The following is a 115343-nucleotide window of genomic DNA, read 5'->3' on the forward strand; positions in this document are numbered from 1 at the left end:
AGGGTTGCCCCCATTGTCCAATATTCCCCACTGCTGCCTCCCGTAGGAGTCTGGGCCGTGTCTCAGTCCCAGTGTGGCTGATCATCCTCTCAGACCAGCTACTGATCGTCGCCTTGGTGAGCCATAACCTCACCAACTAGCTAATCAGACGCGGGCCGATCCTTCGGCAGCAAGCCTTTCCCCATAAGGGCGTATCCGGTATTAGCTCAAGTTTCCCTGAGTTATTCCGAACCGAAGGGCACGTTCCCACGCGTTACTCACCCGTCTGCCGCTGACCCCGAAGGGCCCGCTCGACTTGCATGTGTTAAGCCTGCCGCCAGCGTTCGCTCTGAGCCAGGATCAAACTCTCAAGTTGAAGAGCTGATCATAGCTGATCACAACATAAACGGAGGCTCACAACCGATCGGCGTTTCCACCTGATCGTGTGAGCACCGAAACGTCAGACCAGCATCATCCTACTCACGATCCAGGCCGAAACCCGGATCCGCAGGGACGACGCCGTCCACGCTTCTCTTTCTCGTATGCACTTGTCAAAGAGCGGCCCGGCCAAGACCGGGGTATCATCGGCGACGACAGGACCAGCGCCTGACCAAGGTCAGGCTCGCCGGCCCAGACTGTCGAAGAGATAGTTCAGCGCCCGGTCCGCTGTCGCGGCCGGCGCCGATGGGTGGTCGTATAGGCCCCCGATGTCGGCCCGTCAACCGGTTTGTGAACCTCTTGCGACAGATCCTCTCTTTTTCGCCCGCTCACCAGCCGGCCTCACGCCGCGGCGGCACAGTGGCTGCGCGCCTCGGCGGCGGCGCGGCGCACCTCGGCCACGGCGTCCGGGATGCCGGATCCGGCCGCGATCGCCGCCTCGAGCCCGCGGCAGGCGGCGGCCAGGTCGTCGAAGCCGAGGCTGCCGGCCATCGCCACGATGACATGGGCGTCGTGCGCCAGGGCGGCGAGGTCGGATTCCCGCGCGAAGGCCCCGGAGAGCTGGGTCATCAGGCGGTCGCGCAGGCGGTTGAGATCGGCCTCGCCGATCAGGCGCGCCAGCTCGGCGCTCTTGCGCGGGTCGACCACCGGAGGCCGCTGCGGCTCGGCAGGGCGGCGGAGCGCGACGCCCGGGGCCTCGCCGGCGGCGGCGCGTCCGCCCTGCTCGGTCAGGCGCACGCTCACCCCGGTGCCGGTCGCCACGCAGGCGAGCGCCCCCGCCTCGGTGAGGCTGAGAACCGCCGCCATCACGGCGGCGGGGGCGAGGCCGGTCTCGTAGGTATGTGTCCCCTCCCCTCCCGCGAGCGCCAGGTCACGGCCGGAGACGTGGAGGAGCGCCATCAGGTGCGCGGCGGGCTCGGGCAGATGGACGGGTGCCCGGAGCCCGGCACGGCGCGCCTCGAACCCGGCGCAGGCCTCGGCGACCGCCGCCCAGGAAGCCGGCTCGGCGACCCGGAACGTCACGTCGCAGGCGCCGGGGAGCCGGCCGGTGAGGTCGACGCTCGGCACCGGCCGCAGCGGCGTCTCGGCCCGGGCGGCCCGGAGCACCGGAAGCCCGGTCTCTCCGCTCAGCAGGATCAGGTCGGCCTCCACCGCCCGCGCGACCGGCACGAAGGCCTGGCCGAAGGCCGCCGCCTCGGCGGGCCCCGGATGGGGACAGATCAGGGCCCGGGGCCGCCCAGCCAGCCCGAAGCGGCGCCAGACCGCGTCGGCGGCGGTCTCGGCCACGGCGGCCTTCGGTGCCTCCGCGGCGCCCGCGGGCGTCTCGGTCCCGGCCAGCCGGTCCAGGGTCGCGTAGAGCGCCGCCGGATCGAGGGGCTTGACCAGGATGGCGTCGAAGCGGGCATCGGCGCCGCGGCGGGAGGCGAGGCCGTGCCGGTCGGCCGTCACGCCGATCAGCCGCACCCGGTCCTCCGGGCGGGCGATCTCGCGCATGAGCCGCGCCAGCGCGTAGCCGTCCATCTCGGGCAGGTGGTAGTCGATCATCACCACGTCGTGACGGCGCTCGCTCAGCAGCTTGAGGCCGAGGAAACCGTCGGAGGCGACGTCGACGCTGTCGCCGCGGCGCTCGCACAGGGCGCGGACGAGGTCCTGGAAGCCGGGATCGTCCTCGACCACGAGAAGGCGCAGGCTCATCGGGGGCTCCGTTCGGTCGGGATGAGGGATCACGGGCGGGGCGCGGCGGGGCCGCGGGTCGCCTCGGGCGGGAGGATCGCGGCGTCGGCGGGCAGGCCCCCGGGTGCCGGAGGGGGGGCGTCGACGGCGCCCAGGATTCCGTTGCGCACGGGAATGCCGGGCAGGCCGGACGAGGCCGGGCCGCGCGCCGGGGCCTCCGCACCGAGATAGCGCGGACCGGCAGGGGCCGGTTCGGGAGGCGCCGCGGCGAAGACCGGGCCCGGCGCGGGATCCGGGTGGGCCCGGCGGGAGACCTGCGGCGTCGACCGGTCTTGGCGTGGCGGGCGGGCTTGGCGTGGCGGGCGGGCTTGGTGTGGCGGGCGGATCGCAGCCGTCGCCGGTCCGGCGACCGGCTCGCCGGAGAAGCGCGGCACCAGGCGGAGCTGGCCCACCGCCGCGGCCATCGCCTCGAAGGTCAGGTCGTCCCGGCACAGGCGGACGCGCAGGGACAGGGGCGTCGGCGCCGCCTCCTCGCGCACCGGGGCCTCCGGGATCCACTGCCAGGCATAAAGGCAGCGTGCCGCCCCGGCGCGGCCGATGGCGAGGCCGTAGGGGCCGTAGGCATTGGCCGAGGGGCGGGTGACGACCTGCATCGCCACGCCGGGAAAGGCGGCGGCGATCTCGGCGCGGATGCCGGCCTCGGTCGGCTTGCCCCCGGGGACGGCATCGAGCGAGGCGTCCCGGGCGGTCGAGACGAGAATCAGGTCGTCGCGCCCGCCCCGCCGCCCGGGGGCGGGAAGGATGATCGCCTGCTCGAACCCGCCGGCCGCATCGCGCTCGCGCAAGGCGACGGGCCGCCCGACCCAGGCCGGCAGGACGGCGACGGGGGTCGGCCGGGTCGGAGCGGCCGGCAGGGCGGCATCGAGGCTGGCGAAGCGCGGCCCGGCGGCCCGCTCCTGCGTGGTGCAGGCGCCGAGGGCGGTCACGGCGGCGAGGACGAGCGGGCGGATCACGGCTGGGTCCTTCTGGGAGCGAGGGCGCCGGTGGTGGCGACCTCCGGCCGGGGCGGCGGATCGGCCGGGACGGCCTGCATCGCCGACCACAGGGTGCCGAGGGGGGCGGGACGGTCGGCGGCGCTCGGAGCGCTCGGCCCGGTCTCGCCGGTCCAGCCGGGGAGGAGCGCGAAGCCGAACCGCTCATAGGGCATCGGCCCGACGCCGGGGACGCGCCGCGCGGTGGTCGGCCCCCGGCCGGGGCCCCGCGACGGCGGGATCGCCATTGGCCCAAGCGGGCTGCCGGCGGGGGCGGCGCGCAGGTCGTTCTCCATCGGCACCGCCAGCGGGAAGTCGCTGCGGCGCACCAGCGGCGTCGCCGCCGCCGCCTCGAGGGCATCGGGCCGGGGCACGCGGCCGCGCGGCTCGGGGGGCGGCGCGAGATCGAGATAGGCGGTGCGGGCCGTGGGCTCGGCGGCGCGGGGCGCCGCCGCATCGCAGGGGGAGGGCCGGTCCGACCGGGCGGCGAAGAGCAGGCCGACCACCCGGGGAAACAATCCGTCGTAGCGGTTGACCACCTCGACGAAGGCGCGCTGCTGGCCGGCGCGCTGCAGCGCCAGGGCGTAGCCGTAGACGGTGGCCTCCTTGGGGAACCACGCCACGGCGCGGCGGAACCAGGCGAGCGCGGTGTCGAACTGGCAGGTGTTGTAGGCGTACCAGGCGAGCGCCTGTGCCCCTTCGCCCGAGGCGGTGGCCGCCGTGACCTCGGCGTAGCGGCGCAGGCGCTCGGGCTCGATCGCCGGGGGTGAGGCCTTCGTCAGGTCGCGCTCCAGGATGTCGATGAAGAGCAGCGCATTGTTCACCAGCGGCTCGCGCCAGGCGTAAGCCACGTCCTCGGCCTCGCGGCGCAGGCCGAGGCGCAGGAGGGTGTGGGCGAGGCCATGCGCCACCATGGCGTCGCCGCCGCGGGCGACGGCGCGCTTGAACCAGGCCAGGGCCTCCAGCAGGTCGCTGCGCTTGAAGGCGTACCAGGCGACGAGACCGGCCTGGTCGGGATCGGGCGCCGCCTCGGCATAGGCCTGGAACGCGGCGAGATCGTCCGGCCGAACCGCCTGGCCGGCCTCGTCGTGCAGCACCGCGCTGATGCGGGCGCGGATCAGGTCGATGCGGACCGGCGCGAGGTCGTCGGCCGGGATGCCGGCGGCGAGACGGTCGATCTCGGCCATCGGCAGCAGCGGCAGCGCCCGCAGCAGGCCGGCGCGGCGCTCTTCGGCGCTCGCGCCCCGAGAGGCCAGGGCGAGACCGAACAGGGCGAGCGCCTCCGGCACCCGGTCGGTGCGGGCGAGCGCCTCGGCGGCGGTCCACGCCGTTTCGGCCTCGCCGGCCTCGATCTCGGGCCGGCGCCGGTCGAACAGGGTGGTCAGGTCGGTCCAGCGGCCCGCCTTGGCGAAGGCTCGCACCTCGTCGCGCAAAGCCCGGCGGGCGAGCGCGCCGGTGAGCGCCCCGGAAGGCGTCCAGCCCGGCTCGGCCCGGGCGCGGTCGGCCAGCGCCTTGCGCAGGGCGTCGAGGCGGCCCGCCCCGAGCAGGTCCCAGTACCCCTCCTCGTCCTCCGCGCCCGGCGCGGCGGTCCAGAGGTCGGCGGGGGGCGTCCAGCCCGGATGGCGGCGGGCCAGGCGCTCGGCCTCCGCCGCCACCCGCTCGGGCCGGCTTTGAGACGCGTAGTAGCGCAACGCCGTCTCGTCGGGGCGCTCGGCCGCGGCGGCGGGCAGCCCCTGGCCGATCATCGGGGCGAGGCCAGCGGCGAGGATCAGCGCGGCGCGCATGCGGGATACCTCGTCTTCAGGGCGGCCAGCGCCAGGAGCTGCAGGGTGGCCGGGTAGTAATGCTCGCTCTCGGCCCGCACCCGGGTGAGGCCGGGCGGGAACGGGGTGCCCCTCGCGGCGCAGGCGGCGAGCGCCGGGATCGCGCCGTAGCCGGATTCGGTGAGGCGCGCCGTCACCCGGCCGCTGCCGGTCTCGACGAGGGCGAGGCCCGATTCGGGCCGGGGCCAGAGCGCCAGGAACGGCGCGTAGAGATCGGCCTCGGTCGCCCCCGCCATGGCGAGGTAGAGCGGGATGCGTAAGCCGTTATAGGCGAAATCGGGCGCGAAGCCGTCGGCGGGGCGGGGCGCGCCGGACAGCGAGATCCACTCGCTCGGCAGGCGCGACGGCCCGAAGCGGGCGGCACGGATCAGCCGGCGGCCGCTGCGGTCGAGGCCGATCCAGTCGAATTCCGGCGCGAGCAGCGGCATCCGGTCGAAGGCCGGGAAGATCCAGTAGGAGAGGTTGACCACCGGGCCGTCGGGCCGGTCCTCGGCGGAGAAGCCCGCCACCGCCGGCAGCAGCAGCGGCCCGTGGGCGGCCCGCGGCAGGATCAGCTTGCGCCCGAGCTCGACCGCGATGCGCCGGCCGGCGACCCGGTGCGAGGGGTCGTTCCACGCCGACACCGCCTCGGCCAGCGCCCAGGCGACCAGGAGGTCGCCGTCGGCGGCGTCGTTCATGTCGGCGACCGCGGGGCGCCGGTCGGGCTCCCAGCGCCAGGCGAGGAGCTGGTCGTCGCGCACCATCAGGTTGGCGCGGGTCCAGGTCCAGATCCGCTCGAAGGTCGCCCGGTCGCCGGCCAGGACGGCGAGCAGCATGCCGTAGCCCTGGCCCTCGCTGTGGCTGATGCCGTTATTGCCGGTATCGACCACCCGTCCCTGCTCGGTGACGAACCGGGCCTTGTAGGCGCGCCAGCCCTCGCTGTCGGCGAGCGGCGCGGGGTGGGCCAGCGCGGCGGTGCCGAGGCCGAGCCAGGCGAGAAGGACGAGAACGATCCTCATGAGGTTCTTCTGCCGAGGTTGCGCACCAGCCAGTGGGTCGCGGCGGCGAGCAGCCCGGCGCAGGCGAGTGCCATCAGGGCGTAGGCCCCGCCGTTGAGGGAGAGCCAGCCGGCGGCGACGCGGCGCAGGTTGCCGAACGAGGCCGGCGCCGTCGCGACGTAGCGGGCGGTCTCGGGCAGGCGCGACGCCGCCGCGCCGTCCGGCGCCAGGAGCGCGAGGCGGCCGCGGGGCCGGCTCCAGACCAGGGGCTGGACGAGGCAGGCGACCGCCTCGCTCAAGGCCGCGGGATTCGGCGCGGTGACCAATGTGAGCACGTCGTCCGGTGCCGGCCCGGTCACCCCTTGCGCGAGGGCGAGGGCGGCATCGGGGAGGTCGAACGATGCGAGCCCGGAATCCGGGGTCGCCGGCCCGCGGCAGCCGGGAGGGGCGCCGAGGCGCAGGAGCCGGCGCCGGGCGGCCGCGCCCGCCTCGGGCGGCGGGACGTCGCGGGCGGGACTGCCCTGCATCGCGGCCTCGTCGCGCCGGGACCAAACGTCCCGCAGGGCCTGCGGGTCGAGGCCGGCGGCCTTCAGCAGCGGAGCGTCGAGGCTGCGGGCGGCGGCGACGACCACCGTCGGCCCGACGATGCCGGCGCGCCCGGCCGCGAAGCCGAACGGGATCGGGCGTCCCGCCGCAAGGCCGAGCCGGGTCGCCAGGGTGGCGGCGGCCGCCATCGTGTCGCGGTCGGGAGCCGGCACGACGAGGGTCGGGGCGCGCCCGTCCGCGCCCGCCCGGTAGGGAAAGCCCGCCGCCGCGGTGGCGGCGAGGTCGGGCTGGCGGGCGATCCGGGCGAGGTCGGGGATGGTCAGGCGGGTGCTGGCGTGCAGGACGAGGCGCTCGCCGGCAGGCGCGGCGCAGGTCGCGTCGCCGGCCCGGGGCAGCTCGGCGAGGAGCTCGATCCGGTTCAGACCGGGGCGCAGCAGGCGCAGGGGCAGGAACACCGTGCGTCGGCGCAAGGCCTCGCCGCCCGCACGGCCGAGAGGCACGCTGCCGGCCGCCTCGCCGTTGATCGACAGGCTGACCTGCGCCCCCGGCGCGAGGCCGGCCGGGTAGGTCGCGTCGAGGTCGAGGGCGAGCTTGGCGTAATCCGCCGCCAGGAGGTCGTGCGGCAGGGCGAGATCGAGGACGAGGCGGTGGGTCCGTCCGCCGACCGCCTCGTCCCTGAGCCCGAGATCCGCCAAGGTCAGGCTCTCGCCGCCCTGGATCCGGTGCCCGCCGGCCTCGCGCATCACCGCGAGGCCCTCCGGCGCGCCGTGCGGCGGTGCCGCCGCCAAGGCATCGAGTTGCGCCAGCGCCGCGGCCGTGTCGGCCTCGCTCGCTCCGGTGACGACGACGACCGGGCGGCGCTCCGGCCCCGCCGGCAGCAGGGCGAGGCGCGGCCCGGTGACGGGCCCGAGCGCCGCGATGTCGAGGCTGCGGGCGAGCTCGGCCGCCGGCGCCACCGCGAGCGCCACCCCGTCGCCGGCCTCCGGCGTCGGCGCGAACGAGACGGCAGGCTTGGCGAAGCGGCCGGCGAGGGCGAGCGCCTGGGCGCCGGCGAGCAGCCCCTCCACGCGGCGCTCGGACAGGCGCTCGCCGGTCTGGATCAGGCGGATCGGCACCGCGCCGTCGGGCCCCGGCCGGATCGCCGCGAGGTCGCCGAGATCGGCCACGCCCTCACTGGCCGAGAGGAGGCCGGTAGTGTCGGGGTCGATCTGGGTCCAGAGCTCGTAGGTCGCCGCCACCGTGCAATCGACGCGGTGGCGCTGGTCGACCGCGATCGTCAGGGCGTTGAAGCCGGGGCGCAGGGCGCCCGGGGGCACCGGCACGCTCTCCAGCGTGAGCCCGCGGGCGCCGTCGATCGCCGTCCGGCCGATCTCCGCGCCGTTGAGGCCGATGGTCAGGCTGGAACTCTCCGGCAGGACCGAGATCGCCGACAGGAAGCCGACCTGGAACCGGCCGCCCGCCCGCGCCTCGGCGGCGGTGACGAAGAGCGGCCAGGTCACGGCGCCGGTCTCGCCCCAGAGCCGCAGCGGGCTCGCCACCGCGGGAAGGCGGCGCGGCGTCGGGGCGGGCGCCGGGATGGGCGCTTCGGCCTGGCTTCCGGGAGCCGGCGGCGCGGCCGGGGCCCGGACCGGGCTCGCGCCCGGCAGCAGCATCGTCGGGGTCGGCCCGAAGCCCGAGAAGGTCTGGGCCAGGGCGGGGGATCCGGGGACGGGCGTCCCGGCCAGGACGGCGCCGAGCGCCGGCACGAGGAGGATGCGCATGCGATGGTCTCCTCAGGCGGCGTTGCGCGGTGCCGCGAGCGCGTCGCGCAAGGTGGCGATGAGGTCGCGGGCGTCGCTGCCCGGAGCGGTCTCGGCGGCGGGGGCGCGGGGCGGCGGCGCGAAGGCCACCGGTGCCGCCGCGACGCCGGCGAGAGCCCGGATGCTCTCGGCCCAGGCCGCCGCGTCGGGCGGGCGCGCTTCGGTGGCGGCGTCCGCGGCGGCGGGCAGCGCCGCGGCGGCGAGGCCGGAGATGGCGGCCCGCCACGCCGCCTCGACGACCGGAGCCTCGGAGGCGGGCACGACCGGGGCCGGCGCCGGATCGGGGACCGGAACGGAGGCGGGCGGCGGCCCTGCGCGGAATGCCGCCGGGGCGATGGCCGGCGCGGTCGCCGGCACGATGGGGAGCGGTGCCGCCGGCACGGGTGCGGCGAGGACCGCCGCCGGCACGGACGCCGCCGGCTTGGACACGCTCGCGGCGGGCGCCGCCAGCTCGCGAAAGATCTCGTCGGCGAGAATCCGCTGCGGCGCCGGGTCCACGGCGAGCGCGACCACCTCCGGTGCTGCGGCGGCGAGGACCGCTTGCGGCATCGTTGCCGCCGCATCCGGCGCGGGCAGGGCCGGCGGCGCGGCCTTGCCGAGATAGGACAGGGCCCGCACCGGCTCGGAGAGGCCCCAGGCGAGGACGCGCAGGAGGCCGGTGACGAGGTCGCGGTGGCGCCGGCGCTGCCCGAGGAAGTCGCGCAGGGCGCCGGCATCGCCGTAGATCAGGCCGGCGACGATACGGTAATCGGCGGTGGCGAGCGGCGCGAGGGCGACGACGCAACGGTCCGGTGCCGGGACCGCCCGCACGGCGAAGCGTAGGGCGCCCCCCTCGGCGTGGAGGCGCCCGCCCTCCGGCATCGCGGGGAACGGCGCCCCGTCGGCCCGGCGCAGGGTCGCGGCCTCGGGGCTCATCCGCTCGACGACGACCGCCACCCGCTCGGCGCCGATCGCGGCCTCGGCCGGGCGGCCGACCGGCAGGCTCGGGACGCGCTCGTCCTGGCGCCGTTCCGCCACGACGCCGAGCGCCACGCCGGCGATCACCAGGTTGAAGGCGCACCACAGGCCGACGACGAGCATCAGGCTGGTGACGCCGGGCTCGTAGAGGTAGCGCCAGGCCGCCATGCCGCAGCCGGCGGCGAGGCCTGCGAAGATCGCGACATACGGCCAGGCGAGGGCCGACAGGTGATCGTGCTCGAGGCTGACGCCCTTGGCGGTGACCGAGAAGCTCGGCCGCCGGGGCGAGGCGATCACCGAGACGATCGAGCGCGCCAGGAACACGCCCTGGACGTACTCGTACAGCTCGGAGACCAGCGGCCAGCGCACGTGGCCGTACAGGTAGTTCTGGATCATCAGGTTGGCGACCATGTAGGTCGCCGTGTAGGCCAGCGCCTCGTCCACCGACGAGACGAAGATCTTGACGTCGAAGAAGATGTGCAGGAGCGGCGCCAGCATGAAGACGAGCCGCGGCAGCGGGAAGAACCAGAACGTCATGCTCGACAGGTAGGCGAGCCGCTGGATCGGCCGCAGGCCCGGCTTCAGCAGCGGGTTCTTGAGCATCAGGATCTGGATCATGCCCTGGCACCAGCGCGAGCGCTGGACGATGAAGTCGGCCAGGCTCTCGGGCTGCAGGCCCGCGATCAGGGGCTTGGCCACGTAGGCGCTGGTCCAGCCGCGGCCGTGCAGGTCGAGGGCGGTCTCGCAATCCTCCGTGATCGTGATGCCGGAGAACCCGCCGACCGCGTCCAGCGCCCGCCGGCGCAGCAGGGCCGCCGAACCGCAGAAGAACGAGCCGTTCCACTTGTCGAGCCCGGCCTGGGTCACGCCGTAGAACATCTCGTTCTCGGACGGCATCCGGGCGAAGGTGCGCAGGTTGCGCTCGATCGGGTCCGGGTTGATGAAGACGTGCGGGGTCTGGACCAGGAACAGGTTCGGGTCCTGGGCGAACAGCCCGATCGTCTCGGTGAGGAACGAGCGGAACGGCGCGTGGTCGGCGTCGAGCACCAGCACGATCTCGGCCCGGGAGGCGGACAGGCCGTTGTTGAGGTTGCCGGCCTTGGCGTGCTCGTTGCGGGCCCGCGTCAGGTAGCGGGCGCCGAGATCGGTGCAGAGCGCCTGCAGCTCGGCCCGGCGCGCCCGGGCCGAGGCGGCCTTCCCGGGGTTCGGATCGGCGCATTTCTGGTCGGTGCCGCCGTCGTCGAGGAGCCAGACGGTCAGCTTCTCGGCCGGGTAGTCGAGGTTGAGCGCCGCCGCCAGGGTCACGGCGAGGATCGAGGTCGGCTCGTTGTAGCTCGGGATCAGCACGTCGATCGCCGGCAGCTCCGCCGGCAGGGGGGCGGTCTCGCGCACCAGCGGGTCGGCGGTGACGACGAGGCTGATCGCCAGGATCAGCACGCAGTACAGCTCGGCCGCCAGCAGCAGCAGGCCGAAGCCGAGGCCGACCGGATCGTCGAGGGAGGGCAGCGTGCCGGTGAGCCGCCAGTAGACGTAGCGGATCACCACGAGCGTCCCGAGCGCCAGGAAGGCGAGCCGGGGCAGGCCGCGGCGCGGGAAGAGGAGCCAGAGCGCCACCATGCCGGCGCAGGCCGCCCCGCACAGCCAGGTCTGCGCCTCGGCCCCGACCGGCTGGACCAGGAGCCCGACGGTGACGAACGCGGACAGGGCCCAGACGGCCCAGCGCAGAGCGGACGCGGCCATCAGAACCCCGCCCGCATGTCGACGGTGGTGTAGAGCCCGCCCTTGCGGGTCTGGTCGTGCAGGTAGCCGGCGGCGATGCCGACTTGCAGCGCGCCGAACTGGAACGCGCTCCAATGGGCGCCGACCCGCCACTGGCGGTAATAATCGTCGCCCAGCACCGCGACTTCGGGTCCGAGGAAGCCGCCCATCACCGCGACGCCGCCCCGCACCCGGCCGTAATAGGCGTTGAAGGTGCTGGCATAGGTGCCGGTGGCGTGGACCATCGTGCCGTCGGTCGGCCTGGCGTAGACATCGAGCGCCGCCTTGAGGCCGCCGGCATTGCGCACGCTCGCCTCCAGCCCCGGCATCTCGTTGCGGCGGACGTTGAGGCCGACGAAGGCCGACAGCACCGCCTCGGGCCAGACCCAGCCGTAGCCGATCATCGCCGCGGCCTCGGCCTGCTGGCCGAGCCCGGTCCCGGTCCGGTACGAGCCGATCAGCGTGTCGGCGCGCAGGCGCAGGCCGCTCGTCTGGAGGGTTCCGGCGGGTGCCGCGGTCGCGGTGGCGCCGGCGAATTGCGAGCCCTGCGAGCTGACGGTCGCCGCGGTGTCGACCGAGACGATCCAGGCATCCCGGGCCCCGGCGGGCTCGGCCCCGGTGTACCAGTCGGCCGCCAGCGCCGGCCGGCCGAGACCGGCCGCCGCAGCGACGAACGCCGCCGGGACAAGCGCCCGTTGGACGCACGGAAGGGGGCCGCGCCGGAATGCGGCGCGGGCGAGAGTGCGGTGCATGTCGATACGCCACGAGACCTTGCAACGCCGGCAGGATCGGGCCCGGATCCTTAAGCAGACCTTGCCGGAACGGGTCGCATCCCGTGCGCGGAAGTCTTACGACGTTCAGGATAATGAGAATCGACCGGATGACTGGCGATGGCCGGTCAAGCCCTGCCGCACCCCGCATCCACAGCCGCGGCGGGGTAGGCGGCGGTCCCCTGCCGGTACGCTCCGCCCCGATCCGGACCGGCGCGGGATCCCGTCTCCCCGGTGGGAGAGGGGGAGGGGTGAGGGTGGAGACGGCTCCGAACGAAGCTCCGGACGCTCCGTCGCCAGCACGACGGCCAGTGCTTTATTCGGCACCGTCGCCGCCCCCACCCCCGGCCCCTCTCCCACACCTTGCAGCGATACCGGGCTTGCCCGGTATCGTTTGGGGAGGAGAGAGCGCTGGACTTGGGTTCGTGGGCATCTCCTGGCGCGAACAGCGAGCCGGGCGGCGCGAATGCGGTAGCCCCCGCCCCGCCCCGCGCCTTAGGCCGTCAGGCCGAGGCCGGCCGGCGCGGCGGCGGCATCCAGCTCGGCCCGCAGGCGCCGGGTCTCGAAGGCCGCAGCCGTGCAGCGTGCCCGGGCCCGCGAGAGCGCCATCGCGAAGGCGGACGCGTCGCGGGCGACCTCCTCCTCGCTGCAGGCCTCCAGCTCGGCGCAGGCCCGGGAGAGCGCCGCGAAGCCGAGCATGCCGGCCGCCGAGACGAGGCCGTGCGCCTCGAAGCGCAGCCGCGCCCGGTCGGCCGCCTCCCGGCCCTCCCCGACGAGCGCCCCGGTCACCTGGTCGGCGAGGTGGCCGAGGAGGCGGCGCACGGCTTCCGCCGGCAGGAAGGCGCGGACCCCGTCGTAGAGCGTCCGGTCGAGGGAGGCCGGCTCGTCCTCGGCGGCCGGCGCCGCCGGGGCGCGGTCGAGCCAGCGGGCGAGCATCGCGGAGAGCTCGGCGGGCGTGAACGGCTTGCCGAGGTGGTCGTCCATCCCGGCATCGCGAAACGACTGCACTTGGTCGGGCAGCACGTTGGCGGTCATGGCGATCACCGGCACCTGCGCCGCGGCGCCGGGCAGGCAGCGGATCAGCCGGGTCGCCATCGGGCCGTCGAGGCCCGGCATCTGCACATCCATCAGGACGAGGTCGTAGGCACCGGCCTCGACCGCCCGCACCGCCTGGAACCCGTCGACGGCGACGTCGACGCTGTGGCCGGCCTTGCGCAGCATCAGGCAGGCGAGCTCGCGGTTCACCTCGATGTCCTCGACGAGGAGGATGCGGCCGGTCCGGGCGGGCATGGCCGCCGCGCGGGGCTCGGGCGCCGCCTGGTCCTCGGCCCGGGGCAGGGTCAGGGTGACCCAGAAGGTCGAGCCGCGGCCGGCCGCCGAGATCAGCCCGATCTCGCCCGCCATCGCCTCGACGAGGCGGCGGCTGATGGCGAGGCCGAGGCCGGTGCCGCCGTAATCGCGGCGGATCGAGCTGTCGACCTGGGAGAAGCGCTCGAACAGCCGGCCCTGCTTGTCGGCCGGGATGCCGATGCCGGTATCGGCGACGGAGAAGCGGATCCGCTCGCCGCCCGGGCCGCTGCCCTCGTGGCGCAGGGACAGGGCGACGCTGCCGCGGGGGGTGAACTTCACCGCGTTGTTGAGCAGGTTGATGAGGATCTGGCGCAGGCGCGCCTCGTCGCCGACGAGGCGGCGCGGCAGGCTGGCGTCGATCGTGCAGGTCACCGCGAGGCTCTTCTCGGCCGCCGCCGCCCCGACGACGCCGAGGCAGCCCTCGGCCAGGGCCTCGATCGCGAAGGGATCGCGGCGTAAGGACACCGCGCCGGCTTCGACCGAGGAGAAGTCGAGGATGTCGTTGACGAGGGTGAGCAGCCCGCCGGCCGAGGCGCGGGCGAGGGAGGCGTAGCGCCGAAGATCCGGCTCCAGCCCGTCCGCCTGCGCGAGCAGGCCGGTGAAGCCGATCACGGCGTTCAGCGGCGTGCGGATTTCGTGGCTCATCGCCGACAGGAAGTCGGTCTTCGCGGCATTCGCCCGCTCGGCCGCGGTCCTGGCGGCCTCGGCGGCGGCCTTGGCCGCCTCCGCCGCCGCCTTGGCGGCGACGAGGCCCGCCTCGGCGTCCTTGCGGGCCGAGATGTCGAGGTTGAGGCCGGTCACCCGCACGGCCCGGCCGCCGGCATCGCGCCCGAGCCGGCCGATCGCCTGGATCCAGCGCACGCCGCCCGGGACTAGGACCCGGAAGGCGATGTCGAAGGTCCCTCCCCCGGCCACCGCGCCGCGCAAGGCCTTGAGCGCCGGCTTGCGGTCCTGCGGCGCCAGCCGCCGCAGCCAGGCGCCGAGGGCGATCACCGCCGGCCGGTCGCCGGGCAGGCCGTGCAGGCGGGCGCTCTCGGGCGCCAGGGTGACCTCGCGGGTGACGAGGTCGAGATCGAACAGGCCGGCGCCGGCGGCCTCCTGGGCGAGCCGCAGCAGGTCGCCGGTCTCCTCCAGCGCCTTGCGGGCGGCCAGGATCTCGTCGATGTCGAGGGCCGAGCCGAGCCAGCCGAGGAGCGTGTCGTCCTTGCGCAGGGGCTGGAACGAGAGCTGGTGCCAGCGATAGGCGCCGTCGCGGTCGCGCAGGCGCCCCTGCGCCTCGCCGCTGCCGGCCTCCATCGGGTTTCCTTGCGCCGCGTTTCCCTGCGCCAGACTTCCCTGCAACAAGGCCGCGGCGATCCGCGGCCGGTCGTCCGGGTGGTAGCGCTCCTCCCGCGCCGCCCGTCCGGGTCCGATCTCGCCGAAATAGCGCGCGAAGGCCGGATTGGCGTAGACGGTCTCGCCGGTATCGGTGCGCTCCATCCAGACGAGCTGGGGCAGCGTGTCGGCGAGCGCCCGGTAATGCGCCCGGCTCGCCCGCAGCGAGGCCTCGGTGTCCTGGCGCGCCGCGGCGTCGCGGATCGTCGCGATGCGGGGCGCGCCCGGCGCCGCCTCGGGGGCCGACAGGCGGGTCTCGACCCAGATCCAGCGCCCGTCGGCATGGGCGAGGCGATGCATCAGCGCGCCGCCGCCGGCGACGATCGACGCCAGGCCGGCCCGGTCCTCGGGATGGACGAGGTCGGCCAGGGCCAAGCCCGCCAGGGTGTCGGGCGGGCGCCCGGTCAGGGCGCGGCTCGCCGCCGAGGCGCGGACGAGCCGGCCGCCGCGATCGATCTCGGCGACGAGGTCGGGACAGGCGGCGAGCCACCGCTCGGCGCGGCCGCCCCCGAACAGCCGCCCGAGGGCGGCGCGCCAGCCGGAGCGCCCCTCACGCAAGGCCGCACACTCCAAGATCGTACGCGTCATGCCCCTGCGAGGCCGGACGCCCGCCCGGGGCCGCCGCGCCCACCCTCGTCCTTCGCACCCGGAGGACCACCGGATTCGGCTTCGTCTCGGAACCCATGGTCATGCCGGCGGCGGTCTCGGGGAGAGCGAAAATGTCGAATGATGGTTAACCAACAATCATTAAACGAGACTTAACCTATCCCTGCGAGAGAACCGGGCATGAACGCGATGCTCCATACGCCACAGATCGGTTCGGCCTCCCCGGCATCGGCGGCGCTCGCCGCAGGGGCGAGGAGCGATGCCGCGCGGGACGGCGCCGAGCGGCGTCGCGACCGACGCTTTCCGGTCACGCTGTCGGCGCGGCTGCGCCATGGCGGCCGGAGCTACCGCACCGAGATCCTGAACCTGAGCCGCGGTGGCCTGCTGCTGGCGCCGGTGACGACCGCCCCGCTCCTGCCCGGCGCCTCGATCCGCATCGAGGCGGCCTCGATCGGCGAGGTCGAGGCCCGCGTGGTCAGCCTGAGCGCGCTCGGGATCCATGTCCGGGTCGACGACACCTCCGAGCGGTTCCAGAACGCCCTGGTGCGGCTCGCCCGGCTGACCCGGATCTGGACGGCGCCGGGGGCGTGAGCGGGACGCCGGGCTGACCGGCCCGGCCGCCCGGCAGGCTCGCACGACGGGACCGCGCCATGCGCGGTGCGGCGGATGGTTTCGCAAGGCGGATTTCGGCTTCGCTCAGGGGCGCGAAGCCGGAGGCTCCACCGCGCCGGCTGGTGGTGCGAGGTCCGGCAGGACTCGTCCGCGAACCGTATACCGCCAGCGGTGGAACGCGGGACGAAGCGGGAGCGGCCGAGATCAGGGCTCATCGGTCACAGGAAGGCGCACGCGTCGCGTGGCTTCGCCGCCCCGTGGGGGCCGCCTCCGCTCCGTCGTCCGCTGGTCTGCCGCTACGCCTCGGCCCGAACGGCTGCCGGGGCGATCGTCGCGGCCCGTCTCATGGGTGGCGTCATGGCCCCCTCCGCTCTCGCCTCCCCGCTGCTGCGGGAGGACGCGAGGCAGGGTGATCCCGCCGGCGCCCGCCGTCAAGCGGCCGCACCGCGTCATGCCGCCGAGGCATCGGTGCCGAGGCGGGCGGGCTTGGTCCGGATGTCCCTGGAGCGGATGTCCATGGCGTTGCCGCGCCAGACGATGTCGCGGGCGACCCAGGCGGCGAGCCAGATCGGGACGAACAGGAGGTCGCGGGCGAAGCAGGCGAGCGGCCAGCGCCAGGAGCGCGGCCAGCCGTTGCGGGCGGCGAGCCGCCACTCGGCGCCGTACCAGGCCGCCGCCGTGCCGAGCATCGCCGCGACGCCCGACAGGCCGCCCCCCGCCGCCAGATAGGCCGCCAGCATCGGGACGACCGCGCCGGTGCCGATCTCCGGGGCGAAGAACAGCGGGAAGGTGACGCGGCGCAGCCGTGCCCAGCGCAGCTGGCGCGACCACACCTCGGCGGCCCGCCGGGGGCCGAGCGGCTGGGCGAAGGGCGAGGCGACGAGGTGGACCCGCCGGCCCATCGCCCGCACCAGCTTGGTCGCGGCGGCATCCTCGGCGATCTCGGCGCCGAGCGCCCGGATGCCGCCCTGCGAGTCCAGCAGCGGCCGGTGCCAGAGCATGCTCTTGCCCTGCGCGAAGCCCAGGCCCAGCGCCTCGCCGACATATTGCCAGCGGGCCTGGAGGGTGTTGAGGAAGGCGCACTCGACCTCGGCCCAGAAGCTGCCGGGCCGCGTGCCGACCGGGGTCGAGCAGACGAGGCCGGTCTCGGGGCGCCAGGCGGCGCGCAGGCGCTGGATGTAGTCGCTAGGCATCAGCACGTTCGAATCGGCCAGCACGATCCAGTCGTGGCGCGCGGCCTCCCAGCCGCGAATGCAGTTGTTGAGCTTCGGGTTGTCGCTCACCCGCTCGTCGCCGACGATCAGCCGGGCCGGCACGGAGGGATGACGGGCGATCAGCCGCTCGACCAGCGGCACGATCGGGTCGGTGGCGCGGGCGACGCAGAAGATCAGCTCGTAGGCCGGGTAGGACAGGCGGAAGCCCGAGGCCAGGGTCTCCTCGCTGTAGGTCTCGAGGCCGCAGACCGGCCGCACGACCGTGACCGGCGCCTCCGCGAGCCCGGCCGGCTCGGGATCCGGCCGGCCGAGGCGGCGCAGCGCGATGGCGAGGCTCGCGAGGTTGATCAGCGTGAGGGCGAGGCAGATGATGGCGGCGATGCCGGTACCGGTCATGCGAGTCCTCCCGGGCCGGTGCCGACCCGGGCCCTGTCCTCCCCTCAAACAGGCGGGCTGTTGCAACCGTATGACGGTGCCGCCGTCCCGGGCGCGGCGGTCCCGGCGATGTGCCTCGCGGGCATCGCCCTGGACCCGGCCTCCGGCCAAGCTAGATCTGACCTCATCCCTGAACCCGAAGGGCCCGGCATGACGCGCAATCCCGATCCCCGCCCGACCCTCCAGGCCCCCGACGACGATCCCCATCTCTGGCTCGAGGAGATCGACGGCGAGCGGGCGCTCGCCTGGGTCGAGGCGCAGAACGCCGATACGCTCGCCGCCTATGCCGACGGCCGTTACGCCGCCGACCGCGACGGCCTGAAGGCCGCCCTCGACCGGCCGGACAAGATCCCGGGCGTCACCCGGCGCGGCGGCCTGTTCTACAACCTGTGGCAGGATGCCGAGCATCCCCGCGGCCTGTGGCGGCGCACCACGCAGGAGGCGTACGCCCAGCCCGAGCCGGATTGGGAGATCCTGCTCGATCTCGACGCGCTCGCCCGCGACGAGGGCGAGGACTGGGTGTGGAGCGGCGCCGCCAGCCTGCCGGGCAGCCACGCGCGGGCGCTGGTCCAGCTCTCCCGCGGCGGCGGCGACGCCACCGTCGTGCGCGAGTTCGACTTGACCGGGCGCCGCTTCGTCGCGGACGGCTTCACGCTGCCGGAAGCCAAGAGCATCCCGGTCTGGCTCGACCCCGACACGCTGCTCCTGGCCTCCCCCCTCGGCGGGCCCGAGCACGCGACGCCGTCGGGCTACGCCCGCACCGTGCGGCTGTGGCGGCGCGGCACCGACCCGCTCCAGGCTCCGGTGATCTTCTCCGCCGGCCCCGCCAGCATGGTCGCCTACGGCTATCCGGACCGGGAGGCGAGCCCAGAACGCCTGGTCTTCGCCGAGCGCACCGGCTTCTTCGACGGCACGATCGATCTCGGCGACCGCACCGGGCCGAAGACCCGCCTCGACATCCCGACCGACGCCGACGCCCACTGGCATCGCGGCCACCTGGCGATCCGCACCCGCACGCCCTGGGAGGTCGGCGGCACGACCCGTCCGGCCGACAGCGTGCTGGGTATCGGGCTCGAGGCCTTCCTGGCCGGCGACAGGACCTTCCAGGTGCTGTTCACCCCCGGCCCGCGCCGGGCGCTGCAAGGCTTCTTCTGGACCGGCGGGCGGCTGGTGATCTCGGTCCTCGACGACCTGAAGGCCGTGTTCCCGGTCTTCACCCCGTCCGCGAGCGGATGGGCGGAGAGCCGCGTCGCCGGCCTGCCGGAGCTCGGCGTGGTCAGCGTGTGGTCGATGGACGGTGAGGAGGAGGAATCGAACGGCGACCTCCTGGTCGCGGCGAACGACCCCATCACCCCCTCGACCCTGCTGGCGACGAATCCGGACCTCGCCGCCCCGGCGCTGCTGAAGCAGGCCCCCGCCCTGTTCGAGGCCGACGGCCTGGTGGTGACCCGGCACGAGGCGGTGTCGAGCGACGGCGAGCGCATTCCCTATGTCCAGGCCGGGCCGCCGGGGGAGACCGGCGAGGCGCCGGTGCACCTCTCCGGCTATGGCGGCTTCCAGGTCACGAACCTCGCCGGCTACTCGGCGGTGCTCGGCCGGCTCTGGCTGGCCAAGGGCGGCACCCGGGTGGTGGCCAATATCCGCGGCGGCGGCGAGTTCGGCACCCGCTGGCACGAGGCCGGCCGGCGCGAGGGCAAGGCGCTGACCCACGACGACTTCGCGGCGGTGGCCGCCGACCTCGTGCGCCGCGGCGTGACGACGCCCGGCCGCATCGCCGCCGAGGGCGGCTCGAACGGCGGGCTGCTCATCGCCAACATGCTGACGCGCTACCCCGAGCGGTTCGGGGCGCTGTTCTGCACCGTGCCGCTGATCGACATGCGGCGCTACACCAAGCTGCTGGCCGGCGCGAGCTGGATCGCCGAGTACGGCGATCCCGACGACCCGGCGGACTGGGCCTTCCTGCAGCACATCTCGGCCTACCACGTCGCCGGAGCCGGCCGGCCCTACCCGCCGATCCTGATCGCCACGACGCGACGCGACGACCGGGTGCATCCGGGCCATGCCCGCAAGATGGCGGCGAAGCTCCAGGCCCTCGGCTACGACGCCCGCTTCTACGAGCCCGAGGCCGGCGGCCACTCGCATGGCAAGACCAGCGCCGAGACCGCCGCCTTCGCGGCCCTCGGCGCCGCCTTCCTGCGCCGGGCGATCGGCTGGGAGCCGGAGGTGGCCGGCACATAATGGTTTCTGCGCAGTAAAACCCGGGAACCGGGGCGCAGCGCGCACGTCAATCCGGCAGCGAAGCGTGGCCTATCGCTTCCGCGTCCTGCCGGGTAAGGAATTCTTCACGATGCGCGCCGCAGCCACCCTCCTCGTCACCCTCTGCGTGGCCGGGTCCAGTCTATCGGCGAGCGAGGCGCGGGCCGGGATCCTGATCCAGGTCGACAAGACCACCCAGCGGATGACCGTCTCGCGGGACGGCCGGACGCTCTACGACTGGCCGGTCTCGACCGGCATGGACGGCTACAGCACGCCCCGCGGCGCGTTCTCGCCGCAGCGCATGGCGGTCGATCACCGCTCGCGCGAGTGGGACGACGCGCCGATGCCGCACGCGATCTTCTTCACCGGTCGCGGCCACGCCATCCACGGCAGCAGCCATACCGGCCGCCTCGGCACCCCGGCCTCGCATGGCTGCGTGCGCCTCGCGCCGGGCAAGGCCGCGACCCTGTTCGCCCTCGTCAAGGCGGAAGGGATGGGCAACACCCGCGTGGTGATCGGCGGCGACGAGACCGTGATCGCCGGGCGGGCCTCGCCGCCCCGGGAAGCGAGGCTGCGCCGGGAGCAGGACGGCTTCGCCCCGGTCGCCCGCGCCCGCCGCGGCCGCGCCTACGACCCGTGGGGCGACGAGAGCTGGCAGCCGGTCGGAGCGGTCTATCCGTCGCCCTATCGCGGGCCGTATGACGCGTACGGACTGTCATATTGAGGGCCGTGATGGCGCTCCGGCCGCGGTAAAACCCTCCCGGTCGTTCCGGGACCGCGTCCGCGGAGCCCGGACCGATCCGGTATCCGGCGCTCGTATGACCGGGAGGGAGCGATACCCGTCGGAGACGGCGCAGCGATCCGCCGAGCCGCCCCCGACCCGCACCGCCTTGCCGAACTCCGCCCCGCGCGACACCTATCGCCGACGCCGCCGCACGAGGGAGCAGGCCCGGGATGCGCAGCCTGTTCGTCCTGATGAGCATCGCGGTGGCGCTCGGCTTCGTCGTCAGCGGGCTCATCAACGGGCTCGACGACCGTGCGCTGGCCCGCAGCGAGCGCGAGGCGCAGCGGCGGGTCGGCGTCGTGGTAGCGGAATATGCCCGCCGGCTCGGCCTGTCGCCGGACTGGGCCGCCTATTGCCGGGCCGAGACGCGGCGCAAGCTCTCGACCTACCCGAAGGACGGCTCGATCCCGTTCGGCCTGCGCTATTCCAGCGCCGGCACCGACGAGGTCGAGCGGGCGATCCGCGAGCGCGAGACCTACGAGCGCCAGGACCAGATCCTGTGCCTGACCCAGCTGCCCGCGAGCCTGCGGGACGGGACGACGCCCTAGCGGGCCCTACAGGCCGTAGCGGGCGAAGGCGGCGCGCTCGTCGAGAACCGCCAGCGCGCCCTCGACCGCCGCGAGGCCGACCGCCCCCGGCTCGCGCCGGCGCAGCAGCCGGGCGAGAAGGCCGCCGCGGACCTGCTCCACGAGCGGCAGCTTGACCTTGTCGCCGAAGCGGGCGCGCAGCACCGAGCGAACGTCGCCATGGCCGTCGACGAGGCCGAGGGCCAGGCCCTGGCGACCGGTCCAGACCGCGCCCGAGAACAGATCGTCGGGATCGCCCTTGAGGCCGGGCCGGCGGCTCTGCACCAGCTCGGTGAACATCGCCTGCACGTCGGCCTGGATGGCCTTGAGCCGGGCGACGTCGTCCGGGTTCTCGGGCCGGAACGGATCGAGCATCGCCTTGGCCTTGCCCGCGGTGTGGACCCGGCGCTCGACGCCGAGGCGCTCGATCAGCCCGGTGAAGCCGAACCCGGCCGAGACCACCCCGATCGATCCGACGAGGGAGGACGGGTCGCAGTGGATCTCGTCGGCCGCGCAGGCGATCATGTAGCCGCCCGACGCCGCGACGTCCTCCACGAAGGCGAGGACCGGCACCCCGGCCTCGGCGGCGAGAGCCCGGATGCGGCGGAAGATCAGGTGCGACTGCGCCGCCGAGCCGCCGGGCGAGTTGATGACCAGCGCCACCGCCCGGATGCCCTTCATGCCGAAGGCCCGCTCCAAAGCCGGCGCGCAGGCGCTGAGGGAGAGCCCGGCCCGCAGTGGCGAGACCGCCCCGATGGCGCCGCTGAGGCGGACGACCGGCACGACCGGGTGGCGGCGGGCCCAGCACCCGGGCAGGAGGGCCTCGGGCAGGAGGGCGCGCAGGGCGGCGAGAGGCCGGAACGGCATGGCGGGGCGGGGTCTCCGACGAACGGGGAGCCGAGAGGTAGGCGGACCGGAGGGCCCCGGCAAGCGAGCCGGGGCGACGCAGCCCCCGGCCGGGCCTTCGAGCCCCCCGGCACCGGCCTGTCTCGGCGAGACTCCGCCGTTACAGCCGGAAGATGACGCGAAGTTTTTCACGCCCAACGATTGAAGCGGGGCAGTCCGCGTCTAGATGATCCGCCAGCGCCCCTCGGTCGTCCGACGGGCGTCCCGCCGGAGGTGAGAACCGGCGGGAACGAGCCACGTTGTCAAGCCGCAAGCCGCGGCGACGGCAGGGAATGCCGCGCCGTCCGAGGGAGATCGATCACATGCGCGCCCTTCGATGGATCAGCCTGGTGCTGACCCTGCTCGTCGCCGGAATCGGGCTCGGCACCAGCCGCAGCTCCGCCGCCGCCCTGCCGACCGCCGGTGCCGTCGCGGCGGGCGTCGGCACCGCCGCACCCCTGGTCGACAAGGCCTATTACTATCGCCGCTACTACCGTTACCGGCCCTACCGGCGGTATTACGGCTACCGGCCGTACCGGCGCTACGCCTACCGTCCGTATTACCGGCGCGCCTATCGCCCGTATTACCGGCGGTACTACCGGCCCTATTACCGGCCGTACTATCGCCGGATCTACGGCCCGCGCTTCTACTTCTAGCCCGCGGGCGGCGCCGCCCGCGCCGCGATCCCGTCCGGCACAGTGACCGATGCGTGTGCCGGCAGGCCGGCGACGGACCGCACGCCACGTTCCGGCGACAGGGCCGCATGCGCGGAAAAGGGCGCAGGTCCTCTCTTGCCGACCTCGGCAAGGGGTGACCTGCGCTGTTTCACGCTGCGAAAATCGACCGGCCGACCCACGATTCGGCCGCCCGGTCATCGCGGCCGCGCCCGTCAGCCCGCGCATCGTCGAGATGTTCGTGCCTAGCAACGGACCCACAGATCTGGCGATGCCGGAATGACGACACGACGATACCGGCGAAGACTGCCGCCATAATGAAGTCGAGCCGGCCTATAATAATAGTCCCAGCGCAATCGTGCAGCGCTCCCGGCTTCGTGCGCCACGGCGTTCGGTTTTGATCGCACCACCTCAGTAGCAAGGGGGGGGCCGCCGGCCCCGAAAGCGATACGGGCGGGGCAGGATGGCCACGGCCGGGAAATCCTAACCGTGAGGCCGGCGTCCCTGAACGGCTGTTTACTCACGGTTAAGCCCGAAAATCCAGGATCGCCCGGTGAGCAGACCACATCCTGGTTTCACGCTCGGGGGAGCTCTCGGCTCTCATGCCGCGGGGATCGGCCCAAGGCCGGACATCGTGCGTCGCGGGAGATGGGCGGATGGACATACTCGTCATCGATGACAGCCGGACGGTCCTGGCCCGGTTGAAGAGATTGGTGGAGCATGACGGGCAGGCGACGGCCGCGATCTTCGACAATCCGCTGTCGGCGCTCGACGAGGCGCGGATGCGCGCCTTCGACCTCGTGCTGGTCGACTACAACATGCCCGAGATGGACGGGATCGCGGTGATCTGCCAGCTGCGCGGGATCGAGCACTACGCCCAGGTGCCGATCGTGATGATCACCAGCGAGGTGAGCGACAAGGTCCGGCTCGAGGCCCTCGACGCGGGGGCGACCGACTTCGTCGACAAGCGCATCAGCCGCGTCGAGCTGAAGGTGCGGCTGCGCAACCTGATGCGGCTGGCCGGCGCCGTGCGGCGGCTCGACGACCAGGCCTCCTGGCTCGCCGGCGAGGTCGAGACGGCGGTGCGCACCCTGCGCGAGCGCGAGTCCGAGATCATCTTCCGCCTCTCGCTGGCGGTCGAGTACCGGGACAACGACACCGGCGACCACACCTGGCGCGTCGCCCGCTACAGCCAGATCATGGCCGAGGCGCTCGGGCTCGACGCGGATCTGTGCCGCCGCGTCTACCTGGCGGCGCCCCTCCACGACGTCGGCAAGGTGGCGATCCCCGACGGGGTGCTGCTCAAGCCCGGCCGCCTCGACGAGGAGGAATTCGCGCTCATCCGCACCCATGCGGCGATCGGCAAGCGCATCCTGGGCGGCAGCACCTGCGCGCTGATCGGGCTGGCGGCGGAGATCGCCGAAGCGCATCACGAGCGCTGGGACGGCAGCGGCTACCCCCACCGCCTGTCCGGAACGGCGATCCCGCTCGCCGCGCGCATCGTCGCCGTCGCCGACGTGTTCGACGCGCTGACCACCCAGCGTCCGTACAAGGCGGCGATGCCGTTCGACGAGGCGCGGGCCTGCATCGAGGCGGAGAGCGGCCGGCACTTCGACCCGGCCTGCGTCGCCGCCTTCCTGTCGCGCTGGAACGACATCGTGGCGGTCGGCGCCAGCGCCTCGTCGCGCCTGCGCGACATCCCGTTCCGGATCGAGCCCTGGGCCCGGGTGCCGGCCCTGCCCCGGGAGGTCCCGGCCGCCGGCGCGGCGACGCCGCGCGACGCGGCGGCCTGACGGCCGCCGTCCGGAACCGGCGTTACGGGGCGGGGACCGGCAGGTCCCGGGGCAGGGCCGGCAGCCAGGCGGCCCCCTCCCCCAGCAGGAAGTCCCAGAACGCCGTCGCGGCGGGGCTCAGCACCTTGTCGGCCCGGCGGACCGCGAACCAGTCGCGACGGATCGGCAGGCCCTCGACGTCGAGGAGCACGAGGCGGCCATCCGCCAGCTCCGACGCGACGGTGTGGCCGGAGATCAGCGCGATGCCGAGGCCCGCCATCACCGTCTGCTTGATGGTCTCGTTCGAGCCGCTGTCGATGCCGATGCGGGCGCGCCGGATCAGCAGGCCGGTCATGAACTCCTCGAACACCGTGCGGGTGCCCGAGCCGTATTCGCGTACCAGGAACGGCTCCTCGGCCAGCTCCTCCCGGGTCAGGCCGCGCCGCCCGGCGAGGCGGTGGTCGGGAGCGGCGATGACGACGAGCGGATGCGGCCCGAAGGCCTCGGCCGCGATGGCGAAGTCCCGCGGCGGTCGGCCCATCAGCGCGAGATCGATCCGGTAGTCGCGCAGGGCCTCGACGGTGGCGCCGCGATTGCCGACCACGAGGTCGATCTCGACGCCCGGATGGGCCCTGGCGAATCCGCCGACGATCCGGGGCGCGAAGTATTTCGCGGTCGAGACCACGCCGAGGGCGACCCGGCCGCCCTGGCCGCCGCGCAGGGCCCGCAGCCGCTCGGTGCAGGTCTCGAGCACGGTGCCGATGCTGTCGATCGCCCAGATCAGCTCGCGGCCGGCATCGGTGGGCTTCAGGCCGGCATGGGTGCGGTCGAACAGCAGGAGGCCGATCTCGTCCTCGAGCCCCTTGATCCGCGCCGTCAGGGCCGCCGGGGTGACGCTCAGCTCCTGCGCCGCCCGGGTCATGGTGCCGAGCCGCGCGATCGCCGCGACGGCGTGGAGCTGCTTGAGCGAGAGGTTGCGAATCCGTTCCTGCGCCATCCGCCCCTCGGGCCGTCGATCATCGATCGGGCGGCGATCCGACATCGCGGCCGGTGCCGGCGCATCCCGTACTTCGGGACAGGGTGACGGACACGGGCCCCGGACGCTAATCTGGAACCGCGCCGACACGAACGGGTAAGCCACGGACGGCCACCAGCAGGCAAGCCCGGCACGGCCGGAACGCAACGGCAAGCAAGCCCGGCGCGGCGGGCATCCTGGGGGGATCGCACCATGCTTCTGAGTGCCCTCATCGACGCGAGACCGCCGCGGCGGCACCCGGATCTCGCCCCGGTCCTCACCGCCCTCGCGACCGCCGCCGCCGAAACCGCGGCGATGATCGCGGCGATGCCGGCGGGCATCGCGGCGATGCCGGCGGGCGCGCCCGGCGACCCGGCGGCGGCGGCCCGGCGGATCTTCGCCGCGGCCCTGCGGGAGGCCGAGGTGGCGGCGATCGCCTGGGACGACGGGGCGGCGCCGGAGCCGCGGATGCCCGGGGCCTCCCTCGTGCTGGCCCTCTGTCCGCTCGAAGGGGCGGACGACCTCGAGAGCGGGATGCCCGCCGGCACGCTGTTCTCCCTGCGGCCCGCCGGCTCGGACCCGCGCGCCGCCTTCCTGGGCTCCGGCAGGAGCCAGGTGGCGGCGGGCTTCGTCACCTACGGCCCGCGCACCCTCCTGACCCTGACCGACGGCACGGCGACCACGACGCGGGTCCTCGATCCGGAGACCGGCGCCTTCCGGCCGCCGGCGCCCCTGCGCGTGCCGCAAGCGGGGCCCCGCCCCGCCGCGGAGGCCGCCCGCCTGTCGCTGGCGGCGGCCGCCCAGGGCGTGCTCGTCCGCGGCGGTCTGCATCGGCGCCGCGACGCGGGCGAGGTCCGGCTCGTCCATGCGGCGGCTCCCGTCGCGCTGGCGATCGAGGCCGCCGGCGGCGGCGCCACGGACGGGCGCGGGCGGGCGATCCTCGACATCCCGGCCACCGCCCTGCACCAGGGCACCGCCCTCGCCTTCGGCTCGGCCCGGGATGTCGCGAGCCTCGCCCGCCTCGACGCCGACCGCTCGCCGCTCTTCGCCACCCGCGGGCTCTTGCGGACCTGACGGTGTCGGCACGCCATCCCATCGTGTCGGTGACCGGATCGTCGGGATCCGGAACCACCTCGGTGCGCAACACCTTCGACCAGATCTTCCGCCGCGAGGGTGTCGAGGCGGTGTTCATCGAGGGCGATGCCTTCCACGCCCTCGACCGGGCGGGGATGCGCGAGGCGGAGGCACGGGAGCCGACCTTGAGCCATTTCGGCGAGCGGGCGAACCTGCTGCTCGAGCTCGAGGCGGTGTTCCGCGAATACGGCGCCTCGGGACGCGGCCGCACCCGGCACTACGTCCACGATGCCGAGGATGCCGCGCGGTTCGGCGCCGAGCCGGGCACCTTCACGCCCTGGGAGGAGTTCCCCGAGGATTCGGAGCTGCTGTTCTACGAGGGCCTGCACGGGGCGTTGACCAACGAGCGGATCGACATCGCCGCCCATGCCGACCTCAAGATCGGCGTGGTGCCGGTGATCAACCTCGAATGGATCCAGAAGCTCCACCGCGACAAGGCCACCCGCGGCTACTCGACGGAAGCCGTGACCGACGTGATCCTGCGCCGGATGCCCGATTACGTCACCACCATCTGCCCGCAATTCACCAACACCGACATCAACTTCCAGCGTATCCCGACGGTCGACACCTCGAACCCGTTCGTCGCCCGCTGGATCCCGACCGCCGACGAATCGATGGTGGTGATCCGCTTCCGCGACCCGCGCGGAATCGACTTCCCCTACCTGATCTCGATGATCGCCGGCAGCTTCATGTCGCGGGCGAACTCCGTGGTGATCCCCGGCGGCAAGCTCGACCTCGCGATGCAGCTGATCCTGACCCCGATGATCCTGCGCCTCGTCGAGCACCGGCGCCGGCTGCTGTAGCGGCGGGCCGGGTGCTCCCGCCCCCTGCACCCCTGCCCGCGTTCCCGGCTTGTGCTCGCGACAGGATGGCGTAAGAGTCCGGCCATCCGACGTGCTTCGGGGGACAGGCACTCTGGGGAAGGCACCCGGTATGGCGAGAATCCCGGTGCCGACAATCCCGGTGCGTGGCGAGTGACCATGGCGAGTGAGGGGTCGATCCGCGAGGCGTCCGAGGCCGGGAACGGCCGGGCGGAGCTGCCGTACCGGTTGCGCCAGCAGGCGCTGATGGGCGCCTTCGCCCGCATGGCGCTGCAGACCCGCGATCTCGACGCGCTGCTGCAACGCGCCAGCGAGCTGTGCGCGGAGGCCTTGGGCGCCGCCTGCTGCCAGGTGCTGGAATACCGCGCCCCCGACCACGCCTTCGTGATCCGGGCCTGCACCGGCCTGCGCGCCGATCTCGTCGGGACCGACGTGACGGCCGGGGACGAGGCGACGCCCAGCTCCTACGCCTTCCGCACCGGTGCCGGCGTGCTCGCCAACGGGATCCACCCCAGGTCGGGACAGGGGAAGCCGCGGCAGGGTGCGGCCGAGCCCGATGGGGCCCGGCTCCACCTGCCGGAGGGGCTGGCGCCCGCCGATATCTGCCACGCGGTCAACGTCCCGATCGCCCTCGGCGACGAGAGCCGGCGCGCCTACGGCGTGCTCGAGGCCTGGGGCCGGGAGGGCCACGGCTTCGACCGGGCCGACCAGGAGTTCCTCGCCGGCTTCGCCGGGCTGATCGGCATCGCGGTCGAGCGCCACCAGGGCGATGCGCGCCTGCGCGACGCCCTCGACCATCAGGTCCAGCTGACCCGGGAGATGAGCCACCGGGTCAAGAACAGCCTCGGCGTGGTGGCGGGCCTGCTGCGGCTCCAGGCGCGCGACGCCCAGTCCGACGAGGTGCGCCACGCCCTCGAGGATGCCGGGGCGCGCATCGCTACCGTGGCCGAGGTGCACGACCATCTCTGGCGCGGCATCCACCAGCTCGGCATGGTCGACCTGGCGGAGTTCCTGCGCGAATTGGTGGCGAAGCTCCAGGAGGAGGCACCGGGCCACCGCCTCGCCTGCCAGGCCGACCCGAAGGTGATCAGCGCCGACCAGGCGATCCCGATCGGGCTCGTGGTCACCGAGCTGGTGACCAACGCGGTCAAGCACGCCTATCCGCAGGAGACCGGGCCGGTGCAGGTGGCCCTGTCGGTGAAGGCCGAGGGGCTGCGCCTGACCGTGCGCGACGACGGCATCGGCCTGCCGCCGGGCTTCGACGTGTCGATGCGCCAGCGCTCGCTCGGCCTCAAGATCATCGCCAGCCTGATCCGCCAGCTCGACGGGCGGCTCAGCACCGAGGAGAGCGGGCCGGGGGCGCATTTCGTGCTGGATATTCCGTTGACGTGACGGGTTGCCCGGTAGGGGATCGACCGCCGCTGACGATGGAGGACGAAGTGGAGGGCCGCTGGCCTCTTCCGAATTCTCAGCGACGACGGATTCCGGATTCTCGGCTGCGTCGAACCCCGGGCTGACGGCGAGAGGTGTCGATCAGGGCGCCCGGTCGCGTGTTCGGCGCCATCGGTCGGCGGGGGCGCGCGCAGCGCCTCACGCCGCCTTGATCGGCCGCGCCGGCGCGGCGCTCTCCCCGGCCACCGGCGGCAGCGCGTCCATCACCCGGGTCGCCGGGAAGGTGACGATCACCTCGGTGCCCTCCCGCGGGCGCGACTTCAGCTGGAAGCCGCCGCCATGCAGGTCGACCAGGCCCTTGACGATCGGGAGCCCCAGCCCCGAGCCCTGCTCGGCGGTCTTGATCGCCAGCGAGCCGCGACCGAAGGACGACATCACGGTCGGGATCTCGTCCTCGGGAATGCCCGGGCCGGTATCCTTCACGCTGACATACTGGCCGCCCGACGAGGTCCAGCCGACCTTGATGGTGATCTCGCCCCCGGGCGGCGTGAACTTCACGGCGTTCGACAGCACGTTGAGCACGATCTGGCGCAGGGCCCGCTCGTCGGCCCAGAGCCGCGGCAGGGTCGGGTCGATGAACTCGCGGAAGGTCTGGTTCTTGGCGCGCGCCCGCAGGCCCATCATGTGCCGCCCCTCCTCGACCACGTAGGCGAGCTGCAGGGCCTCCTCGTTCAGCTCGTAGCGCCCGGCCTCGATGCGCGAGAGGTCGAGGATCTCGTTGATGAGGTTGAGCAGGTGCAACCCGCTATCGTGGATGTCGGTCGAGTATTCCTGGTAGGAGGCCGAGGAATGGGGCCCGAACACCTCGTTCTTCATCACCTCGGAGAAGCCCAGGATGGCGTTGAGCGGCGTGCGCAGCTCGTGGCTCATCGTGGCGAGGAACCGGGACTTGGCGAGGTTGGCCTCCTCGGCCCGCCGGCGCGCCTCGTCGGAATTGGCCTTGGCCTGCTCCAATTCGCCGAAGATCGCGTCCTTCTCGGCCCGCGACTGCAGCGCCGAGACGGTGGAGGCGTGCAGGTGGTTCGACAGGAACAGGAAGAACAGCTGCGCGCAGACCGCCATGGCGACGAGCAGGACCGACTCCCCCTCGCGCGACAGGAACAGCAGCGCGGCGGTGGCGGCGCTGAGCGGCATGAGGCCCGCGTAAGCCGCGAGCGGCACCGTGGCGGCGAGCATCGTGGTGACGGCCGCCACGATGACGAGGACGAACATCACGAAGGTGCGGGCATTCGCGGCGTCGACCTTGACCAGCATCAGGGCAAGGAGCGCCCAGGCGACGCTCTGCACCACTTCGCCGAGGATCACCCGCCGGCGCGAGACCCGGAGCGAGATCGCGTCCGGATCCTGGCGCAGCAGCGAGCGGGACAGGGCGGTGTTCCCGGCGATCACCGCGAGCACGCCGGCGCACCAGGCCCCGCTCAGCAGGGACGGCGCCCAGAACACCGAGGCCGCGGCGATGCAGCAGGCAAGCAGCACCAGGGGAAAGAAGGCGCCGAGGCGGTACTGGGCGTAGACGCGCAGCAACTCGTAGTCGAAGGCGCGCTCGAGCCCGATCGACGAGGTCAGCCGCTCGCGGGCGGAGCGCACGTCCCGGGCGACCTTGCGCCGCCGGGCCGCCTCCTCCGCCGTCGGGCCGCGCCCGCGCTGCACCATTTGCGCCGTGACTTCGGACATCGCGATCGGGCCGTGCCGCTCCCTCGCCGCGGGAGACCGTCGGCCGGTCCGGAAGAGGCTGCCCGAACTTCGTTAAGGTCCCCCTGCCGGAACCCCACGAATGCGAGGCAATTTCCCGTCCCGCCCTGCCCCTGGGGCACGCGCGGGCGGGTGCGCCAGCGCACATCGGCCCCGCTTGCCGGCAGTGCAGGAGCAGCCGCACACAAGCAGGTCTGGAAGCATTCCAGCCTCTCGTCGGAAGCGCACGATGACGAAGCTCACCCTCAACGGCCGGACCTACGAGGTCGAGGCCGATCCCGAGATGCCGCTGCTCTGGGCGATCCGCGATCACCTGAACCTCACCGGCACCAAGTACGGCTGCGGCATCGCGCAATGCGGTGCCTGCACGGTCCATATCGACGGGCAGCCGGTGCGTTCGTGCCAGACCCGCCTCGGCGATGTCGGCGAGGGGAAGATCACCACGATCGAGGGGATCTCCGGCCCGGTGGCCGAGGCGGTGCGGACGGCCTGGCGTCAGCTGGACGTGGTGCAGTGCGGCTATTGCCAGTCGGGCCAGATGATGTCGGCGATCGGACTCCTGTCCGAGAACAGGAAGCCGAGCGACGCCGACATCGACGCCGCCATGGACGGCAATGTCTGCCGGTGCGGCACCTACCAGCGCATCCGCGCGGCGATCCACGACGCCGCCCGCTCCCTCGCCTGACCGGGACGCCGCCATGCTCAACCACAGACTCAAGAGCCGCGATTCCGGCCTCTCCTCCCGCCGCGCCTTCCTGCGCGGCACCGCCGCCGCCGGCGGCGCCCTGGTGATCGGGCTGCACCTCGCGCCGAAGGGCGCGCGGGCCGCGGGCGGCCCGGACCTGTCCAAGGCCCCGGCGAAGCCCAACGCCTTCGTGCGCATCGCCGCCGACGACACCGTGACGGTGGTGATCAAGCACCTCGACATGGGCCAGGGCAACACGACGGGCCTCGCCACCATCGTGGCGGAGGAGCTCGACGCCGACTGGGCGCAGATGCGGGCGGTCTTCGCCCCGGCCGATGCCAGCCTCTACAACAACCTCGCCTTCGGGCCGATCCAGGGCACCGGCGGCTCGACCGCGGTGGCGAATTCCTGGATCCAGCTGCGCAAGGCCGGCGCCGCCGCCCGCGCGATGCTGGTCGCCGCCGCCGCCCAGGACTGGAAGGTCCCGGCCGGCGAGATCACCATCGAGAAGGGCGTGCTGCGCCACGCCAGCGGCAAGGAGAGCCGGTTCGGCGCTCTTGCGGCCAAGGCGGCGGTCCAGGCGATTCCCGAGAACCCGACGCTGAAGGACCCCTCCGCGTTCCGGCTGATCGGCACCAGGCTGCCGCGGCTCGATTCGGCCGCGAAGACCGACGGCAGCGCGCAATACGCCCTCGACGTGCGCCGGCCGGGCCAGCTCACGGCGCTCGTCGCCCGCGCCCCCCGCTTCGGCGCGACGCTGAAGAGCGTGGACGACAAGGCCGCCAAGGCGGTGCCGGGGGTCGTGCAGGTCGTCCGCATTCCGAGCGGCGTCGCGGTCGTCGCCAAGGACACCTGGTCGGCGATGAAGGGCCGCGAGGCCCTGGCGCTCACCTGGGACGATGCCGGCGCCGAGCGGCAATCGACCGAGTCGCAACAGGCCGCCTACAAGGCGATGGCCGACAAGCCCGGCCTCGTCGCCTCGAAGAGCGGCGATGCCGCGGGCGCCATCAAGGGTGCGGCGAAGGTGCTGGAGGCGGAGTTCAGCTTCCCCTACCTGGCGCATGCGCCGATGGAGCCGCTCAACGCCACGATCGAGCGGGCGGCGGACGGATCCTACGACATCTATGCCGGCTCGCAGTTCCAGACCATCGAGCAGGCCGTGGCGGCGGGCATCCTCGGCACCACCGCCGACAAGGTCCGCATCACCACCCTGTGGGCCGGCGGCTCGTTCGGCCGGCGCGCCACGGCGTCCGCCGACTACATCGCGGAAGCCGCCGCGATCCTGAAGGCGACCGGCGAGAAGGCCCCGATCCACCTCGTCTGGACCCGCGAGGACGACATCACCGGCGGCTATTACCGCCCGGCCGCCTATCACCGCATCCGGGCCGGCCTCGATGCCAAGGGGGCGATCACCGGGTGGGAGCACCGCATCGTCGGCAAGTCGATCATCATCGGCACGGCGCTCGAGGCGATGATGGTGAAGGACGGGGTCGACGCGACCACCGTCGAGGGGGCGTCCGACACGCCCTACGCGCTGCCGGCCTACCGGTTCGAGGTCCACAACGCCCGCGAGGGCGTGCCGGTGCTGTGGTGGCGCTCGGTCGGGCACTCGCACACCGCGCAGGCGATGGAGGTGTTCATCGACGAGCTGGCGCACGCCGCCGGCCAGGACCCGGTGGCCTATCGCCTCGGCCTGCTCCGCCAAGCGCCGCGGCTCTCCGCCGCGCTGACGCTCGCCGCCGAGAAATCGGGCTGGAGCGCCCGCGAGCAGAAGCCCGGCCGCGGCTACGGCGTCGCCGCGCACGAGTCGTTCGGCTCCTACGTGGCGATGGTGGCCGACGTGACCGCGGAGGCCGGCAAGGTGAAGGTCAACCGGATCGTCGCGGCGGTCGATGTCGGCGTGGCGGTGAACCCGGACATCATCCGGGCCCAGGTCGAGGGCGCCGTCGGCTTCGCGCTCTCGTCGGTGCTGCGCAACAAGATCACCTTCAAGGACGGCGAGGTGCAGGAGAAGAACTTCGACGCCTACGAGCCGACCCGGATGAGCGAGATGCCGAAGGTCGAGGTCCACATCGTGCCGTCGGCCGCCGCCCCCACCGGCATCGGCGAGCCCGGCGTGCCGGTGCTCGGCCCGGCGATCTCGAACGCCGTGTTCGCCGCCACCGGGCAGCGCCTGCGCTCGCTGCCCCTCGACCTCACGGCCTTGCGCGGCGTGTGATCGCGCACCACACCCTTAACCATCGCCCTATATGAAAGGGATGACTTCCAGTTTTGGACCCGAGACGACTTCAGGGTGCGGCGAAAGCCGCACCCTTTTTTCGTCCGCCGCCCCGGACTTCACCGCGATCGCCGACCGCGTCCGCGCCTGCCGGCTCTGCCGTGACGCCCCCCGCCACGGCCCTCCCCTGCCGGTCGAGCCGCGGCCGATCGTCCAGGGCACGTCCCGGGCCCGGATCTGCATCGCCAGCCAGGCCCCGGGCAACCGGGCGTTCCAGAGCGGGGTGCCGTTCCAGGACCCGTCCGGCAAGCGCCTGCGCGAGTGGCTCGGCCTCGACGAGCCGGCCTTCTACGACCCCGATCTGATCGCGATCGTCCCGATGGGCGCCTGCTTTCCCGGCCACGACGCCAAGGGCGGCGACCTGCCGCCGCGGCGGGAATGCGCCGAGACCTGGCGGGCGCCGCTGCTCGCCGGGCTACCGCAGCTGGAGCTGATCCTGCTGATCGGGCAGTATTCGCAAGCCTGGCATCTCGGCCGCCAGCCCGGCGGCCTCACCGGCACGGTGGCGCGCTGGCGCGAGATTTTTTCGCAAGCCCAGCGTCCCCGCCTGCTGCCGCTGCCGCATCCGTCGTGGCGCAACACGCCGTGGCTGAAGAAGCATCCGTGGTTCGAGGCGGAGCTGCTGCCGGTGCTGCGGAAGGAGGTGGCGCGGTTGGCCGGGGAGGTCGGGCATCGGGCTTCGCGATGATCGGCCTGCCGGAGACCTGATGATTCCCACCCCTTTCCCGGACGACTGCAACGCCGTGGAAGGAGATCCGGGATCCAGCCGTACGACTTGCCGCGAAGCGGCTCCTTATGTTGCGACGCTGCAGACAGACGGCCGCTTCGCGACTTTTTGTGCTGGATCCCGGATCTCCTTCCGCTTCGCTGCAATCGTCCGGGAAAGGGCGCGAGGCCTACCACGCCTGTCGGCGATATCCCTCGTGGGCACCGCCGCATGACGGCACGCTCCGGCGCGGTTGGCCTCACGTCGTATTGGTCCGGTACGACGCGCAGGGCTTGATTCCCGGCCCCACTCCCCCGATGGGAGCGTACGCATTTCACGTACGGAGGGTCCCGTGCCCGAGCCCATCAGCCCCCGCGACCGCCTGATCGTCGCCCTCGACATGGCGAGCCCCGACGAGGCCGAGCGCCTGATCGAGCGGATCGGCGACGCCGCGAGCTTCTACAAGATCGGCTACCGCCTCGGCTATGCCGGCGGCCTCGGCCTCGCCGAGCGGCTGGTCCGGGGCGGCCACAAGGTCTTCCTCGACCTCAAGCTCCACGATATCGGCAACACCGTCGAGGAGGGGGTGCAGTCGCTCGCCGGGATCGGCGCCACCTTCCTCACGGTGCACGCCTATCCGCAGACCATGCGGGCGGCGGCGAGCGGGCGCGACACGGCGGGGACCGGCCTGAAGATCCTCGGCGTCACGGTGCTCACCTCCTACGACGACGCCGATGCGCGCGAGGCCGGCTACGGGCTCACCGTCGCCGACCTCGTCGCCGTGCGGGCCGCGGCCGCCAAGGCGATCGGCATCGACGGCATCGTCTGCTCGGCGGCGGAGGCCGCGCAGGTGCGGGCGATCCTCGGGCCGGACCGGCTGATCGTCACCCCGGGCATCCGCCCGGCCGGCGCCGAGATCGGCGACCAGAAGCGGGTCGTGACCCCGGCCGCGGCGATGCGCGCCGGCGTCGACCACGTCGTGGTCGGCCGCCCGATCACCGGGGCCGCCGACCCGCGCGACGTCGCCCGCCGCATCGTCGACGAGATGGCGGCGGCGCTCTAGAACCGCAAAGCCTAACAACGAGGGAGGAAACCCATGGCGAAGGGATACTGGGTCGGCCGCGTCGACGTCTCGAAGCCGGAGGCCTACAAGAACTACGTCGCGGCCAACGGCGCCGCCTTCGCCAAGTTCGGCGGGCGCTTCCTGGTGCGCGGCGGCAGCTTCGAGGCGGTGCTCGGATCGAGCCGCGCCCGCAACGTCGTGATCGAGTTCCCGAGCTACGACCAGGCGCTCGCCTGCTGGCACTCGCCCGAGTATCAGGCCGCCCGCGCCAAGCAGGAGGGCGGCGCCGAGATCGATCTGATCGTGATCGAGGGTTATGACGGGGTGCAGCCCGGGGAGGGGTGAGACCTCGACGGCGCTGCCCCCCGTCGTCATACGGTCACATGGCCCGTCGCTAGCCGCCCCTTTCCCGGACGATTGCAGCGTCAGCGGAAGGAGATCCGGGATCCAGCCGTAAGACTCGCCGCGACGCGGCTCCGGATGCTGCACCGTTGCAGACAGACCGACGCTTCGCGAATTCTCGTGCTGGATCCCGGATCCCCTTCCACTTCGTTGCAGTCGGCCGGGAAAGGGAGTGGCCTACGACGGAGCGTCCGCCCGTCGGTGTCCGCCTCCCGCCCAAGTCGCGAGTTGGGCCGGCTACGCCCTCAGGCCGCCGCGTCCGCCGCCAGCACGCCGCGGCGGATCTGGTCCTCCTCGATCGACTCGAATAGGGCCTTGAAGTTGCCCTCGCCGAAGCCGTCGTCGCCCTTGCGCTGGATGAACTCGAAGAAGATCGGCCCGATCGCGTTGGCCGAGAACAGCTGCAGCAGGATCTTGGTCATCCCGCCCTCGACCACGCCCTCGCCGTCGATCAGGATGCCGTTCCGCTCCATCCGCTCCAGCGGCTCGCCGTGGCCGGGCAGGCGCCGGTCGACGCGGCGGTAATACATGCCGGGCGGCGAGGGCATGAAGGCGACGCCGCCCGCCCGCAGGGCCTCGATCGTCGCGTAGATGTCGCGGCAGCCGCAGGCGATGTGCTGGATCCCCTCGCCGTTATAGGCGTGCAGGTATTCCTCGATCTGGCTCTTTTCGTCGGCCGACTCGTTGATCGGGATGCGGATCTTGCCGTCGGGCGAGGTCAGGGCCTTCGAGAACAGGCCGGTATGCTTGCCCTCGATGTCGAAGTAGCGGATCTGGCGGAAGTTGAAGATCCGCTCGTAGAACCCGGCCCAGACGCCCATCCGGCCGCGATGCACGTTGTGGGTCAGGTGGTCGAGGTAGTAGAGGCCCAGACCCTCCGGCTTCGGGTCGCGCGCGCCGAGCCACTCGAACTCGGCCTCGTAGGGCGAGCCCTTCGCGCCGTAGGTCTCGACGAAGTAGAGCAACGAGCCGCCGATGCCCTTGATCGCCGGCACGTCGAGGGTCTTCGTACCGTCCGCCGGATCGGCCGGCTCGGCACCGAGCGACAAGGCCCGGTCGTAGGCGGCCTGGGCGTCGACCACCCGGAACGCCATCGACGGGGCGCAGGGGCCGTGGGCGGCGACGAACCGGTGGCCGTGGCTGCCGGGCTCCTCGTTGACGAGGTAGTTCACGTCGCCCTGGCGGTAGACGGTGATCGCCTTGCTGCGGTGGCGCGCCACCGCGGTGAACCCCATGGCCCGGAACAGGCCGTGCAGGGCCTCCGGTTCGGGATGGGCGTATTCCACGAACTCGAACCCGTCCGTGCCCATTGGGTTGGCGGCGGTGATCTCGGCGGCCGGGGCGTCGTGCGGATAGGGGCCCATGGGTGCCTGCTCCTCGTCTTGTCGGGACTATCAGAGCATGGACCGCGTGCGCGGAGCGTGCGAAATCCGGGGGCCGTCCCGCTCCGCATGCACGGATCGCGCACGATCGAGGCCTTCGATGACCGATCCTCTCACTCTCGACGGTTTCGACCTGAAGATCCTCGCGGCATTGCAGGAAGATGGCCGGCTCGGCAACCAGGAGCTCGCCGAGCGGGTGCACCTGTCGCCGAGCCAGTGCTCGCGCCGGCGCCTGCGGCTGGAGGAGCGCGGCGTGGTGCGGGGCTACCGGGCGGAGCTGGCGCCGGGGCCGCTCGGCCTCACCGTCACGGTCTTCACCAAGGTGGCGCTCGCCACCCACAACCGCGACAATGCCCGGCGCTTCGCCGAGCTGGTCCGCGGCCTCGACTGCGTGCTGGAGGCCCACGTCATGACCGGCGACAGCGACTACCTGCTGAAGCTGATCGTCCCCGACCTGAAGGCGCTGTCGGCTCTGGTCAACGACGTGCTCCTGCCGCACGAGAGCGTGGCCCACGTCCATTCCTCGGTGGTGCTCGATACGCTGAAGGAGGCCGCGCCCCTGCCGCTGCCACGCGGGCCGGCCTCCGGCTGAGGGCATGGGCGCGGTTGCCGTTGGGGCCGTGCCGGCCCGCTCCCCATCGAGATGGTGATGCAACCTCTGCCGTTGACGAACGCTTGAGGGATCCAGGCCATACTGCGAACCGGGACAGACCCGGCAGAGGTCAGGCGCCATGAGGTGGGACGGCATCGCACTCTTCTCCGGCGCGCCGATACGGCGCTCAGCGGACGGCGTGCTCGGTGCCGCGGGTGTTCCTCCGGTGCCGGAGCCCGCGCGGCCGCGGCGAGCCAAGGTCGGCCTGGCGCTCGGCGGCGGCGCCGCCCGGGGCTGGTCGCATATCGGGGCGATCGAGGTGCTGCGCGAGGCCGGCATCCCGATCGACGTGGTGGCCGGCTGCTCGATCGGCGCCGCGGTCGGCGCCTGCCACGCCGCCGGCAAGCTCGGGGAATTGCGCGACTTCGCCCTGTCGCTGACCAAGCGCCGGGTGATGGGCCTGCTCGATTTCCACATCAGCGGCTCGGGGCTCATCGCCGGCGAGCGCCTGCGGCGGCTGCTCGAACGCGATCTGGGCACGGCGCGCATCGAGGACCTGCCGCTGACCTTCGCGGCGGTGGCGACCGAGCTCGGCACCGGCCACGAGATCTGGCTCACCCGCGGCGGCCTCGTCGAGGCGGTGCGGGCGTCCTACGCGCTGCCGGGCATCTTCGATCCGGTCAAGATCGCCGGGCGCTGGCTGATGGACGGGGCGCTCGTCAACCCGGTGCCGGTCACGGCGGCCCGCGCCCTCGGGGCGGACGTGGTCCTGTGCGTGAACCTCAACGGCGACATGCGGGTGCGCGGCACGGTGATCCAGTCGCACGGGGCGGAAGGCGCCGACGCGGTGATGGAGGCCGCCGCCGAGGCCGCAGGCGCCATGCCGGAGGAGCCGCGGCGCTGGCCGCTGATCGGCGGCCGGCGCACCAAGCCGAAATCCCCGCCGAAGCCCCGGCCCGAGGCCGGCGCGCCGAGCGGCATCGCCAGCGTGATGGTCGATGCCTTCAACATCACCCAGGACCGGATCTCGCGCTCACGGCTCGCCGGCGATCCGCCCGACGTGATGATCAACCCCAAGCTCGCCCAGATGGGCCTGTTCGAGTTCCACCGCGCCGAGGAATGCATCGAGCTCGGCCGCCAGGCCACGCGGCGCCTGCTCCCGGAGATCCACGAGATGATCTCGGCGGCGGTGGCGCCGGTGTGAGGCACCGGCCGGCTCATCCCCTCCCCCGTCGTTCCGGGGCCGCGCGGCGGAGCCCGGAATCGAGAACCGCCGGTGATGCTCGACGAGGCGGAACGCTGTTCGCCTGGTTCCGCCACGCCTGCGGTTCCGGATCATGGCCTCGCGCCTGCGGCGAGTTCCGGGACGCTCCTGAGACGCGGGAAACGATGCGCGTCGGCGCGTCGCGGTCGTGACCGACCGAACGATGTCCTGGCGGAGCCAGGCCGTCACGCCGTCGCGATGTATTCCCGCAGGGCCCGGTGCTCGGCCTCGACGGCCTCGATGCGGTGCTTGACCACGTCGCCGATCGAGACGAGGCCGGCGAGGCGTCCGTCCTCGACCACCGGGACGTGGCGGAAGCGCCCGTCGGTCATCAGCTCCATCACCTCGTCGATGGCGGTGGCGCGGCTGCAGCACACCACCTTGGCGGTCATGTGCCGGGAGACCGGGGCCTCGAGCGCGGCGCCGCCGCCGCGGACCACCGCCCGGATGATGTCGCGCTCCGACAGGATGCCGAGGACGCTCTGGCCGGCATCGCTCACCACGAGGGCGCCGATGCCCTTCTCGGTCAGGAGCGCCGCGGCTTCCGCCAGCGTGCGGTGGGGCTGCACCGTCACCACGGTGCGGCCCTTCTGCGACAGGATGCGCGCAACGGTCATCAACACCTCCCTGCTCGGGCCCCCCGGCCTCGCGATCCGGGCGGACGCTCGTTTGGAGGGCGAGTGTGTGACCGCTCGCCGGAGGACGCAAGCACCCCGGAAGTCGAAGAGAAACAAGGCGCGGCGCGTCAGCGCCGTCCGAGCCGCTCGACCAGGGGCAGCAGCAGGAACCCGACGACGAACCCGCCGAGATGCGCGTCCCAGGCGACGGCGGAATCGGTGAGGCCGAGCGGCAGGGCGGCGAGGCCGAACAGCAGGTTGGTGACGAACCAGATCACCAGGAACACCACCGCCGAGCGGTTGCGCATCAGCTCGGGGATGGTCTGCAGCCGGGTCGGCACCGGGCGCTGCCACGGCACGGCGCCGGCGCCCGCAGGCTCGACCGGCTGGAAGGCGAAGCGCACCGCCGCCGCCATCAGGCCCGACACGCCGGCCGAGGCACCGATCAGCGGCACGGTGCTCAGGGGATCGATGAGGACGTGAAGCAGGCCGCCGGCGGCGGTCGAGACGAGCGCGATCACCCCGTAGCGCCAGGCGCCGCAGCGCCGCGCCACCGGCGTGCCGAAGGCCGCCAGCCACACGCTGTTGAGGAGCACGTGGGCCCAGGAGCCGTGCAAAAGCGCGTAGGAGACGAAGGTCCAGGGCATCGCCCCCGGATCGGCCACCAGGTAGGCCGCGAAGGCCTTGCGCGCCTCGACCTCGAGGGCGCCGCCCTCCGAGGCGGCGGCGGCCCGCAGCACGTCGGCGGCCCGGTCGGGATCGAGGGCGAGGGTCCAGCGCGCCGGCACCAGGGCGAGGTCGAGGAGCAGGGTGATGTCCCAGAGGTCGGGCAGCACCTGCCGCACGGCGTGGATCAGCACCAGGATCCCGACCGAGGCGGTCACCACGGCGGGCATGTTGAAGACCGGCACGCGCGGCGGTCGCGGGAGGTCGGGAGTGGCATCCATGCGGCACCATTGCGGGGCCGCGGGGCCGACCGCAAGGGAGACCGCCGCCGCGGACGGGCCGCAGACCGCGGAAACAGGGCGGCGGACGAAAAAAAAGGGGAGAGCGTTGCCGCTCTCCCCGCAAGAAGGGGATCGCGCCCAGCCCGTCGAGGCCGCGCGCAGGACGCCGTCAGGACCGTGACGACGCGGGCCTGACCCGGCCCTCCCCCCTGTTTCACGCAGGCGGGCTTAGGGCGCGTTCCTCGCCCCGGCCAGCCCGAAATCTCTGTCGCCCGTGACAATCGCGCAGGTGTGGGACAAACGCAACATTGATGATCGATTAACCCTAACAAAACCTTACGCTCTCGCGGCTCGGCCGTTCGGCATACGGTCTGCTCAACCGAATCAGTTCAACCGGTCGTCGTCCTGATTCGGAACGACAACCGGCCACCGCTTGGACCGCCGCCCCGCTCCCGTGCCAGACCGAGACGCCATGAAGCACCCGACCAGCCGCATGCTCCACGCCTACTGGAACGGCCTGCGCGGCGCCCGCGCCGCGCCGGAGCGGGGCGAGATCGAGCCCGGGGAGATCCGTCACGTCCTGGCCGACAGCCTGATCCTGGAGATCGACGCGCCCCGGCAATCCGCCGCGATCCGCCTCGCCGGCACCCGGCTCTGCGCCCTGTTCGGCGGGGAGTTGCGCGGCCTCTCCTTCGCCGGGCTGTGGGGCGAGGCGCCGGCGGCCGATCCGTGGCGGCTGATCGAGGTGGTGATCCAGGAGACGGCCGGCGTGGTGGTCGGCCTCGTCGGGGTGACCGAGGCGGGCGAGACCCTCGACCTCGAATTGCTGCTTCTGCCGCTGCGCCATCGCGGCAAGACCCAGGCCCGGGTGATCGGCGCGCTGTCGCCGTCGGTGATCCCGACCTGGCTCGGCCTGCGCCCGCTCGTGGCCCTGCGCACGGTGTCCCTGCGGATCCTCACCCCCGAGGCGAACGCCACCCCCGCCCCGCTGGCGGCCCCCCCGCCGGCGGCCAACGACGAGCCGGGCCTGGAGCGCCGCAAGCGCTTCGTGGTCCATCACGGCGGGCGGGCCTGACGGCACCGCCCGCACCAGGCGGGCCTGACGGCGCCGCCCGCACCAGTCGGGCCTGGCGGCACGGCCTGCAACCTCTGCGGTTCCTTAACCAGTCGCGTGCAGGATCGCCCGCGCGGACCGGGCCGCACCGGGAGGGTCGAGGGTCATGGCGATCGGCATGGCAGGCACCGTGGCGGGCAATGGCGCGGGCCGGGCCGCCTTGTCGGGGCTGCGTCCCCTCGCCCTGAAGGCGGCGACGGACCAGCGCCGGCACCGCCGCGTCGCGGTGGCCCTGCTCGGCCGCTACATGCTCTCCGACCGCCAGGAATATCCCTGCCAGACCGTCGACATGTCCCCCGGCGGGGTCCGGCTGACCTGCGCGGTCGGCGGCGAGGTCGGCGAGCGCATCGTGGTCTATCTCGAGCATGTCGGGCGGATCGAGGGCACGATCGCCCGGCTGCTGCCGGACGGCTTCGCGGTGGCGATCAGCGCCACCTCCCGCAAGCGCGACAAGATCGCCTCGCAGCTGACCTGGCTCGCCAACCGCGCGGTGCTCGGCCTGCCGGAGGACCGCCGGCACGAACGCCTGGTGCCGCGCCAGACCCTCACCACCCTGCGCCTCGAAGGCGGACGCGAGATCGCCGCCCGCATCGTCGACATCTCGCTGTCCGGCGCTGCGGTCGCCTGCGAGGTCGACCTGCCGCTCGATACGAGCCTGATCGTCGGCCGCACCGCCGCCCGGGTGGTGCGCCAGTTCAAGGGCGGTGTCGCGGTGGAGTTCCGGCTGCCGCTGTCGCCGGACCGGTTCGATGAGAATTTGGTTCTGTAGGAATCAACGTGGTCGGACGACTTGAGGAAGGCCGCTGAGGGTGCGTCGCGCGATGTCCTGAAGCATTCAGAGGGACACGGCGGGGGCCGATGCGGCGCCGGAATGCTGCCGGTCCCTCGCAAGCCGCTCCCCTTTCCCGGACGGCTGAAGCGTCAGAAGCGTCAGCGGAAGGCAACCCGGGATCCGGCAGCACCATCGCGAAGCGTTCGTCTGTCCACTTCGTTTCAGTCGTCCGGGAAAGGGAGGCGTCTTACGACGAACCATGCGCCTACCTGCGACGACCCGGGACCGACGGGCGCCCTGACCACGATCAGAGATTCACTGTCACGTACTCGCAGTTGTCATGTTTCATACTCCCGACGAGGGATGCCTCGTCTGTGCACGTGACGGTTCCAGAGTCACGTGCAGGGCATGATGCGTGCGCGGTGAACGGCTGATGGTCGCGCTCCCTCTCGAACGCTTTCAGCAGGTCGTGCACAGGCTCCATCGCAGCGTCGAGGCGAGCGAAGAAGTCCGGGCCTGGCGGGACAGTCCCCTTGTCCGCGTCGGCCTTGATGCCGTGCCGGAGCGCCTTCAGTTCGGCCGTCAGTCAAGCCCTGCCTGGTTGGCGACGTTGCGACTGGCGTTCGTCACGGAGCAGGCCTGACCATGCGCTCGAAGATCCGCGACGGGTCCGCCCCCTCCTTCGCAAAACCGGGATCCGACCGAACGGCGCCCCTACAGCGCCCCTTCCCGAATCGACCCCGGATCGGCCAGCGCGTGGAGCAGCCCCGCCGCCGCGTGGGCGAAGCGCAGGGTCACCGCCTTGCGGCGGGCGCCGGCCAGGGGATGCTCGGGCGGGGCACGCAGGATCTCGGCCCCGAAGGCATCGGCGACGATGAGGCCGGTATCGTCGGGCAGGATGTCCACCGGCAGGGTCTCCGGCACCGCGAAGTAGAAGCGGTCGCAGAAGTCGCGGTAATTGGGCCATTTCCGGTCGGCGCGGAAATCGGCGACGCTCGACTTGATCTCGATGATCGTCAGCTTGCCGCAAATCCCGAGCGCGATGAGGTCGGCGCGCCGGCCGTTCGCCAGGGTGAATTCCGGGATCGTGACGTGGCCGAGCTCGGCGAACAGGCGCCGCACGCCCCGCTGCACGCTGAGCGCGGTCGGCGATTGGCGGCGGTCGACGGGGAGCGAGAGGGCGAGGGCGGCGGACAAGGCTGTGGAGGAACGCTGATCGAGGGGTTGCCAAGGAGATCGAATCGGGAACGCCATCGGACCAGCTTCGGACTCCGTTGTCACCTGCGGCTCGTGTCGCAGGCCGCGCACCCATCGGGCGCGGACGGCCGCACCCCTTGCGCGCGGGCCTGTTAGGCTCTAGCAGCGCCCTTAAAAGCCGAGCCGCATCAGCACCTTATACAGATTCAAAACTGCACCGGCGTCCGGTGCGGTCGCGTTACGGAGAACCGGATGAGAGCGTCCAGCGTCCGCGCCTGGTCCTTCGTGCACACCTGGTCGAGCCTGATCTCGACCCTGTTCATGCTGCTCCTCTGCCTCACCGGCCTGCCGCTGATCTTCCACCACGAGATCGACGAGCTGTTCGGCGCCGGCGACGCCCCGGCCGCCATCGCCGGGCAGGCCCCCGCGCCGGCCGACCGGATCGCCGGGAACGCCCTGCGCGACCACCCGGGCAAGGCCATACAGTATATCGGCTGGGACCAGCACGAGCCGGACAAGGTCTTCGTGATCCTCAACGCCGCCGCGGATGCCGCGCCCAACGACGCCACGGTGACGCTCTACGACGCGATCGGCGGCGGCAAGCTGGGGCCGTCGGGCAGCGCCTTCATGCAGGTGATGCTGCGCCTGCACGTCGACCTGTATGCCGGCTTGCCCGGCAAGCTGTTCCTCGGGGCGATGGGCCTGCTCCTCGTCGTGGCGATCGTCTCGGGCGTGGTGCTGTACTGGCCGTTCACCCGGCGGATGGCCTTCGGCACCGTGCGGGCCGGCCGGGCGCGGCGGGTGGCCTGGCTCGACCTGCACAACCTGCTCGGCATCGTCACGGTGGCCTGGCTCACGGTGGTGGGCCTCACCGGCGCGATCAACACCCTGGCCGAACCGTTGATCGGGGTGTGGAAGGCCGAGACCCTGAGCCGCATGATCGCCGGCAGCCGGCCCGGCCCGGCGCCCGGGCGGCCCGCCTCCCTCGACACGATCGTGGCCCGGGCCCGCGAGGCGGCGCCCGGGATGGTGCCGGGCTTCATCGCCTTCCCGGGCACGCCCTTCGCCACGCCGCAGCATTTCGGCGTCTTCCTGCGCGGCACCGCGCCGCTCACCGCGCGGCTGCTGCAACCGGTGCTGCTCGATGCCGGCACCGGAGCGGTGGCCGATTCGCGCCGCCTGCCCTGGTACCTGACCGCCCTCCTGGTCTCGCAGCCGCTGCATTTCGGCGATTACGGCGGGCTGCCGATGAAGGTGATCTGGGCGCTGCTCGACCTCGTCAGCATCGTGGTCCTGGGCAGCGGGCTCTACCTGTGGTGGGTGCGCCGTCGCCGCCCGGTGCCGGCCCTGCACACGGCACGGGTGCAGGCGGCATGAGCGCCGGCCGTCATCCGGCCGGGTGGCGGGCCGTGTTCGGCGTGCCGCTGCTCGTCGGCCTCGCCACCCTGACGGGGCTCCTGGCGGCGCTCCTTCACGAGGGCGCCGGATGGGTCGTGTCCTGGCTGGCCCTGAGCCTGCCGCTGGCCCTGATCGGATGGCACGTGGCCAAGGCCTCGCGCGGCAGGGCCTACGGCATCCTGGCCGATCGCGGCCGGACCCCCGCGTCACGAAGCCGGGTACCGCGACGGACGTAGCGGTTGATCTCACGCGCCCGCTCGTCGATGGTCACCGCCCTGGGAGCCGCAGAGACGGCGACGGTGACGGGAGGGAGCGACGGGCATGGTGGGGCAGAGCGCCGCCGAGGGACGAAAGGCGGGACGGGCCGGCATGCGCCTCGTCGGCGGGACGGCACTGGCCCACGGCGAGGCGGTGCGGCTCGACGGCGTCAGCATCGCCTTCACCCTCAAGGGCGGCAAACGCTACGTCGCGGTCGAGGGCATCGACCTCGCGGTGATGCCGGGCGAGTTCGTGGCGGTGGTCGGGCCGACGGGCTCGGGCAAGTCGACGCTGCTCAACGCCGCCGCCGGCCTGCTCAAGCCCGCCGCCGGCTCGGTCACGGTGTTCTCCTCGGCCCTGTCGGGCCTGAACGGCCGCGCCGGCTACCTCTTCCAGGCCGACGCCTTGATGCCGTGGAAGACCGCCCTCGACAACGTCGCGGTGGCGCTGGAGCCGCAGAAGGTGCCGCGGGCGGAGGCGCTGGCGCGGGCCCGCGAGTGGCTGGCCAAGGTCGGGCTCGCGACCTTCGTCGACCGCTATCCCCACATGCTCTCGGGCGGCCAGCGCAAGCGCGTGGCCCTCGCCCAGATGCTGATCCGGGACCCTGAGATCCTGCTGATGGACGAGCCGTTCGGGCCGCTCGACGCGCAGACCCGGCAGATCATGGGCAACCTGCTGCTGGAGCTGTGGGCGGCCAACCGCAAGGCGGTGATGTTCGTCACCCACGACCTCGAGGAGGCGATCGCGCTCGCCGACCGGGTGGTGGTGCTCTCCGCCGGCCCGGCGGCGCGGATCGTCGGCGAGTTCAAGGTCGACCTGGCGCGCCCGCGCGACATCAGCGAGATCCGCCTCGAGCCGCATTTCCACGCCCTCTACAAGGAGATCTGGTCGTGCCTGCGGGTCGAGGTCTCCCGCGCCTATGCGGGCGGTCCCGCGTGAGGACGATGACGTTGACGATGAACCGGAGAACGCGATCGTGAGCCGCCTCGGCCTTCTCGCCCTGCAGATCCTCGTCGGCCTCGTCGGCTTCGCGATCTGGCACGTCCTCACCGTCTACCCGATCCTCGGGGCACCGAAGCAGATCCAGTTCTTCTTCTCGACCCCGGTCGAGGTGCTCAAGCGCACCTGGATGGAGATGACGAACCCGGAGATCTGGGGCCACCTGTGGATCACCCTGCAGGAGACGGTGCTGGCCTTCGTCTTCGGCGCCGCGGGCGGCATCGCCTTCGGGTTCCTGTTCGCCCGCAACGCGCTGCTCGCCGCGGTGTTCGATCCCTACATCAAGGCGGCCAACGCCCTGCCGCGCGTGGTGCTGGCGCCGATCTTCGCCCTGTGGTTCGGCCTCGGCATCTGGTCGAAGGTGGCGCTCGGCTTCACGCTGGTGTTCTTCATCGTGTTCTTCAACGTCTACCAGGGCGTGCGCGAGGTGAGCCCGGTGGTGCTGAACAACGCCCGGATGCTCGGCATGAGCGAGCGCGGGCTGCTCCGCCACGTCTACTGGCCCTCGGCCTTGACCTGGATGTTCTCCTCGCTCCACACCGCGGTCGGCTTCGCGCTGGTGGGGGCGGTGGTGGGGGAATATCTCGGCTCCTCGGCCGGCCTCGGCTACAAGATCCACGAGGCCGAGAGCGTGTTCGACGTCACCGGCGTCTTCGCCGGGATGCTGATCCTGACCGTGTTCGTCATCGTGATCGACACGATCGTCACCCTGATCGAGAACCGCCTCCTGGTCTGGCGGCCGCAAGCCGGCGGCCAGGGCTGAGAGAATAAGGGAGGAGTCCCCCATGCAACGCCGCAGCTTCCTCGCCGGCGCCGCCGCCCTGGCCCTCGCGCCGGCCGCGCCCGCCAAGGCCGACACCGTGAAGGTCCGCATCGGCGTCGGCGGCAAGCCGCTTCTCTACTACCTGCCGCTGACGATCGCCGAGCGGAAGGGCTACTTCAAGGAGGAGGGCATCGAGGCCGAGATCAACGATTTCGGCGGCGGCGCCCGCTCGCTCCAGGCGCTGATCGGCGGCTCGGTCGACATGGTGACCGGGGCCTACGAGCACACGATCCGGATGCAGGCCAAGGGCCAGGACGTGCGCGCGGTGTGCGAGCTCGGCCGCTTCCCGGCGATCGTGGTGGGCGTGCGCAAGGACCTCGCCGGCACGGTGAAGACGGCCGCCGACCTCAAGGGCCGCAAGATCGGCGTGACCGCGCCAGGCTCCTCGACCTCGCTGACCGCGCAATACGCGATGATCAAGGCCGGGCTGAAGCCCACCGACGCGGCGCTGATCGGGGTCGGCGGCGGGGCCGGCGCCATCGCGGCGATGAAGAAGGGCGAGATCGACGCGATCTCCCACCTCGACCCGGTCATCGCCAAGCTCGAGGCCGACGGCGACATCACGGTCATCATCGACACCCGCACCGAGGCCGGCACCCGGGCCCTGTTCGGCGGGCCGAACCCGGCCGCAGTGGTCTACACCAAGCAGGACTGGATCGAGCGCCACGCCGCCGCGACCCAGAAGGTCGTCAACGCCTTCGCCAAGTCGCTGAAGTGGATCGTCGCCGCCTCGCCCGAGGAGATCGCCGACACGGTGCCGCCGGCCTACCATTTCGGCGACAAGCCGCTCTACGTGCAGGCGGTGAAGAACTCGCTCGAGAGCTATTCCCGCACCGGCATCCCGACCCAGGAGGGCATGGCGAGCGTGCTGGAGCTGGTGCGCACCCTCGACCCCGAGTTGCAGGGCGCCAAGATCGACCTCGCGGCGACCGTCGAGGACCGGTTCGTCAAGCGGGCGATGGGCTGAAGCCTTACCCCCACCCGACCCGGGCGGCGGAGCGCGGTCCGGGCGGTGCCGCGGCGAGGTCGGTCTTCGCGCCGGCTGTCGCCAGGCGGCCCTTGCCGGCGGCCTTGGCGCGGTAGAGCGCCGCGTCGGCCGCGGCCAGCAGCGCCTCCGGCGTCATTCCTGGAAGCGCCCAGCCGATCCCGACGCTGACTCCGACGCCGATCCCGACGCCGTTGGGCGCCTTCACGGCCTCGATCAGGCGCGCTGCCACGCTCGCAGCCTCGTGGACCCGCTCGCCGCAGGCCAGGATCACGAACTCGTCGCCGCCGAACCGCGCCGCCTGCCACTCCTCCGGGATCGCGGCGCCGATCCGGCCGGCGACCTCCACCAGCAGGGCGTCGCCGGCCGCGTGGCCGAGGCCATCGTTGACCGCCTTGAAGCCGTCGAGGTCGAGGTAGAGCAGGGCGAGGCTGCCGGCCCCGCAGCGCAGCCGCGCGGCGAGGTCGTCCATCAGCCCGGTGCGGTTGCGAAGGCCGGTCAGGGCGTCGTGGGTGGCCCGGAGCTGGCTCTCGCGCTTGGCGAGCAGCACCTCGACGTAGGTGCGGTTGAGCCGCACCGTCGTCGCCCTCATGGACACCACGAACAGCACGCCAAGGACCAGCCCGGCGAGGAACCAAGCATCGCGGTATTCGACGAGGAACACCAGCGTCATCGGCAGGCTGCACAGGGCGATCATCGTGAGGGCGTGGCGCGGGGCCGCATAGTTGCGGGTGACGATGCCGCTGAGGATTCCCATCATGGTCAGCGGCCCCAGGACCTGCACCACCCGATCGCCGCTCGCCGCGCACAGAGCCGTGGCGAGGCCGACCATGACGGCCCAGGCGAGGCTCGTGGCGAGCATCAGGTCGGTCGGGGCCGGCCGCCCGGCCGCGACGGCGCGGTGCAGCCGCCGGATCAGGACCACGCGGAATCCGAGCAGGGCGACATCCATCGCCAGCAAGCCCGGGAAGACCGACCCCGGATTCCGGATCGCCGCCACGCCCTCGACGATCAGCATCCCCATCGCGCCCAGCACCATGGTCGGCGCGGAGGACAGCAGCGTCGCGATCAGGCGGATCCGCAGGTCGCCCGGCAGGTCGAGGCCGGGATCCACGAGCCAGCGCAGCGGCGCGATGCGGGGCAGCAGGTAGGTCGGCGAGGGGTCGAGCATGCTACGGGTTCCGGCGACGGCCCTTTCGGAACCGTCACCGACAAGTCTGCGGCTGCGGCTTAAGATTTCGTGAGATTGTCGAATCGCAGCGCGGGAAAGCCGAGAGGACAACACTCCTCATCACGGCTCCCCCTTCGTCAAGCGCGCCGCAGCCAGTCGACCAGGCCGGCGCCGGGCGCGAGCCAGACGAAGGCCCAGAGGAAGGCCGAGGACAGGTTGGCGAGCCAGAACGGCAGCCGCGGCAGCAGCGCGACCCCGGCGACCAGCGGCACCACCGCCCGGGCCGGGCCGATGAAGCGGCCGACGAAGATCGCCCAGGCGCCCCAGCGCTGGCAGAACGCCTCGCCCTTCTGCACCATCTCGGGATAGCGGTTGAGCGGCCACAGGCGCTTGGCACCGTCCTTGTAGTAGCGGCCGATCTCGTAGGAGACCCAGTCCCCCAGGATCGCCCCGAGGGCCGCACCGACCATCACGGGCAGGAACGGGATCGCGCCCGAGCCGATCAGCGCCCCGATCCCGATCAGGATCACCGTCGCCGGCACCAGGAGCGAGAGCACCGCGAGCGACTCGCAGAAGGCGATGATCCCGGTGATCACCGGCGCCCAGGCCTGATGATCGCGCACGAAGTCGACCACCGTGTTGCGGAAGCTCTCGAAGTCCATGCAGCCTTGACCGTGGGTGAGCGGGATGGCGGGACAAGTCGGGGAGCCGGGCGGACGTTCCCCTCCCCTCGCTTATCCGGGACGTGTGAGCGCCGCATGAACCCGCGCGCCGGTCATCCCGCACCAGTCAGGGCCTCTCGTTCACGGCCCGCTCGACGACGCGGCTGGCGCGCAGCACCAGGGATTCGCCGAACAGCGGCCCGACGACCTGCAACCCGACCGGCAGGCCGTGCGCGAGGCCGCACGGCACGGACGACGCGGGCTGCCGGCTGAGGTTGAACGGCCAGGTCAGCGGCGTCCAGTCGTACCAGCGCGGGAAGCGGGCCGGGTCCGGGGTATTGAGCCCGGCCGCGAAGGCCGGGATCGGCAGGGTCGGCGTCACCAGGAGGTCGTGGTCCTGGTGGAAACGCTGCATCGCCTGGCAATGGGCCCGGGCGTCGTCCTGCGCGCGTTGCAGGTGCGCGGCCGTGAGGTCGCGGGCGGAGACGACGAGATCGAGGAGGTCGGGCTCGAGGCGCTGCAGGTCCGCGCCCGTCAGGTGGCGCAGGCTGCCGGCGAAGGCCGCGCGCCAGATCACGTCCAGGGCGTCGCGCAGGGGCGAAAGGTCGAGGGCGACCTCCCGCACCTCGGCGCCGGCCCGCGCCAGGGCGGCGACGCCGCGCTCGACGGACGCCGCCACGGCGGGCTCGACGATCGGGAAGCCGAGGTCGCGCGACACCGCGATGCGCAAGCCCCCGACCCCCGCGTCGACCCCGCCGAGGTAATCGACCTCGGGCTGCGGCACCGCGAAGGCGTCGCGCCAATCGGGCCGTGCGAGGACGCCGAGCATCAGGGCGCCGTCGCGCACGTCCCGCGACAGGCCGCCGAAGACCGGCAGCCAGCCGAGCGAGGTCGTCCCGTAGGGCACGAGGCCGAAGGTGGGCTTGAGCCCGAACACGCCGGTGAAGGCCGCCGGGATGCGGATCGAGCCGCCGCCATCGCCGCCGGTGGCGAGCGGCACGACGCCCGCGGCGACGAGCGCCGCCGAGCCGCCGCTCGATCCGCCCGGCGTGCGCGACGGGTCGTAGGGATTTCGCGTCACACCGGTGAGCGACCCATGCGTGATGCCCTTCCAGCCGAATTCCGGCGTCGCGGTCTTGCAGAAGAACACCGCGCCCGCCTCGCGCAGGCGGGCCACGCCGGGAGAATCCTCCGGTGCCGGTGCGTCCGGGGTCGTGGCGGCGCCGTAGCGGGTCGGCCAGCCGGCGACGTGGTTGGTGTCCTTCACCGCCACCGGCACCCCGTCGAGGGGGCTCAACGGCCGGCCCTCGCGCCAGCGCCGGGCCGAAGCCTCGGCCATGCGCCGGCCCGTCCCGGGATCGATCAGGATCGCGGCGTTGAGCACCGGGTTCACGGCGGCGAGGCGCTCCAGCGACTGCTCCAGCACCATGACCGGGGAGAGGCTGCCCTCGGAAAAGCCCCGCGACAGGTCGAGGGCGGTGGGCGCCCCTTGCGCGACCAGGGCCGCCCCTTGCACGACCAAGGCCGCGCCGGCTCCTTGCGCCAGTTCCGGTTCCATTCCCGTCTCCCCGATCGCGGCGGTCCCGCCGGGCGCGGAGCAGGTTTCGTGCCCACAGGCTCTCGCACGGGCCTGGACGATCACCGGATTTGACTGATTTGCACGGTTGCCAGGAGCGGCCGGTTCCGGAACGGTGCGGGCCTCACCTCCCCCCGCGCGAGGCTTCGTGTCGCGATGAACGTCCTGTCGATCCAGTCCCATGTCGCCTACGGCCATGTCGGCAACGCCTCGGCGGTCTTCCCGATGCAGCGGCTCGGGGTCGAGGTATGGGCGGTGCATACCGTGCAGTTCTCGAACCACACCGGCTACGGCGCTTGGCGCGGCCGGGTGTTCGACGGGCCGGCGATCGAGGAGCTGGTCGAGGGCATCGCCGAGCGCGGGGTGCTGCCGACCTGCGACGGGGTCCTGTCGGGCTATATGGGCTCCGCCGATATCGGCACGGCGATCCTGCGGGCGGTGGCGCGGGTGCGGGCGGCCAACCCTGCCGCGCTGTATTGCTGCGATCCGGTGATCGGCGATGTCGGCCGCGGGGTGTTCGTGCGTCCCGGCATCCCGGAATTCATGCGCGACCACGCGGTGCCGGCGGCCGACCTCATCACCCCGAACCAGTTCGAGCTCGACTATCTCAGCGGGATCGAGACCCGCACGCTGGCCGACGCCAAGGCGGCAGTCGCCGCCGTGCAGGCGAGCGGGCCGAAGGTGGTGCTCGTCACCTCGCTCCACACCCGGGAGACGCCCGACGACAGCATCGACATGCTGGCCGGCGAGGGCGGCCGGTTCTGGCGCCTGCGCACGCCGCGGCTGTCGCTCAGCGTCAACGGCGCGGGCGATGCCACCGCCGCCCTGTTCCTGGTGCACTACGCCCGCACCCGCTCGGCCGGCGAGGCGCTCGGCGCCGCCGCCGCCTCGATCTACGGGCTCCTGCGCCGCACCGCGGAGGCCGGCGCGCGCGAGATCCTGACGGTGGCGGCGCAGGACGAGTTCGTGGCGCCGAGCCGGACGTTTCCGGTCGAGGCGGTGTGAGCCGGCGCGGCGGGGGTGTCGACGCGAACGGCCCGGGGTTCCCGGACCCTTCCCGCGAGCGGTCGTCATGGCAATTTCGCGAAACCGCCATGACGGTCGTCCGCGATCGGCCGATCCGCCCCGGGGCTTGAGGGCCCCCGGAGCTCGAGAGGCCCGGGGGACTTGCGCCCTTCCCCCGATCCGTGCTGCCTCGCGAACCGAGCCTCGCAAGGACGGATCGCCCGATGCCCGCACGCCGCTACGCCACCCTGGACGTGTTCACCGACACCCCGCTGGCCGGCAACCCGCTGGCGGTGGTGCGCGATGCCGAGGGGCTGGACGACGCCGCGATGCAGGCCATCGCCCGCGAGTTCAACCTGTCGGAGACGGTGTTCGTGCTGCCGCCGGCCGAGAGCCGGCACCGGGCGCGGCTGCGGATCTTCACGCCGGCGCAGGAGCTCGCCTTCGCGGGCCACCCAACGGTCGGCACCGCGGTGCTGCTCGCCCTCGGCGACCGGCGGGCGGAGGTCGCCGACGCGGTGGCGTTCGGGCTCGAGGAGGGGGTCGGGGTGGTGCCCTGCGTGGTCGAGACCGGCGAGAGCGAGGCCGGCGCGAAATGGGGCCGCGCCCGCTTCCGCCTGCCGCGCCTGCCGGAGAGCTGGGGCGAGGAACCGGACGCGACCGCGCTCGCCGGGGCGCTCGGCCTCCTGCCCTCCGAGATCGGGTTCTCCCGCCACCGGCCGAGCCGCTACAGCGCCGGCACGCCGTTCCACCTGGTCCCGGTCCAGGGCCTCGACGCCTTGGGCCGAGCGCGGGCGAGCGCCGAATCCCTGACCGAGGCCCTCGGCCCCGGCGCCAAGGTGTTCCTCTATACCGGCGAGACCGGGGATCCGGCCCACAGCTTCCGCGCCCGGATGTTCGCTCCCGCCGCCGGCATCGCCGAGGATCCGGCGACCGGCGGCGCGGTCGCGGCCTTCGCGGGCGCCCTGATGCAGTACGAGCCCTTGGGGAGCGGCACCCACGACCTCACGATCGCGCAGGGGTTCGAGATGGGCCGGCCGAGCGAGATCGCGCTCCAGCTCACGATCGAGGACGGGGGCTTGCGAGCGGCCGAGATCGGCGGCAGCGCCGTCCTGGTCTCCGAGGGCGAGCTGCACCTCTGATGGGCGTCACCATCACCCCCGCCCGCCGCGTCGAGGCCCGGATGGTCGCCCATGACTGGGTCTGGGCACGCGAGAACCGGGAGCGGATCGCCGCCCATTGGGAGGCGCGCCGGGCGGCGCGCCCGGCGATGTTCAACGGCACGGTCCTGATGCTGCGCCGCTGGGACCTCGCGGACGGGGTTCTCACCGCCGAGCTGTTCGAAGCCGAGTACGCCGCGCTGACCGCGCTCAAGGATTGGGGCTTCCCGGACCGGAGCGTGCTCAACGTCTTCGCCGCGGCGGTGCCGCGCACGTCCGACGGCGCCTACATCCTCGGCGAGATGGGCCCGCACACCGCGGCGGCGGGCCGGGTCTACTTCCCTTGCGGCACGCCGGACCCGACCGATATCGGCCCCGACGGCCGCGTCGACCTCGCGGCGAGCGCCCTGCGCGAATTGCGCGAGGAGACCGGCCTCGTCGCCCCGGAGGGGCCGGATCCCGGCTGGGCGATCGTGCGCGACGGCGGCCTGATGGCGCTGCTGCGGCCGGTGCCGCTCGGGCAGGACGAGGCGACGGTGACGGCGGGCATCGCCGCCCATCTCGCGGCGGAGGCGGAGCCGGAACTGTCGGCCATCGTGACCGTGCAGGGCGTCGCGGATCTCGATTCCGCCCGGATGCCGGGCTTCGTCCGGCATTATTTGGCGGCGGTGCTGAGCGGGGATCGGGCGGGCGGCTGAGCCGGGGACCCCCGCCCTGGCACGAGCGGCCTGGTGATCAGGCGCTCACACGCGGTTTCCAGCACGCCCCCGGCCCTCTACGGTTGCCTCAAAGGCGCCCGGACGTGGCGCCCTTCGGGGGGAGCCGCCATGAAGACGATTCCGACGATCGCGGCCCTGGCGCTTCTTGGGGGCGGCCTCGCCGCCGGGCCGGCGGCCGCGGAGGTGACGCGGTTCGAGATCATCGCGGCCGAGAAGCCGGCCCTGCAGGGCCGCAGCTTCGGCGAGCGCGGCCAGGCGGAAAAAATCACCGGGCGGGCGACCATCGCCCTCGATCCCGCCGATCCCCACAACGCGGTCATCGCCGATATCGCGCTCGCATCCCGCAACCCGGAGGGGCGGGTCGAGGCCCTTGCCGACGTGGTGCTGCTGCGTCCCGAGCGCCCGAACGGCCTCCTGCTGGTGGAGATCCCGAATCGCGGCAGCAAGCTGATCGGGCCGCTGATCGAGGGCACCTCGGCCGAGGCCTCGGGCCGGCTCGCGCAAGCCGACGATGCCGGAACGGGCTTCCTGCTGTCGCAGGGCTACACCCTCGCCTGGATCGGCTGGCAGGGCGACATCGCACCCGGCGCTGGCTTGGGCATCCGCCTGCCGGTGCTCCGGGGCGTCACCGGGGCGTCGCGCGAGGAATGGAGCTTCGGCACCACCAAGTCCCCGGTCGAGGCGCCGCTGACCTGGCCCGCCGCCGATCTCGATCCGGCCAAGGATCCGGGCCAGGATCCGGTCAGGCCGCGCCTCACCGTGCGGGCCAAGCCCGAGGACCCGCGCACCACCCCGCCCGGCCTGGCGTTCCGCTTCCTCGACGCCAAGCGCATCGAGATCACCCGGCCGGCCGGGTTCGACGGCAGCGCGCTCTACGAGCTGAGCTACACCGCCCGCGACCCGGCGGTGATGGGCCTCGGCCTCGCGGCGATCCGCGACGTCGCGAGCTTCCTGCGCCACGATGCGAGCGACCGGAACCCGCTCGCCGTGCAAGGCCGCCGCACCATCGACCGGGCGATCGGCTTCGGCATCTCGCAATCGGGCCGGGTCCTGCGCGACGTGCTCTATCTCGGCCTCAACGAGGACGAGAGCGGCCGGATGGTGTTCGACGGGATGATGCCGCACATCGCCGGCAGCCGGCGCAGCTTCACCAATGCCCGCTTCGCCCAGCCCGGCCGCAATCCCGGCCCCCATCTCGACCGCTACTACCCGGCCGACCAGTTCCCCTTCGCCTATGCGACGACGACCGATGCCCTGACGGGCAAGCGCGACGGGCTGTTCCTGCGCTGCCGGCTCACCAATACCTGCCCGAAGCTGATGCATGTCGACAGCGAGTACGAGATGTGGGGCTCGCGCGGGGCGCTGGTGACCACCGACACGCGCGGCGCCGACCTGCCGCAGCCGCCGGAGGTGCGGGTCTACATGGTCACCGGCGCGCCGCACTTCGCGAATGCCGACGCGACGACCGCGGCGGATCCTGCCTGCGCGCTGCCGGTGAGCCCGGTCCATGCCGGCGCAGCCTCGCGGGCGCTCCTCACCGCCCTGGCGTCCTGGATCACCGACGGCGTCGCGCCGCCGGCGAGCCGCTACCCGTCGCGGGCCGACGGCACGCTGGGCGCGCCCGCCCGCCTCTACCCGCCGATCCCCGGCCTGCCCTATGCCGGCCTCTACAACCCGGCCCAGTGGGTCGAACCGGGGAATCCCCCGGTGGTGCGCGGCACCTACCCGCTGCTGCTGCCGAAGGTCGATCCCGACGGCAACACGCTGGCCGGCATCCGCCTGCCGCTGATCGAGGCGCCGCGGGCGACCTACACCGCCTGGAACCCGACCCGCGGCCTCGCCGCCGAGACCCTGTGCAACCAGAAGGGCGGCGTGCTCCCCTTCGCGGCGACCAAGGCGGCGGCGGAGGCGGCGCACGACCCGCGGCCCTCGCTGGAGGAGCGCTACCCGGACACGAGCGCCTACGTGGCGGCCGTGAAGGCGGCGGCGGACCGGATGGTGGCCGAGCGTACCTTGCTGCCGGCGGATGCCGAGGACATGGCGAAGGACGCGGCGCAAGGACGGCTGGTGCGGTGACGGGGACCCGCGGGCCCTCTCGCGGGTTCCCGCTCCGGACACTCACCGCGGACACGCCATGGTCGCCACGCTCGTCGCACTCGTCCGGGAGGCCGCGGCCCAGGCCCGCCTCGTCGCCCGCAGCTATCCTGGGGGCTGCAGCGCCGACGCCCTGCCCTGGACGATCATCAAGCCCTTCGACGACCACGTCCGCCGCCATGTCGAGCGGGATCCCCGGATCGAGGATGGCCGCGACCAGGTCCTGATCGCCGCCGTGAACCTCGCCGAGGCGAGGCCGGACGACGACGACGTCCCGGAGCGCGAGCGTCTGGTCAAGGCGATCAACGACCTCGAATGGGTGACGCTGAGCCGGGGCATCGCCAACCGGGCGGCGGCGGCCCTGGGCTATGGCGAGGCGGGGGAGCGGCTGCGGGATGCGGCGGGCCGGCCGTCGTCGTCGTCGTGAGCCAGGCACCGGGCGGCCGGAGCCCGATGTCGCCTGGTACGATCTCCCGCAGATGTCGTCCCGGGATCGTACCGCTCCGCCGATGACGAGGTCCAATGACGGAAACCGCGCGGCCCCCGGGTCCGGCGCGGCCGCTCCCGGCTGAGCTTTCGCGCATTGCCGCGCCTCGATTCTGCCCTACGTCATGCGCGAGGCCGGTCGTCCCCGGCGTGACCGGAGATGGATGTCCGTGACCGACCCGCGGCAGACGCGGCCTTCCTCGGCGGCAAGGCTGCCGAGCCTGCGGCGCGGAGACCAGCTGTTCGAGACCGAGCGCCGCCTCAACGCGGTGCTCGACAACGCCTCGGTCTCCATCTTCCTGATGGATGACCGCCAGCACTGCGTGTACATGAATCGCGCGGCCGAGCTTCTGACCGGCTGGACGCTCGACGAGGTGCTGGCGCGCGACTGCCCGCTGCACGACATCGTCCATCACACCTATCCGGACGGGCGGCCGTTCCCGCTGCACGAATGCGCCATCGACCGTGCCTTCCCGGAGAACAACCAGGAACGCGGCGAGGAGGTGTTCGTCCACCGCGACGGCCATTTCTATCCCGTCGGCTTCACCGCGAGCCCGATCCGGGACGACGCCGCGCAGGTGATCGGCACCATCATCGAGGTGCGCGACATCAGCGAGGAGAAGGCCGCGGCCGAGCGCCAGCGGCTGCTGATCGACGAGCTGAACCACCGGGTGAAGAACACGCTCTCGACCGTGCAGGCGATCGCCGCCCAGACCTTCCGCGGCCGCACCGACGGGGCGGCCCGCACGCTGTTCGACGCCCGCCTCGCGGCCCTCTCGCACGCCCACGACGCCCTGGTGGCCGACAACTGGGAGAGCGCCAGCCTGCGCGGCGTGGTCGACAGGGCGCTCGCCGCGCTGGCCCCCGGCCGCGTCGCCCTCGACGGGCCCGAGGCGCGCCTGCACCCGAAGGTGGCGGTGACGCTCGGCATGGCGCTGCACGAACTGGCGACCAACGCCGCCCAGCACGGCGCGCTCTCCGTGCCTGAGGGCTGGGTGAGCCTGCGCTGGAGCCTGCGGGACGGCGCGGACGATCGCACGCTTCTCGCTCTCGACTGGCAGGAGGCGGGCGGCCCCGCGGTCGCCCCGCCGTCCCGCCGGGGCTTCGGCTCGCGGCTGGTCGAGCGCCAGCTGCCGATGGAGTTCGGCGGCAGCGCCACCATCACCTACGCGCCCGGCGGCGTCGCCTGCACCCTGCGGATCCCGCTGACGCCCCTCGGCTGGGCCGGCCAGGCGCTGGTGCAAGATCCTCAGGAGCACGCTGTCCCGGGACACTCCGCCCCGGATCATGCGCCGGACGGGCGGGCGCCGCGATGAGTGCCTTGCAGGGGCGCCGGGTCCTGCTGGTCGAGGACGAGAGCCTCGTCGCCATGCTGGCCGAGGACATGCTGCTCGATCTCGGCTGCGAGGTCACGGTGGCGATGCGCCTCGACCAGGCGCTGGCCCAGGCGCGGGCGCAGGCCTTCGACCTCGCGGTGCTCGACGTTAATCTCGGCGACGCGCGCAGCTACCCGGTCGCCGATCTCCTGCGCGCCCGCGGCGTGCCGTTCCTGTTCGCCACCGGCTATGGCCGCCAGGGGGTCGACCCGGCCTACCACGCCGCCCCGGTGATGCAGAAGCCGTATCAGGCGGCGCAGCTGGAGACGCTGCTCACCCATCTCCTGCTCTGCGGCGCGCCCGGCCGGGACGAGGGCGACCGGGGGCGACCGGCCTGTCGCTGCCTGGAACCGGGCGACGGGCCGCGGTTCCGCGCCGAGCCGGCGCCGTGACCACCTTGACGCTCGGGGCGCTCGCCGGTCCCCGGGATCGAACCCCGATCCGCCCGATGGTGCGGCGGGCCGCCAAGGGTGACAAGCGGCGGCCAGTCCGCGGCCCTCAGAAAAACGGCAGCGGACCGGGAAACGAGCCGATCGGCACGAGATGCGTCAGGAGCCCGGAACCCGGGTGCCAGTGGTGCAGCAGCATGGCCGGAGGTTCCATGAAGCTGGCGGGCTCGGCATCGGCACCCAGCCGCAACGCGATCGCGGTCGTGGTGCTGGGCGCTGTCATCAGGACCGTGCCGCCGAAACGCCGCTGCATGAAGCGGTGGACGTGTCCGCACAGGACGCGTTCGATGGCGGGGTAGCGAAGGACGATCTGCTCCAGCCTGTCGCCATGAAGACAGCGATAGGCGTCGATGTAGGGGATGCCGCTCCGGATGGGCGGCTGATGCATCATGACGATGGTGGGGCGTTCGGGCTCCTCCGCGAGGCGTGCCTCCAGCCAGTCGCAGGCGGCCTCGTCCATGTCGCCATGGTGGGCTCCGGGAACCGTCACGTCGAGACCCAGGATGCGGACGGCCCCGAGATCGCCGACGGCGAAGTGAAGGGGGCCCGAGGCCGTCCGAGGCGCATGATGGGGCAGGCAAGCCCTGAAGGTGTCCCGCTCGTCGTGATTGCCGGGAATGATGAGGAGCGGTCGACGGACCTTGCCCAGCATCGCCGCCGCATGGGCATACTCGGCCGCGGTTCCATAGTCGACGACATCACCGCTGATGAGCACGATATCCGGCTGCGGGTCGAGATCGTCCACGTGGCGGAGGGCCGCCTCGAACATGGCGTTCGAATCGACCAGGCCCTGATACAGGTGGCCGCGGTCTCGCAGGTGCGGATCCGACAGATGGGCGATCAGCATGTGGATCTCCGACACGGTCCGGGCACCTTAGCGCGCGGCCCGTGATCCGTGCAGATCGGCAACGGACCGCAAGCCGCCGTCACGCAGGGTCGATCCCGTCGAATCCCGACCCTGGGCCGGGCGGCGCGGCGGGCCCCGCTCTTGGCCGGGCGCACGATGCCAGGGCGCCCCCCGGGCGGGCTTGCCGCCCGGATGCCGCTCCCGTAAGCTTGCAAGTCGTTGCACGCAAAGAAGAATTAGTGTGATTCCAAACTACGCCGCCATCGGGACCGCCCGCGCGGGTGCCGGGCCTGGCCGCCGGTGACGCAGGCGCTGGCGACCCGTGAGCCCCTGAGCCTCGCCGCCTTGCGGCCGCTCGCGCCGTTCTTCTGCCTGTACGTGACCTTCGGGGCCACGCTCGGCTTCCTGTCCGGCGGCGCGCCGCTGATCCTGCGGGCGCGCGGCCTCGACCTCGCCGAGGTCGGTCTCCTGCAGCTCATCAACCTGCCGGTCGGGCTGACCTTCCTGTGGGCCGCCCTCCTCGACCGGGTGCGGCTGTCCTTTCTCGGACCCCGCCTCGGCCACCGCCTCGGCTGGATCGTCGCGGCGCAAGGGTGCACGGTGGCGCTGCTGGCGCTCCTGAGCCTCGGCGAGCACTGGTCGCTCGCGACCCTGCTGGCCCTGGCGGTCGCCGCCTGCGCCTGCATCGCCACCATGGACATCGCCCTCGAGGCGCTGGTGGTCGAGACGGTGCCGGCGGAGCGGCGGGCCTTCGTCGCCTCGGCCAAGCTCTGCGGCGCGTCGCTCGGCGGCATCCTGGGGGTGGGGGTGCTGGTCGGCTCCTACGATCTCCTCGGCTGGAAGGCGGCGGTGCTGGCCTGCGCCGGGCTCGACGCGCTCGGCCTGCTGCCGATCCTCGCCTATCCGGAGGCGCGGCTGCGGCGGCACGGTGGCGGGGTGACGGAGCGCTGGTCCGGCTCGTTCGCGCGCCTGCGGGTGCTCGCCGGCCGGATTGCCGCGCTCGGGGCCTACTTCGCCGCCGCCTACCTCATCGCCGGGCCCAACACCCTGGCGCTGCTCGATCTCGGGGTGCCGCTCGCCCGGGTCGGGGCGCTGACCGGCACCGTCCTGCCGGCGGTCAACCTCGTCATGGCGCTCGTCGCCGGCGGCCTCGCGGCGCGGTTCGGCACCGTGCGGATGGTCGCGTTCGGGGGGATCGGGGTGCTCGCCGCCGGCGGCCTGATGGCGGTGGCGTGTCTCCTCCGCTCCGAGGGGCTGGCGGTCGCCTCCACCGTCCTGAATTACGTCTTCGGCGGCTTCCTCGGGGTGCCGGTGTTCAACATGATCTATCGCTGGGCGCAGGGGCCGCGGCCGGCCACCGATTACGCGCTGCTGTTCGGCGCCGCCTTCTTCGCCGCGATGCCGCTGCGGGTCGCCGCTCCGGCGCTCGCCGGCTGGGCCGGCTGGCCGGGCTACTTCACCGCCGCGATGCCGCTCTACGCCGGCGCCCTCGCCTGTCTCGCGCTGACGATCGCCCGCACCCTGCGGGCCGACCGCCGATGACGCCCGAGATCGCCGCCGCCGTGCCGGCCTCGCTCGGCACCTACCGCGAGGGCGTGGCGGCGGGCCCCGGCGGCCCCCGGGCGACGCCGCTCGCGGCGTTGCACGATCCGGCGGTGTTCGACGCCGCGCTCGCGGCCTTCGAAGCCGGGCTCGGGGTCGCGCCCGGCACGACCGACCGGCGTGCCCTCGTCTCGTACTGGAGCCAGTTCTACCTCGCGCCGCTCGCCACTCCGGCGATGACGGCTCTGGTGCGCCTGGGCCAGCCGCTGCCGCTCGCCTTCGAAACCACGAGCCTCGAACTCGACGAGGCCGGCCGCCCGGCCCGCTTCCTGGTCCAGCCCGAGGCGGCGCGCTGCCCACCCTGCCGCTCCGCCGGGCTCGGCGCCCTGGTGGACGATCACCTGCGGCCCTTCGTCGAGCTGTGCCGGGCCCGCTGCGGCATCGCCCCCCGGGTGATCTGGGGCAACGCCGCGGTGATCCTCGACTACGTCGCCCGCGAGCTCGGCGAGCCCGAGACCCTGGCCTGCCCGGAGGTCGCGACCTGCCTCGGCTGGTGCGGGGGACCGCCTTGCGCGCGCAATCCCCTCGCCCAGGCCCTGTGCGCGGCGGGCGGGAGCCGGCGCCGGCGCGTCTGCTGCCTGCGCCAGCGGCTGCCGGGCGTGCCGTCCTGCGGGGCGTTGTGCCCGGTCAAGGAGGGTGGGAGCTGCTGCGGAGCCGCGGCATCGTGAGCCGGGTCGTGCCCGGGATGTCCCGGTCGTCACCCGCCTCGTGCTGGTGTTTGACGCGTCATCGCTCCGGCGACGGCGGCAACGCCGCCACCAGGGCCGCCAGGAAGGCCTCCACCGCCCGCGGCAGCCGCCGGTCGCGCATCGTCTGGACCTCGATGCCCCGGGCGAGGCTGCGATCGGACCGGATCGGCAGGACCCGGAACGCATCGCGCCAGCCCTCGCCCTGCAGCACGATCGACGACATCAGGGTGAGGCCGCGCGTGTCGCGCACGAAGGGCAGGATCGCCGAGAGGACGTTCGAGGTGAAGACCGGCTCGATCGCGATGCCTTCCGCCGCGCAGGCCGCGTCGAGGACGGTGCGCAAGGTGGTGTCGCGGGGCAGGAGCGCCACCGGATAGGCGGCGAGATCGGAAAGCCCGATCAGGGAGCGCACGGCGAGCGGATGGTCGGGGGCGCACAGGGCCACCATGTCGAGGCTGGCGCGATAGGCGACCGCGGTGTCCACGGAGGGCTCCAGGCTGAAGGTGAGCCCGAGATCCGCCTCGCCCTGGGCCACCCGCTGGGTCACGAGGCCCGGCGGCAGCGTGCTCAGCTCGAACCGGATGCCCGGATGGCGGGCATGGAACGCGGTGATCACCCCCGGCACGAGGTCGATGGCGAAGGCCTCGGTCGTGGCGATCCGCACCAGGCCGCGGCGCAGCCCCTCCAGTTCCTGGATCTCGGTGACGACCTGCTCGGCGCTCAGAAGCACCTGGTGGGCGTGGCGCGCCAGCAGCTCCCCCGCCTGGCTCAGCACCATGCCGCGCGGCCGGCGCTCGAACAGCGGGCATCCGAGCTCGGCCTCGAGGTTGGCGATCTGGCGGCTGATCGCCGAGGGAGCGACGTTGAGGCGGTTCGACGCCGCCGCGATCGTGCCGTCGCGGGCCACTGCCAGGAAGTAGCGCAACGCCGTGGTTTGCACCTGAAAACCCTGCCTTGCCGTTTCGGCAACGAGCCTATCGATAAATTCGACTTGTTGCGATGCGATATGCGCAACATCCTGGCACGGTGAAATTTGCGGCAGCGCATCGCGACGGGTGGACGACGCCCTCGCTGCCCCTGACCAGACGGAGCCGACATGCCGACACGGATCGACGCGGGCCGGATGCGCAAGATGGGTCAAGGGCTGGCGGGCGCGCTGCTGGGGGGTTTCCTGCTTGCCGTGGGGCCAAGCCCGGCGCTGGCCGGCAAGGCCAACGACACCCTGGTCTACGCCTCGGACAGCGAGCCGGAGAACCTGAGCCCCTACCACAACAGCCTGCGCGAGGGCGTGATCCTCTCCCGCAACGTCTGGGACACTCTCCTCTACCGCGACCCGAAGACCGGCCAGCAGCAGCCGATGCTCGCCACCGCCTGGACCTGGGTCGATCCGCTGACGCTCGATCTCACGATCCGCGACGGCGTGACCTTCCACAACGGCGATCCGCTGACGCCCGAGGACGTCGCCTTCACGTTCAACTACGTGCTGACGCCCGAGGCGAAGATCGTCACCAAGAGCAACGTCGACTGGATGAAGTCGACCGAGGTGACCGGCCCGCACAGCGTCCGCATCCACCTCAAGGCCCCGTTCCCCGCCGCCCTCGACTACCTCGCCGGCCCGACCCCGATCCTGCCCGCCGCCTACTTCAAGAAGGTCGGCCTCGACGGCTTCAGCAAGGCGCCGGTCGGCACCGGCCCCTACCGCATCGTCTCGACTGCGAGCGGCAAGGGCGTGAAGATGGCGCGCAACGACGCCTACTGGCCGGGCAGCCCGATCGGGAAGGCCAAGATCGGCAAGCTCGAGTTCCGCGTCATCCCGGACGGCGACAGCCGGATGGCCGAGCTGATGACCGGCGGCGTCGACTGGATCTGGCGCGTGCCGACCGACCAGGCCGATCAGCTCAAGCGCGACCCGACGCTCACCGTGCTCTCCGCCGAGACGATGCGGGTCGGCTTCCTGCAATTCGACGTGCAGGGCCGCGCCCAGGAGAACTCGCCGCTCAAGGACGTGCGGGTGCGCCAGGCGATCGCCTACGCCATCGACCGCAAGGCGATGGTCGACAACCTGGTGCGGGGCGGCTCGCGGGTGATGAACGCGCTCTGCTTCATCGAGCAGTTCGGCTGCACCGACGAGGGTGTGCCGGTCTACTCCTACGACCCGGCCAAGGCGCGGGCGCTCCTCAAGGAGGCCGGCTACGCGAACGGCATCGATCTCGATCTCGCCGCCTATCGCGAGCGCGACTACGCCGAGGCGGTGATCGGCTACCTGCGCGCCGTCGGCATCCGGGTCCGGCTCAACTACCTGCGCTTCGCCGCCTTCCGCGACGCGGTCCGGGGCGGCAAGGTCTCGATCGCCTACCAGACCTGGGGCTCGTACTCGATCGACGACGTCTCGGCCTTCACCCCCGTCTTCTTCGGCGGCGGCGACGACGACGTGACCCGCGATCCGACGGTGATCGCGGAGCTGAAGGCCGGCGACACCAGCATCGACCCGGCGCTCCGCAAGGCGAAATACGCCGAGGCGCTGAAGCGCATCGCCGCGCAGGCCTACGCACTGCCGATGTTCTCCTACCCGTCGAACTACGCCTTCACGGCGGACCTGAGCTTCACCGCCCAGGCCGACGAGATCCCGCGCTTCTACGCGGCGTCCTGGAAGTAGGAGGGAAGCGCCATGCTGGGCTTCGCGCTGCGGCGCATCCTCGTCGCGATCAGCGTCGCGCTGACCGTCTCGGTCGCGAGCTTCATGCTCCTGCACCTCTCGGGCGACCTCGCCACGGCGATCGCCGGCCCGGAGGCGACGAGCGAGCAGATCGCGGCGATCCGGGTGCAGCACGGGCTCGACCAGCCGCTCGTGGTCCAGTTCGGATCGTGGGCCTGGCACGCGCTCCACTTCGATTTCGGACGCTCGTTCTACTTCCCCGAGCCGGTGACCGACCTCCTGGCGTCCCGGATGCCCGTGACCCTGACGCTCGGGATCATCGCGCTCGCGGTGGCCCTGCTGGTGGCGATCCCGCTCGGGGTGCTGGCGGCGTTCTACCGCGACACCTGGATCGACCGGACGGCGCTCGCCGTCTCGGTGCTGGGCCAGGCGATGCCGAGCTTCTGGTTCGGCCTCACCCTGATCATGATCTTTTCCGTCAACCTGCGCTGGCTGCCGGTCTCCGGCAACGCCTCCTGGAAGAACTTCGTGCTGCCCGCGGTCGCGCTCGGCTACTACGCCATGCCGGCGGTGATGCGGCTCACCCGCAACGGCATGCTGGAGGTCCTGTCCTCCGACTATGTCCGCACCGCCCGCGCCAAGGGGTTGGCCCCGCGCAAGGTCCTGATCCGCCACGGCTTACGCAACGCGGTGATCCCGGTGATCGCGCTCGCCGCGGTGCAGTTCGGCTTCATGCTCGGCGGCTCGATCGTGATCGAGGCGGTGTTCTCGCTCCAGGGCCTCGGCCAGCTCGCCTGGGAATCGATCGCCCGCAACGACTTTCCCGTCGTCCAGGCGATCGTGCTGGTGCTGGCGATGATCTACATCGCGCTCACGCTTGCCGCCGACCTCCTCAACGCCCTCCTGGATCCGAGGCTGCGCGCATGACCGTCCGGCCCGCCTCCCCTCCTCTCGGCACCCCGGCCCCCGCCGAGACCGTTCTGCCCGAGACCGTTCTCCCCCCGTCGCGCTCGCCGGCGGCGATCGCCCTGCGGCGCGGCCTGTCGCATGGCGGCTTCCTGATCGGGGCGGGACTCGTCGGGCTCATCGTGCTCGTCGCGCTGGCCGCCCCCCTCGTCGCACCCCACGACCCCTACGCGCAGGACGTGTCGCGCCGGCTGATCCCGCCGATCTGGCACGCCAAGGGCACCGCCGAGCACTGGCTCGGCACCGACAAGCTCGGGCGCGACTACCTGAGCCGCCTGATCTACGGCAGCCAGATCTCGCTGCTGATCGGCGTCTCCGCGGCCCTGATCTCGGGGGTGATCGGCACCACCCTCGGGGTGCTGGCGGGCTATTACGGCGGCCGGGTCGACGCGGTGGTGAGCTACGTCGTCACCACCCGGCTCGCCCTGCCGGTGGTGCTGGTGGCGCTGGCCATGGCCTCGCTGGTCGGCGGCTCGCTCAAGGTGGTGGTGCTGGTGCTCGGCTTCCTGCTCTGGGACCGCTTCGCCGTGGTCACCCGCGCCGCGACCCGGCAGGTGCGGGCCCAGGACTTCGTCGCCGCCGCCAAGGCCTCGGGCTTCGGCGCAGGTCGGATCCTCGGCCAGGAGATCCTGCCCAACATCCTCAACGCGCTGATCGTCGTGGCGACCCTGGAGATGGCGCACGCGATCCTGCTCGAGGCGGCCCTGTCCTTCCTCGGTCTCGGCGTGCAGCCGCCGCTGCCGTCCTGGGGCCTGATGATCGCCGAGGGCAAGCCGTACATGTTCTTCCAGCCCTGGGTCATCACCATCCCGGGCATCGCCCTCGTGGTCCTGGTGCTCGGCATCAACCTGCTCGGCGACGGGGTGCGCGACATCACCGCCCCGGAGGGCCGGACCTGAGGGCGTGCCCGGTCGGAGGACACCGCCGGCCAGGCTTCCATCGACCGTCGATCAAGAACTAACATTCCCTGTGTCCCACACCCTTCCAGAAAGTCCCCCCATGTCGCGACGCGACGCCATCGCGCTGGCCCACCGGCACTACGACGACGGCGACTTCCTCGCCGTCTTACGCCGGGCGGTCGGCCTGCCGACCGAGAGCCAGGCCCCGGACCAGGGCCCGGCGCTGGCTGCCTACCTCACGCAGTTCATGATCCCCCTGGTGGCGCGGCTCGGCTTCGAGACCCGGATCGTCGACAACCCGCAACCGGGTCGCGGGCCGTTCCTGATCGCCACCCGGCACGAGGGCGACGGCCTGCCGACGCTCCTCACCTACGGCCACGGCGACACGGTGCGGAACTACCCCGAGCAGTGGCGCGAGGGCCTGCACCCGCTCGACGTCACGGTCGAGGGCGAGCGCTGGTACGGCCGCGGCACCGCCGACAACAAGGGCCAGCACCTGATCAACCTGGGCGCCCTCGAAGCGGTGATGCGGACCCGCGGGGGCAAGCTCGGCTTCAACGTCAAGCTGCTGATCGAGATGGGCGAGGAGGCCGGCTCGCCGGGCCTGCGCGAGGTCTGCCGGGCGGAAGCCGAGGCGCTCGCCTCCGACCTCCTCATCGCCTCCGACGGGCCGCGGATCGAGGCGGCGCGGCCGACGATGTTCCTGGGGTCGCGCGGCGGCTACACCTTCGAGCTGGCCTTGAACCTGCGCGAGGGCGGCCACCATTCGGGCAATTGGGGCGGGCTCCTGCGCAACCCCGGCACGGTGCTGGCGAGCGCCATCGCGAGCCTCGTCGACGGGCGCGGCCGCATCCTCCTCGACGCCCTCCGCCCGCCGCCGATCCCCGAGGGCGTGCGCGCGGCGCTCGCCGACATCACGGTCGGGGGCGATCCGAACGCGCCGGCGATCGACGAGGGCTGGGGCGAGCCCGGCCTGTCCCCGGCCGAGCGGGTCTTCGCCTGGAACACCCTGGAGGTGCTGGCCTTCAAGTGCGGCGACCCGGACGGGCCGCAGAACGCGGTGCCGCCCACCGCCAAGGCGACGCTGCAGCTGCGCTTCGTCGTCGGCACCGACTGGGAGGCGCTGCTGCCGGCGATCCGCGCCCATCTCGACGCGCGGGGCTTTCCGATGGTCGAGGTGCGGGCGACCCGCGGCGAGGTGTTTCGCGCCACTCGCCTGCCCGTCGAGGATCCGTGGGTCGAATGGGCGCTGGCCTCGATCAGCGCCAGCACGGGCAAGCGCCCGGCCCTGCTGCCGAATCTCGGCGGCTCGCTGCCGAACGACGCCTTCTCGGAGATCCTTGGGCTTCCGACCTTGTGGGTGCCGCATTCCTATCCGGCCTGCTCGCAGCACGCCCCGGACGAGCATCTGCTCGGACCGCCGACCCGCGAGGCTTTGGGGCTGATGGCCGGGCTGTTCTTCGACCTCGGCGAGACCGGGCCGGCGGTTCTGGCCGGGCGCAAGGCGGCGGGCTGAGGGGCGGTTCGGGTCGCCGGCACGGCGATCGCGAAACGACTGTCATCCCGCTCGCGACCTCATCCTGAGGCGTCGGTCCATCCATGATGGACTGACCTCGACGGAGGGCTCCAGCCAGCATCACGCTCACTGGACGCGTCATCCTGAGGTCGCGGACGGGATGAGATGCCGTCAAGAATGTTGCCATAACAGTCGACCCAGCACGAGCCGCCCGCATGACCGGGCACGCGAGGGGCAGAGATGAGCGAACCGATCGTCCAGATCCGCAACCTGACCCTCGCCCTGCCGCGGGGCGCCGACCGGCCGCACGCGGTCGAGGATCTGAGCCTCGACCTGATGCCGGGGAAGATCCTCTGCGTCGTCGGCGAATCGGGTTCGGGCAAGTCGATGAGCGCCTACGCGCTCACCGGCCTGCTGCCCCGGGCGCTGAGGGTGGCCGGCGGCGAGATCCGGTTCGAGGGCCGGGACCTGCTGCGCCTCGACGAACGCACCTGGCGCGATTTGCGCGGCCGGCGGATCGCGATGATCTTCCAGGAGCCGATGACGGCGCTCAATCCGGTGATGCGGATCGGCGACCAGATCGCCGAGATGTTCGAGGCGCACGACCTCCTGACCCCGAAGGAGCGCCGCGCCCGCGCGGTGGCGCTCGCCGGCGAGGTCGGGCTGCCGAACCCGGAGCAGATCGTCCGCTCCTATCCGCACCAGCTCTCCGGCGGGCAGCGCCAGCGGGCGATGATCGCCATGGCGCTGGCGCTCGAACCCGCCGTGCTGGTGGCCGACGAGCCGACGACGGCCCTCGACGTGACGACCCAGGCGCAGATCCTCACCCTGATCCGCGACCTCCAGACCCGCCGCAACATGGCGGTCCTGTTCATCACCCACGATTTCGGCGTGGTGGCCGACATCGCCGATCACGTCGCGGTGCTCCAGCGCGGCCGGCTGGTCGAATCCGGCCCGGCCGAGGCGGTCCTGCGCCGCCCGCAGGCCGCCTACACCAAGGCGCTGCTGGCCGCGGTGCCGAGCCTGACCCCGCCGGAGCGGGCGCCGATCACCGAGGCCCCGGTCGCCCTCACGGTGACGGGCCTCGCCAAGACCTACGCGACGGGCGGCGGCCTGTTCGGCAAGCCGCGGGTGGTGGCGGCGGTCAAGGAGGTCGGCTTCGATCTGCGCCGGGGCGAGACCCTCGGCCTCGTCGGCGAATCGGGCTCCGGCAAGTCGACCACCGCGCGGCTGGCGATCCGCCTGATCGAGCCCGACCACGGCACGGTGCGCCTCGGCAGCCTCGACTTCACGGCGCTCGGGCCGACGGCCCTGCGCGACGAGCGCCGGCGGATCCAGATGATCTTCCAGGATCCCTTCGCCTCGCTCAATCCGCGCCGCACCGTCGAGCAGATCATCGCCGGCGGCCCGATCGCCCACGGCACCCCGGCCCGCCAGGCCCGGGCGCGGGCGCGCGAGCTCCTCGCCCTCGTCGGCCTGCCCCAGACCGCCGCCGAGCGCTACCCGAACGCCTTCTCGGGCGGCCAGCGCCAGCGCATCGGCATCGCCCGGGCGCTCGCCATGGAGCCGGACGTGCTCGTCGCCGACGAGGCGGTCTCGGCCCTCGACGTCTCGGTCCAGGCTCAGGTTCTGGCGCTGCTGGAGGACCTGAAAGCCCGCCTCGGCATCGCGATGCTGTTCATCACCCACGACCTGCGCGTCGCGGCGGCGATCTGCGACCGGATCGCCGTGATGCACCGGGGCACGATCGTCGAGACGAACCGCACGGCGGCCCTGTTCCGGGCGCCGGAGCATCCCTACACGCGGAGCCTGCTGGCGGCGGTGCCGGGGGCGTCGTTCACCGAATCGGCGTGATCGGGGCATGACCGGCCCGCGTGTCCGGTCCGTCGCGAGTCTCCCCCTTTCCCGGACGACTGAAGCGACGGCGGAAGGAGATCCGGGATCCAGCACAAGACGTGCCGCAAAGCGGCTCTCTATGTTGCAACGTTGCAGACATCAGACCGCTTCGCGAATTTTTGCGCTGGATCCCTGATCTCCTTCCACTTCGTTGCAGTCGTCCGGGAAAGGGGGCGCTCTTTAAACTTTGAATGCTCTGGCTTTCAAGAACTCGCTTCGTCGCGCAGCGCTCCAATGGTAGAGCGCCGCAAAGACCCAGGGGCACCATTCCCCACCCCGAACCCGCGAGCCTGCCGCCATGGTCCCGTCCTCCTCCCCGTCCGCCGCCACCGCGACGCGGCCGGCCTTCGCCCGGTGGATGGGCACGACGAACCAGATCACCCGGACGTTCCTGTCCGCCGGTGCGATTCCCGGGTTGATCAACGTCGCCGGCGGCCTGCCCGACCCGAGCCTCTTCCCGACCGACCGGCTCGCCGCGTTCGCCCGCCGGGCGGTGGCCGAGCATCCGGACGAGGTGCTGGGCTACGGGCCGATCGAGGGGCTGGCGCCCCTGCGCGATGCCATCGCCCGCCGCCTCGGTTCGCCGGCCCTGCCGCTGACCCGCGCCAACGTGCTGGTGACCACCGCCGGGATGCAGGGCCTCGACCTGATCGGCAAGGTGCTGCTGGACGAGGGCGGGCTGATCGCCGGCCAGTCCCCGACCTATCTCGGCGCCCTCGATGCCTGGCGCCCGCGGTCGCCGTCGTTCCGCAACCTCGTGCTGGACGAGCCCGGCTTCGACCCCGAGCGAGCCTTCGCGGGGGCGCAATTCGCCTATGCGGTGCCGAACTTCTCGAACCCGACCGGGCGGCTCGTCGATCTCGCGACCCGCCGCGCCCTCGTCGCGGCGGCGCATCGCACCGGGACCTGGCTCGTCGAGGACGACCCCTACGGCACGCTGCACTACGACGGCGCAGCCCTGCCGCGGCTGATCGAGCTGTCGGCGCAGACGGCGCCAGGCGAGCCCTATGCCGGCCCGGTGATCTACATGGGGACGCTCTCGAAGGAGATCGCGCCCGGCCTGCGCATCGGCTGGATCGTCGCGGCGCCGGAGATGATCGAGGCGCTGACGCTCGCCAAGCAAGGCTCGGACCTGTGCACCAGCGGCGTGACCCAACGCATCGCGCTGGCGGCGATGGAGACCGGCCTTCTCGAGGAGATCCGGCCGGCGATCGTCGCCCTGTACCGCGAGCGCCGGGACGCGCTCTGCGCCGCGCTGAGCGCCCACCTCTCCGACTGTTTCACCTGGGAGGTGCCGGTCGGCGGCATGTTCGTCTGGGCGCTCGCCAAGGACCCGGACCTCGACACCGACGCGCTGCTCCCCCACGCCCTGGCGGCCGGGATCTGCTTCTCGCCGAGCAGCGTCTTCGACGCGAGGGGTGCGAACCGGCGCGGCATGCGGATCAACTTCACCCTCAACCCGCCGGAGACGCTGGACGAGGCGATGCGGCGCCTCGCGGCGGCGGTCGCTGCCTACCGGGCCTCGCGCGCGGCCGCGTAGGCCCGCGGGACGGGAAACGGTCGGGACACAGATTGGAATTGGTCTTGCAATAAGGTTGCACACAATTCAAAGTCGCCCTCGACAATCCCGAGGAAGCGCCCCCCATGATCCGGTCCCTTTCCCTTCTGGCCAGCGCCGCGGTGCTGACCTCCCTCGCCGCGCCCGTGCAGGCCGAGGAGGTCGATCCCGGCGCCATCGTCGCCCTGCAATTCGCCGTCAGCGGCGACCACAAGGGCGTGCGTGCGAGCGGCGCCAAGGGCGTCTGCCTCAAGGGCCAGTTCACGCCCGCCGCCGACGCGGCGAGCGTGTCGAAGGCGCCGCAATTCGCCAAGCCGGTACCGGTCACCGCCCGCTTCTCGATGGGCGGCGGCAACCCGAAGATCTCGGACAAGACCAAGCCGACCACCCGCGGCTTCGCGATGCGGATGCAGGACCCGGCCGGCGACCTGACCTTCGTGATCATCTCCGCCCCGGTCTTCTCGACCAAGACCCCGGCGCAGCTGCTCGAATTCCTCCAGGTCCGGGCCCCGGGCCCGGACGGCAAGCCGGACCCCGAGAAGATCAAGGCCTTCGCGGCGAAGAACCCGGAGACCGGCCGCCAGGCGGCGTGGCTCAACGCGCGGCCGGTGCCGGCGAGCTTCGCCGGCACCGACTACTGGGCGGTGCACACCTACACCCTGACCAACGCCAAGGGCGAGGCGACCAAGGCCCGGCTCAAGTTCGTCGCCGCCGACAAGGCGACCCTCACCGACGACGAGCTGAAGGCCAAGCCCGACAGCTTCTACGCCGACGAGCTGAAGGAGCGGCTGGCGAAGGGCCCGGCGAAGTTCGACCTCGTGGCGGTCCTGCCCGAGGCGGGCGACCCGACCACCGACGTCACCGCCGCCCTGCCGGAGGAGGAGCGCAAGACCCGCACGCTCGGCACCCTGGCGATCTCGGGCATCGAGCCCGACGCCACCTGCGACGCCGCCACCTTCGATCCGGTGGTCGACCTGCCCGACGGCATCGCCGGCCCGGCCGACGACCCGATGTTCGCGATCCGCTCGCCGGCCTACGCCGTCTCGCTGTCGCGGCGCTCGAACTGACCGCGGCGCGCCCCGGACGCCTCAGTCCGGGGCGCGTCCCGCCCGAGCCCCGCCGCGACCGGCAGGCCGGCGGCGCTCAAGGCGGCCATGATCCAGAACGCCCCGGCGCCGAGCGCGCCGTAGAGCAGGCCCCCCGTGGCGGTGAGAGCCGCCGAGGCGAGGCCGAGGCCGAAGGTGCCGTAGAGGGTCTGGCCGGTGGCGGCGAGATGCGCAGGCACCAATTCGCCGATCCGCCGCATGACCGCGAGGTGCAGCAGGGCGAAGGTGAGGCCGTGGCTCGCCTGCGCCACGGCGAGCACCGGCACCGCGCCGCTCGCCGCCATGGCGCCCCAGCGCAGAACGCCGGTCCCGGCCGCGAGCATCGCGGCCCGCGCGGGCCCGATCCGGGCGAGCAGCCACGGGCCGGCGAGGACGAACACCACCACCTCCGAGGCGACCGCGGCCGACCACAGCAGGCTGATCGTGCCGGGTCCCAAGCCCGCCGCGCGCCAGCGGATCACCGCGAAGGCGTCGTTGAGGGCGTGGCTGCCGATGACGAGGGCGGCAACCAGCAGCAGCCGGCGGAACGGCGCGAGCCTCAGCAGCTCCCGGATTCCCGACGGGCCGAGGGACGGCGCGGTGGATTCGGGCCGGCCCTGCGGCACCCGGGTCGCGGCGAGCGCCATCACGAGGAACATCCCGCCGCTGGCGGCCACGACGCTCGCGAGGCCGGCCCAGCCGACGAGCTGGCCGGCGATCAGCGTCCCGAGCACGAAGGCGGCCGAGCCGGCGCCGCGGACCCAGCCATAGGCGAACACCCGCTCGCGCGCGGCGGCGGCCAGCGCCAGCGCGTCGGCGAGCGGGGCGAGCGGCGCGGTGACCGCGGCGTGGACGAGGCTCACCGCCAGCAGGGGAATCAGGCCGTGCCCGGGCAGGTACGCGAAGGCGATCACGCCGGAGGCCGCCGCCGCGAGGCCCAAGACCGCCCGGGGTGCCCCGCGCCGGTCGGCGAGGTGGCCGGCGGCCGGGCCAGCGACGAGGCGCACCAGGGTGCCGGCGGCGAGGACCAGGCCGATCTCGGCCGAGCCGAGGCCCCGCTCGGCGAGGAAGCTCGGCAGGAACGGCGCTTCGAGGCCGTAGGCCGCGTAGAGCGCGCCCTGGAGGCCGACGAAGGCCGGGAACGAGCCCCACCGCATCACCCGCCCCGCCGGCCGAGGAGCCACAGTGCGAGGCCGAGCGCCGCGATGCCGGCGAGCGCCCAGAAGGCGGCGGGAAAGCCGAGGGACTGCGCCACCAGGCCGGCGATCACCGGGCTCAGCGCGGCGCCGGCGCCGTAGGCGGTCATCACGCCGCCGAGCCCGGCGCTCGCATGACCGGTGCCCGCCATGATCTTGGCCACCAGCGCCGGGATCGCGACGCCGGCAAGCCCCATGGCGAGCCCCTCCAGCACCTGGACCAGGACGATCCAGAACCACGACCCGGCGAAGGCTGCGAGCCCGCCGCGGATCACGACGAGGGCCAGCGCCACGGACAGCACCCGGCCGTGGCCCCGCCCCTCGGCGAGGCGGGCGGCGCCGAGGGCGGCGGCGATCATCGTGACCTGTGCCGTCACGGTCATGATCCCGGTGGTCAGGCTCGGATCGGCGCCGGCGGCGGTGCGGGCCTGGGCGAGGAACGGCAGCATCGCGCCGTTGGCGGTCTGGAACGCCAGGACGGTTCCGGCCAGCACCAGGAGCGGGCGGGTCCCGAACAGCACCCGCAGGGTCGAGCGCTCGCCCTGCTCGCCGCCGCGCGCCGCGTCGTGGTCGATCCGCGCGGGGTCGAGGGTGAGGAGCACGCCGCAGGAAGCCACGGCCATCGCCACGATGGCGACCGCGACGAAGCCGAGACCGCAGGTATAGCCCAGGATCGCCGCCAGAGCCGCGTTGGCGGCGTTGCCGGCATGGTTGAACGCCTCGTTGCGCGAGACCTGCCGGGCATAGGCCGCCTGGCCCACGAGCCCCAGCGTGAGGGCCGCGACCAGCGGCGCGATGCTGGTATCGGCGACCCCGATGACGAGCTGCGCGAGGGCGATCAGCCACAGGCTCTTCGTGGCGACGAGCGCCACCGCCCCGAGGGCGATCGCCCCGACCGCGGCGGCAAGCAGCGCGCGCTTGGCCCGGATCCGGTCGACGAGGGCGCCGATCGGCGTCGTCACCGCGAGGCCGGCGAGGCCGGCCAGCCCCATGGCGAGGCCGGTGGTCGCCGGGGTGAAGCCCTGCTGCTGCAGGTAGACGCCGAGGAAGGGCCCGAACCCCTCCCGCGCGCCCGCCAGGGCGACGTTGAGGGCCAGAAGGCTCGCGGTGGGCTGCATGAACGCCTTCCGGGGATTCACCGTCGATTTGGTCGCACCCCAGAGACTGGGGGAGAGTATGACATATGTGGGTCGCCAGGGGCTGCCAGTGCGACGCGGCGGCTCGCCGGAGACGCCGCGCGTGACTGATCGAGACGGCCGGAAACCCGAGCCCGGCGGCCCGCCGCCGCCGGGCTGCATCGTCGCCGTGCCGGTGCGCAACGAGGTCGACCGGATCGCGGCCTGCCTGCGCGCCCTGGCCACGCAGGAGGGGATCGGCGAAGGCGCGCTGGGCGTCGTCCTGTTCCTCAACAACTGCACCGACGGCACGGCCGAGGCCGTCGCGGCGCTCGCGCCGTCGCTGCGCCTGCCGCTGCGGGTGATCGAGCGCGATTTTGCCGGGGCGCAGGCCGGCTGGGCCCGGCGCGAAGCGATGGAGGCGGCCGCCGCCTGGCTCGACGAGAGCCCGAGCGAGACGGCGCCGGACGGCGTGATCCTCACCACCGACGCCGACAGCCGGGTGCCGCCGGACTGGGTGGCCCGCAATCTCACGGCCCTGGCGCAGGGCGCCGACGCGATCGCCGGCACCATCGCCCTCGACGCGGCGGAGGCCGCGCGCCTGCCGGACGCGCTCCATGCCCGCGGCCGGCTGGAGGGCGCCTACGAGGCGGCCCTGATCGCCCTCGAGGCCTGGATCGACCCGGTCGCGCACGATCCCTGGCCGCGTCACGCCACCCGCTCGGGCGCGACCCTGGCGGTCCGCCTGTCGGCCTACCGCGCAGCCGGCGGCATGCCGGCGATCCCGCTCGGCGAGGACCGGGCCTTCGTGGCGGCGCTGCTGGCGGCGGATGCCCGGGTGCGCCACGCCCCCGACATCGTCGTCGTCACCTCGGGCAGGCTCGACGGCCGCGCTCCCGGCGGCGCCGCCGACACGATGCGCCGGCGCTGCGAAGCCCCCGAGAGTCCCTGCGACCCGCGCCTCGAACCGCTCTGGCGCGCCCTGTTCCGCTTCGCCTGGCGGCGCCGGCTGCGGCGCCTGCACGCGGCCGGGCGGCTCGACCGCACCGGGCTGTGGGCGCCCTGGCTGCGGATCGGGGCGGATGCGGCGCGCCGCATCGCCGCGCTCCCCACCCTCGGCGCCCGGCTGGCGGCGATCGAGGTGCAGAGCCCGCTTCTCGCCCCGCGTCCCTTACGGCCGGGCGCGCTGCCGCGGCACATCCGGGGCGCGCACAGGCTGCTCGCCGGGCTGCGGCACGGGGCGCAGTCACGGCAGGTCCTGCGCGGCCTCCGCCCCGGGAAGACCCGGCCCGCCCTCGGGCAGGCCTCGGAGCCGGCCAGCCATGCCTGACCTCGACACGCTCGCACGCCCGACCACACGGCAGCGTCAGGGACGACACATGGACCAGCGCACGCCGCCCGACCTCGTCCGCGACGCCGTCGCCGCCGCCCGCCGCGTCGCGGAGCGCGCCGCCGCGCGGGCCGACGGGCAGGACCGCGACGACGGCTTCCCGGCCGAGGACGTGGCCGACCTCGCCCAAATGGGTCTCCTCGCCGCCCCGGTGCCGGCGGCCGACGGCGGCGCCGGCCTCGGCGACGAGCCGGGGGCCGCCGACCTCGCCGAGACCTTGCGCCTCGTCGGCTTCGGCAGCCTGGCGCTCGGCCGGGTCTACGAGGGCCACGTCAACGCGCTCCAGCTCGTCGGCCGCTACGGCGACCCGGCGGCGCGGCGCGCCCTGTTCGCGGATGCGCGCGCGGGCCACCTGTTCGGAGTCTGGAACACCGAGGCCCCCGCGGACGGCCTCGTCCTCGGCGCGGATGGGCGCCTGACGGGGGGGAAGACCTTCGCCTCGGGGGCCGGCCACGTCACCCGCGCCCTGGTGACGGCGCGCCGGCCCGGGGAGACGGCGCCGCTGATGCTCGTCGTCGCCCTCGAGCCCGGGACCCGAGCCGATCTCTCGGCCTGGCATGCGCAGGGCATGCGGGCCTCGGCCACCGGCACCGTCGATCTCACCGGCCTGACGCCGCTCGCCCGCCTCGGCGGGCCGGACGACTACCACCAGCAGCCGCACTTCTCCGGCGGCGCCTGGCGCTTCGCGGCGGTGCAGCTCGGGGGCATCGAGGCGGTGTTCGAGGCCTGGCGCGGCCACCTCGCCCGGACCGGGCGCGGCGACGATCCCCACCAGCTCGCCCGCCTCGGCGAGGGCGCCATCGCCCTCGAGGGCGCGCGGCTGTTCGTGGCGCGGGCGGCCGGCCTCGTCGCCGAGGACGCCCTGCCGGCGGAGCGCATCGTCGCCTTCGTCAACCTGACCCGGCTCGCGGTCGAGCGGGCCGGGCTCGAGGTGCTGGGCCTCGCCCAGCGCTCGGTCGGCCTCCAGGGCTTCCTGCGCGGGCATCCGCTCGAACGGCTGTCGCGCGACCTCGCGACCTACCTGCGCCAGCCCGCCCCCGACCGGGCCCTCACCGGCGCCGCCGCGACGATCCTCGCCGCGAGCGAGCCGGTCGCGGCGCTCTGGCAGGAGCCGCGCTGATGCGGGCCGACGCGTTCCTCGCCGCCGCCGCGGCGCTGCCCGTGCGGGCCTTGCGCGAGATCGTGCCGGCGGGCGGGATCGTCGTGGTGGCGCCGCATCCCGACGACGAGAGCCTCGGCTGCGGCGGCCTCATCGCCGAGGCCCGCGCCCTCGGGGTCCCGCTCCGCCTCGTCGTGGTGAGCGACGGGGTCGGCTCGCACCCGAACTCGCCGAGCCACCCGCCCGAGCGCCTGCGCACCTTGCGCGAATCCGAGACCCTGGCGGCGGCGGCCCATCTCGGGCTCGCCGCGGAGCACGTGTCCTTCCTGGGCCTGCCGGACCGGTTCGTGCCGGATTCCGGCCCCGACGCCGAGGCGGCGGCGGAGGCGGTCGTCGACGCGGCCCGGGCCTGCGGGGCCGCCGCCCTGTTCGTGACCTGGGCGCACGACCCGCATTGCGACCACCGGGCGAGCGCGGCCATCGCAAGCCTCGCCCGGGATCGTCTCGGCGGCATCCGCCTCTACGCCTATCCGGTCTGGGGCTGGACGCTGCCGCCGGAGACCGACGTCGGCCCGCCGCCCCGGGGGGCGCGCCTCGCCGTCTCGCATCGTCGCGCCGCCAAGGCGGCGGCCGTCGCCGCCCACCGCTCGCAGACCACCGACCTCATCGCCGACGATCCGGAGGGCTTCCGCCTGGAACCGGCGATGATCGCCCGCTTCGTCGAAGGCCACGAGATCTTCATCGAGGTCGCACCCTGAGGACCATCGACGAGGAGGATCCGATGACCCGCCACACGACCTCGCTGCCGCCCGACTATTTCGACGCGCGCTACGCCGTCGATCCCGATCCCTGGAACTTCGCCGCCAGCCCCTACGAGCGCGACAAGTACGCCGCCACCCTCGACGCCCTGACCCGGCCGCGTTACGCCGCGGCGCTGGAGATCGGCTGCTCGATCGGGGTGCTGACCGCGTCGCTGGGCCCCCGCTGCGACGCCCTCCTCGCCCTCGACGTGGCCGAGGCCGCCCTCGCCCAGGCCCGCGCCCGCTGCCACGACCTCCCGGGCGTGCGCTTCATGCGTGCCCAGGTGCCGGGCGCGTGGCCGGAGGGACGCTTCGACCTGATCCTCCTGTCGGAGGTGGTCTACTACCTCGATGCCGGCGACGTCGCCGGCCTCGCCGCCCGCATCCGGGCCAGCCTCCTGCCCAGCGGCGACGTCGTCCTGGTGCATTGGACCGGCGAGACGCACTATCCGCTCACCGGCGACGAGGCCGCCGACCTGTTCATCCGCGAGACACGCGATCACCTCGCGGTCGACCGGCAGGTCCGGACCGGGGCGTACCGGTTGGACGTGTTGCGGGGACGGGAGGCGGTGTAGGCTCGTGGACCGCGCTCGGTTCGCGCGGTCCGAGGCCGGAGAAGGCGCATGTTCACCCACGTGATGATCGGCAGCAACGACCTCGCGCGGTCCAGGGCCTTCTACGACGCCACGTTCGCCGCACTGGGCGGCGAGCCCGGCGTCATGGATGCCAGGGGCCGGTTGATTTACGCCCATGCGGGCGGCCGGTTGATGATCACCCGCCCGATCGACGGCCAGCCGGCGACCCCGGCCAATGGCGGCACGATCGGGATCGCCGCGGCGAGCCGCGAGCAGGTCCTCGCCTGGCACGCGGCCGGCACGGCGCAGGGCGGCACCGCGATCGAGAGCCCGCCCACCGAGCGCCCGAACGGGTCCTTCGTCGCCTACCTTCGCGATCCGGACGGGAACAAGCTCACCGCGCGGACGGAGGCGACGCGGTAGCAGGCCCATCCTTCGGAGCCCGTTCGATGCGACCTCCGGAGGATCCCTTCCGGACCTCGGATCCCCGGCGCGCGCGGTCGAACCTCCGGCGCCCCACACTTGAGAGAAGCCGATCGCCGCATCGCGAGGCGATCGACCGGACATCGCATCAGAACGGTCCTCGAACGGCGTCGGCTACGGTGTCCGCGTGGACAGCACGTGCGCGACGATCGCGTTGGCATGGCCGTGCCCCATCCCGTGCTCGTCCTTCAGCATCGCGACCAGCTCCATGTGCTTTGCGGGCAGCCGGTCCCGCACCATCCGCTGCCATTCGCCGATGGAGCGTCCGTACTTCTTCTCGATGGACGGGAAATACGACGCCGGTCCCCTGACGGGTTCGGTCGACATGAGGCACCTCTCGCACGAACGGGCCGATGCCAGCTTCGCGGCAAACCGCGCAGGCTGCAACCTCTCCGGGTGAGACGGCGCGGCAGGTCTCCGGCGTCGGGCCTCACCCTGCGGGCACCCGCCGCGACGGCGTTCGCACCCGCCCCCCGCCGCCGAGCCCCCCTGTGAGCGGGACGCCGGCAGGAGGCGGGAGAGTTCGGCCGCGCCGAGACGGTGACAGATCCGAACCAATCGGCGCCGCCCTCATGGCGATGGTGGCGGTGCACGATCCGCCTGCCCATGCGGGACAGGCAGGCCTGTCCTTCGCGGCGACCCGGTCGGTGCAGACGAGGCGAGGCTCACGAGGCGCCCGTGAGCCGGAGGGACGTCCGGTCTTTCGCCTTACACCCACGCTCGGCCCTCGAAACTGGATCGCCGGCCGGATTCCGCAGCGTCGCCGCGCTCGTATTTGCTTGCCACGAACGCGCATGGGTCCCGACGTTTCTTAGATCAATCAGCTCCTCTCCACGCCAACGGGCCCCCGCTCCGTCGGACGGCGCCGATGACGATCCATGAACCATTCCTCGAAAGAGTGGCGGAGCTTGTCGCAGCTTATGCCGTTACATTCGATGGCGCCGATGAATGTGCGCAAACCACGTCGTGACGACGCGAAAACTGCCTGAGAATCGGCATGACCTATGCCGAAAGAGACGAAGCATTAATTCCAGCAATATAGTCCTATCCCGTATCGCAGCCGCGCCGAGCCGGCGTCCCCGCGGAGCCCCACCCGCCTGCCATGACCGCCCTCCTCTCCGCCGCCCTGCGCGTCACGCCGGATCCCGCGCCAGGATGCCCGCCCATCCGGGCGGACGGGCCGGACGCGACCGCGATGCAGCGTCTCGCCCGCGGCCTCGACGCCGTCCGGCACGGCGTCCTGCTGGTCGATTCCGACGGCCGCGTCGTCGCCTGCACCGCGCCGGCCCTCGCCCTGCTGCGGCGGCTCGGCCTCGGCGGCGCGCCCACCATGCGCCGGCTCCTGCGCCTCGCCCAGGCCGGCGCCGGCTCGGGCGCGCGGGAAACCGTCGCGCGGCTGCGCGGCGGGACCATCGTCGACGTCGCGCTCGGCGGCCACAGCGTCCAGGTCGAGATGCACCCGGTCCCGGGCGAGGGCATCGCCCTGGTGCTGGAGGATGTGAGCGCCCGCCGGGAGGCGGAGAGCCGCGCCCATGAGCTGGCCCGCCTCGACCCGCTCACCGGCCTGCCGAACCGCCTGGAGTTGCGCGAGCACCTCGACGCCGCGCTCTTGCGCCTGCAACGGTCGGGCGAAGGCTGCGCGGTGCTCCTCGTCGACCTCGACCGCTTCAAGCCGGTCAACGACACGCTCGGCCACCCGGTCGGCGATGCCCTGTTGCAGAAGGTGGCCGACCGCCTGCGCTCGATGGTCCGGGCCGGAGACACCGTGGCCCGGATCGGCGGCGACGAGTTCGTGGTGCTGCAGGCCGGCGTGTCCGAGCCCGGCGAGGCCCAGGCGCTGGCGCGCCGCGTCGTCGACCTCGTCGGCCGCACCTACATGATCGAGGGCCAGCTGCTCTCGATCGGGGCGAGCGTCGGCGTCGCCCTGGCACCGGCCGACGGCAGCGACGCCGATCGCCTTCTGAAGAACGCCGACCTCGCCCTCTACCGCGCCAAGCTCGACGGGCGCAGCACGTTCCGGTTCTTCGAGCCGGCGATGGATGCGCGGATGCAGGCGCGCCGGCGCCTGGAGCTCGACATGCGCCAGGCGCTCGCCCGGCGCGAGTTCCTGCTCCATTACCAGCCGCAGCTCAGCCTCGCCGACGATCGCCTGGTCGGCTGCGAGGCGCTGATCCGCTGGCGCCACCCGGAGCGCGGGCTGGTCTCGCCGCTCGACTTCATCCCGCTCGCCGAGGAGATCGGCCTGATCGTGCCGATCGGCGAGTGGGTGATCCGCCAGGCCTGCCGCGACGCCGCCTCCTGGCCGCGGCCGCTCTCGGTCGCCGTCAACGTCTCGCCGGCGCAGTTCAAGAGCGACCGTCTCGTCGAGACCATCGTGTCGGCGCTCAGCCTCGCCGGCCTGCCGGCGGCGCGGCTCGAGGTCGAGATCACCGAGGGCGTGCTGCTGCAGGAGAACGAGAAGACCCTGCACACCCTCCACCGCCTGCGGGATCTGGGCGTGCGGGTGTCGATGGACGATTTCGGCACCGGCTACTCGTCCCTGAGCTACCTGCGCGCCTTCCCGTTCGACAAGATCAAGATCGACCGCTCCTTCGTCACCGACATCTGCGCCCAGACGAATCCGGGGGCGAAGGCCGACGGCGAGGCGATCATCCGGGCGATCGCCGGCCTCGGCCGCAGCCTCGGCATGACCACGGTGGCGGAGGGCGTCGAGACGGAGGAGCAGCTGCACCGCATCCGCGCCGAGGGCTGCACCGACGTGCAGGGCTACCTGATCAGCAAGCCGCTCCCCGCCGACGACCTCCTGCGCCTCCTCGGCGCCTCCGCCACGCCCGCCTCCGGAGCCCGCCGATGAGCGACCTGTACCGCCTGGTCTATGCCAGCAAGAACCTGCTCCAGGGCCCCGACCACGCGGTCTCGGCGGCGTTGCGCCAGATCCTCGACGCCTCGCAGGCCAACAACCGCAAGGTCGGCGTCACCGGCGCGCTGATGTTCAACGGCGGCGCCTTCGCCCAGGTGCTGGAGGGCCCGCGCAAGGGCGTCGAGGACACGTTCGAGCGCATCCAGCGCGACGAGCGCCACGGCGACGTGACGGTGCTGCAATGCGGCCCGGTCGAGGCCCGCGGCTTCCCCGACTGGTCGATGGCCTTCGTCGGCCAGTCGGCCCGCGGCCAGGCGCTGTGGTGCGGGCTCGCCGCCGAGAGCGGCTTCGACCTCGCCCGCCTCGACGGCGACGGGGTGTTCGCGATGCTGCACGGCCTGGTGCTGGACGAGGAGGGCACCCCGCTCGCGGTGACCCCGGCCGCGGCGGCGCCGGTCCTGGTCGCCCCGGTGGAGACCGCTCCCGCACCCGCCGCGCCGGCCCCGGCCGAAATGGGGCGGCGGGAGGCCGCGTCGCGGGAGGTTCCTTCGCGGGAGGCTCCTTCGCGGGAGACCCTGGCGCCGGAGGCGGGATCCGCGGCGGTCGCGGTCCTGCGCACGGCGCTCGCCCGCGAGCGCGACCGGGCGCACGCCCTGTCGGCCGAGGTCGACGACCTCGCGGTCGCCCTGGCGGCCGGCCGCGACCAGCTCGACGCCCTGCGCGAAGAGCGCGACCACTGGGCCGAGCGGGCCCGGGTGCTCGCCGACCTGCTGTGCCGGGAGGCGCAGGAGATGCGCCGCACCGGGGAGGTGCCGCGGGACGTGCCGGGGCCCGCGCGATCGGTGGCCTGAAGGGCGCCGCGCAGCAGGATCGCAGGAGCCGGATCGCCGGAGCCGGATCGACCGGGCGTCACGCCGTCACCGGTACCCCGCCGCCTGCAGCTCGAACAGCTCGGCGTAGCGCCCGCCCCGGGCCACCAGCGCGGCGTGGGTCCCCTCCTCCAGGACCTGCCCGCCGGCGAGCACCACGATCCGGTCGGCCCGGCGCACGGTGGAGAAGCGGTGCGAGATGAGGAGCGCGGTGCGCCCCGCCGCGAGGTCGGCGAAGCGGCGGAACACCTCGGCCTCGGCGCCGGCATCGAGGGCCGCCGTCGGCTCGTCGAGGACGAGGACCGCCGCGTCGCGCCGGTAGGCCCGGGCGATCGCCACCTTCTGCCACTCGCCGCCCGACAACTCGACGCCGTCCTCGAAGCGCCGGCCGAGGCGCTGGTCGTACGCACCCGGCAGGCGCGCGATCACCGCATCGGCCAGCGCCCGTTGGGCCGCGAGCGCGATCCCGTCCCGGTCCTCCCGCGCCTCGATGCGGCCGACCGCGATGTTGTCGCCGGCGGTGAAGTCGAACCGCATGAAATCCTGGAAGATCACGCCGATCCGGGCGCGCAACGAGTCGAGGTCGTACTCGGCGAGATCGCGGCCATCGAGCAGGATCCGCCCCTCCGTCGGGGCGTAGAGGCGGGCGAGCAGCTTGACGATCGTGGTCTTGCCGGCGCCGTTCTCGCCGACGAGCGCCACCACCTCGCCGGCCCGGATGCGGAGGGACAGGTGGCGCACGGCCCAGCGCTCCTCGCCGGGATAGCGGTAGCCGACATCCTCGAACACGAACCCCTCGCGCAGGCGCTCCGGCACGGGACGGGCGCCGGGCTGCGAGCGGATGGTCGGCGCGATGGTGAAGAACGAGAACAGGTCGTCGAGATACTGCGCCTGGCCGAGCAGCTGCGAGGCGCCGAGCAGCAGCCCCTCGACGAGGCCGCGCAGGCGTAAGAAAGCGCCGCCCAGGAAGGTGAGGTCGCCCACCGTGAGCGTGCCGGCGAGCGCCTCCCCGGCGATGACCAGGTAGGCGGCATAGTAGGCGAGCGTGCCCAGCGTCGCGAAGGCGCCGCCGGCCAGCGCCCGGTGCCGGGCCAGCTCCCGGTTCTCGGCCAGCAGCCGGGCGGCGAGATCGCGAAACCGCTCGGCGAGGTGCGAGGCCAAGCCGAACAGCTTCACCTCCTTGGCGCTGTGCGCATCGGCGCCGAGATAGCGCAGGTAGTCGGTCTCGCGCCGGTCCGGGCTGCGGCGCCAGGCGAGGCGGTAGCCGCGGGCGTTGAAGTGCAGCTCGTTGAGGAAGGCCGGGATCAGGGCCAGCACCAGCAGCAGCACCAGCCCCGGCAGGATCGTGCCGACGGCGACCGCCAGCGTGAGCGCGGTGACGAGATCCTGGAGCTGGCCGAGCAGCTGGCCGATCAGGTTCGAGCGCCAGGCCACCTGGCGCCGGGCCCGCTCCAGCCGGTCCTGCACCGCGCTGTCCTCGAACTGCTCGAGGTCGAGGGAGGCGGCGTGGGTCATCAGGCGGAGGGTCGTGGCATTGCCGACCTTCTCCGCCAGCACCCCGTCGACATACGAGGTCGCCCGCCCGAGCAGGTCCGAGGCGATCGCGAGGGCGAGCTCGATGGCGACGAGGGCCGCGATGTGGTGCAGCCGCGGATCGGCGAGCCAGCCGGCCTCCGGCGGCGGCCCGCCCCGTCCCGCCACCACGGCATCGACCACCAGCTTGGCGATGTAGAGCATCAGGGCCGGCAACCCGGCGCGCATGAGCCGCAAGGCCAGGCTGGCGGCGGTGAGCCCCGGATCGGCCGCGACGGCGAGGCGGAACAGGGCGGGCAGGTGGCGCAACGGGCCGAGCCGGGCGATGGCGCGGCGGCGGAGGGAGGGGCGGTCGTCGGAGGGGGCGTCCATACGGGCGGATATAGGCGCACCGGCCGCGCTTTCGCCGGCGGTGGACGCCTTCGCCTTCCCCGGCCAGCGCGCGCCTCGACGCCTTCAGTGCCGATGGGAACTTCACCGTCCGCCCCGCGTCGACTCAGCCAGAGCTTCACGAAGGACGCACACCATGTCGGCCCGCTTCCTCGCCCCCCTTCTCGCCCTCGGGCTGCTGGCCCCCCTCCCCGCCCTCGCGCAAACCCCGCCGAGCGAGACCGGCACCGGCGGCGGGCCGGCCTCGACGATCCGGGCGCCGAACACCAGCGCCGTCGGCCAGACCGTGCCGAAGCCCGGCAGCCTCGGGCCCGACGAGACCGGCACGGTCACGTCGCGCAACCGCCAGGAGGAGCGGCGCGAGGACCAGATCATGAAGGGCATCTGCATCGGCTGCTCGAAGTAGCGGCGAGTGCGGGCCTGATCTGCATCCAGGGACTTGCAGCGGGCGGGGTCGCGGCGGCATGACGCCGAGGAGCCTCCCTTAGAAGAGTTCCGATGCCCGCCTATCGCTCCCGCACCACCACCCACGGCCGCAACATGGCCGGCGCCCGCGGCCTGTGGCGCGCCACCGGCATGAAGGATGCCGATTTCGGCAAGCCGATCATCGCGGTGGTGAACTCGTTCACGCAGTTCGTGCCCGGCCACGTCCACCTGAAGGACCTCGGCCAGCTCGTGGCGCGGGAGATCGAGGCGGCGGGCGGCGTCGCCAAGGAGTTCAACACCATCGCGGTCGATGACGGCATCGCGATGGGCCATGACGGCATGCTCTACTCGCTGCCGTCCCGCGACCTGATCGCCGATTCGGTCGAGTACATGGTCAACGCGCATTGCGCCGACGCCATGGTGTGCATCTCGAACTGCGACAAGATCACCCCCGGCATGCTGATGGCGGCGCTCCGCCTCAACATCCCGGTGGTGTTCGTCTCCGGCGGGCCGATGGAGGCCGGCAAGGTCCACCTCTCGACCGGCATCAAGAAGGTCGACCTCGTCGACGCGATGATCGCCGCCGCCGACGACCGCGTCACCGACGAGGACGTGCAGGTGATCGAGCGCTCGGCCTGCCCGACCTGCGGCTCGTGCTCGGGCATGTTCACCGCCAACTCGATGAACTGCCTCACCGAGGCGCTGGGTCTCTCGCTGCCCGGCAACGGCTCGGTCCTGGCGACCCACGCCGACCGCAAGCGCCTGTTCGTCGAGGCCGGCCACCTGATCGTCGACCTCGCCCGGCGCCACTACGAGCAGGACGACTTTTCCGTGCTGCCGCGCGCGATCGCCTCGATGACGGCGTTCGAGAACGCCATGACCCTCGACATCGCCATGGGCGGCTCGACCAACACGGTGCTGCACCTGCTCGCCGCCGCCTATGAGGGCGAGGTGCCCTTCACCATGGCCGATATCGACCGGCTGTCGCGCCGGGTGCCGGTCCTGTGCAAGGTCGCGCCGGCCGTCGCCAACGTCCACATGGAGGACGTGCACCGCGCCGGCGGCATCATGGCGATCCTCGGCGAGCTCGACCGGGCCGGCCTGATCGACACGCAAGTCGGCAACGTCGCCGCCGGCACCCTCAAGGACGCGCTGGCGCGCTGGGACGTCGCCCGCACCACCAGCGAGAGCGTGCGCGAGTTCTACCGCGCGGCGCCCGGCGGCGTGCCGACCCAGGTCGCGTTCAGCCAGGCCTCGCGCTTCGACGACCTCGACCTCGACCGCGAGGGCGGGGTGGTGCGCGATGCCGCCCACGCCTACTCGCAGGATGGCGGCCTTGCGGTGCTGTACGGCAACCTGGCGGAAGACGGCTGCATCGTGAAGACCGCCGGTGTGGATGCCAGCATCCTGACCTTCTCGGGCCCGGCCCACGTCTTCGAGAGCCAGGACGCGGCGGTGGACGGCATCCTGGGCGGCAAGGTCAAGGCCGGCGAGGTGGTGCTGATCCGCTACGAGGGCCCCCGCGGCGGCCCCGGCATGCAGGAGATGCTGTATCCGACGAGCTACCTGAAGTCGAAGGGCCTCGGCAAAGCCTGCGCGCTGGTCACCGACGGGCGCTTCTCCGGCGGCTCCTCGGGACTGTCGATCGGCCACGTCTCGCCGGAAGCGGCCGAGGGCGGGCTCATCGGCCTCGTCGAGCAGGGCGACCGGATCGAGATCGACATCCCGAACCGCCGCATCCACCTCGCGGTCGATCCGGCCGAGATCGAGAGCCGCCGCGCCGCGCAAGCCGCCAAGGGCTGGCAGCCCGCCGCCCCGAGGAAGCGCAAGGTGAGCGCGGCGCTCCGGGCCTTCGCCAGCATGACCACCAGCGCCGCCCACGGGGCCGTGCGGAAGATCTAAACCGATGGGGATCGTGCGGCTGACGCCTCCGGAAGCCCGCCGGGTCGCCCTGGCGGCGCAAGGGTTTCACGCCGCACGCCCTCCCACGGCCGGTCCCCGGCACCTCGCCGCCACGATCGACCGGCTCGGCCTGCACCAGATCGACAGCGTCAACGTCCTGGTGCGGGCGCATTACCTGCCGGCCTTCTCCCGGCTCGGCGCCTACGACATCGCCCTCCTCGACCGCCGCGCCTGGGGCCCCCGGCGCGACCGGCGGCTGTTCGAGTACTGGGCGCACGAATGCTCGCTCCTGCCGCTCGCCCTCCACCCGCTGCTGCGCTGGCGCATGGCCCGGGCCGACCGGGGGCAGGCCGGCTATACCGGGATGCGGATCTTCGCGACCGAGCGCCGGGCCGAGGCGATGGCGTTGCTCGCGCGCCTGCGCGACGAGGGCCCGCTCTCGGCCTCCGACATCCAGACCGGCCGGGCCGGCTGGTGGGAGTGGAGCGAGCCGAAGCGCATGCTCGAATGGCTGTTCTACGCCGGCCACGTCACCACCGCGACGCGTCGGCGCAGCTTCGAACGGGTCTACGACCTCCCCGAGCGGGTGATCCCGCCGGACATTTTCTCTCTGCCCGACGTGCCGGAGGCGGAGGCGCAGGCCCGGTTGGTGGACCTCTCCGCCCGGGCCCTCGGGATCGCCACGGCGTCGGAACTCCGCGACTATTTCCGCCTCGGGCCCGCCGACGCCGCCGTGGCCATCGCCCGGCTGGTCGAGGAGGGCACCCTGCTCCCGGCCGAGGTGCCCGGCTGGCCCCCCGCCTACCTCCACCGCGATGCCAAGATCCCCCGCCGCGTCTCGGCCCAAGCCTTGCTCGCCCCCTTCGACCCCCTGGTCTGGGAGCGCACCCGCACCGAGCGCCTGTTCGGCTTCCGCTACCGCATCGAGATCTACACCCCGGCGGCGCAGCGGCAGTACGGGTATTACGTGCTGCCGTTCCTGTTCGGGGAGGAGTTGGTGGGGCGGGTGGATTTGAAGGCAGATCGGGCGGGGTCGCGGCTCATCGTCCACGCAGTTCATTGGGAGCCGGGAGTGGCGCAGGGGGCGATGGAGGCGTTGGGAGTGGAGTTGAGTGTTTTGGCGGGGTGGTTAGACTTGGATGAATTGAATATTACTGCATCATTTATCGACAAAATCAAGGCCTGAAGTCGCATATATTATTTTAAGCGATTTAAATATAATATATTATTAGATATTTTTCTGGCGACCATATAATCGATGTCTGACAAAATAACACGTAATAATTAAATGTGAAGATATTTTATAATCTCTTATTTCATTATTATTTATTATATGACTAGGTGATTGCATTGAATTTTACTATTGCATTCCCAATTAGCAATATTTTTATATATTTGGCTATCGATTCATCTCGGCCATGCTCTGAAACATGAGATGTTCTCGATCCGAGCGCGTCCAACTCGATCATTCCTTTTTTTCATGTACAAATTGTGATATGAAACATCATGAACTGAGTAATTTTTAATGGGCGAGTGATGATTAAGGTGCTTCGTTTCACTAATTTTAAATCATGGTCAAGCGCAAATATTGAATGCGGAGGTATCACTGGCCTTTTTGGAACAAATTCCTCTGGAAAGACTAGCATATTACAGTTTTTATTACTGCTAAAACAGACAAAAGATGCGACAGACAGAGCAGTAGCGCTAGATTTGAATGGAGATTACGTCAAACTTGGAACAATTAGGGATGTAATTCATAATCACGAAGATTTTTCTGAAATAAAATGGCGAATTAAATTTGAACTTCCTAACGAGCTCAGCCTTCAAAATCCAAGCGGTGGCATAATCAGCCGCAATCGCTTTCTTTCACTGCGTGCTCGGGTAGCTGTCCAGTCTATGGCTACACGCTCACGTGATCTGTCGTATAGGCTTGGGCGCGCCCGCTTTAGTCTAGTTGGGCGAAGCACGGACGAACGCAGCTTCGATCTGCGTGCAGTATCGACCGACGACAATCAAGACTTGGATTTTAGTTTTGTTCGCACAAAAGGTAGACCGTGGCAGCTGCCCCCGCCGATCAAGTCGTACGCATTTCCTGATCAGGCAAGAACTTATTATCAAAATGCTAGTTTTCTTTCTGATCTAGAGGCTACGTACGAAGCCGAAATCGACAAGATTTTTTACTTAGGACCTCTGCGTGAGTATCCGCAGCGCGATTATCTGTGGGCTCGGTCCCGACCTTCCGATGTCGGACAACGTGGCGAAAAAACAGTAGACGCAATTTTAGCTGCTACTGACGCCGGAGAGATGCGAAATCTGCGACCCAAGGCGCGCAGACTGCCATTCCAACAAATTATAGCCCATTGGCTGCGCGAAATGGGTCTTATCGACACCTTCAATGTGGTCGAACTTGCTGAGGGCTCTAACCGTTGGCAGGCTAAAGTACGCACTAGAGCCGGCGGGAGTGAAGTACTGCTAACCGACGTTGGTTTTGGCGTGTCTCAGGTTTTGCCAGTCGTTACATTACTTCAATATGTTCCAGAAGGCTCCACAGTCATACTTGAACAGCCAGAAATTCATCTCCATCCACTTGCGCAGGCCGGATTGGCCGACGTAATAATTCAAGCGGCAGTTCATAGAAATATCCAGATTATATTAGAGAGTCATTCTGAGCACTTGCTGCTTAGGCTTCAGCGCCGTATTGCGGAACAAGCAATAACATCACAAAATATAAAGTTGTATTTTTGTGACGCCCCTAAGGGAGAGTCGATCTTGACGCCGTTGAATGTAGATCTTTATGGTAATATTTTGAACTGGCCAGATCGCTTCATGGGCGATGCGTTTGCTGAAACAGCCAAGGCAGAACTGGCAAGATTGTCTAGGATGCAAAACGCGAAATGACTGAATGGATAGTCGATACGAATGTTCCTATAGTTGCGAACGGGAAAGTAGAGGCCGATGAGAATCGGCCACCGAGCCTCGCTTGCAGGAAAGCCGCTGTAACTTTCCTTTTGCAGCTCGTTACAAGCGACAGGGTCGTACTAGACCAAGAAGGGGCAATTCAAGCGGAATATAGAGCACATCTGCAGCCCTCAGGCCAACCAGGGGTAGGTGACAGATTTTATCAGATCGTATTGCAAAGTTCACCTGACCGAGTTAGGCGTGTTGCACTACCAAAAAACTCAGATGGTGAGTACAAAAACTTACCTAAACCCATGCTAGATGCAAATTTCGATCCGAGCGATCGAAAGTTCGCCGCCCTGGCGGCTCAAGAAAGAGTTCCAGTTGCGAATGCTACGGACAGCGATTGGTTAAATGCAGCGGAAGCTCTAAAAGATTCCGACATAGCCGTAAACCATTTGTGTGGTTGCAACCCAGATGTGTGGTTTACAAAATAAAGGGATAAAACAACAAATATTATGGAGATATAGATAAAATTATAAATTAATTGTTAAAAATGTAATCGAATAGAATTACTCCCGCACCATCTAACTCACGCTATAAAATAGATACAAAATAGAGACTATTTTCGCCTCAACTCACCTCCACCTGCACCACCCCCGGCACCGCCCTCAAAGCCCCCGCAATCTGCGGCGTCGCCTGATACTTCCCCCCCAGCTTCACCTCCACCTCCCGCTCCCCGCCATCGAGGATCAGGATCAGCGACACCTCCCCCTCCCCTCTGACCTGCAACCGCTGCTGCACGCTGGAGATCGGGCGCTCGTCGCGCAGGTAGATCCGCATGCCCTTCTGGTGGCGAGCGGCGGCCTGGTCGAGGGGTTCACAGGTCTGGATGCGGGCGCGGACGTCCTCGCCCTCGGTGCTGGCCTGGAGCTGGAGCACCAGGGCGGCGCCGGGCTCCAGCATGTCGCGGTAATGCGAGAGGCCTTCCGAGAAGATGATCGCCTCGAAGTGGCCGGTCTGGTCGGAGAGCGTGACGATGCCGAGCTTGTTGCCGGTCTTGGTGCGGCGCTCGGCGCGGTCGAGCACGCTCGCCGCGACGCGACCGACCGTCGAGGTACCGGCGCGGACCGAGCGGCAGAACTCGGCCCAGGTCTGGACCCGGAGCTTCTGCAGCAGGTCGCCGTACTCGTCGAGCGGATGGCCGGAGAGGAAGAAGCCGACCGCGTCGTATTCGCGCTTGAGCCGGTCGGCCATCGGCCAGTTCTCGTAAGCCGGGATGCGCAAATTCACCTCGGCGGCGACGACGCCGCCGAACATGTCCATCATGCCGACGGTCTCGGCTTCCGCCGCGCCTTGGGCGAGCCGCATCATCGGCTCGACGGCCGCAAAAGCCTTGGCCCGGTCGGGCTCGATCGCGTCGAGGGCGCCGGCGGCGACGAGGTTTTCGAGCGTGCGCTTGTTGACGAGCTTCGGGTTCAGGCGCCGGGCGAAATCACCGAGATCGCGGAACGGCGTGTCGCCGCGGGCCTGCACGATCGCCTCGACGGCGGCGCGGCCGACGCCCTTGATGGCGGCGAGCGCGTAGCGGATCGCGCCGTCATGCACCTCGAAGGTGACGCCGGAGCGGTTCACGTTCGGCGGCTCGACCTTGATGGTCATCCGCTGCGCGTCCTGGCGCAGCTCGGCGAGCTTGTCGGTGTTGTCGATGTCGAGCGACATCGAGGCGGCCATGAACTCGACGGGAAAATTCGCCTTGAGGTAGGCGGTCTGGTAGGTGATCAGCGCGTAGGCTGCGGCGTGCGACTTGTTGAAGCCGTAATCGGCGAACTTCGCGAGCAGGTCGAAGATCTCGTTGGCCTTGCCCTTGTCGAGGCCGCGCTCGACCGCGCCCTTCACGAAGCGGTCGCGCTGGGCGTCCATCTCCGCCTTGATCTTCTTGCCCATGGCGCGGCGCAGCAGGTCGGCGTCGCCGAGGGAGTAGCCGGCCAGGACCTTGGCCACCTCCATCACCTGTTCCTGGTAGACGATGATGCCGAAGGTCTCGGCGAGGATCGGCTCCAGCTTCTCGTGCGGGTACCAGTTCTTCTCGTTGCCGGCGTCGCGGCCGAGCTTGCGCTCGCAATAGACCGGGATGTTGGCCATCGGGCCCGGGCGGTAGAGCGCCACCAGCGCGATGATGTCCTCGAACCGGTCGGCGCACATCTCGACCAGCGCCTTGCGCATGCCGGCCGATTCCACCTGGAACACCCCGACCGTCTCGCCCTTGCGCAGGCGCTCGTAGGTGAGCTGGTTATCGATCGGCAGCGAGGGCAGATCGACCTCGATCCCGCGCAGCTTCAGCAGGTCGGTCGCGGCGCGCAGCACCGTCAGGGTCTTGAGGCCGAGGAAGTCGAACTTCACCAGGCCAGCCTGCTCGACCCACTTCATGTTGAACTGGGTCACCCGCATCCCGGTCTTCGGATCGCGGTAGAGCGGCACCAGCTCTTCCAGCGGCCGGTCGCCGATCACCACGCCGGCGGCGTGGGTCGAGGCGTGGCGGTGCAGGCCCTCGAGCTTCTTGGCGATGCTCATCAGCCGCGCGACGACCGGCTCCTCCTCGATCGCGCTCTGGAGCTTCGGCTCGCCCTCGATGGCTTGCGCCAGCGTCACCGGGTTGGCCGGGTTCTGCGGCACCAGCTTCGTCAGCTTGTCGACCTGGCCGTAGGGCATCTCCAGCACCCGGCCGACATCGCGCAGCACGCCGCGGGCGAGCAGCGTACCGAAAGTGATGATCTGGCCGACCTGGCCCTCGCCGTAGCGCTCCTGCACGTAGCGGATCACCCGCTCGCGGCCCTCGACGCAGAAATCGATGTCGAAATCCGGCATCGAGACGCGCTCGGGGTTGAGGAAGCGCTCGAACAGCAGGCCGAAGCGGATCGGGTCGAGGTCGGTGATGAGGAGCGACCACGCGACCAGCGAGCCGGCGCCCGAGCCGCGGCCCGGCCCGACCGGGATGTCGTGCTCCTTGGCCCACTTGATGAAGTCCGAGACGATCAGGAAGTAGCCCGGGAACTTCATGTTGGTGATGACGCGGATCTCGTATTCGAGCCGGTCGCGGTAATCCTTCTCCGTCAGCCCCTCGGCCGGGCCGTGCTGGCGCAGGCGCTCGGTCAGACCTTCCTCCGCCTGGCGGCGCAGCTCGGCGGCCTCGTCGGGGGCGATCTCCTGCGCCACCGCGGTCGTCGCGGCGGCGGCCATGGCCTGCTGGGCGGCGCCCTCCGGCGTGCCTTGCGCGGGCGTCGTCAGGCTCGGGGCACCGAAGCTCGGCAGGATGGGCTTGCGGGTGCGCGCCCGATAGGCGCAGCGCAGCGCGATCTCGACGCTGGCCTGAAGCGCGTCGGGCAGGTCGCGGAACAGCTCGGCCATCTCGGCCCGGGTCTTGAAGGCGTGGCGCGGGGTCAGGCGCCGGCGCTTGTCGTCGGAGACGAGCCGCCCTTCGGCGACCGCGAGAAGCGCGTCGTGGGCCTCGTAATCCTCCGGCTTGGCGAAGTAGGGCTCGTTGGTGGCCACCAGCGACAGGCCGTGCCGGTCGGCGAGACGGATCAGCTCGCCCTCGACGGCGCGCTCGTCGGGCAGGCCGTGGCGCTGCAATTCGACGTAGAGGCGGTCCTCGCCGAAGGCCGCCTTCAGCGCCTCCAACCGGGCGAGCGCCAGCTCGGGACGGTTCGCCCGCAAGCCCGAATCGACCGGGCCGCCCATGCCGCCGGTGAGCGCGATCAGGCCGCCGGCACACTCGGCCAGCGCCTGCGCGGAGACCCGCGGCACCTCGCCGAGGGCGTTGTCGAAATAGGCGCGGCTGGCCAGCCGCAGCAGGTGGCCGTAGCCGGTCTCGTCCTTGGCCAGCACCACGATGTGCGGATGCGTGGCGTTGAGCTTGGCGTTCGCCTCCGGCGCCTCGAAGGCGACGCTGAGCTGCATCCCGGCGATCGGCTGGATGCCGGAGCCCGCCGCCTTCTCGGAGAATTCGAGGGCGCCGAACAGGTTGTTGGTGTCGGTGAGCGCCAGTGCCGGCTGCCGGTCGGCGCCCGCGGCCTTCACGAGGTCGCCGATCTTCAGGGCGCCCTCGAGCAGGGAATACGAGGAGTGGACGTGCAGGTGGACGTAGCCGACGGGCTTCAGGATCTGCAAGGCGACTCACTCCTACCGAGCGAGACAGGATTCCCGGTCGCAGGTGAGGAGTCACGACCCGGGCCGCCTCACCGGGCCGAAAATCGCCGGGGATTCACCGGCGAATCACCGGAACCTTCCTGGACGTGGCCGCAGGGCAACGCCGCCGGTCAATGCATCGGCGACAGGGCCACCGCCCACAGGACGACGGCGCCGGTCAGCAGCCCCATCGAAGCGACCTCCGTGACAGCGAGGAGGATCTTGCGTATGTTCATGGTCTGTCCCCTTTCGTTGGCTGGATGTTTGTTCTTGTTTTGTTCCATGTCAAAGGGGGATCGCGTCGGATCCGGTCGGTGTGGTGAACGGTTGGTTGACGGGGCGGGCAGCGATCGGGATGCCCGGATCCCGGGGCATGGGTTCCCTGGGTCTGCTGCGCCCGCGTTGCGGCTCGGTCGTCCGCGGCCTATCTAGGCGCAACCTTGACGGTGGGCCGCCGGCCTGCCGGGAGTCTTTTTTCGTTCTTCAAGCACGAGGTGGCGCATGGCGCGCGACGTGTCCGACGCGACCCCGCTCAGCGCGCGGTCCGAGCTGATCGAGTGGTTCGCGGCCGGCGAGAAGCCGCACGACGCCTTCGCCATCGGCACCGAGCACGAGAAGGTCCCGTTCTACCGCGCCGACCACGCGCCGGTGCCCTACGAGGGCGCGCGCGGGATCGAGGCGCTCCTCGACGGCCTGCGGGCGATCACCGGCTGGGAGACGATCGAGGATGCCGGGAAGGTGATCGGCCTCGCGGCGGTCGAGGGCGGGGGCGCGATCTCGCTCGAGCCCGGCGGCCAGTTCGAGCTCTCGGGCGCGCCGCTCCCCGACGTGCACGCCACCGCCCACGAGCTGAGCCAGCACCTCGACGCGGTGGCCCGAGCCGCCGATCCCCTCGGCATCGGCTTCCTCACCCTCGGCATGAGCCCGAAATGGACGCGGGAAGAGACGCCCGTGATGCCGAAGAGCCGCTACCGCATCATGAAGGGCTACATGCCCAAGGTCGGGAGCCTCGGCCTCGACATGATGCTGCGCACCGCCACCGTGCAGGTGAACCTCGACTTCTCGTCCGAGGCCGACATGGTGACGAAGATGCGGGTCGGCTTGGGCCTGCAACCGGTCGCGACCGCCTTGTTCGCCAACTCGCCCTTCACCGACGGGAAGCCGAACGGCTTCCTGTCGCGCCGCTCCGAGATCTGGCGCGACACCGATCCCGACCGCACCGGCATGCTCGCCTTCGCCTTCGACGAGGGGTTCGGCTACGAGGCCTACGCCGACTGGCTCCTCGACGTGCCGATGTACTTCGTCAAGCGCGGCGAGACCTACCACGATGTCAGCGGGCTGTCGTTCCGCGACCTGATGGAGGGGCGGCTCTCCGCCCTGCCGGGCGAGCGCGCCACGGTCTCGGACTGGGCCAACCACGCCTCGACCGCCTTCCCCGAGGTGCGGCTGAAGCGCTTCCTCGAGATGCGCGGGGCCGATGTGGGTGATGCCAACATGATCGCCGCGCAAGCCGCGTTCTGGACCGGGCTCTACTACGATCCTGCCGCCCTCGACGGCGCCTGGCAGCTGGTGCGCGAGCTCTCCGCCGAGGAGCGCGAGACGATGCGGGCCGAGGCGCCGCGCCTCGGGCTCGACGCCCCGGCCGGCAAGAGGCGCCTGCGGGACCTGGCCCGCGACGCCCTGGCGCTCGCGGAATCCGGCCTGAAGGCGCGGGCACGCCACGACGCGCAAGGGCGCGACGAGACGCTCTACCTCGCGCCGCTCCAGGCCGTCGCCGCCTCGCGCACCCGGGCCGAGGACCTGCTCGCGCTCTATCGCGGGCCGTGGAACGGCTCGGTCGACCCGGTCTTCGGCGCCTGCGCGTTCTGACACGGGGCGCCACCGCGCCGGCCGGCGGCGAGCCGCGATCCGGCATGCTCAAGCTTAGCCGTCCGGCCGCCCAGTCCATCCGGAAGCGGCCGGCGCGCAGGCGCAGGGTAAGCGTAGCCGATACGGATTGACGGTTCGTCAATCTGCTCCGAATCCTGGAACAGATCCCGGCCCTTGGTCGTTCTTGAGGCCTACGGGGCACGTTCCTCAGACCGATCGGAGCAATCCAAGATGTCTCGCATCACCACCTTCGCCGTGATGGCCAGCGCCGCCGTCGCCCTGACCGCCGGCACCGTCGGCGCCCAGGCCGCGCCGCTCCCGGCCGCGACCTCGGCCGCGATCGCCGGCTCGGGCGCGACCGTCGACCAGGTGCGCTGGCGCGGCGGCGGCTATTACGGCGGCGGCTACCGCGGCTATCGCGGCTACGGCTACCGCCGCGGCATCGGGGCCGGCGGCGCGCTGGCGGCCGGCGCGGCGCTCGGCATCATCGGCGGCGCGCTCGCGGCCGGCACCGCCTCGTCCTACTATGGCGGCGGCTACGGCTACCCGGCCTATGGCGGCTATTACGGCGGCGGCTACGCCCCGGTCGGCGGCTACGGCTACGGCTACAGCTATCCGTCCTACGGCTACAGCTACCCGTCCTACGGTGGCTATTACGGCTACGGCTACTGAGACCGGCCGCACCGGCTGACCAAGGAGAGCCCGGCGCGGGATGCCCCCGCGCCGGGCTTTTCCGTGGCCGGCCCTCCCGGGTCGGGCTTTCTCGCGCTCGCGGGATGTGCTCAACCGATCCGAGGGCCAGCCAGGGGCGACGATGCGGTACCACGACCTCGACCTGCGCGGACTCAAGTGCCCCCTGCCGGTGCTGAGGACCGCCAAGGCCCTGCGCGGATTGGCGCCGGGCGAGGGACTGTCGGTGCGCTGCACCGACCCGATGGCTGCCATCGACATTCCCAACCTGCTGCGCGAGACCGGGGACCGTCTCGACCGGATGGAGCGGGACGACGGCGTCCTGACCTTCGAGGTCCGTCGCGGGCCAGGGGCCGGCCGGCACGCCGAGACCGAGGAGGATGCCGCGTGAACCGGGACGACGACGTACCGCGCATCGAGGGCACCCGCACCGTCTACGAGGGCTGGGCGCGCTACCTCGTCGCGGAGGTGCGGATGCCGGACGGCAGCCGCATCGGCCGCGAGATCGAGGATCACGGGCCGGCGGTGGCCGTTCTGCCCTACGATCCGGACCGCCGGGTCGCCCTGCTGGTGCGGCAGTTCCGCACGCCGCCCTGCTTCGTCGACGGCACGCCGTCGCTGCTGGAGGTGCCCGCGGGCCTGCGCGAGGAGGACGATCCCATGGCCTGCGCCCGCCGCGAGGCTTTCGAGGAGGTGGGCCTGCGGCTGTCGCAGCTGGAACCGGCCGGCCGGGTCTGGTCGCTGCCCGGCCTCTCGACCGAACGGATGGACCTCTTCCTCGCCCCCTACCGGGTCACCGACCGCGAGGGCGCCGGCGGCGGCCTGGCGGAGGAGAACGAGAGCATCGAGGTGGTGGAGGTCGCCCTCTCCGACCTCGCCGCCCTGGCCGACCGGGGCGCGGTGACCGACCTGAAGACGCTCTGTCTCACCCAGACCCTGCGCCTGCGGCATCCGGACCTGTTCGCGGATCGCACCGAAACGCGCAGTTGAGGTCGAAAGGCAACGCCCGCATCCTGAACGGGCGGTGTACAAGCGCTGGCGTTCACGGTTTCGTGATCGGGGCTAGCGTCTCGTTCATCAGCTGTTAACTTTAGGCGGTTCCGATAGCCCTCCGTCGCAGGGGCCTCGACAGGAGACGCCGATGTTCAGCATTGGACCCTTCCACCGCCCGACCGGGCAGCCCACCGGGTTCACCACCCCGCTCCTCCCGCTGGAGCCGGACTTCCTCGATCCCGCCCAGGCCGCGCCGCGCGAGGCATCGCCGGCGCCCGTGGAACCCAGCATGGGCCGTCATGCCCTCTCGATGCTGGTCCTGCTCTGCCTCACCCTGGCGGTGCATTCGGCGGTCGGCTGGTGGACGCTTCCCGGCAAGGCCCCGATCATGGCGCCCTCCGCCCATTCCGCGCCGACGATCCAGGGGCCGATCCACCTGACGAGCGTCCGCTCGCCGTCCTGAACCGGCGCGCCGGCCCACGCCGGCGTCCCGGGATCTCGATCCGCCGCCTCGCGCTTCGACGCCGGCGGCGGTCGGTCACCTCCCTGCATCGCGACGACCCTCGGCTCTCGGACGCTGGATCGGGGCATCGTGATCGCGTGACCCTCGCCGTCGCGCCGCCAACGGCAGCATCCTCGCACCTGCGGCATCGCTTCCAGCGATCCTGGGCCGGCCATGCCGGACCCCGGGGCGGGTCGGCACGTTGCCGCCCTGCGCGAGGAGACGGCGCGGCGCCGCTCCTTGCCCGACTGTACTTTGGTCATGATCGTGTCGAAAGCCCGGCGGTTTCGCGGCCCTCCCTCTTGCGCGTTTCTACCGAGTCGTTAACGTCACGTTCAACCCAAGAAAATCAGTCGTGATTCGGCGCCAGGGAGCCAGCGCATGTCTCAGATCATTCGCGTCAAGCCCACGCAGGACGGTACCTATACGGTGTATCGCGGCACGCTCGTGCTGGTCAGCGGCCTGACCCGTGCACAGGCCGAGAGCTACGAGGCCACGCTCGCCCAGAACGAGCGCAAGCCCGACGAAGCGGTCCACTGAGCGTATCGCGCCGCCCAGGCGGCGCGCCTGTGGCCGATCTTCGGCCCGTGCCGACGACGCGGTGCGCCGTCGGCTCATCGGTGCCGGTGAGTGATGTTCTCCCGCCTCGGCTCGACAGCCGCGCGCGCGTACCGCGTCCCGAGGCCGGTCTGAACTCTTTGCGCAAGGTGCCTGGCGCGGATGCCGGCCTCTCTCGACGTCATCCTGGGACCCGCCGCAGGCGGGAACGCAGGCTGCCTAACCGCTGACGCTCCCGGATGACGAGGGAGGAAGTCACGGCGGTCCGTTCACTCATACACTCTTCGATGTCGCTGCCGGTTCGCATGCGCGGTCGTCGGCCTTCGCATCCTCGAAGACCTTCACGACATTCGTGCATGGAACTGGTCTCGCCTGCAGTGAGCCAGGGATGATGGCGAGATCTGTCGATCCAACCGCCAGACCGACCGGACACCACCAGGCAAACCCTGCGTGATTGGCCTCGGCAGCCATCACGATCTCCTCGTCATCCCCTGCTTTGCGTCGCAGCCCCGGAATGCCGGTCGAGGCTTTCCGCTGTGCCGGCCGGGGCCGACAAGCCCCGGCCACGGTCTCGAACCACGGCTCGCCGAGCAGCGGGACGAGGCAGGGCCACGCGGCCGGGACGCCGGCCCCACGACCCTGTCCCGTCACCGCCCGGTCCAGCGCGGCGGGCGCTTGCCGAGGAAGGCCTCCATCCCCTCGCGGAAATCCGCGCTGGTGTAGCATTGCAGAATGAGATCGTCCCCGGCCTCGGACGGGGGCTCGTCGCGGACCCGGCGCAGGCCCTCCTTGGTCGCGGCGAGGGTCCGCGGCGCGTGGCCGGCGACCAGGCGGGCGAGGTCGGTGGCCCGCGCATGCAGGGCGTCGACATCCGCCACCACCTCGCTCACCAGCCCGATCGTCCGCGCCTCCTCGGCCTCGACCAAGCGGGCCGAGAAGATCATCTCCTTGACCCGCGCGGCGCCGACCAGCGCCGAGAGCCGGCGCAGGTTGGTGACCGAGAGGCAGTTGCCGAGAGTGCGGGCGATCGGGAAGCCGAACCGGGCGTCGCGCGTGGCGATCCGCAGGTCGCAGGCCGCCGCGATCGCCGCGCCTCCGCCGGTGCAGGCCCCGGCGATCGCCGCGATGGTCGGCTTGGCGCATGCCTCCAGCGCCCCGAGCACCCGGTCCATGAAGCGCTCGTAGGCGAGCGCGTCCTCGGCGGTGGAGAAGGCGCGGAACTGCGCGATGTCGGTGCCCGCCGCGAAGGCGCGGTCCCCCGCGCCCTGGATCACCACCGCGCGGATCGCCGGATCGGCGCCGATCGCCAAGCTGAGGCCGTGCAGGCGCTCGTACATCGCGAAGGTCAGGGCGTTGCGCGCCTGAGGCCGGTTGAGGGTGATGCGGGCGATGCCCTCGTCATCGACCCCGTAGAGCAGCTCGTCGGTTTCGGTGGGGGCGTCGGTCATGGCGGGGTCCGGATGCGGCGTGCCGCCGGAGCGTAGCGACTGCCGCCTTCCCCGTCTCCCGGTGACGCACGGTCGCGCCGTGGACCGCAGCGCCCGCCCCGACGTTGATGCGCGATCGACACGAACGGAGGCGACGCGTGAGCAAGGACACCGAATCACACGAGGAGACCTATGCGGCCTTCCGCGAGGCGGTGAACATGACGCCCGGCGAGCTGGAGAAATGGCTCGACAGCGAGGACAGCCAGTCGGTCGGCTGGAGCGACGGGGGCAAGAAGGACAGCGCGAAGGGCGGCGAATCGGTCGGCCACCACCAGGGGCGGCGGATCGTCGAGATCAAGCACACCAAGAAGGCCGACCTGACCGACGACGACTACGCCGACATGCGCAAGGTGGTGGGCTACGTGAAGCGCCACCTCGCCCAGGGCGGTCCCAAGGAGGACGTGAAGAGCTCGCGCTGGCGCTACTCGCTCATGAACTGGGGCCATGATCCGTTGAAGGATTAGGCAAACCTGCGACCGCGACACGGTGGCGCGGGCCGGAGCGCAAGTTTCTCCGGCGCTGCCATTCGCCCGAGAACTGTTTCCGTCGCCGGACCCACTGACGAAACGAACCATGCTCCGGCCCCAGTTCGGCCCGGATCTTGCTCACCCTGGCCGGTACCTCAACGTCTTCGCATCGCGGCAGCGATGTGGCTGGATGGGGTCAAGCAAGGGCGGTCAGGGCCGAATGGCCCGGCACGAGCGGCATGGGGGTCCGGGATGGCGGGAGCGGGTGTGCGGCGTGGCCGGGCATGGACGGCCGGCGTCGGGGTCGTGCTGGCCTGCCTCGGCCTTGCCGGGCTGACGGGCGCCTTGACCCCGGCCTTCGGAGGCCTGTCGCGAGATCTCGAGGCCATCGCGAGCCCGGAGGCCGATGGGCCGCCGGCCCGCGTCACCCTCGGACCCGGCGGTCGCGACGTGCGGCTGTGGGGCGACCTCAACGACGGCACCGCCGAGCGGCTGCGCCGTCTGCTCGACGCCAATCCCGGCGTGACCCGGCTGCACCTGACCAGCGACGGCGGCCTCGTCGACGAAGGTGCGGCGATCGGCGAACTGGTGGCCGGGCGGGGCCTGTCCACCTACGTGCCGGATTACTGCGTCTCGGCCTGCACCCTCGCCTTCGTGCGCGGGCGCGAGCGGATCATTATGAGCGACAGCCGGCTCGGCTTCCACGCCCCCTACGAGCCGGGGGCGTTCGGCGCGATGATCGCGGTCGATCCGCGCGAGGAGCGCGGCCTCTACCTCGCTGCCGGCCTCGACCCCGCCTTCATCGACCAGGCCCTCGGCACCCCCTCCCGCGACATCTGGATCCCCGATCCCGCCCGCCTGCGCGCCGCCGGCGTCGTCACCCGGGTGGTCGATCCGGGCGAGCTGCCGGATTCGACCCTCGACGACGACGATTCCTTGAGCGGTGCCCGGGCCGCCGCCCTCCGCGCCGTCGACCTCCTCGCCGCCTTCGGGGCGCGCCGGCCGGGGGTGCTCGACGGCATCGCCGCGCATTATCAGGACAGCTACCGGCAGGGCCGCAGCGAGAGCGACGGCCTCGAACTCCTGCGCAGCGAGGCGGCGGGCGCGCTGCGAGGAGCCTTCGCCGGCGCCGACGACGCCACCGTCGCGGGCCTCGGCCGCCTGGTTCTCGACGCGATGGCGGCGAGCGGCAGCGAGGAGGCGTGCCGCGCCATCGGCTGGGACGGCGACCTGGTGGCGGCGGCCGAGGCGCTGCCGGAGGGGAACGGGACCAGCCGGATGCGGGCCCTCTTGGACAAGGCGCTCACCGGGCCGAGCCTGCCGGCCCCCTCCATGCGTCCGCCCACCGGCGCCCTCGCCTGCGCCGACCTGCGCGGGCGCCTCGCCGGCCTCCTGGACAGGGGCGATCCCGCGCGCCTGCGCGAGGGTTTGCTCGGCCGCAGCGGCCGGCGCCTCGAAGCCTCGGCCCTCCCGGGCGAGCCGTAGGGCTACGGCCCTTCTGCTGCGCCTCGCGAGACTGAGCGAACCAGCGCCTCTCCGTTCATCCGGCCGGCTCTGCGCGCGTTGCGGGCCCACGCCGCACTGGCTAAGCCGGCCTCCGACCTCGCGCGGGAGCCTCATCGCCATGCAGACCTTCGATTCAGACGGCGTGCCGATCGCCTATCTCGATGTCGCGCCGAAAGAAGGAGCGGGCGAGCCGATCCTTCTCATTCACGGCTTCGCCTCGAACCACGCCGTCAACTGGGTCAACACCTCCTGGGTGCGCAGCCTGACCGGGGCCGGACGGCGGGTGATCGCGCTCGACAATCGCGGCCATGGCCGCAGCGGCAAGCTCTACGCCCCGGAGGCCTACGGCTCCGACCTGATGGCCGAGGATGCCCGCCGGCTCCTCGACCATCTCGGCCTCCCCCGCGCCGACGTGATGGGCTACTCGATGGGCGCGCGGATCACCGCCTTCCTGGCGCTCAACCACCCGGACCGCGTCCGCTCGGCCGTGCTCGGGGGTCTCGGCATCCACCTCGTCGAGGGGCGGGGATTGCCGGCCGGCATCTCGGAGGCGATGGAAGCGCCCTCGCGCGACACCGTCGCGGATCCGACGGCGCGGATGTTCCGGGTCTTCGCCGAATCGACCGGCAGCGACCTCCGAGCGCTCGCCGCCTGCATGCGCGGCTCGCGCCAGACCCTGTCACGGGCGGAGGTGGCGCAGATCGAGGTGCCGGTCCTGGTCGCGGTCGGCACCACCGACACGGTCGCGGGCTCGGGACCGGCGCTCGCCGCCCTGATCCCGGAGGCCAAGGCCCTCGACATCCCCAACCGCGACCACAACCTCGCGGTCGGCGACAAGGTGCACAAGGCCGGCGTGCTGGAGTTCCTCGACGGGCGGCCGTGAGGTCTCCTTCGTCCAGAGCCGGTTCCGGCCCGTCGGCCTGAGAGCCATCGGGCCGGTTCGGACCTCCCGTCAGACAGTCAGCCGGCCCGTCCATCGGCGCCGCGGAAGCTTGGTGCCGTAAAATCCTTGGCGCCGCTCCGGCCCGACCGGCAGTTCCAGGATCAATGGCTCGCGCCCCCGGCCCCGCCCGCTCCGCCGCGGCCGCCGGCGATGCCGGCCCCGCCCGCTCCGCCGGCGCCACCCTGCGCACCGGCACCGCCGCGACCGCCGCGACCGCCGACTCCGCCGTCGATGCTGGCGCCGTCGGGACCGTCCCGGCCGCTCGGCCTGGCCGGCACGGTGCCCGTCGCTCCGGGCCCGGTCGACGCAGCGTCGGCCTTGCCCGACGGGGTGCTCTCCACGTTGCAGCCGGCGACGAGGAATCCGGTTGCCAGAGCAATGACAGTCCACTTCATCGCGTATTCCCGCCTTCTGTGACGCGTAGGATGGTCGACCGACGGTACGGTCGCGCGTGACGAGGTGCCGGGAGCAGCCTCCCGACATCTCGGGGCGAAAGCGGCATCGGACCGTTCCCGGAGCGGGACTGTCCCGATGCGAGTGGCGTGCGTGCGATGGAAGCCGGAGCGTCCGGTCGTCAGCGGCTGGAGCCGCCGGCTCCCCCGGCGCCGCCGACGCCACCGCTGACACCGGCACCGCCCGCACCGCCGCGCCCCCCGCCCGGGCCGCTGCCGCCCCGGCCCCCGGCTCCGCCGACACCGCCATCGATGCTCGGACCGTCAGGACCATCCGCCGCGCGTTGAGACGACCCGGGCCGGCCGGCACGCCCGCCGCGCGCCATCTGGTTCCGCTCCAGCCAGAGCATGTAATAGGCACAGTCGGAGCCCGAGAACTCCGGATCGGCAGGCCTGCGCCCGCGCGTCTGGAGCAGGGACGTGCAGTACGCGATCAGATCCGACCGTACTTCGCCCCGCTCGAACAGCGGCGGCAGGCCGGGCTCGGCATCGCGCGCATCCGCCGGCACGCCCGACCGGCCGCCGCGACCGCCCTGCGCCTCCAGCACGCTGCCGCCGTCCCCGCCGCGGGCCGGCTGACCCGGCTCCGCCAGCTGGGCCTGCCGCGTCGTGGCGAATAGGGAGAGGCAGTCGCTCGGACGCCGCGAGGCGGCGCGCAGGTGAACGCGCGCCCCGGGCGACTGCATCGTGGCGATGCAGTATGTCAGGAGTGAATCGCCGGAACGTCCCGGACGACCGGCATCCTGATCCAGCGCGCCCGTCGTATTGACCCCGTCTTCGTCAGCAGTCGCCACCCCGCCGCTGCGCTCAGCCGCATATGCGAGCGGCACTGTGCTGAGACTGCTTCCGACGAGTAGCGCGATGCCAAACCATCGCGCAAGATTGGGACGGTACAGCATCTTCGCTCCTGCAGATTGCGGTCGATAGCCTGTTTTCGATTATCGATTGGCACCGAAGCACCAATGGACCGAAGCAAAGATTACATCTGCAGGTGATAATCTTGCGTTAACGCTATCAGCGGGACGAGCCGCCGGCACCACCGGCGCCGCCGACGCCACCAAACGCGCCAGCGCCGCCACCGCCACCCGCACCGCCACCGGCACCGTTGGATCCGCGACCACCAGGGCCGCCAGCCCCCCCGACACCGCCATACGCTCCAGCCCCACCGCCGCCGCCGCCACCGCCCGCACCGCCATGCGTGCCTAGACCGCCTGCGCCGCCGTTCCCGCCCACTCCGCCGTGCACGCCGCCGCCGCCCGCGCCGCCCTGTCCCCCCATTCCATTGTAGTAGCCCTGCCCGCCCGCTCCACCCGCCCCACCTTGGGCGGACGCGATCGTCGGCATGACCAGGGCAGTGATGACGGCAGCCGTAGCCACTAGTTTCGACATATCCAGCTCCGCGGGGAAGTGTGAGCGAAATCCTTCGTCGTCCGCATCATTCTGCTCTCGAAGTGACGCGTCAAGTCCCGGGATGCCTTCAACAGCAATCATTTTCATCGCATTGAACGTTTGACCCTATATGCCGGCATGCGGCATCCTTAGACTGACTTACGGCGACGTGCGGAAAAAATACCTATATTTCTTAGTCCAACGATCAAGTCAAGTTCGATCATGCGATCAGATGGAACGACTTACCGCAAATATCGAATGCCGTCTCCCGCCCCGATCTGCCGGTACGGATTGACAGTGACTGAGTGAAGAGCAAGAAGTGCAAGCGTCGCCGCCCGGCCTGGCTGAAGGCTGGGCATAATTTTGGGTTGCATCGACATGCCCGCGTGGTTCGCACCTGCCCCGGCCGTCCTCCTCATGCTGAGCATCCACGGCACTCCGCCCGTGGAAGAGGGGGCTACGGCGTGCGGTTCGTCCCGGGGTTTGACCTGCGTACAATATCGAGATCGCGTGGCGCGAGGCGGCGACGGCGGGGCGGGCGGTCCCGCCGGAGGTCAAGTCTTCCATTGCTACAAATGCACGATCACCGGGCCTACGGGCGGGGCAGGCGGACCGGGTGGCTCCTCCGATAGCGGCGGCGCGCGTCCCAAGCCGATCGATCTCGGCTCGGCGCCGGTATCAAGCTCCGTCATATCGAGATGCACTTTACGCATCGCCGGAAGCCCCGTCGTCGATGCGCAGAAATGTTTCTTCGAGAAGCTCGAGCGTAGTTTCTCGATCGTCGCCGGATCCGAGAATCGGAAGTACGTCTACAAGATGGCGGTCGCGCTGAACGACGACAAGACGGGTCGCGGCTTCCTGGAGGGAGGCAAGACTCCGGGCCGAAGAGCGCTCGGCACCATGACGCAGGAGCGGGCCTGCTGGGTCAGCTTGGACAAGAGTGTCGAACTCTGCGCTTGGAAGTAGCACTGACAAGGCGCTCATGACGGCGAACGGATCTCCTGTGATCCGGTCCCGCCGGCCGCACAGGCGTCGACCGGACCGCACCGTAGAGTCATAATCCCCCACGGGGATAAGAGACCTGACGCAGAAACGTCCGACCCCCGTTCCGGGAGGGTGACGATGGCGGCAGATCCGCGGCACACCAGCCGGCGCCTCTACGAGGGGCCGGACCGGGCGGTGGCCCGCTCGATGATGAAGGCGATCGGCGAAACCGACGAGAGCCTGGCGCGGCCGCAGATTGGCATCGCGCATTGCTGGATCGGCACCGCGCAATTGGAACCGCCGCGAGCTCGCCGCCCTGGTGGCGCAAGGTGGGCGGCACGCCGCTCGGGGTCAACACGGTCTCGATCGACGACGCCATCACCACCGGGGGCTCGCGCGGGCGAGCTGTTCTCCGGCCGCAACCTCATGGTCACGGACGTCCACGAGGCGATCGGCGCCGACAAGGCGGGCGTATCACCGAGGACGAGCGACGCGACGTCGAGGACCGGGCCTGCCCTGGATCCGCAAGAAACGGACGAAGTCGGGCAATCCCGGATTCCCGCAGGGAGAAGAGGAGAGCCGCGCCCTACCCCGAATGCCACAGAGGCCACCGGAGCGGATTGCAAATTAATAGGTTGCGCGCAAAATAATCATGGCAACCGTGCATCCCGGAGAGGGCGCGCGCATCCAGGGAGGACGCCATGTCGATCGACGCCAACAAGGATCTCGCCCGCGCCTATTTCACCGCCTTCCTCGAACGGGACGGGGCGTGGTGGCAGCGGCACATCGCGCCCGAGTTCGTGCGCCACGATCCCGGCCTGACCTTCGCGGTCCGCGGCCCCGAGGGCGTGGCCCGGCTCGGCGAGGTGCTGCATGGCGGCGTCACCGAGATGGCGCTCCCGATCGACGAGGTGGTTGCCGAGGGCGACCGGGTGCTGGTGCGCCTGCGATTCCAGGGCCGCCACACCGGCGACCTGATGGGGCTGGCCCCGAGCGACCGCAGCATCGACATCGCGGTGATGGACCTGTTCCGGATCGTCGACGGGCGCCTCGTCGAGCATTGGGCGTTGCTGGACAATCTCGGCCTGCTGAAGCAGGTCGGCGCCCTCCCGGCCTGACCGTTCCCCTCATCGCTCAGCCGGGAGAGATCAGCATGTCCGCCCCCGAGATCATCCTGCACCACTACGCCTTCTCACCCTATGCCGAGAAGATCCGCCTCGCCCTCGGGATCAAGGGCCTCGCCTGGCGCTCGGTCGACGTCGCGATGATGCCGCCGCGCCCGCTCCTGGATCCGCTCACCGGCGGCTATCGCCGCATCCCGGTGCTGCAGGTCGGCGCCGACATCTACTGCGACACCCATGCGATCCTGCCCGCCCTGGAGCGCCTGGCCCCGGAGCCGAGCCTGTATCCGGGCCTCGGAGCGCCGCTCGCCGAAGGCCTGACCTTCGGCCTCGAACGCGACCTGTGGCTCGCCGTCATCGGCGTCACGGTGCATTTCGCCGGCGACCTGCCCGGGGCGTTCCTGCGCGACCGCAAGGACGATTACCTCTACGTCGACATCAGCCACGCGGCGATGGAGCCGGACTTCGCCCGCAACGCCCAGCGGGTCGCGGCCTGGACGGCGTGGCTGACGCAGGCCCTCGCAGACGGCCGGCCGTTCCTCGGCGGCGAGCGGGCCGGGGCGGTGGATCTGGCGCATTACCACCTGCTCTGGCTGATGCGCGGGGCTGAGCGGGCCGCCTCGGTCGACCCGTTGCTCGGGCTCGGAGCCGTTCACGGCTGGATCGACCGGGTCGCCGCCCTCGGGCACGGCCGGCCGCAGGAGATGAGCGCCGAGGCGGCCCTGGAGGTCGCGAAGGCGGCCGAGCCGGCGACGGTCGAGGCGGTCAACGCGGTGCCGGACCTGATCGCGGTCTCTCCCGGCGATGCCGTGACCGTCACCCCAGACGATTTCGCCCGCGTGCCGGTCGAGGGCCGGCTCGTCGCGGTCGATGCCGGCCGCATCGTCATCCGCCGCGACGACCCGCAGGCGGGAGCGCTGCACCTGCATTTCCCGCGGGCCGGGTTCACGGTGGCGAAAGGCTGAAGCCCGTCGTCCGGCCGCGCACCCTGAACTGACATCCTCCTCGTCATCCCGGGTTCTCGGCTGCGCCGACCGGGATGACACGCGGATGCGGGCACCCCGTCGCCCGCTCGACGGGCCTTGTCGCCAGCGCGAGCACCCGGCCTGCCCGGCTCCTCCCCCACCGCCCCGCCGAGACCCCGTGACGCGGCGATCCCCACGGGAGTAGCCGCAGCGGAAGCGGCGCCTATTTGCCTCGGCGCACCGTAGGGTCGGGCCGGGTTCGGGATGAAGAATCGTGTCGTCAGGGCGAGGCCGCGGGTCCATTCCCTCAGCGCCCGATGTCACGGCCCCGTCCTAATACTCGGTAATAGTATTCCGCACCCGACGGATCATCACACGATGCCCGGGCGGCACGTCTCGCACAGCCGAGGCCGCCGGCTCGCGCATCACGATCGCCGCGCGCGATCGGCACGGAAGGAACGACGGCGTGGAAACCTATAAAGACGTCCTGTCGGGCAAGTGCCCCTTCGGCGGCGACCGCGTCGGCGGCGCCCTCGCGTCGCCCCCGACCCTGGAGGAGTGGTATCCCGATCGCCTGCGCGTCGAGACGCTGCACCAGAACGGGCCGCAGGCGAACCCGCTCGGCGCGGAGTTCGATTACCGGGCGGCCTTCGCGGCGCTCGACTACGACGAGCTGAAGCGCGACATCAAGCAGTTCCTGACCAGCTCGGTCGCCTGGTGGCCGTCGGATTACGGCAATTACGGCCCGCAGATGATCCGGATGGCCTGGCACTCGGCCGGCACCTACCGCATCGCCGACGGGCGCGGCGGCGCCGGCCAGGGCCTGCAGCGCTTCGCGCCGATCAGCAGCTGGTGGGACAACGGCAACACCGACAAGTCGCGCCGCCTGCTGTGGCCGATCAAGCAGAAATACGGCGCCGCCCTGTCCTGGGCCGACCTGATGGTGCTGACCGGCACCTGCGCCCTCGAGATCATGAACTTCCCGACCTACGGCTTCGCCGGCGGCCGCGAGGATGCCTGGGAGGCCGACAACGCGACCTACTGGGGCCCGGAGCTGTGGGACCCGACCAACGTCAAGTCGTTCGACGAGATGGTCAACCGCGACAAGCGCTGGCGGGGCCAGAACGGCGACCCCGATTACGACCTCGAGAACCCGCTCGCCGCGTCGCACCAGTCGCTGATCTACGTCAACCCGGAAGGACCCTACGCCAACGGCGATCCGATGGGCTCGGCCCGCGACATCCGGGTGACCTTCACCCGCATGGCGATGAACGACGAGGAGACCGTGGCGCTGATCGCCGGCGGCCACGCCTTCGGCAAGAGCCACGGCATGGTCAAGGCCGACAAGATCGGCCCGCCGCCGGAGATCGCCCCGATCGAGGCGATGGGGCTGGGCTGGCACAACCCGGTCGGGACGGGGGCTGCCGAGAACACGATGACCAACGGCATCGAGGGCTCGTGGACGCCGGATCCGACGACCTGGGACAACAGCTACCTGGAGAACCTGTTCAAGCACGAGTGGAAGCAGACCCGCAGCCCCGCCGGCGCCCTGCAATGGGAGCCGGTCGATGCCGACGCGCCGAAGACGCCCGACGCCCACATCCCGGGGAAGTCCCACCCGCTGATGATGATGACGAGCGACATCGCGCTCAAGACCGACCCGGTCTATCGCGCGATCTGCGAGAAGTTCCTGTCGGACTTCGACTACTTCACGCTGCAATTCTCCAAGGCGTGGTACAAGCTGACCCACCGCGACATGGGCCCGAAGGAGCGCTACGTCGGGCCGGAGACGAAGATCGAGGACGACCTGTTGTGGCAGGACCCGATCCCGCCGGTCGACCACCCGCTCGTCGATGAGGCCGACATCGCCGCCCTGAAGGCGGAGATCCTGGCCAGCGGCCTGTCGGTCTCCGACCTCGCCTTCACGGCGTTCGCCTCGGCCTCGACCTACCGCAACAGCGACAAGCGCGGCGGCGCCAACGGCGCCCGCCTGGCGCTGGCGCCGCAATCGGGCTGGACCGTCAACCGGCGCACCCTGCCGGTGATCGAGCGCCTGCGCGCGATCATGGCGGACTTCAACGGCAAGGCCTCCGGGGGCAAGAAGGTCTCGCTCGCCGATCTCATCGTGCTCGGCGGCTGCGCGGCCGTCGAGGAGGCGGCGAAGGCGGCCGGCGCCGCGACGACGGTGCCGTTCGTGCCGGGCCGGATGGACACCACCGACGCGCTGACCGACGCCGACAGCTTCGAGTGGCTGAAGCCCCTGGTCGACGGTTTCCGCAACTACGTCGATCCGTCCTTCGCCGAGATCACCCGCGGCCGGGTCTCTCCCGAGCAGGTCTTCCTCGACAAGGCCAACCTGCTCGCTCTCACCGCCCCCGAATGGGTGGTGCTGACCGGGGGCCTGCGGGCGCTCGACCTCAACCACGACGGCTCGCGCCACGGCATCTTCACCGACCGCGTCGGCGTCTTGACCAACGACTTCTTCACCGTGCTGACCAGCATGGACTACGAGTGGAAGAAGGCGGACGAGGCCGGCACGACCTTCACCCTCGACGCGCGCGAGGGCGGTGGGACGACGTTCACGGCGACGCGCTGCGACCTGGTGTTCGGCTCGAACGCGCAGCTTCGCGCGATCACCGAGATCTATGCCGGGAGCGACGGGCAGGACCGGTTCATGCGCGACTTCGTCAAGGTCTGGCACAAGGTGATGATGCTGGATCGGTACGACGTGAAGCGTAATGATGCCGGGATGACGAAGGCGGCGTAGTTCAGGTGCTTGACCCGTGAAGCACGTCCCCTCTCCCGCCCGGGAGAGGGGATCCCGCGAGTTTCACGCCCGGGGATAGCGCTGGAGATTATTGAATGCCGGTCCGACATGCGCACCGGGACGGATGCCGTCCCAGTCGTCCCGTGGCCGCGCAGCTGAATCCGGGATCATACAGCTTCGTGTCGGGAACGCGCGGATCCCGCGGACGCTCGGCGTCGTACCGATCCTTGTGGGGAGCGAGCAGAGCATTCCAGGCCGCGTGATCCCGCCCGAAGTCCCGTTCTCCCTCTGCAGGTCGCGGCATCACTCATACCCTCTCGCCTTGGCATCGACACGTCGATGCCAAGGCGTCCGGCGCATCGGCGCCGGCGCCCGTTCGGGCTTGCCTTGAGCCGTCGAACGGATCCGTTCGACGGCACGGCGGTCTCAGACATCGGTCGGCCCTCCTCTCTTGCCTAGGATGCTGTACGCTTCGCCCCGGGCCGCTCGGTCATGCCGACAACCCGGCCGTTGACCACCTCCACGTCGCAGTAGGCGCTCCAGGTGGGAGACCGGAACCCTTCAGGATCGGGGATTTCCTGGCCGACCGGGATGGCGAACGTCTTGCTGACCCACTCGGCCCAGACCGGCTTCTCGGTCCCGTAGACTTCCCTCATGCCGATATCCCGCTCTCCGTCGGAGAGTGCCTCGACGGTGCCGCCGAAAGCGATGACGAACAGGCGATCGTCCTTGATCTCCCAGGTGGCCACGTAGCCGCGTGTGCCGTTATACCCCCCTGCGAACATATGCCCACGCGGCAAATCGAAATCGGGTGGGAATGGCGCCAGTCCGGGGGATAGTGGGCGCCGGCATCCTCTGAACAAGATCCAATCTGGAATTTGGCGGCTCATGCAGCGGATCCCCTCGTGAACGACCGTGAACAAGGTGATTTGATTTTTCGAGCGCTGTCCGCCCTGTCCTGCACCGTCGACGATGATGAGTCCCGTGATCCCGGCGTCGCCGAGCCCGAGGACGACATCGAGGGTGTGACGTGGAGGGTGCCGATTGCGTCAGCGTCCATCACGCCGCCCCTGAAGCCGATCCGTCACACCGCCATCACCTTCGGTATCGCTCCCCGCAACCGCGAGTACCCCCGGTTCGACAGCGGCCACGCCCGCTCGTCCCACACCCGCCGGATCCGAGAGCAGCCCACCGGCAGCGCCTCGGCCGAGGGTCCGACGGGCGCAAAAGCCGTCACCACCGGCAGGTCGCCGGCCCACCCCTCCCCCATGGGCTCGACCGAACAGCCGAAATGCTCCCCTGCGCGGGCGAGCGCGTCCGCCATCGCCGCCGCATCCGCCGCGCGGACCCGGTCGCTCGCGCCGTCGACCGAGGCGGTCAGGCCGGCGACCCGCATCACCCGGGCGCCGCCGAGGGGCAGGCTCTCCGGGTGAAGGTCGTCGAGGTGCAGGAGCAGGGCGACCGGTCCGTCGGGCGCAGGATCGGCCGGCGACAGCGGCCCCTCGCGGGGCGGCATCGCCTCGTCGAGGCAGGCGGCGTGCTCGTCGAGCCCGGCGGGATCGTGTCGCCCTTGCGTGAATTCGCGGATGTTGTCGCGCCGCGCCAGGTAGTGCTTGCCGCGTGTGTGCAGGCCCGCGACCCAGCGCCAGGACAGGGTGTTGCTCGCCGGGTCGCCGTCGAGGAGGTGGCGCAGGAAGACGTCGGCGCCGAGCTCCCAGGGCAGCCTCAGGGTGAAGATCCAGATCGAGGCGAACCACATCCGGGCGTGGTTGTGCAGCCAGCCCTCCGCGACGAGCTGCGCCGCCCAGGCGTCGAAGCCGTCGATGCCCGTCTCCCCGGCGATGGCCCGCGCATGGGTCCGGCGCAGGCCGGGCTCGGCCGCGAGGCGTGCCCGCGCGGCGTCGCGCCCGGCGAGGTACCGCGTCCAGGCTTCGGGATGGGTCTCGAGATGGCCCTTGAAGTAGGTGCGCCAGAAGATCTCCGAGACGAACTTCTCGGCGCCGCGCTCGCCGAAGGCGCGGATCGCGGCCCGGGCGACCTCCTCTTCGGTCAGGAGCCGGCGGCGCAGGTACGGCGAGAGCGCCGAGGTCGTCGGCACCGTCCCGGGACCGCGATCGGTGTTGCGGGCCGCGGCGTAATCGGCGCCGGGGCCGGCGAGGAAGGCGGCCAGCGCGTCGAGGCCGGCGGCACGGGTCATGACGGGAGAGAGCGACATGGCCATGATGTAGGACGGCCGAGCGCCCCGGCAGCCGAGCCGCGTCGCCTCAGGCCAGGATCGCCGGCGCCGCGAGTTCGGACCGCCCGCCCGCCCGCGGCCCGTCCTCGGCCTCGTCGGAGAACCACAGCACGGTGGCGCGCAGGCCCTGCTCCAGCGGCACCCGCGGGGCCCAGCCCAGGAGCTCGGAGGCGCGGGCGATGTCGGGCCGGCGCCGGCGCGGGTCGTCGACCGGCAGCGGGTGGTGGACCACCGACGAGGGCGAGCCGGTCATCGCCAGGACCCGGCGCACCAGGTCCGACACGGTCAGCTCGACCGGGTTGCCGAGATTGACCGCGCCGATGTCGCGCGCCTCCGCCTCGTGCTCCATCAGCCGGTAGAGGCCGTCGATCAGGTCGTCGACGTAGCAGAACGAGCGGGTCTGGCTGCCGTCGCCATAGACCGTGATGTCGTCGCCGGCGAGCGCCTGGCAGATCACGTTCGAGACCACCCGCCCGTCATCGGCGCGCATCCGCGGCCCGTAGGTGTTGAAGATGCGGGCCACCCGCACCGCGGCGCGGCCGGCCCGGGCGTAGTCGGCGCACAGGGTCTCGGCCGCCCGCTTGCCCTCGTCGTAGCAGGCGCGGGGCCCGGTCGGGTTCACGTGGCCCCAATAGCCCTCCTGTTGCGGGTGCATCTCCGGGTCGCCGTAGATCTCGGAGGTCGAGGCCTGGAGCAGGCGCGCGCCGCTCTCCTCGGCCGCCAGCAGCAGGTGGCGGGTGCCGAGCACGCTGGTGAGCAGGGTGTGCTCGGGATCGGCCTGGTAATGCGGCGGCGAGGCCGGGCAGGCGAGGTTGTAGATCCGGGAGAAGCGCTGGCGCCGCAAGCGGGCCGGCAGGGGCTGGACGACGTCGTGGGTCACCACGTCGAAGCGCGGCTCGCGCTCGAGATGGCGCAGGTTGCGCCGCCGGCCGGTGCCGAAATGGTCGAGGCAGACGACCTCGTGCCCTTCGGCGAGCAACCGGTCGCACAAGTGAGACCCCAGGAACCCCGCGCCGCCGGCGACCAGGACGAGCGTGCTCTCGCGGTGTCTCATGCGGTCGATCCTCTTCCAGCCTGGCCGGACGGGACGGGCCCGCCCGGGACGCCCCCCAGCGCCTCACGAATCCGGGATCTTTGTTCCCGGGCCCGCACCCGCACACAACGCGGCGTCTCACGCCCTCGTTGCGATACAGGGTGTAAGTATTTTTAGGGTGCTGCGCGGCGCTCGCCAGCCCCCGCTTCGTGCAAGACGACCCGGTTCGCGATCGCGTCCCGGAGCGCCGCTTCGAGCTCGGCCGCCCGGCAGGCGGCACTGTGGCGGGCAAGCACCCGCGCGCGCGCGGCCTCGGCCAGGACCGTGCGGGCGGCCTCGTCCTGCCGCTCCAGGATACCCAGCACGGCGTCGGACCCGTCGGCCACCAGGATCTCGCGGCCCGGCGTCAGCACGGTGTCGAGCCCGTCCCAGGCATCCGAGATCAGCGGCGTGCCGCAGGCGGCGGCCTCGAACAGGCGCACGCTCGGGCTGTAGCCGGCGGCGATCATGTCGGCCCGGGTGACGTTCAGGGTGTAGCGGCTGGCGCCGTAGAAGGCCGGGTGATCGGCCGGAGCGACGTGGTCGAGGCGGGCGACGTTCTCCGGCCAGGCGATGTCGTCCGGATATTGCGGCCCGGCGACGGCGAAGCGCCGGTGCGGCGCCCGCCGGGCGGGCTCGATCAGGAGCCGCTCCAGGGTCGGCTGCCGGTCGGGGCTGTAGGTGCCGAGATAGCTCAGGTCGTAGCGGCGCGGGCTCGCCTTCGGCGCGTAATGCTCCGGATCGACCGAGCAGTAGAGCGCCCGGGCCATCGGCGCGCCGTGCTCGCGCTCCAGCCGCTCCAGCGTCGGGCCGCCGGTGAACGACAGGTAGAGGTCGTACGATCGGATCAGCGCCGGCGTCAGGTATTCGTGGTCGCCGCGGGCGAGCTTGGCCAGCGTCACCGGCGTGTCGATGTCGTAGAAGGCCGCGATCCGCCCCGCCCCGTGCGCCGCCCGGATCGCCATCTCGCCGACCGCCAGACCCTCCGGCACGTAGGAGCCGACCATCACCGCGTCGGCGGCGCGCAACCGCGGCATCAGTTCCACGAGGGCGGCGAGGTCGCGGTAGAGCACGAGGTCGCAATAGCCGGGCTCGGCGAGGTCGCGATGGGCGGCGTACCAGGGCACGTCGCGCTCCAGGAACGTGATCCGGTGGCCCCGGGCCGCGAAGGCCCGCAGCAGCGCCCGGTAGGTGGTGGCGTGGCCGTTGCCCCAGGACGAGGACAGGCTCAGGCCCAGCACCACGAGGTCGAGGGGCCGGCTCACGCGGACGCCCCCGACCGGCGGGCGGACAGGGCCCGGCGCAACAGGGCGTCGACCTCGGCGCCGCG

99 protein-coding genes and 1 rRNA gene (1 of these 100 running past the window's edge) are annotated in these 115343 nt (G+C 71.8%); 64 read left to right on the top strand and 36 right to left on the bottom strand.

The features are described from left to right. The 9 genes from FF100_RS00005 to FF100_RS00045 all read right to left on the bottom strand — a co-directional run. A 16S ribosomal RNA gene (locus tag FF100_RS00005) occupies positions 1-355 on the bottom strand; the annotation flags it as partial. A gap of 404 nt (positions 356-759) precedes the next feature. After that, positions 760-2112 carry a response regulator gene (locus tag FF100_RS00010; protein WP_139033525.1) on the bottom strand — a complete coding sequence of 451 codons (1353 nt, stop codon included), beginning with the start codon at positions 2110-2112 and terminating at the stop codon, positions 760-762. Positions 2113-2141: 29 nt separating this feature from the next. Further along, positions 2142-3104 carry a cellulose biosynthesis protein BcsN gene (gene bcsN, locus FF100_RS00015; protein ID WP_139033526.1) on the bottom strand — a complete coding sequence of 321 codons (963 nt, stop codon included), beginning with the start codon at positions 3102-3104 and terminating at the stop codon, positions 2142-2144. Further along, the gene (locus FF100_RS00020) at positions 3101-4906 is read right to left on the bottom strand and encodes a hypothetical protein (RefSeq protein WP_139033527.1); all 1806 of its coding nucleotides are present in this window, start codon (positions 4904-4906) and stop codon (positions 3101-3103) included. The genes bcsN and FF100_RS00020 overlap by 4 nt, the downstream gene beginning before the upstream one ends. After that, positions 4891-5943: a family 8 glycosyl hydrolase gene (locus FF100_RS00025; RefSeq protein ID WP_139033528.1), complete on the bottom strand. Its 1053-nt coding sequence runs from the start codon at positions 5941-5943 to the stop codon at positions 4891-4893. Before FF100_RS00025 ends, FF100_RS00020 begins: the two co-directional genes overlap by 16 nt. Beyond that, positions 5940-8228: a cellulose biosynthesis cyclic di-GMP-binding regulatory protein BcsB gene (locus FF100_RS00030; RefSeq protein ID WP_139033529.1), complete on the bottom strand. Its 2289-nt coding sequence runs from the start codon at positions 8226-8228 to the stop codon at positions 5940-5942. The genes FF100_RS00025 and FF100_RS00030 overlap by 4 nt, the downstream gene beginning before the upstream one ends. A gap of 12 nt (positions 8229-8240) precedes the next feature. Then, complete coding sequence (bcsA, locus tag FF100_RS00035; RefSeq protein WP_139033530.1) at positions 8241-10964, bottom strand: UDP-forming cellulose synthase catalytic subunit; 2724 nt, start codon at positions 10962-10964, stop codon at positions 8241-8243. Beyond that, positions 10964-11734: a cellulose biosynthesis protein BcsS gene (bcsS, locus tag FF100_RS00040; RefSeq protein ID WP_139033531.1), complete on the bottom strand. Its 771-nt coding sequence runs from the start codon at positions 11732-11734 to the stop codon at positions 10964-10966. The genes bcsA and bcsS overlap by 1 nt, the downstream gene beginning before the upstream one ends. A gap of 513 nt (positions 11735-12247) precedes the next feature. Then, complete coding sequence (locus FF100_RS00045; RefSeq protein WP_171069994.1) at positions 12248-15034, bottom strand: PAS domain-containing hybrid sensor histidine kinase/response regulator; 2787 nt, start codon at positions 15032-15034, stop codon at positions 12248-12250. Positions 15035-15262: 228 nt separating this feature from the next. On the opposite strand from FF100_RS00045, the gene FF100_RS00050 reads away from it, so the two are divergent. Then, positions 15263-15673, top strand: a complete 411-nt coding sequence (locus FF100_RS00050; protein ID WP_139033533.1) for a PilZ domain-containing protein — start codon at positions 15263-15265, stop codon at positions 15671-15673. 470 nt (positions 15674-16143) lie between these two features. Here the strand turns inward: FF100_RS00050 and FF100_RS00055 are convergent, their stop codons facing one another. Then, positions 16144-17304 (bottom strand): ceramide glucosyltransferase, encoded by a 1161-nt coding sequence (locus tag FF100_RS00055; RefSeq protein ID WP_139033534.1) that lies wholly within the window; start codon positions 17302-17304, stop codon positions 16144-16146. 189 nt (positions 17305-17493) lie between these two features. Between FF100_RS00055 and FF100_RS00060 the strand changes: the two genes are divergently transcribed. The 3 genes from FF100_RS00060 to FF100_RS00070 all read left to right on the top strand — a co-directional run bounded on the left by FF100_RS00060 (position 17494) and on the right by FF100_RS00070 (position 20931). Then, positions 17494-19581: a prolyl oligopeptidase family serine peptidase gene (locus FF100_RS00060; RefSeq protein ID WP_139033535.1), complete on the top strand. Its 2088-nt coding sequence runs from the start codon at positions 17494-17496 to the stop codon at positions 19579-19581. A gap of 64 nt (positions 19582-19645) precedes the next feature. After that, positions 19646-20323, top strand: coding sequence for a L,D-transpeptidase (locus tag FF100_RS00065; RefSeq protein WP_425463271.1), 678 nt, complete (start codon positions 19646-19648; stop codon positions 20321-20323). 230 nt (positions 20324-20553) lie between these two features. Then, entirely contained in the window at positions 20554-20931 is a 378-nt protein-coding gene (locus FF100_RS00070) for a hypothetical protein (protein WP_139033536.1), read from the top strand. A gap of 6 nt (positions 20932-20937) precedes the next feature. Here FF100_RS00070 and FF100_RS00075 read toward each other — a convergent pair whose 3' ends face one another. Next, positions 20938-21816, bottom strand: a complete 879-nt coding sequence (locus FF100_RS00075) for a S49 family peptidase (protein WP_139033537.1) — start codon at positions 21814-21816, stop codon at positions 20938-20940. Positions 21817-22157: 341 nt separating this feature from the next. Between FF100_RS00075 and FF100_RS00080 the strand changes: the two genes are divergently transcribed. Continuing rightward, positions 22158-22490 carry a hypothetical protein gene (locus tag FF100_RS00080; protein ID WP_246101914.1) on the top strand — a complete coding sequence of 111 codons (333 nt, stop codon included), beginning with the start codon at positions 22158-22160 and terminating at the stop codon, positions 22488-22490. Positions 22491-23164: 674 nt separating this feature from the next. Beyond that, positions 23165-24301 (top strand): HD domain-containing phosphohydrolase, encoded by a 1137-nt coding sequence (locus tag FF100_RS00085; RefSeq protein WP_139033538.1) that lies wholly within the window; start codon positions 23165-23167, stop codon positions 24299-24301. A gap of 22 nt (positions 24302-24323) precedes the next feature. Here the strand turns inward: FF100_RS00085 and FF100_RS00090 are convergent, their stop codons facing one another. Beyond that, on the bottom strand, positions 24324-25262 hold the full coding sequence (locus FF100_RS00090; protein WP_139034246.1) for a LysR family transcriptional regulator: 939 nt from the start codon (positions 25260-25262) through the stop codon (positions 24324-24326). A 246-nt stretch (positions 25263-25508) separates the two neighbouring features. On the opposite strand from FF100_RS00090, the gene FF100_RS00095 reads away from it, so the two are divergent. From FF100_RS00095 to FF100_RS00105, 3 genes are all read left to right on the top strand, one after another. Further along, the gene (locus tag FF100_RS00095) at positions 25509-26369 is read left to right on the top strand and encodes an FIG domain-containing protein (protein WP_139033539.1); all 861 of its coding nucleotides are present in this window, start codon (positions 25509-25511) and stop codon (positions 26367-26369) included. 2 nt (positions 26370-26371) lie between these two features. Beyond that, on the top strand, positions 26372-27232 hold the full coding sequence (locus FF100_RS00100) for a phosphoribulokinase (RefSeq protein WP_139033540.1): 861 nt from the start codon (positions 26372-26374) through the stop codon (positions 27230-27232). A gap of 177 nt (positions 27233-27409) precedes the next feature. Then, entirely contained in the window at positions 27410-28642 is a 1233-nt protein-coding gene (locus FF100_RS00105) for a sensor histidine kinase (RefSeq protein WP_139033541.1), read from the top strand. A 198-nt stretch (positions 28643-28840) separates the two neighbouring features. On the opposite strand, the gene FF100_RS00110 is transcribed toward FF100_RS00105, so the two are convergent. Further along, positions 28841-30376, bottom strand: a complete 1536-nt coding sequence (locus FF100_RS00110; RefSeq protein WP_139033542.1) for a sensor histidine kinase — start codon at positions 30374-30376, stop codon at positions 28841-28843. 247 nt (positions 30377-30623) lie between these two features. Here FF100_RS00110 and FF100_RS00115 point away from each other — a divergent pair, with 247 nt between their 5' ends. From FF100_RS00115 to FF100_RS00135, 5 genes are all read left to right on the top strand, one after another. Continuing rightward, positions 30624-31079 (top strand): (2Fe-2S)-binding protein, encoded by a 456-nt coding sequence (locus FF100_RS00115; RefSeq protein WP_139033543.1) that lies wholly within the window; start codon positions 30624-30626, stop codon positions 31077-31079. 13 nt (positions 31080-31092) lie between these two features. After that, complete coding sequence (locus tag FF100_RS00120; RefSeq protein ID WP_139033544.1) at positions 31093-33297, top strand: xanthine dehydrogenase family protein molybdopterin-binding subunit; 2205 nt, start codon at positions 31093-31095, stop codon at positions 33295-33297. A 40-nt stretch (positions 33298-33337) separates the two neighbouring features. After that, positions 33338-34045, top strand: a complete 708-nt coding sequence (locus FF100_RS00125) for a uracil-DNA glycosylase family protein (RefSeq protein WP_139033545.1) — start codon at positions 33338-33340, stop codon at positions 34043-34045. A gap of 370 nt (positions 34046-34415) precedes the next feature. Continuing rightward, a complete protein-coding gene (gene pyrF / locus FF100_RS00130; protein ID WP_139033546.1) occupies positions 34416-35126 on the top strand; it encodes an orotidine-5'-phosphate decarboxylase in 711 nt (236 codons plus the stop codon). Between the two features lie 33 nt (positions 35127-35159). After that, positions 35160-35471 (top strand): DUF1330 domain-containing protein, encoded by a 312-nt coding sequence (locus FF100_RS00135; RefSeq protein ID WP_139033547.1) that lies wholly within the window; start codon positions 35160-35162, stop codon positions 35469-35471. Between the two features lie 302 nt (positions 35472-35773). Here FF100_RS00135 and hppD read toward each other — a convergent pair whose 3' ends face one another. Beyond that, positions 35774-36892, bottom strand: coding sequence for a 4-hydroxyphenylpyruvate dioxygenase (hppD, locus tag FF100_RS00140; RefSeq protein ID WP_139033548.1), 1119 nt, complete (start codon positions 36890-36892; stop codon positions 35774-35776). 118 nt (positions 36893-37010) lie between these two features. Here hppD and FF100_RS00145 point away from each other — a divergent pair, with 118 nt between their 5' ends. Both FF100_RS00145 and FF100_RS00150 read left to right on the top strand, forming a co-directional pair. Continuing rightward, positions 37011-37502 (top strand): Lrp/AsnC family transcriptional regulator, encoded by a 492-nt coding sequence (locus tag FF100_RS00145; RefSeq protein WP_139033549.1) that lies wholly within the window; start codon positions 37011-37013, stop codon positions 37500-37502. 139 nt (positions 37503-37641) lie between these two features. Next, positions 37642-38706: a patatin-like phospholipase family protein gene (locus FF100_RS00150; RefSeq protein ID WP_139033550.1), complete on the top strand. Its 1065-nt coding sequence runs from the start codon at positions 37642-37644 to the stop codon at positions 38704-38706. 245 nt (positions 38707-38951) lie between these two features. On the opposite strand, the gene FF100_RS00155 is transcribed toward FF100_RS00150, so the two are convergent. Both FF100_RS00155 and FF100_RS00160 read right to left on the bottom strand, forming a co-directional pair. Next, entirely contained in the window at positions 38952-39383 is a 432-nt protein-coding gene (locus FF100_RS00155) for a CBS domain-containing protein (protein ID WP_139033551.1), read from the bottom strand. A gap of 128 nt (positions 39384-39511) precedes the next feature. Next, positions 39512-40330 (bottom strand): rhomboid family intramembrane serine protease, encoded by an 819-nt coding sequence (locus FF100_RS00160; protein ID WP_139033552.1) that lies wholly within the window; start codon positions 40328-40330, stop codon positions 39512-39514. Positions 40331-40802: 472 nt separating this feature from the next. Here FF100_RS00160 and FF100_RS00165 point away from each other — a divergent pair, with 472 nt between their 5' ends. From FF100_RS00165 to FF100_RS00175, 3 genes are all read left to right on the top strand, one after another. Continuing rightward, on the top strand, positions 40803-41405 hold the full coding sequence (locus FF100_RS00165; protein WP_139033553.1) for a PAS domain-containing protein: 603 nt from the start codon (positions 40803-40805) through the stop codon (positions 41403-41405). Between the two features lie 145 nt (positions 41406-41550). Further along, positions 41551-42213 carry a PilZ domain-containing protein gene (locus FF100_RS00170; RefSeq protein WP_425463272.1) on the top strand — a complete coding sequence of 221 codons (663 nt, stop codon included), beginning with the start codon at positions 41551-41553 and terminating at the stop codon, positions 42211-42213. Positions 42214-42649: 436 nt separating this feature from the next. After that, positions 42650-42859 carry a hypothetical protein gene (locus tag FF100_RS00175; protein ID WP_139033554.1) on the top strand — a complete coding sequence of 70 codons (210 nt, stop codon included), beginning with the start codon at positions 42650-42652 and terminating at the stop codon, positions 42857-42859. A 71-nt stretch (positions 42860-42930) separates the two neighbouring features. Here the strand turns inward: FF100_RS00175 and FF100_RS00180 are convergent, their stop codons facing one another. Next, positions 42931-43413 carry an MmcB family DNA repair protein gene (locus tag FF100_RS00180; RefSeq protein ID WP_246101850.1) on the bottom strand — a complete coding sequence of 161 codons (483 nt, stop codon included), beginning with the start codon at positions 43411-43413 and terminating at the stop codon, positions 42931-42933. A gap of 252 nt (positions 43414-43665) precedes the next feature. Here FF100_RS00180 and FF100_RS00185 point away from each other — a divergent pair, with 252 nt between their 5' ends. From FF100_RS00185 to FF100_RS00205, 5 genes are all read left to right on the top strand, one after another. Further along, positions 43666-44790, top strand: a complete 1125-nt coding sequence (locus tag FF100_RS00185; protein WP_139033556.1) for a PepSY-associated TM helix domain-containing protein — start codon at positions 43666-43668, stop codon at positions 44788-44790. Continuing rightward, a complete protein-coding gene (locus FF100_RS37520; protein WP_205824716.1) occupies positions 44787-45047 on the top strand; it encodes a hypothetical protein in 261 nt (86 codons plus the stop codon). Before FF100_RS00185 ends, FF100_RS37520 begins: the two co-directional genes overlap by 4 nt. A 133-nt stretch (positions 45048-45180) precedes the next feature. Then, entirely contained in the window at positions 45181-46008 is an 828-nt protein-coding gene (locus FF100_RS00195) for an ABC transporter ATP-binding protein (protein WP_171070031.1), read from the top strand. A gap of 37 nt (positions 46009-46045) precedes the next feature. After that, positions 46046-46831 (top strand): ABC transporter permease, encoded by a 786-nt coding sequence (locus FF100_RS00200; RefSeq protein ID WP_139033558.1) that lies wholly within the window; start codon positions 46046-46048, stop codon positions 46829-46831. 22 nt (positions 46832-46853) lie between these two features. Further along, positions 46854-47858, top strand: coding sequence for an ABC transporter substrate-binding protein (locus FF100_RS00205; RefSeq protein ID WP_139033559.1), 1005 nt, complete (start codon positions 46854-46856; stop codon positions 47856-47858). A 4-nt stretch (positions 47859-47862) separates the two neighbouring features. Here the strand turns inward: FF100_RS00205 and FF100_RS00210 are convergent, their stop codons facing one another. From FF100_RS00210 to FF100_RS00220, 3 genes are all read right to left on the bottom strand, one after another. After that, the gene (locus tag FF100_RS00210) at positions 47863-49047 is read right to left on the bottom strand and encodes a GGDEF domain-containing protein (protein ID WP_139033560.1); all 1185 of its coding nucleotides are present in this window, start codon (positions 49045-49047) and stop codon (positions 47863-47865) included. A gap of 137 nt (positions 49048-49184) precedes the next feature. After that, positions 49185-49709: a DedA family protein gene (locus FF100_RS00215; protein ID WP_139033561.1), complete on the bottom strand. Its 525-nt coding sequence runs from the start codon at positions 49707-49709 to the stop codon at positions 49185-49187. Positions 49710-49836: 127 nt separating this feature from the next. Beyond that, the gene (locus FF100_RS00220; protein ID WP_171069995.1) at positions 49837-51267 is read right to left on the bottom strand and encodes an amidase; all 1431 of its coding nucleotides are present in this window, start codon (positions 51265-51267) and stop codon (positions 49837-49839) included. Between the two features lie 174 nt (positions 51268-51441). Here FF100_RS00220 and pdxY point away from each other — a divergent pair, with 174 nt between their 5' ends. The 7 genes from pdxY (at position 51442) to FF100_RS00255 (ending at position 58517) form a co-directional block, all read left to right on the top strand. Beyond that, positions 51442-52290: a pyridoxal kinase PdxY gene (gene pdxY, locus FF100_RS00225; RefSeq protein ID WP_139033563.1), complete on the top strand. Its 849-nt coding sequence runs from the start codon at positions 51442-51444 to the stop codon at positions 52288-52290. Positions 52291-52514: 224 nt separating this feature from the next. Beyond that, complete coding sequence (locus FF100_RS00230; RefSeq protein ID WP_139033564.1) at positions 52515-53432, top strand: PhzF family phenazine biosynthesis protein; 918 nt, start codon at positions 52515-52517, stop codon at positions 53430-53432. Then, on the top strand, positions 53432-54148 hold the full coding sequence (locus tag FF100_RS00235) for an NUDIX hydrolase (RefSeq protein ID WP_139033565.1): 717 nt from the start codon (positions 53432-53434) through the stop codon (positions 54146-54148). Before FF100_RS00230 ends, FF100_RS00235 begins: the two co-directional genes overlap by 1 nt. Positions 54149-54277: 129 nt before the next feature. Continuing rightward, a complete protein-coding gene (locus FF100_RS00240; RefSeq protein ID WP_139033566.1) occupies positions 54278-56245 on the top strand; it encodes an alpha/beta hydrolase domain-containing protein in 1968 nt (655 codons plus the stop codon). Between the two features lie 58 nt (positions 56246-56303). Beyond that, on the top strand, positions 56304-56690 hold the full coding sequence (locus FF100_RS00245; protein WP_139033567.1) for a hypothetical protein: 387 nt from the start codon (positions 56304-56306) through the stop codon (positions 56688-56690). A 223-nt stretch (positions 56691-56913) separates the two neighbouring features. Beyond that, positions 56914-58065 (top strand): sensor histidine kinase, encoded by a 1152-nt coding sequence (locus tag FF100_RS00250; protein ID WP_139033568.1) that lies wholly within the window; start codon positions 56914-56916, stop codon positions 58063-58065. Further along, positions 58062-58517 (top strand): response regulator, encoded by a 456-nt coding sequence (locus FF100_RS00255; protein WP_139033569.1) that lies wholly within the window; start codon positions 58062-58064, stop codon positions 58515-58517. Before FF100_RS00250 ends, FF100_RS00255 begins: the two co-directional genes overlap by 4 nt. A gap of 106 nt (positions 58518-58623) precedes the next feature. On the opposite strand, the gene FF100_RS00260 is transcribed toward FF100_RS00255, so the two are convergent. After that, positions 58624-59421 (bottom strand): phosphodiesterase, encoded by a 798-nt coding sequence (locus FF100_RS00260; RefSeq protein WP_139033570.1) that lies wholly within the window; start codon positions 59419-59421, stop codon positions 58624-58626. 300 nt (positions 59422-59721) lie between these two features. On the opposite strand from FF100_RS00260, the gene FF100_RS00265 reads away from it, so the two are divergent. Beyond that, entirely contained in the window at positions 59722-60963 is a 1242-nt protein-coding gene (locus FF100_RS00265; protein WP_139033571.1) for an MFS transporter, read from the top strand. Then, the gene (fhuF, locus tag FF100_RS00270; RefSeq protein WP_139033572.1) at positions 60960-61691 is read left to right on the top strand and encodes a siderophore-iron reductase FhuF; all 732 of its coding nucleotides are present in this window, start codon (positions 60960-60962) and stop codon (positions 61689-61691) included. The genes FF100_RS00265 and fhuF overlap by 4 nt, the downstream gene beginning before the upstream one ends. A 58-nt stretch (positions 61692-61749) precedes the next feature. Here fhuF and FF100_RS00275 read toward each other — a convergent pair whose 3' ends face one another. Then, complete coding sequence (locus tag FF100_RS00275) at positions 61750-62652, bottom strand: LysR family transcriptional regulator (RefSeq protein ID WP_139033573.1); 903 nt, start codon at positions 62650-62652, stop codon at positions 61750-61752. A gap of 192 nt (positions 62653-62844) precedes the next feature. Here FF100_RS00275 and FF100_RS00280 point away from each other — a divergent pair, with 192 nt between their 5' ends. The 7 genes from FF100_RS00280 to FF100_RS00310 all read left to right on the top strand — a co-directional run bounded on the left by FF100_RS00280 (position 62845) and on the right by FF100_RS00310 (position 72270). Next, a complete protein-coding gene (locus FF100_RS00280) occupies positions 62845-64368 on the top strand; it encodes an ABC transporter substrate-binding protein (RefSeq protein WP_246101903.1) in 1524 nt (507 codons plus the stop codon). 12 nt (positions 64369-64380) lie between these two features. Beyond that, positions 64381-65295 carry an ABC transporter permease gene (locus FF100_RS00285; protein WP_139033574.1) on the top strand — a complete coding sequence of 305 codons (915 nt, stop codon included), beginning with the start codon at positions 64381-64383 and terminating at the stop codon, positions 65293-65295. Further along, a complete protein-coding gene (locus FF100_RS00290; RefSeq protein ID WP_139033575.1) occupies positions 65292-66233 on the top strand; it encodes an ABC transporter permease in 942 nt (313 codons plus the stop codon). Before FF100_RS00285 ends, FF100_RS00290 begins: the two co-directional genes overlap by 4 nt. 100 nt (positions 66234-66333) lie before the next feature. Continuing rightward, positions 66334-67749: a M20 family metallopeptidase gene (locus FF100_RS00295; protein ID WP_139033576.1), complete on the top strand. Its 1416-nt coding sequence runs from the start codon at positions 66334-66336 to the stop codon at positions 67747-67749. 240 nt (positions 67750-67989) lie between these two features. Next, complete coding sequence (locus FF100_RS00300; RefSeq protein ID WP_139033577.1) at positions 67990-69603, top strand: ABC transporter ATP-binding protein; 1614 nt, start codon at positions 67990-67992, stop codon at positions 69601-69603. Between the two features lie 340 nt (positions 69604-69943). Further along, positions 69944-71185 (top strand): aminotransferase-like domain-containing protein, encoded by a 1242-nt coding sequence (locus FF100_RS00305; RefSeq protein ID WP_139033578.1) that lies wholly within the window; start codon positions 69944-69946, stop codon positions 71183-71185. A gap of 104 nt (positions 71186-71289) precedes the next feature. Further along, positions 71290-72270, top strand: a complete 981-nt coding sequence (locus FF100_RS00310) for a catalase family peroxidase (protein ID WP_139033579.1) — start codon at positions 71290-71292, stop codon at positions 72268-72270. On the opposite strand, the gene FF100_RS00315 is transcribed toward FF100_RS00310, so the two are convergent. Both FF100_RS00315 and FF100_RS00320 read right to left on the bottom strand, forming a co-directional pair. Continuing rightward, positions 72237-73445 (bottom strand): MFS transporter, encoded by a 1209-nt coding sequence (locus tag FF100_RS00315; RefSeq protein WP_139033580.1) that lies wholly within the window; start codon positions 73443-73445, stop codon positions 72237-72239. The genes FF100_RS00310 and FF100_RS00315 overlap by 34 nt on opposite strands. Then, the gene (locus FF100_RS00320) at positions 73445-74602 is read right to left on the bottom strand and encodes an MFS transporter (protein WP_171069996.1); all 1158 of its coding nucleotides are present in this window, start codon (positions 74600-74602) and stop codon (positions 73445-73447) included. The genes FF100_RS00315 and FF100_RS00320 overlap by 1 nt, the downstream gene beginning before the upstream one ends. A gap of 121 nt (positions 74603-74723) precedes the next feature. Between FF100_RS00320 and FF100_RS00325 the strand changes: the two genes are divergently transcribed. From FF100_RS00325 to FF100_RS00345, 5 genes are read left to right on the top strand one after another with little or no spacing between them, the layout of a single operon-like run. Then, positions 74724-75929, top strand: coding sequence for a glycosyltransferase (locus tag FF100_RS00325; RefSeq protein WP_246101851.1), 1206 nt, complete (start codon positions 74724-74726; stop codon positions 75927-75929). 49 nt (positions 75930-75978) lie between these two features. Then, on the top strand, positions 75979-77109 hold the full coding sequence (locus FF100_RS00330; protein WP_139033583.1) for an acyl-CoA dehydrogenase family protein: 1131 nt from the start codon (positions 75979-75981) through the stop codon (positions 77107-77109). Then, entirely contained in the window at positions 77109-77846 is a 738-nt protein-coding gene (locus FF100_RS00335) for a PIG-L deacetylase family protein (RefSeq protein ID WP_139033584.1), read from the top strand. Before FF100_RS00330 ends, FF100_RS00335 begins: the two co-directional genes overlap by 1 nt. 23 nt (positions 77847-77869) lie before the next feature. After that, positions 77870-78463: an SAM-dependent methyltransferase gene (locus FF100_RS00340; RefSeq protein ID WP_139033585.1), complete on the top strand. Its 594-nt coding sequence runs from the start codon at positions 77870-77872 to the stop codon at positions 78461-78463. 48 nt (positions 78464-78511) lie between these two features. Continuing rightward, entirely contained in the window at positions 78512-78886 is a 375-nt protein-coding gene (locus tag FF100_RS00345; RefSeq protein WP_139033586.1) for a VOC family protein, read from the top strand. Positions 78887-79060: 174 nt separating this feature from the next. Here FF100_RS00345 and FF100_RS00350 read toward each other — a convergent pair whose 3' ends face one another. Next, positions 79061-79273 carry a DUF4287 domain-containing protein gene (locus FF100_RS00350; RefSeq protein WP_139033587.1) on the bottom strand — a complete coding sequence of 71 codons (213 nt, stop codon included), beginning with the start codon at positions 79271-79273 and terminating at the stop codon, positions 79061-79063. Positions 79274-80048: 775 nt separating this feature from the next. Here FF100_RS00350 and FF100_RS00355 point away from each other — a divergent pair. Then, a complete protein-coding gene (locus FF100_RS00355; protein WP_246101852.1) occupies positions 80049-81800 on the top strand; it encodes a putative bifunctional diguanylate cyclase/phosphodiesterase in 1752 nt (583 codons plus the stop codon). Continuing rightward, the gene (locus FF100_RS38270; protein ID WP_139033588.1) at positions 81797-82657 is read left to right on the top strand and encodes a BLUF domain-containing protein; all 861 of its coding nucleotides are present in this window, start codon (positions 81797-81799) and stop codon (positions 82655-82657) included. Before FF100_RS00355 ends, FF100_RS38270 begins: the two co-directional genes overlap by 4 nt. 66 nt (positions 82658-82723) lie before the next feature. On the opposite strand, the gene FF100_RS00365 is transcribed toward FF100_RS38270, so the two are convergent. Beyond that, complete coding sequence (locus FF100_RS00365) at positions 82724-84580, bottom strand: ABC transporter ATP-binding protein (protein WP_139033589.1); 1857 nt, start codon at positions 84578-84580, stop codon at positions 82724-82726. A gap of 154 nt (positions 84581-84734) precedes the next feature. Here FF100_RS00365 and FF100_RS00370 point away from each other — a divergent pair, with 154 nt between their 5' ends. The 4 genes from FF100_RS00370 to FF100_RS00385 all read left to right on the top strand — a co-directional run bounded on the left by FF100_RS00370 (position 84735) and on the right by FF100_RS00385 (position 89824). Further along, the gene (locus tag FF100_RS00370) at positions 84735-85004 is read left to right on the top strand and encodes a hypothetical protein (protein ID WP_139033590.1); all 270 of its coding nucleotides are present in this window, start codon (positions 84735-84737) and stop codon (positions 85002-85004) included. 92 nt (positions 85005-85096) lie between these two features. Next, entirely contained in the window at positions 85097-86926 is a 1830-nt protein-coding gene (gene ilvD, locus FF100_RS00375) for a dihydroxy-acid dehydratase (protein ID WP_139033591.1), read from the top strand. 4 nt (positions 86927-86930) lie between these two features. Beyond that, complete coding sequence (locus tag FF100_RS00380; RefSeq protein ID WP_139033592.1) at positions 86931-88112, top strand: winged helix-turn-helix domain-containing protein; 1182 nt, start codon at positions 86931-86933, stop codon at positions 88110-88112. A gap of 359 nt (positions 88113-88471) precedes the next feature. Beyond that, a complete protein-coding gene (locus FF100_RS00385; RefSeq protein WP_171069997.1) occupies positions 88472-89824 on the top strand; it encodes an AAA family ATPase in 1353 nt (450 codons plus the stop codon). Positions 89825-90457: 633 nt separating this feature from the next. Here the strand turns inward: FF100_RS00385 and dnaE are convergent. Next, on the bottom strand, positions 90458-93994 hold the full coding sequence (dnaE, locus tag FF100_RS00390) for a DNA polymerase III subunit alpha (RefSeq protein ID WP_139033594.1): 3537 nt from the start codon (positions 93992-93994) through the stop codon (positions 90458-90460). A 519-nt stretch (positions 93995-94513) separates the two neighbouring features. Here dnaE and FF100_RS00395 point away from each other — a divergent pair. The 6 genes from FF100_RS00395 to FF100_RS36825 all read left to right on the top strand — a co-directional run bounded on the left by FF100_RS00395 (position 94514) and on the right by FF100_RS36825 (position 98606). Then, on the top strand, positions 94514-95881 hold the full coding sequence (locus tag FF100_RS00395; RefSeq protein ID WP_139033595.1) for a glutamate--cysteine ligase: 1368 nt from the start codon (positions 94514-94516) through the stop codon (positions 95879-95881). Between the two features lie 231 nt (positions 95882-96112). Then, entirely contained in the window at positions 96113-96553 is a 441-nt protein-coding gene (locus FF100_RS00400; RefSeq protein WP_139033596.1) for a hypothetical protein, read from the top strand. Between the two features lie 142 nt (positions 96554-96695). Then, positions 96696-96962: a sulfurtransferase TusA family protein gene (locus tag FF100_RS00405; protein WP_139033597.1), complete on the top strand. Its 267-nt coding sequence runs from the start codon at positions 96696-96698 to the stop codon at positions 96960-96962. Next, a complete protein-coding gene (locus FF100_RS00410) occupies positions 96959-97561 on the top strand; it encodes an NUDIX domain-containing protein (RefSeq protein ID WP_246101853.1) in 603 nt (200 codons plus the stop codon). Before FF100_RS00405 ends, FF100_RS00410 begins: the two co-directional genes overlap by 4 nt. A gap of 151 nt (positions 97562-97712) precedes the next feature. Continuing rightward, positions 97713-98027: a hypothetical protein gene (locus FF100_RS00415; RefSeq protein WP_139033598.1), complete on the top strand. Its 315-nt coding sequence runs from the start codon at positions 97713-97715 to the stop codon at positions 98025-98027. Between the two features lie 420 nt (positions 98028-98447). Continuing rightward, a complete protein-coding gene (locus FF100_RS36825) occupies positions 98448-98606 on the top strand; it encodes a hypothetical protein (protein ID WP_171069998.1) in 159 nt (52 codons plus the stop codon). 665 nt (positions 98607-99271) lie between these two features. On the opposite strand, the gene FF100_RS00420 is transcribed toward FF100_RS36825, so the two are convergent. Continuing rightward, a complete protein-coding gene (locus FF100_RS00420; RefSeq protein ID WP_139033599.1) occupies positions 99272-100072 on the bottom strand; it encodes an enoyl-CoA hydratase/isomerase family protein in 801 nt (266 codons plus the stop codon). Between the two features lie 107 nt (positions 100073-100179). On the opposite strand from FF100_RS00420, the gene FF100_RS00425 reads away from it, so the two are divergent. The 3 genes from FF100_RS00425 (at position 100180) to FF100_RS00435 (ending at position 102967) form a co-directional block, all read left to right on the top strand. Then, the gene (locus FF100_RS00425; protein ID WP_139033600.1) at positions 100180-100575 is read left to right on the top strand and encodes a DUF3140 domain-containing protein; all 396 of its coding nucleotides are present in this window, start codon (positions 100180-100182) and stop codon (positions 100573-100575) included. Positions 100576-100845: 270 nt separating this feature from the next. Next, entirely contained in the window at positions 100846-102063 is a 1218-nt protein-coding gene (locus FF100_RS00430) for a COG3904 family protein (protein ID WP_139033601.1), read from the top strand. Positions 102064-102202: 139 nt separating this feature from the next. Continuing rightward, on the top strand, positions 102203-102967 hold the full coding sequence (locus tag FF100_RS00435; RefSeq protein WP_139033602.1) for an alpha/beta fold hydrolase: 765 nt from the start codon (positions 102203-102205) through the stop codon (positions 102965-102967). A 161-nt stretch (positions 102968-103128) separates the two neighbouring features. Here FF100_RS00435 and FF100_RS37525 read toward each other — a convergent pair whose 3' ends face one another. From FF100_RS37525 to FF100_RS37535, 3 genes are all read right to left on the bottom strand, one after another. Then, positions 103129-103422, bottom strand: a complete 294-nt coding sequence (locus tag FF100_RS37525) for a hypothetical protein (RefSeq protein ID WP_205824718.1) — start codon at positions 103420-103422, stop codon at positions 103129-103131. Between the two features lie 179 nt (positions 103423-103601). Then, a complete protein-coding gene (locus FF100_RS37530; protein ID WP_205824721.1) occupies positions 103602-104378 on the bottom strand; it encodes a hypothetical protein in 777 nt (258 codons plus the stop codon). A gap of 39 nt (positions 104379-104417) precedes the next feature. Beyond that, positions 104418-104675 carry a hypothetical protein gene (locus FF100_RS37535; RefSeq protein ID WP_205824723.1) on the bottom strand — a complete coding sequence of 86 codons (258 nt, stop codon included), beginning with the start codon at positions 104673-104675 and terminating at the stop codon, positions 104418-104420. A 703-nt stretch (positions 104676-105378) separates the two neighbouring features. Between FF100_RS37535 and FF100_RS00455 the strand changes: the two genes are divergently transcribed. The 4 genes from FF100_RS00455 (at position 105379) to katG (ending at position 110705) form a co-directional block, all read left to right on the top strand. Next, positions 105379-105834 carry a hypothetical protein gene (locus FF100_RS00455; RefSeq protein ID WP_171069999.1) on the top strand — a complete coding sequence of 152 codons (456 nt, stop codon included), beginning with the start codon at positions 105379-105381 and terminating at the stop codon, positions 105832-105834. Between the two features lie 719 nt (positions 105835-106553). Continuing rightward, positions 106554-106970, top strand: a complete 417-nt coding sequence (locus FF100_RS00460; RefSeq protein ID WP_139033605.1) for an ester cyclase — start codon at positions 106554-106556, stop codon at positions 106968-106970. 35 nt (positions 106971-107005) lie between these two features. Then, complete coding sequence (locus tag FF100_RS00465) at positions 107006-107938, top strand: glutathione S-transferase family protein (protein WP_139033606.1); 933 nt, start codon at positions 107006-107008, stop codon at positions 107936-107938. Positions 107939-108404: 466 nt separating this feature from the next. Then, entirely contained in the window at positions 108405-110705 is a 2301-nt protein-coding gene (gene katG / locus FF100_RS00470) for a catalase/peroxidase HPI (protein ID WP_139033607.1), read from the top strand. A gap of 455 nt (positions 110706-111160) precedes the next feature. On the opposite strand, the gene FF100_RS00475 is transcribed toward katG, so the two are convergent. The 5 genes from FF100_RS00475 to FF100_RS00495 all read right to left on the bottom strand — a co-directional run. Continuing rightward, on the bottom strand, positions 111161-111454 hold the full coding sequence (locus FF100_RS00475) for a hypothetical protein (protein WP_139033608.1): 294 nt from the start codon (positions 111452-111454) through the stop codon (positions 111161-111163). A 335-nt stretch (positions 111455-111789) separates the two neighbouring features. Next, complete coding sequence (locus tag FF100_RS00480) at positions 111790-112920, bottom strand: FAD-binding domain-containing protein (RefSeq protein ID WP_246101854.1); 1131 nt, start codon at positions 112918-112920, stop codon at positions 111790-111792. A 49-nt stretch (positions 112921-112969) separates the two neighbouring features. After that, positions 112970-113995 carry a UDP-glucuronic acid decarboxylase family protein gene (locus tag FF100_RS00485; RefSeq protein WP_139033609.1) on the bottom strand — a complete coding sequence of 342 codons (1026 nt, stop codon included), beginning with the start codon at positions 113993-113995 and terminating at the stop codon, positions 112970-112972. Positions 113996-114147: 152 nt separating this feature from the next. After that, entirely contained in the window at positions 114148-115278 is a 1131-nt protein-coding gene (locus FF100_RS00490) for a CgeB family protein (protein ID WP_139033610.1), read from the bottom strand. Next, positions 115275-115343, bottom strand: partial view of a CgeB family protein gene (locus FF100_RS00495; RefSeq protein ID WP_139033611.1) — the final stretch only. The gene runs 1029 nt beyond the window's last position; the window shows 69 of its 1098 coding nt (coding positions 1030-1098); the start codon falls outside the window, past its right edge; it ends in the stop codon at positions 115275-115277. The genes FF100_RS00490 and FF100_RS00495 overlap by 4 nt, the downstream gene beginning before the upstream one ends.

Origin of the sequence: Methylobacterium terricola, assembly GCF_006151805.1 — a bacterium.
Taxonomy (GTDB): domain Bacteria; phylum Pseudomonadota; class Alphaproteobacteria; order Rhizobiales; family Beijerinckiaceae; genus Methylobacterium; species Methylobacterium terricola.

Bases quoted from the DNA above. Each gene is read 5' to 3' on its own strand.
- FF100_RS37535 (WP_205824723.1), bottom strand. From the start codon at position 104,675: ATGGCGGTGCGGGCGGTGGCGGCGGCGGCGGTGGGGCTGGAGCGTATG.
- FF100_RS00170 (WP_425463272.1), top strand. From the start codon at position 41,551: ATGGCGATCGGCATGGCAGGCACCGTGGCGGGCAATGGCGCGGGCCGG.
- FF100_RS00030 (WP_139033529.1), bottom strand. From the start codon at position 8,228: ATGCGCATCCTCCTCGTGCCGGCGCTCGGCGCCGTCCTGGCCGGGACG.
- FF100_RS00215 (WP_139033561.1), bottom strand. From the start codon at position 49,709: ATGGACTTCGAGAGCTTCCGCAACACGGTGGTCGACTTCGTGCGCGAT.
- bcsA (WP_139033530.1), bottom strand. From the start codon at position 10,964: ATGGCCGCGTCCGCTCTGCGCTGGGCCGTCTGGGCCCTGTCCGCGTTC.
- FF100_RS00350 (WP_139033587.1), bottom strand. From the start codon at position 79,273: ATGTCGACCGAACCCGTCAGGGGACCGGCGTCGTATTTCCCGTCCATC.
- FF100_RS00400 (WP_139033596.1), top strand. From the start codon at position 96,113: ATGTCTCGCATCACCACCTTCGCCGTGATGGCCAGCGCCGCCGTCGCC.
- FF100_RS37525 (WP_205824718.1), bottom strand. From the start codon at position 103,422: ATGAAGTGGACTGTCATTGCTCTGGCAACCGGATTCCTCGTCGCCGGC.
- FF100_RS00480 (WP_246101854.1), bottom strand. From the start codon at position 112,920: ATGTCGCTCTCTCCCGTCATGACCCGTGCCGCCGGCCTCGACGCGCTG.
- FF100_RS00310 (WP_139033579.1), top strand. From the start codon at position 71,290: ATGATCCGGTCCCTTTCCCTTCTGGCCAGCGCCGCGGTGCTGACCTCC.
- FF100_RS00050 (WP_139033533.1), top strand. From the start codon at position 15,263: ATGAACGCGATGCTCCATACGCCACAGATCGGTTCGGCCTCCCCGGCA.
- FF100_RS00420 (WP_139033599.1), bottom strand. From the start codon at position 100,072: ATGACCGACGCCCCCACCGAAACCGACGAGCTGCTCTACGGGGTCGAT.
- FF100_RS00205 (WP_139033559.1), top strand. From the start codon at position 46,854: ATGCAACGCCGCAGCTTCCTCGCCGGCGCCGCCGCCCTGGCCCTCGCG.
- FF100_RS00345 (WP_139033586.1), top strand. From the start codon at position 78,512: ATGTTCACCCACGTGATGATCGGCAGCAACGACCTCGCGCGGTCCAGG.
- FF100_RS00295 (WP_139033576.1), top strand. From the start codon at position 66,334: ATGTCGCGACGCGACGCCATCGCGCTGGCCCACCGGCACTACGACGAC.
- FF100_RS36825 (WP_171069998.1), top strand. From the start codon at position 98,448: ATGTCTCAGATCATTCGCGTCAAGCCCACGCAGGACGGTACCTATACG.
- FF100_RS00085 (WP_139033538.1), top strand. From the start codon at position 23,165: ATGGACATACTCGTCATCGATGACAGCCGGACGGTCCTGGCCCGGTTG.
- FF100_RS00395 (WP_139033595.1), top strand. From the start codon at position 94,514: ATGGCGCGCGACGTGTCCGACGCGACCCCGCTCAGCGCGCGGTCCGAG.
- FF100_RS00465 (WP_139033606.1), top strand. From the start codon at position 107,006: ATGTCCGCCCCCGAGATCATCCTGCACCACTACGCCTTCTCACCCTAT.
- FF100_RS00060 (WP_139033535.1), top strand. From the start codon at position 17,494: ATGACGCGCAATCCCGATCCCCGCCCGACCCTCCAGGCCCCCGACGAC.
- FF100_RS00230 (WP_139033564.1), top strand. From the start codon at position 52,515: ATGCCCGCACGCCGCTACGCCACCCTGGACGTGTTCACCGACACCCCG.
- FF100_RS00255 (WP_139033569.1), top strand. From the start codon at position 58,062: ATGAGTGCCTTGCAGGGGCGCCGGGTCCTGCTGGTCGAGGACGAGAGC.
- FF100_RS00165 (WP_139033553.1), top strand. From the start codon at position 40,803: ATGAAGCACCCGACCAGCCGCATGCTCCACGCCTACTGGAACGGCCTG.
- FF100_RS00405 (WP_139033597.1), top strand. From the start codon at position 96,696: ATGCGGTACCACGACCTCGACCTGCGCGGACTCAAGTGCCCCCTGCCG.
- FF100_RS00080 (WP_246101914.1), top strand. From the start codon at position 22,158: ATGCGCGCCCTTCGATGGATCAGCCTGGTGCTGACCCTGCTCGTCGCC.
- FF100_RS00355 (WP_246101852.1), top strand. From the start codon at position 80,049: ATGACCGCCCTCCTCTCCGCCGCCCTGCGCGTCACGCCGGATCCCGCG.
- FF100_RS00330 (WP_139033583.1), top strand. From the start codon at position 75,979: ATGGACCAGCGCACGCCGCCCGACCTCGTCCGCGACGCCGTCGCCGCC.
- pdxY (WP_139033563.1), top strand. From the start codon at position 51,442: ATGAACGTCCTGTCGATCCAGTCCCATGTCGCCTACGGCCATGTCGGC.
- FF100_RS00160 (WP_139033552.1), bottom strand. From the start codon at position 40,330: ATGGATGCCACTCCCGACCTCCCGCGACCGCCGCGCGTGCCGGTCTTC.
- FF100_RS00210 (WP_139033560.1), bottom strand. From the start codon at position 49,047: ATGCTCGACCCCTCGCCGACCTACCTGCTGCCCCGCATCGCGCCGCTG.
- FF100_RS00095 (WP_139033539.1), top strand. From the start codon at position 25,509: ATGCTTCTGAGTGCCCTCATCGACGCGAGACCGCCGCGGCGGCACCCG.
- FF100_RS00250 (WP_139033568.1), top strand. From the start codon at position 56,914: ATGTCCGTGACCGACCCGCGGCAGACGCGGCCTTCCTCGGCGGCAAGG.
- FF100_RS00485 (WP_139033609.1), bottom strand. From the start codon at position 113,995: ATGAGACACCGCGAGAGCACGCTCGTCCTGGTCGCCGGCGGCGCGGGG.
- FF100_RS00105 (WP_139033541.1), top strand. From the start codon at position 27,410: ATGGCGAGTGAGGGGTCGATCCGCGAGGCGTCCGAGGCCGGGAACGGC.
- bcsS (WP_139033531.1), bottom strand. From the start codon at position 11,734: ATGCACCGCACTCTCGCCCGCGCCGCATTCCGGCGCGGCCCCCTTCCG.
- FF100_RS00055 (WP_139033534.1), bottom strand. From the start codon at position 17,304: ATGACCGGTACCGGCATCGCCGCCATCATCTGCCTCGCCCTCACGCTG.
- FF100_RS00070 (WP_139033536.1), top strand. From the start codon at position 20,554: ATGCGCAGCCTGTTCGTCCTGATGAGCATCGCGGTGGCGCTCGGCTTC.
- FF100_RS00010 (WP_139033525.1), bottom strand. From the start codon at position 2,112: ATGAGCCTGCGCCTTCTCGTGGTCGAGGACGATCCCGGCTTCCAGGAC.
- FF100_RS00115 (WP_139033543.1), top strand. From the start codon at position 30,624: ATGACGAAGCTCACCCTCAACGGCCGGACCTACGAGGTCGAGGCCGAT.
- FF100_RS00150 (WP_139033550.1), top strand. From the start codon at position 37,642: ATGAGGTGGGACGGCATCGCACTCTTCTCCGGCGCGCCGATACGGCGC.
- FF100_RS00365 (WP_139033589.1), bottom strand. From the start codon at position 84,580: ATGGACGCCCCCTCCGACGACCGCCCCTCCCTCCGCCGCCGCGCCATC.
- FF100_RS38270 (WP_139033588.1), top strand. From the start codon at position 81,797: ATGAGCGACCTGTACCGCCTGGTCTATGCCAGCAAGAACCTGCTCCAG.
- FF100_RS00075 (WP_139033537.1), bottom strand. From the start codon at position 21,816: ATGCCGTTCCGGCCTCTCGCCGCCCTGCGCGCCCTCCTGCCCGAGGCC.
- FF100_RS00135 (WP_139033547.1), top strand. From the start codon at position 35,160: ATGGCGAAGGGATACTGGGTCGGCCGCGTCGACGTCTCGAAGCCGGAG.
- FF100_RS00290 (WP_139033575.1), top strand. From the start codon at position 65,292: ATGACCGTCCGGCCCGCCTCCCCTCCTCTCGGCACCCCGGCCCCCGCC.
- FF100_RS00340 (WP_139033585.1), top strand. From the start codon at position 77,870: ATGACCCGCCACACGACCTCGCTGCCGCCCGACTATTTCGACGCGCGC.
- FF100_RS00380 (WP_139033592.1), top strand. From the start codon at position 86,931: ATGGGGATCGTGCGGCTGACGCCTCCGGAAGCCCGCCGGGTCGCCCTG.
- FF100_RS00020 (WP_139033527.1), bottom strand. From the start codon at position 4,906: ATGCGCGCCGCGCTGATCCTCGCCGCTGGCCTCGCCCCGATGATCGGC.
- hppD (WP_139033548.1), bottom strand. From the start codon at position 36,892: ATGGGCCCCTATCCGCACGACGCCCCGGCCGCCGAGATCACCGCCGCC.
- FF100_RS00280 (WP_246101903.1), top strand. From the start codon at position 62,845: ATGGGTCAAGGGCTGGCGGGCGCGCTGCTGGGGGGTTTCCTGCTTGCC.
- FF100_RS00245 (WP_139033567.1), top strand. From the start codon at position 56,304: ATGGTCGCCACGCTCGTCGCACTCGTCCGGGAGGCCGCGGCCCAGGCC.
- FF100_RS00175 (WP_139033554.1), top strand. From the start codon at position 42,650: ATGGTCGCGCTCCCTCTCGAACGCTTTCAGCAGGTCGTGCACAGGCTC.
- FF100_RS00260 (WP_139033570.1), bottom strand. From the start codon at position 59,421: ATGCTGATCGCCCATCTGTCGGATCCGCACCTGCGAGACCGCGGCCAC.
- FF100_RS37530 (WP_205824721.1), bottom strand. From the start codon at position 104,378: ATGCTGTACCGTCCCAATCTTGCGCGATGGTTTGGCATCGCGCTACTC.
- FF100_RS00300 (WP_139033577.1), top strand. From the start codon at position 67,990: ATGAGCGAACCGATCGTCCAGATCCGCAACCTGACCCTCGCCCTGCCG.
- FF100_RS00125 (WP_139033545.1), top strand. From the start codon at position 33,338: ATGACTTCCAGTTTTGGACCCGAGACGACTTCAGGGTGCGGCGAAAGC.
- FF100_RS00335 (WP_139033584.1), top strand. From the start codon at position 77,109: ATGCGGGCCGACGCGTTCCTCGCCGCCGCCGCGGCGCTGCCCGTGCGG.
- FF100_RS37520 (WP_205824716.1), top strand. From the start codon at position 44,787: ATGAGCGCCGGCCGTCATCCGGCCGGGTGGCGGGCCGTGTTCGGCGTG.
- FF100_RS00460 (WP_139033605.1), top strand. From the start codon at position 106,554: ATGTCGATCGACGCCAACAAGGATCTCGCCCGCGCCTATTTCACCGCC.
- FF100_RS00155 (WP_139033551.1), bottom strand. From the start codon at position 39,383: ATGACCGTTGCGCGCATCCTGTCGCAGAAGGGCCGCACCGTGGTGACG.
- FF100_RS00110 (WP_139033542.1), bottom strand. From the start codon at position 30,376: ATGTCCGAAGTCACGGCGCAAATGGTGCAGCGCGGGCGCGGCCCGACG.
- FF100_RS00315 (WP_139033580.1), bottom strand. From the start codon at position 73,445: ATGCGGTGGGGCTCGTTCCCGGCCTTCGTCGGCCTCCAGGGCGCGCTC.
- FF100_RS00425 (WP_139033600.1), top strand. From the start codon at position 100,180: ATGCGCGATCGACACGAACGGAGGCGACGCGTGAGCAAGGACACCGAA.
- FF100_RS00145 (WP_139033549.1), top strand. From the start codon at position 37,011: ATGACCGATCCTCTCACTCTCGACGGTTTCGACCTGAAGATCCTCGCG.
- FF100_RS00370 (WP_139033590.1), top strand. From the start codon at position 84,735: ATGTCGGCCCGCTTCCTCGCCCCCCTTCTCGCCCTCGGGCTGCTGGCC.
- FF100_RS00285 (WP_139033574.1), top strand. From the start codon at position 64,381: ATGCTGGGCTTCGCGCTGCGGCGCATCCTCGTCGCGATCAGCGTCGCG.
- FF100_RS00320 (WP_171069996.1), bottom strand. From the start codon at position 74,602: ATGCAGCCCACCGCGAGCCTTCTGGCCCTCAACGTCGCCCTGGCGGGC.
- FF100_RS00435 (WP_139033602.1), top strand. From the start codon at position 102,203: ATGCAGACCTTCGATTCAGACGGCGTGCCGATCGCCTATCTCGATGTC.
- FF100_RS00305 (WP_139033578.1), top strand. From the start codon at position 69,944: ATGGTCCCGTCCTCCTCCCCGTCCGCCGCCACCGCGACGCGGCCGGCC.
- ilvD (WP_139033591.1), top strand. From the start codon at position 85,097: ATGCCCGCCTATCGCTCCCGCACCACCACCCACGGCCGCAACATGGCC.
- FF100_RS00195 (WP_171070031.1), top strand. From the start codon at position 45,181: ATGCGCCTCGTCGGCGGGACGGCACTGGCCCACGGCGAGGCGGTGCGG.
- FF100_RS00185 (WP_139033556.1), top strand. From the start codon at position 43,666: ATGAGAGCGTCCAGCGTCCGCGCCTGGTCCTTCGTGCACACCTGGTCG.
- FF100_RS00025 (WP_139033528.1), bottom strand. From the start codon at position 5,943: ATGAGGATCGTTCTCGTCCTTCTCGCCTGGCTCGGCCTCGGCACCGCC.
- FF100_RS00415 (WP_139033598.1), top strand. From the start codon at position 97,713: ATGTTCAGCATTGGACCCTTCCACCGCCCGACCGGGCAGCCCACCGGG.
- FF100_RS00220 (WP_171069995.1), bottom strand. From the start codon at position 51,267: ATGGAACCGGAACTGGCGCAAGGAGCCGGCGCGGCCTTGGTCGTGCAA.
- FF100_RS00120 (WP_139033544.1), top strand. From the start codon at position 31,093: ATGCTCAACCACAGACTCAAGAGCCGCGATTCCGGCCTCTCCTCCCGC.
- FF100_RS00240 (WP_139033566.1), top strand. From the start codon at position 54,278: ATGAAGACGATTCCGACGATCGCGGCCCTGGCGCTTCTTGGGGGCGGC.
- FF100_RS00235 (WP_139033565.1), top strand. From the start codon at position 53,432: ATGGGCGTCACCATCACCCCCGCCCGCCGCGTCGAGGCCCGGATGGTC.
- fhuF (WP_139033572.1), top strand. From the start codon at position 60,960: ATGACGCCCGAGATCGCCGCCGCCGTGCCGGCCTCGCTCGGCACCTAC.